Source organism: Micromonospora sp. NPDC051300, from assembly GCF_044455315.1.
GTDB classification, from domain to species: domain Bacteria; phylum Actinomycetota; class Actinomycetes; order Mycobacteriales; family Micromonosporaceae; genus Micromonospora; species Micromonospora robiginosa.
The window spans coordinates 1-93,636 of the sequence record NZ_JBITEP010000024.1 but is presented as its reverse complement, the minus strand read 5'-3'; the positions used below and the strand labels follow the sequence as shown (position 1 = coordinate 93,636).

The 93,636-nt window shown below is 73.7% G+C and carries 56 protein-coding genes and 1 pseudogene; 38 read left to right on the top strand and 19 right to left on the bottom strand.

Translation table 11 applies throughout. The features are described from left to right. Window positions 1-104 precede the first annotated feature (104 nt). The 8 genes from ACIA5A_RS23675 (at window position 105) to ACIA5A_RS23640 (ending at window position 17,111) form a co-directional block, all read left to right on the top strand. The gene (locus ACIA5A_RS23675; protein ID WP_396766213.1) at window positions 105-1,034 is read left to right on the top strand and encodes a LysR family transcriptional regulator; all 930 of its coding nucleotides are present in this window, start codon (window positions 105-107) and stop codon (window positions 1,032-1,034) included. After that, entirely contained in the window at window positions 1,031-1,951 is a 921-nt protein-coding gene (locus tag ACIA5A_RS23670) for a serine hydrolase (protein WP_396766210.1), read from the top strand. Before ACIA5A_RS23675 ends, ACIA5A_RS23670 begins: the two co-directional genes overlap by 4 nt. 339 nt (window positions 1,952-2,290) lie before the next feature. Further along, entirely contained in the window at window positions 2,291-5,380 is a 3,090-nt protein-coding gene (locus ACIA5A_RS23665) for an amino acid adenylation domain-containing protein (RefSeq protein WP_396766207.1), read from the top strand. Then, entirely contained in the window at window positions 5,377-10,956 is a 5,580-nt protein-coding gene (locus ACIA5A_RS23660) for an amino acid adenylation domain-containing protein (RefSeq protein WP_396766205.1), read from the top strand. The genes ACIA5A_RS23665 and ACIA5A_RS23660 overlap by 4 nt, the downstream gene beginning before the upstream one ends. Continuing rightward, entirely contained in the window at window positions 10,953-12,440 is a 1,488-nt protein-coding gene (locus ACIA5A_RS23655) for a class I adenylate-forming enzyme family protein (protein WP_396766202.1), read from the top strand. The genes ACIA5A_RS23660 and ACIA5A_RS23655 overlap by 4 nt, the downstream gene beginning before the upstream one ends. After that, window positions 12,437-15,508 carry an amino acid adenylation domain-containing protein gene (locus ACIA5A_RS23650; RefSeq protein WP_396766199.1) on the top strand — a complete coding sequence of 1,024 codons (3,072 nt, stop codon included), beginning with the start codon at window positions 12,437-12,439 and terminating at the stop codon, window positions 15,506-15,508. The genes ACIA5A_RS23655 and ACIA5A_RS23650 overlap by 4 nt, the downstream gene beginning before the upstream one ends. After that, entirely contained in the window at window positions 15,505-15,759 is a 255-nt protein-coding gene (locus ACIA5A_RS23645; RefSeq protein ID WP_396766196.1) for an acyl carrier protein, read from the top strand. Before ACIA5A_RS23650 ends, ACIA5A_RS23645 begins: the two co-directional genes overlap by 4 nt. After that, window positions 15,759-17,111, top strand: coding sequence for a hypothetical protein (locus tag ACIA5A_RS23640; RefSeq protein ID WP_396766193.1), 1,353 nt, complete (start codon window positions 15,759-15,761; stop codon window positions 17,109-17,111). Before ACIA5A_RS23645 ends, ACIA5A_RS23640 begins: the two co-directional genes overlap by 1 nt. Here the strand turns inward: ACIA5A_RS23640 and ACIA5A_RS23635 are convergent. Next, the gene (locus tag ACIA5A_RS23635) at window positions 17,101-19,029 is read right to left on the bottom strand and encodes a N,N-dimethylformamidase beta subunit family domain-containing protein (RefSeq protein WP_396766190.1); all 1,929 of its coding nucleotides are present in this window, start codon (window positions 19,027-19,029) and stop codon (window positions 17,101-17,103) included. The two genes, ACIA5A_RS23640 and ACIA5A_RS23635, sit on opposite strands and share 11 nt — an antisense overlap. 268 nt (window positions 19,030-19,297) lie before the next feature. Between ACIA5A_RS23635 and ACIA5A_RS23630 the strand changes: the two genes are divergently transcribed. The 3 genes from ACIA5A_RS23630 (at window position 19,298) to ACIA5A_RS23620 (ending at window position 24,144) form a co-directional block, all read left to right on the top strand. After that, a complete protein-coding gene (locus tag ACIA5A_RS23630; protein ID WP_396766187.1) occupies window positions 19,298-20,128 on the top strand; it encodes a peptidoglycan-binding protein in 831 nt (276 codons plus the stop codon). 32 nt (window positions 20,129-20,160) lie between these two features. Continuing rightward, window positions 20,161-21,117 (top strand): hypothetical protein, encoded by a 957-nt coding sequence (locus ACIA5A_RS23625; protein WP_396766184.1) that lies wholly within the window; start codon window positions 20,161-20,163, stop codon window positions 21,115-21,117. Between the two features lie 225 nt (window positions 21,118-21,342). After that, window positions 21,343-24,144, top strand: coding sequence for an AfsR/SARP family transcriptional regulator (locus ACIA5A_RS23620; protein WP_396766181.1), 2,802 nt, complete (start codon window positions 21,343-21,345; stop codon window positions 24,142-24,144). A gap of 51 nt (window positions 24,145-24,195) precedes the next feature. On the opposite strand, the gene ACIA5A_RS23615 is transcribed toward ACIA5A_RS23620, so the two are convergent. Beyond that, entirely contained in the window at window positions 24,196-24,540 is a 345-nt protein-coding gene (locus tag ACIA5A_RS23615) for a hypothetical protein (protein ID WP_396766178.1), read from the bottom strand. A 327-nt stretch (window positions 24,541-24,867) separates the two neighbouring features. Between ACIA5A_RS23615 and ACIA5A_RS23610 the strand changes: the two genes are divergently transcribed. Further along, complete coding sequence (locus ACIA5A_RS23610) at window positions 24,868-26,403, top strand: ricin-type beta-trefoil lectin domain protein (protein WP_396766176.1); 1,536 nt, start codon at window positions 24,868-24,870, stop codon at window positions 26,401-26,403. Between the two features lie 67 nt (window positions 26,404-26,470). On the opposite strand, the gene ACIA5A_RS23605 is transcribed toward ACIA5A_RS23610, so the two are convergent. The 3 genes from ACIA5A_RS23605 to ACIA5A_RS23595 form a co-directional block, all read right to left on the bottom strand. After that, entirely contained in the window at window positions 26,471-26,635 is a 165-nt protein-coding gene (locus ACIA5A_RS23605) for a hypothetical protein (protein ID WP_396766173.1), read from the bottom strand. Window positions 26,636-26,834: 199 nt separating this feature from the next. Next, window positions 26,835-28,538, bottom strand: a complete 1,704-nt coding sequence (locus tag ACIA5A_RS23600) for a tetratricopeptide repeat protein (RefSeq protein ID WP_396766171.1) — start codon at window positions 28,536-28,538, stop codon at window positions 26,835-26,837. Window positions 28,539-28,841: 303 nt separating this feature from the next. Beyond that, a complete protein-coding gene (locus ACIA5A_RS23595; RefSeq protein ID WP_396766168.1) occupies window positions 28,842-30,032 on the bottom strand; it encodes a S8 family serine peptidase in 1,191 nt (396 codons plus the stop codon). 219 nt (window positions 30,033-30,251) lie between these two features. Here ACIA5A_RS23595 and lysW point away from each other — a divergent pair, with 219 nt between their 5' ends. Genes lysW through ACIA5A_RS23550 form a run of 9 tightly spaced genes read left to right on the top strand, consistent with a single transcriptional unit; the run spans window position 30,252 to window position 38,038 of the window. After that, on the top strand, window positions 30,252-30,419 hold the full coding sequence (gene lysW / locus ACIA5A_RS23590) for a lysine biosynthesis protein LysW (RefSeq protein WP_181569177.1): 168 nt from the start codon (window positions 30,252-30,254) through the stop codon (window positions 30,417-30,419). A gap of 24 nt (window positions 30,420-30,443) precedes the next feature. After that, entirely contained in the window at window positions 30,444-31,718 is a 1,275-nt protein-coding gene (locus ACIA5A_RS23585; protein ID WP_396766165.1) for a DegT/DnrJ/EryC1/StrS family aminotransferase, read from the top strand. After that, a complete protein-coding gene (locus tag ACIA5A_RS23580; protein ID WP_396766162.1) occupies window positions 31,715-32,449 on the top strand; it encodes a hypothetical protein in 735 nt (244 codons plus the stop codon). Before ACIA5A_RS23585 ends, ACIA5A_RS23580 begins: the two co-directional genes overlap by 4 nt. Beyond that, window positions 32,446-33,303 carry a RimK family alpha-L-glutamate ligase gene (locus tag ACIA5A_RS23575; RefSeq protein ID WP_396766160.1) on the top strand — a complete coding sequence of 286 codons (858 nt, stop codon included), beginning with the start codon at window positions 32,446-32,448 and terminating at the stop codon, window positions 33,301-33,303. The genes ACIA5A_RS23580 and ACIA5A_RS23575 overlap by 4 nt, the downstream gene beginning before the upstream one ends. Then, the gene (argC, locus tag ACIA5A_RS23570; protein WP_396766157.1) at window positions 33,300-34,325 is read left to right on the top strand and encodes an N-acetyl-gamma-glutamyl-phosphate reductase; all 1,026 of its coding nucleotides are present in this window, start codon (window positions 33,300-33,302) and stop codon (window positions 34,323-34,325) included. The genes ACIA5A_RS23575 and argC overlap by 4 nt, the downstream gene beginning before the upstream one ends. Before the next feature lie 32 nt (window positions 34,326-34,357). Beyond that, on the top strand, window positions 34,358-35,194 hold the full coding sequence (locus tag ACIA5A_RS23565) for a [LysW]-aminoadipate kinase (protein WP_396766154.1): 837 nt from the start codon (window positions 34,358-34,360) through the stop codon (window positions 35,192-35,194). Further along, the gene (locus tag ACIA5A_RS23560; RefSeq protein ID WP_396766151.1) at window positions 35,191-36,246 is read left to right on the top strand and encodes a M20/M25/M40 family metallo-hydrolase; all 1,056 of its coding nucleotides are present in this window, start codon (window positions 35,191-35,193) and stop codon (window positions 36,244-36,246) included. The genes ACIA5A_RS23565 and ACIA5A_RS23560 overlap by 4 nt, the downstream gene beginning before the upstream one ends. Continuing rightward, the gene (locus ACIA5A_RS23555) at window positions 36,246-37,082 is read left to right on the top strand and encodes a transketolase (protein ID WP_396766149.1); all 837 of its coding nucleotides are present in this window, start codon (window positions 36,246-36,248) and stop codon (window positions 37,080-37,082) included. Before ACIA5A_RS23560 ends, ACIA5A_RS23555 begins: the two co-directional genes overlap by 1 nt. Further along, window positions 37,079-38,038: a transketolase family protein gene (locus tag ACIA5A_RS23550; protein ID WP_396766146.1), complete on the top strand. Its 960-nt coding sequence runs from the start codon at window positions 37,079-37,081 to the stop codon at window positions 38,036-38,038. The genes ACIA5A_RS23555 and ACIA5A_RS23550 overlap by 4 nt, the downstream gene beginning before the upstream one ends. Before the next feature lie 6 nt (window positions 38,039-38,044). On the opposite strand, the gene ACIA5A_RS23545 is transcribed toward ACIA5A_RS23550, so the two are convergent. Genes ACIA5A_RS23545 through ACIA5A_RS23525 form a run of 5 tightly spaced genes read right to left on the bottom strand, consistent with a single transcriptional unit; the run spans window position 38,045 to window position 52,830 of the window. Next, window positions 38,045-40,381, bottom strand: a complete 2,337-nt coding sequence (locus tag ACIA5A_RS23545; protein ID WP_396766143.1) for an acyl-CoA dehydrogenase family protein — start codon at window positions 40,379-40,381, stop codon at window positions 38,045-38,047. Window positions 40,382-40,385: 4 nt separating this feature from the next. Next, window positions 40,386-43,412: a type I polyketide synthase gene (locus tag ACIA5A_RS23540; protein WP_396766140.1), complete on the bottom strand. Its 3,027-nt coding sequence runs from the start codon at window positions 43,410-43,412 to the stop codon at window positions 40,386-40,388. Then, entirely contained in the window at window positions 43,393-46,749 is a 3,357-nt protein-coding gene (locus tag ACIA5A_RS23535; RefSeq protein WP_396766138.1) for an amino acid adenylation domain-containing protein, read from the bottom strand. Before ACIA5A_RS23535 ends, ACIA5A_RS23540 begins: the two co-directional genes overlap by 20 nt. Continuing rightward, window positions 46,749-48,290 carry a histidine ammonia-lyase gene (gene hutH / locus ACIA5A_RS23530; protein WP_396766135.1) on the bottom strand — a complete coding sequence of 514 codons (1,542 nt, stop codon included), beginning with the start codon at window positions 48,288-48,290 and terminating at the stop codon, window positions 46,749-46,751. Before hutH ends, ACIA5A_RS23535 begins: the two co-directional genes overlap by 1 nt. A gap of 4 nt (window positions 48,291-48,294) precedes the next feature. After that, window positions 48,295-52,830, bottom strand: coding sequence for an amino acid adenylation domain-containing protein (locus tag ACIA5A_RS23525; protein WP_396766132.1), 4,536 nt, complete (start codon window positions 52,828-52,830; stop codon window positions 48,295-48,297). 190 nt (window positions 52,831-53,020) lie between these two features. Here ACIA5A_RS23525 and ACIA5A_RS23520 point away from each other — a divergent pair, with 190 nt between their 5' ends. Genes ACIA5A_RS23520 through ACIA5A_RS23510 form a run of 3 tightly spaced genes read left to right on the top strand, consistent with a single transcriptional unit; the run spans window position 53,021 to window position 62,890 of the window. After that, on the top strand, window positions 53,021-53,611 hold the full coding sequence (locus ACIA5A_RS23520; protein WP_396766129.1) for a hypothetical protein: 591 nt from the start codon (window positions 53,021-53,023) through the stop codon (window positions 53,609-53,611). After that, window positions 53,611-54,681 (top strand): BtrH N-terminal domain-containing protein, encoded by a 1,071-nt coding sequence (locus ACIA5A_RS23515; RefSeq protein WP_396766126.1) that lies wholly within the window; start codon window positions 53,611-53,613, stop codon window positions 54,679-54,681. Before ACIA5A_RS23520 ends, ACIA5A_RS23515 begins: the two co-directional genes overlap by 1 nt. A 43-nt stretch (window positions 54,682-54,724) precedes the next feature. Beyond that, window positions 54,725-62,890 (top strand): amino acid adenylation domain-containing protein, encoded by an 8,166-nt coding sequence (locus ACIA5A_RS23510; protein ID WP_396766123.1) that lies wholly within the window; start codon window positions 54,725-54,727, stop codon window positions 62,888-62,890. Window positions 62,891-63,313: 423 nt separating this feature from the next. Here the strand turns inward: ACIA5A_RS23510 and ACIA5A_RS23505 are convergent. The 4 genes and pseudogenes from ACIA5A_RS23505 to ACIA5A_RS23490 all read right to left on the bottom strand — a co-directional run. Next, a pseudogene (locus ACIA5A_RS23505) lies at window positions 63,314-63,526 on the bottom strand (MbtH family protein); the annotation flags it as partial. Window positions 63,527-63,572: 46 nt separating this feature from the next. Then, window positions 63,573-63,956, bottom strand: a complete 384-nt coding sequence (locus tag ACIA5A_RS23500; RefSeq protein WP_396766120.1) for a VOC family protein — start codon at window positions 63,954-63,956, stop codon at window positions 63,573-63,575. A gap of 4 nt (window positions 63,957-63,960) precedes the next feature. Further along, the gene (locus ACIA5A_RS23495) at window positions 63,961-68,520 is read right to left on the bottom strand and encodes an amino acid adenylation domain-containing protein (RefSeq protein WP_396766117.1); all 4,560 of its coding nucleotides are present in this window, start codon (window positions 68,518-68,520) and stop codon (window positions 63,961-63,963) included. Between the two features lie 127 nt (window positions 68,521-68,647). Beyond that, a complete protein-coding gene (locus ACIA5A_RS23490; protein WP_181569194.1) occupies window positions 68,648-69,226 on the bottom strand; it encodes an LmbU family transcriptional regulator in 579 nt (192 codons plus the stop codon). 472 nt (window positions 69,227-69,698) lie between these two features. On the opposite strand from ACIA5A_RS23490, the gene ACIA5A_RS23485 reads away from it, so the two are divergent. Genes ACIA5A_RS23485 through ACIA5A_RS23470 form a run of 4 tightly spaced genes read left to right on the top strand, consistent with a single transcriptional unit; the run spans window position 69,699 to window position 75,914 of the window. Next, the gene (locus ACIA5A_RS23485; RefSeq protein ID WP_396766114.1) at window positions 69,699-70,742 is read left to right on the top strand and encodes a glycosyltransferase family 2 protein; all 1,044 of its coding nucleotides are present in this window, start codon (window positions 69,699-69,701) and stop codon (window positions 70,740-70,742) included. A gap of 35 nt (window positions 70,743-70,777) precedes the next feature. Beyond that, window positions 70,778-72,223 carry a cytochrome P450 gene (locus tag ACIA5A_RS23480; protein ID WP_396766111.1) on the top strand — a complete coding sequence of 482 codons (1,446 nt, stop codon included), beginning with the start codon at window positions 70,778-70,780 and terminating at the stop codon, window positions 72,221-72,223. Next, a complete protein-coding gene (locus tag ACIA5A_RS23475) occupies window positions 72,220-74,112 on the top strand; it encodes an ABC transporter ATP-binding protein (protein WP_396766108.1) in 1,893 nt (630 codons plus the stop codon). The genes ACIA5A_RS23480 and ACIA5A_RS23475 overlap by 4 nt, the downstream gene beginning before the upstream one ends. Then, window positions 74,109-75,914: an ABC transporter ATP-binding protein gene (locus tag ACIA5A_RS23470; RefSeq protein WP_396766105.1), complete on the top strand. Its 1,806-nt coding sequence runs from the start codon at window positions 74,109-74,111 to the stop codon at window positions 75,912-75,914. Before ACIA5A_RS23475 ends, ACIA5A_RS23470 begins: the two co-directional genes overlap by 4 nt. A 154-nt stretch (window positions 75,915-76,068) precedes the next feature. On the opposite strand, the gene ACIA5A_RS23465 is transcribed toward ACIA5A_RS23470, so the two are convergent. Then, window positions 76,069-78,675 (bottom strand): CHAT domain-containing protein, encoded by a 2,607-nt coding sequence (locus ACIA5A_RS23465; protein ID WP_396766102.1) that lies wholly within the window; start codon window positions 78,673-78,675, stop codon window positions 76,069-76,071. A gap of 181 nt (window positions 78,676-78,856) precedes the next feature. On the opposite strand from ACIA5A_RS23465, the gene ACIA5A_RS23460 reads away from it, so the two are divergent. Genes ACIA5A_RS23460 through ACIA5A_RS23450 form a run of 3 tightly spaced genes read left to right on the top strand, consistent with a single transcriptional unit; the run spans window position 78,857 to window position 81,295 of the window. Then, window positions 78,857-80,167 (top strand): S8 family serine peptidase, encoded by a 1,311-nt coding sequence (locus tag ACIA5A_RS23460; protein WP_396766099.1) that lies wholly within the window; start codon window positions 78,857-78,859, stop codon window positions 80,165-80,167. Beyond that, window positions 80,164-80,859: an RNA polymerase sigma factor gene (locus tag ACIA5A_RS23455; RefSeq protein WP_396766096.1), complete on the top strand. Its 696-nt coding sequence runs from the start codon at window positions 80,164-80,166 to the stop codon at window positions 80,857-80,859. Before ACIA5A_RS23460 ends, ACIA5A_RS23455 begins: the two co-directional genes overlap by 4 nt. Beyond that, window positions 80,834-81,295 carry a hypothetical protein gene (locus ACIA5A_RS23450; RefSeq protein ID WP_396766093.1) on the top strand — a complete coding sequence of 154 codons (462 nt, stop codon included), beginning with the start codon at window positions 80,834-80,836 and terminating at the stop codon, window positions 81,293-81,295. The genes ACIA5A_RS23455 and ACIA5A_RS23450 overlap by 26 nt, the downstream gene beginning before the upstream one ends. Window positions 81,296-81,407: 112 nt before the next feature. Here the strand turns inward: ACIA5A_RS23450 and ACIA5A_RS23445 are convergent, their stop codons facing one another. Together ACIA5A_RS23445 and ACIA5A_RS23440 are read right to left on the bottom strand one after the other, a co-directional pair. Further along, window positions 81,408-82,436, bottom strand: coding sequence for a hypothetical protein (locus ACIA5A_RS23445; protein ID WP_396766090.1), 1,029 nt, complete (start codon window positions 82,434-82,436; stop codon window positions 81,408-81,410). Window positions 82,437-82,557: 121 nt separating this feature from the next. Next, window positions 82,558-82,716, bottom strand: coding sequence for a hypothetical protein (locus tag ACIA5A_RS23440; protein ID WP_396766088.1), 159 nt, complete (start codon window positions 82,714-82,716; stop codon window positions 82,558-82,560). 124 nt (window positions 82,717-82,840) lie between these two features. Here ACIA5A_RS23440 and ACIA5A_RS23435 point away from each other — a divergent pair, with 124 nt between their 5' ends. Together ACIA5A_RS23435 and ACIA5A_RS23430 are read left to right on the top strand one after the other, a co-directional pair. Further along, on the top strand, window positions 82,841-84,100 hold the full coding sequence (locus ACIA5A_RS23435) for a serine/threonine-protein kinase (RefSeq protein ID WP_396766085.1): 1,260 nt from the start codon (window positions 82,841-82,843) through the stop codon (window positions 84,098-84,100). Between the two features lie 85 nt (window positions 84,101-84,185). Continuing rightward, a complete protein-coding gene (locus ACIA5A_RS23430) occupies window positions 84,186-85,976 on the top strand; it encodes an extracellular solute-binding protein (RefSeq protein ID WP_396766082.1) in 1,791 nt (596 codons plus the stop codon). 74 nt (window positions 85,977-86,050) lie between these two features. Here the strand turns inward: ACIA5A_RS23430 and ACIA5A_RS23425 are convergent, their stop codons facing one another. Continuing rightward, entirely contained in the window at window positions 86,051-87,394 is a 1,344-nt protein-coding gene (locus ACIA5A_RS23425) for a glycoside hydrolase family 18 protein (RefSeq protein WP_396766079.1), read from the bottom strand. A 245-nt stretch (window positions 87,395-87,639) separates the two neighbouring features. On the opposite strand from ACIA5A_RS23425, the gene lanKC reads away from it, so the two are divergent. Together lanKC and ACIA5A_RS23415 are read left to right on the top strand one after the other, a co-directional pair. After that, window positions 87,640-90,279, top strand: coding sequence for a class III lanthionine synthetase LanKC (lanKC, locus tag ACIA5A_RS23420; RefSeq protein ID WP_396766076.1), 2,640 nt, complete (start codon window positions 87,640-87,642; stop codon window positions 90,277-90,279). Continuing rightward, a complete protein-coding gene (locus tag ACIA5A_RS23415) occupies window positions 90,276-90,410 on the top strand; it encodes a hypothetical protein (RefSeq protein WP_396766073.1) in 135 nt (44 codons plus the stop codon). The genes lanKC and ACIA5A_RS23415 overlap by 4 nt, the downstream gene beginning before the upstream one ends. A 152-nt stretch (window positions 90,411-90,562) precedes the next feature. Here the strand turns inward: ACIA5A_RS23415 and ACIA5A_RS23410 are convergent, their stop codons facing one another. Further along, window positions 90,563-91,345: a peptidoglycan DD-metalloendopeptidase family protein gene (locus ACIA5A_RS23410; protein ID WP_396766070.1), complete on the bottom strand. Its 783-nt coding sequence runs from the start codon at window positions 91,343-91,345 to the stop codon at window positions 90,563-90,565. Between the two features lie 335 nt (window positions 91,346-91,680). Between ACIA5A_RS23410 and ACIA5A_RS23405 the strand changes: the two genes are divergently transcribed. From ACIA5A_RS23405 to ACIA5A_RS23395, 3 genes are all read left to right on the top strand, one after another. After that, window positions 91,681-92,538, top strand: coding sequence for a peptidoglycan-binding protein (locus ACIA5A_RS23405; protein ID WP_396766067.1), 858 nt, complete (start codon window positions 91,681-91,683; stop codon window positions 92,536-92,538). A gap of 62 nt (window positions 92,539-92,600) precedes the next feature. Then, window positions 92,601-93,374 (top strand): peptidase inhibitor family I36 protein, encoded by a 774-nt coding sequence (locus tag ACIA5A_RS23400; RefSeq protein ID WP_396766064.1) that lies wholly within the window; start codon window positions 92,601-92,603, stop codon window positions 93,372-93,374. A 38-nt stretch (window positions 93,375-93,412) separates the two neighbouring features. Continuing rightward, window positions 93,413-93,544 carry a hypothetical protein gene (locus ACIA5A_RS23395; protein ID WP_396766061.1) on the top strand — a complete coding sequence of 44 codons (132 nt, stop codon included), beginning with the start codon at window positions 93,413-93,415 and terminating at the stop codon, window positions 93,542-93,544. Window positions 93,545-93,636 lie beyond the last annotated feature (92 nt).

Genomic DNA, 93,636 nt, shown 5'->3' with positions numbered 1-93,636 from the left:
ATCCGCCGCTACATCATCTGGCGGAACAAGAACGCCTCCGACGAACGCCTACGCGAGGTAGTCGACAGGGCGAACGTTGCCTGATGCGGCACTAGGTTCGGCGGGTGGATGTGGTCGCCGCCTGCCGGGCCTTCGTCGCCGTCAGCGGGCACGGGAGCTTCACCTCCGGCGCCGCCGCCGCGGGCATCCCCCAGCCGGTCGCCAGTCGCCGCATCGCCGCGCTGGAGGAGCACTTCGGGGCGCGGCTGTTCGACAGGTCGTCCCGGGCGGTGCGGTTGACGTCGTTCGGGCGGGACATGCTGCCCTCGGCACGGCGGCTGGTCGACCTGGCCGACGCCATGGACGACGACGCCGAGCGGGCCCGGCTGCGCCCGCTGCGGATCGCCGTACCCGAGACCTGCCCGCCACGCCGCCTCGCCGACCTGGTGGTCGCGGCCCGTCGGCAGCGGATCCACCTGGAGGTACGGCCGGCCGGCCCGCAGGAGCGGGAACGACTCTGCCGGACCCTGGAGGTCGGTGCCGGAATCGTCGCGGTTCCGGAGGCCCTGGCGTCCTGGCGGGTGCCGCTCGGACTGGCCGCCCGGACCCCGGTCCCGGCGCCGACGGTGTTCCTGGAGACGCTGCGCGGCGGACGGACCCGGACCCAGGCCCGGCGGCGGATCCTCATCCAACCCGAGGACGACGTCACCCACCTGCGGGACCCGCTGACCCGTGCCGGACAGTCGGCCGGCCTGGCACCGACCCAGGTGACCGTCGCGCCGTCGCTCGTCGACGCCGCGGCGGCGGCCCTCGGCTCCCCCGACCTGCTGCTCTGCTCCCGCCAGCAGGCCGAGGACTTCGCCCTGCACTGGTGTCCCGTCGCCGACCCACGACTCGTCCGGGGCTACCACGTCACCGCCGGCGTACGCGAGGACCTCGACCAGCCCAGCACGATCCTGCACCGGGACGTCGCCCGCTGCCTGGGCGCGCCCGAAGGCCCGGAACCGGCCGCGGGCGGCGACCCCGGTGACCGCCGCGCCGGGGAGTCGACATGAGTTCCGTCGCGGTCGTCCGCAACGCACGTGACCTGCTCGACGAGGCGGGACTCGACGGCGCGTTCCTGGTCCGCGACCTCGACACCGGCGCGGAGATCGGCTTCGAGACCGACACCCCGTACCCGACGGCGTCGCTGGTGAAGATGCCGCTGGCGGTCGCCGTGCTGGAACGGGTCGCGCGCGGGGACCTCGACCCGGCGACACCCGTGGAGGTCGCGCCCGGCCGGATCACCACACCGGGCCCGACCGGGCTGAGCCGCTTCCGCCACCCGGCGCGGATCGCCGTCGACGACCTGCTCTACGTGAGCACCTCGATCAGCGACTCCGTCGCCGCCGACGCCCTGTTCGACCTCGTTCCGCCGGCAGCGGTCACCGCCGAGCTACGACGGCTGCGCGTCGACGGCATCACCGTCCGGCACCGTGCCGGCGAACTCGCCGACACACCCGCGGAACGTCTCGGCCCCGACCAGGTACACCTGGCCCACTCCCTCGCCATCGGCGCCGCCACCCCCGGGCAGGGCCATCCGCTCCCGCAGCTCGACGTCACCCGCGCCAACGTCGGATCGGCCCGGGCCTTCGTCGACCTGCTGCACGCCCTCTGGCGGCCCACCACGATCCGCCCGGCCACCGCCGCGCGGGTACGCACACTGTTGGGCGACAACCTGCACCGGCAGCGGCTGACGCCGGACTTCACCTCCGACGCCTCCCGGTGGTCGTCGAAGACCGGCACCCTGCTGCACCTGCGGCACGAGGTGGGTGTGGTGGAACACGCCGACGGGCAGTCGTACGCGATCGCCGCGCTCACGGCCTCCCGGGTGCCCGCCGCCGCGCAGCCCGGCAGCGAGGCGACGATGGCGCAGGTCGCCCGTTCCCTGCACGACCACCTGCGCAGCGGCGCCCTGCCCTGGTGGGGTTAGCCCCCGGCGAGCACGATCGGCGTGCGGCCCGGGGGCCGCACCACCGCGGCATGTCGTTGCGGGCGCCGGCGCCGATTCTGTCCTGCACGGCCCAGCCGTCGGGCGCCCCGGCCCGGATCGGCTCGGCGCCTGCGGTGTCGCCCCGCAGCCAGCCGCTGAGCACGTCGCGGTCGGCGAGGAGACCTCCTCCGGCCGCCCCTGTCCAGCGGCGCGCGCGGTGCGAATGTGCTGCCCCAAGTCTCCGAGCAGCCCGAACAGTTAATTGTAAAGACTATTGCCAATAGTCCGGGGCGAACCTAGGGTTAGGCGTCACACAGCGGGTGATCATGGAGGGCTGCCGTGGACGACCCGACGCTCGCACCCGTCTCACCCGGTCAGGAACGTCTGTGGTTCCTGCACCGCCTGACGGCCGGCGAGCCGACCCACCACATCAGCGTCGTCAGCCGACTGGCCGGCGCGCTCGATCGCACCGCCCTCACGGCCGCCTACGACGCGGTGACGACCCGACACGAATCGCTGCGCACCGCCTTCGTCGACCTCGACGGCACGCCGAGGCAACGCGTGCTGCCGCCCCGGCCGACCACTATCGCCGAGATCGACCTGAGGCACCTTCCCCCGGCCGAACGTGACACCGCCGCGCAGACGCGACTCGACGCCGCCCTCCGCGAACCCTTCGACCTCGCCGACGGTCACCTGCTGCGGGCGATCCTGCTCCGCCTCGACGACGAGGACCACCTCCTCGCCACCGTCGTGCACCACATCGTCGCCGACGGCTGGTCCACCAACCTGCTCTACCGCGACCTCGCCCTGGCCTACAACGGCCAGACGCTCGCGCCACCTCCCCGGCCGTACACCGAAGTGGTGCGCGACCGGCACTCCCAGGCGGCCGACCCCGAGGTACGCGCGTACTGGCGCGACGCACTCGCCGACCCACCGGTCCTGGACCTGCCGACCGACCGGCCCCGCCCGGCCGAGCGCGGCTCCGACGCCGGCGCGGTCGAGTTCCGCGTGCCGGCCGCCACCGTGCGGGCCGTCCGTGACCTCGCCACCGAGCTTCGCTGCACCCCCTTCATGGTCCTCATGGCCGTCTACCAGCTCCTGCTCGCGCAGCACAGCGATGCCGACGACATCTGCGTCGGCACACCGGTCGCCGGCCGGGACGACGTCGACCTCGAAGACGTCGTCGGCTACCTCAGCGACGTCGTGGTCATCCGGGGCGACCTGTCCGGAGAGCCCACCGCGCGCGAACTGATCCGCCGCACCCGCACCGCGCTCATGGGGGCTCTCACGCACCAGGGCATCCCCTTCGAACAACTCGTCGCGGATCTCGACCTGCCCCGCGACGCCAGCCGCAACGCCCTCTTCCAGACCACGTTCACGATGCACTCCACCCTCGACGTCGCCACCACCACCGTCGACGACTTCGCCGGCCTCGCGGTGGCGCCCCACCGCACCCGGCCCCCGGGCGTCGCGGTCGACCTGGCGCTCGAGGCCACCGTCGTCGGCGACGCTGTCGACGCCGTCCTCGTCTACCGCGCCGACCTGTTCACGGCATCGACAGTCGAGCGGCTCGCCGCCGCGTACACCGACCTGCTCGCGGCCGTCACCGCCGAGCCCGACCTCCCCCTGCACCAGCTACCGCTGGTCCACGTCGCCACCCGCAATCGGCTCCTCGCCGCCGGCGCCGGCCCCCCGCTCGACACCGCCGACCACGCCGGTGACCTCGTCGCCCGCACCGCCGCCGCCCGCCCGTGGGCCGTTGCCATGATCAGCGGCGACGAACGCGTCTCCTACGCCGACCTGATCGACGCCGCCGACGGTTACGCGCGTCGGCTGCACGCCGAGGGCGTACGCCCGGGCGACCTCGTCGCCGTCAGCCTCCCGCGCGGCCCGCATCTCGTCGCGGCGCTGCTCGGCACCTGGCGGGCGGGCGCCGGCTACGTCCCGCTCGACCCCGCACTGCCACCGGCCCGGCACGCCGCCCTCGCCACCGAGGCCGGCGTCACCGCCGTCGTCGACCCCACTGGCGTCCACCGCCGCACACCCCGGCCGCGGACGGTCGCCCCCGAGACCGCGTACGTGCTGTTCACCTCCGGCTCCACCGGGCAGCCGAAGGCGGTCACCGTCGGGCACGCCGCGCTCGCCGACCGGGTTGCCTGGATGGTCCCCGCATACGAACTCGGCGCCGGCGACCACATGGTGCAGTTCGCCTCCGTCGGATTCGACACCCACGCCGAGGAGATCTGGCCGACGCTGGCCGCCGGCGGCACCCTGGTCCTGCTGCCCGACGGACCGGCCACCCTGCCGGACGTGCTCGCCACCAATCCCCAGGTGACCGTCCTCGACCTGCCGACCGCCTACTGGCAGGCGCTGCTCGACGTCGTCACCGCCTGGCCGCCGGCGCTACGCCTGGTCATCCTCGGTGGCGAGCAGGTCGACGCCGGCGCCGTCGCCGCCTGGCGCGATCGGCACGGTGACCGGGTGCGGCTCGTCAACACCTACGGCCCCACCGAGGCGACGATCATCGCCACGGCGATCGACCTCGGCGCCGACGACGCGCACCGACGCCCGCCGATCGGCCGCCCCGTCGGCGGGGTACGCGCCTACGTCCTCGACCGGCACGGAAGGCTCGTCGCCCCCGGGACCGTCGGCGAGCTCTGCCTCGCCGGGGCGGGACTCGCCGCCGGTTACCTCGGTCGCCCCGACCTGACCGACAAGCGCTTCCGGCCCGACCCCTACGGAGAGGGACTGCTCTACCGCACCGGCGACCGAGCCCGCTGGCGTGGCGACCTCGACCGCGAACCGGTGCTGGAGTTCGCCGGACGCCTGGACCGCCAGCTCAAGGTCCGTGGCGTCCGCGTCGAGCCCGGCGAGGTCGAGTCGGTCCTCGCCGGACACCCCGACGTCGTCCAGGCCGTCGTCGTGGCCCGCGACGACGCCCTCGTCGCCTACGTGGCCGGCAGAGTCGAGGCGGACGCCGTGCGCGAACACGCCGCCGGTCTGCTGCCGGCGCTGTTCGTCCCGACCAGCATCGTGACGCTGCCGTCGCTGCCGCTGACCCGTAACGGGAAGGTCGACCTCGCCGCCCTGCCCGCCCCGCACCTGACGGCCCGGACGGTCACCTCTGCCCCGCCGGCCACGGACGCCGAACTTCTCGTCGCCCGCATCTGGTCGACGCTGCTGCGGGTGGAGGACATCGGCGTGGGCGACGACTTCTTCGCCATCGGCGGGCACTCGTTGCTCGCCACGCGCGTCATCGCCCGGCTGCGCGCCGCGATCGGCGTCGACCTGCCCATCCGAACCCTGTTCGCCAGGCCGACGCTGGCCGCGTTCGCCACCGCGGTCGAGGACGCGCTCGCCGCCGAGCTGGCCGAGCTGACCGACGAGGACGCCCTGGCCCTGCTCGCGCAGACCGGACCCGCGCGATGACCGCCACCGCGGACCCGCGCGCCGCGCTCTCCGACGCCAAACGTTCCCTGCTCGCCGCCCGTCTGCGCGCCGCCGCGACCGGTACCGATGCCGACGCCCCGGCCGTGACGCCCCGCCCGCCCGGCACGCCCACTCCGCTCTCCTGCGCGCAGGAACGGCTCTGGTTCATGGAGCAGTTCGCGCCGGGCACCGCGGCGTACACCATCCCGGTCGTGCTGCGCATCCACGGCGACGTCGACGCGGAGGTCCTGGCCCGGGCACTGGAGCGTGTCGTCGCGCGCCACGAGAGCCTGCGCATGAGGGTCACCGCCACCGACACCGGTGAGCCGGTCGTCCACGTCGACCCACCCCTGCCGGTGCCGCTGCCCGTACTCGACGTCGACCACGACGGCGACGAGCGGGACCACCTGGTGCACGCGTTACTGCACGAACGCCTGGCGCAGCCGTTCGACCTGACCATCGGTCCGCTGCTGCGGGCCGCGCTGGTGCGGATCCGGCCCGGCGAGTACGCGTTGATGCTCGCGGTTCACCACATCGCCTGCGACGGGTGGTCCGTGGACCTGCTCGCCAACGAGGTGGTCGCCTGGTACGACGCGTACGCCACCGGGGCGCCCGACCCACTGGCGGCCCCGCCGGTCCAGTACGGCGACTTCGCCGTGTGGCAACGTGCCCGACTGGCCGCCGACGGCCACGAGCGGGACCTGGCGTACTGGCGGTCGAAGCTCGCCGGGCTCGGGCCCCTGGAGCTGCCCACCGACCGGCCCCGACCGGCCGAGCAGACCTTCGACGGCGCGGGCTACGGCGTCACCGTCGACGGCGCGCTCGTCGAGGAGCTGACCCGGCTCGGCCGCGCCCACGGCGCCACCCTCTACATGACGCTGCTCACCGCCTTCGCCGCGGTGCTGGTCCGGCACAGCCGCTGCGACGACTTCGCGATCGGCACCCCGTCGGCGGGTCGGCCCGCGGCGGAGCTGGAACCGCTGATCGGCATGTTCGTCAACATGCTGACCATGCGGATCGACAGCTCCGGCGCGCCGACGTTCGCGCAGCTGCTGGCACGCGTCCGCGAGACCACCCTGGACGCCTACGCGCATCAGGACGTGCCGTTCGAACAGATCGTCACCGACCTCAACCTGCCCCGGGACGTCAGCCGCTCGGCGCTGTTCCAGGTCGTGTTCGCCCTGCAGAACTACGCCGAACCCGGGCGCGAGTCGACGACCGGGCTCCGCGTGGCACCGTTCGGCGCCCGCGCCGTCGCGACCCGCTTCGACCTCGAACTGTCGCTGCTGCAGGGCCCCGACGGACTCTGGGGTTCCTTCACCTTCAACACCGCGCTGTTCGACACCGACACGGTCGCGCGCCTCGTCGAGCACTTCGACGCGCTGCTGCGGGCCGCCGTCACCGATCCCGACCGGCCGCTGAGCCACCTGCTGCGCCTCTCCGCCGGCGAGCGCGACGAGATCCTCTACGCCGCCAACGACACGTACGTCGACTTTCCCGACCGGGCCACCCTGCACGAACTCATCGAGGAGCAGGTCCGCCGCACCCCCGGCGCGGTCGCGCTGATCGCCGAGGAACGTCATCTGACCTACGCGGACCTGGACGCGGCCGCGAACCGGGTCGCGCACGGTCTGCGCGCCCACGGCGCGCGTCCCGGAACGCTCGTCGCGGTCTGCGCCGAACGCGGCCCCGCACTCGTCGTCGGGCTGCTCGGCGTCCTCAAGTCGGGCGCGGCCTATCTGCCGCTGGACCCGGAGCACCCGCCCGACCGTCTCGCCTTCATGATCACCGACGCCGGCGTGCCGGTCGTCCTCACCGCCCCCGCGACGCGCCCGGCCCTGCCCCCGCCGGCCGACGGCGGACGGACCCCGGAGCCGGTCGTGCTCGACCTCGACGACCCACTCGTGTGGGCGGCCTACCCGGACACCGTTCCGCGGCCGCTCGCCACCGCCGACGACGTCGCCTACGCGATCTACACCTCGGGCTCCACCGGCCGACCCAAGGGGGTCCTGAACGGCCACCGGGGCATCGTGAACCGGCTGCTCTGGATGCAACGCCGCTACCGCCTCGACGCGACAGACGCGGTCCTGCAGAAGACCCCCGCGGGTTTCGACGTGTCGGTGTGGGAGTTCTTCTGGCCGCTGCTGACCGGCGCCCGGCTCGTGCTGGCCCGACCCGGTGGCCACAAGGACGCGGCCTACCTACGCGACCTGATCGTCGCCGAGGGCGTCACCACCACGCACTTCGTGCCGTCGATGCTGGCGATGTTCCTCGCCGAGGACGAGATCGAGCGGTGCGCCACCCTGCGACGGGTCATCTGCAGCGGCGAGGAGCTCCCGGTCGACCTGGCCCAGCGGACCCTTCGGCGGATCCCCCAGGCCGACCTGCACAACCTGTACGGCCCAACCGAGGCCGCGATCGACGTCACCGCCCACCACTGCACCGCCGAGAACGTGCGGGGGCGGGCCCGGGTACCGATCGGCACTCCGATCGACAACATGCGGGTCCACGTCCTCGACGAGCACGGGGAGCCACAACCGGTCGGCGTACCGGGCGAGCTGCACCTCGCCGGGGTGGGCCTGGCCCACGGCTATCTGCGCCGACCCGAGCTGACCGGGCAGAAGTTCGTCCCCGACCCCTTCGGCGCCGCGCCCGGCACACCGGCGAGGCCCTGGCCCGACGACCGGCTCTACCGCACCGGCGACCTCGCCAGGCGCCTCGCGGACGGCTCCGTCGACTTCCTGGGCCGGATCGACGGGCAGGTCAAGATCCGCGGGCTGCGCATCGAGTTGGGTGAGATCGAGGCCGCCCTGCGCGACCAGCCGGGCGTCGCCGACGCCGCCGTCGCGGTCCGCGAGGACCGGCCCGGCGACAAACGGCTCGTCGCGTACGTCACCGGCGGACCACCCGAGGCCGGTGTCCTGCGCGCCGCCCTCAGACGCCGGCTGCCCGACTACATGGTGCCCACGGCGGTGGTGACGCTCGACGGGCTGCCGCTGACCCTGAGCGGCAAGCTGGACCGGCGGGCCCTGCCCGCGCCGCCGTCCGGCCGGGGTACGACGGCCGGTCTCGTCGTGCCTCGTACGCCCACCGAACACCTGGTGGCCGACATCTGGAAGCAGGTGCTCGGCGTCGACGCCGTCGGTGTCGACGACGACTTCTTCGACCTCGGCGGCCACTCCCTGCTCGCCACCCAGGTGGTGGCGCGGCTGCGCCGGGCTGTCGGCGCCGGGGTGTCCGTGATGGACCTGTTCAAACATCGCACCGTCGCCGAGTTGGCCGCTCTGGTCGACACACCGGCGGCGGACCGGGGCCCCCGCGAGCTGCTGCACGAGCTGACCCGGCCGATGTCCGGGCTCGCCGAGCGGACCCTCGTCTGTGTCCCGTACGGCGGCGGCAGCGCTGTGGTCTACCAACCGCTCGCCGACGCGTTGCCCGAACGCCATCGCCTGCTGTCGCTGGCCATCCCCGGTCATGACGTCGGGCTGCAGGAGGAGGCGCTCAGCTTCGACGCGCTCGCGGGCGGCTGCGTGGCGGAGATCATCGCGAGAACCGAGGGGCCGATCGTCCTCTACGGACACTGTGCCATCGGCTCCGCGTTGATCGTGGAGATCGACCGGCGGCTCGAGGAGCGCGGACGGATCCCCGAGGCCGTCTACGTGGGCGCGATGTTCCCCTTCGCCCGCCCGCGCAGCCGGGTACTGAGCGCGCTGTCGCGAGTCGCCGACATGGACCGGCTGCGCTCCGACCGCGCGTACGCCGACTGGCTGACCTCGCTCGGCCTGGACATGGGCGACATCGAGCCGGGCCAGGCCCGCCAGATCATCCGGAACCTGCGTCGCGACACGCACACCGCCGAGCAGTACTACACCCGGTTGCTGCACACCGGCGCCCGGCGGCTGGCCGCCCCGCTGATCACCGTCGCAGGCGACCGCGACCCGGCCACCGAGTACTACTCGGAGCGCTACACCGAGTGGCACGTCGTCGCCGACACCGCGGCCGTCGTCCTCCTGGACGAGGCCGGCCACTTCTACCTCAAGTGGCGCGCCGGCGAGCTGGCGCGGATCCTCACCGAGGTGCACCCGGCGGTGCGCGCGGGCGCCGAGGGCACCCTGCACCGAGAGGCGCGGGGACCGGACGCCACCTGGTGGGTGCACGGCGCCTCACGGGTCGGCGACCGGCCGGTCCGCACGGGGCCGCCACCCAGCATGCGACGGTTCCTCGCCGTCGCGCTCGGGCAGCTCGTCTCCATCCTGGGCTCCACCCTGACCGAGTTCGCCCTGCCGTTGTGGGTGCTCGCCAGCACCGGCTCGCTGCTGAACTTCGCCCTGCTGGCAGTCGTCGGACTCGTGCCGGGGCTGCTCGTCACGCCGCTCGTCGGCGCGATCGTCGACCGCCACAGCCGCCGTGCCGTCATGCTCGCCGGCGACGTGGCCGCCGGCGGCGTCCAGTTGGTCCTCGCCGTCCTGCTCTGGAGCGGTTCCCTGCACGTCTGGCACATCTATCCGCTTGCCGGGTGCCTCTCCGTCGCGCTGGCGTTCCAGCGTCTCGCCTACGGCTCGGCGGTGCCCCAGCTGGTGCCCAAGCAGTATCTCGGGCACGCCAACGGCGTCGTGCAGATGGTGAGCGGGGTCGCCACCACGCTCGCGCCGCTCGCCGCCGCCGGCCTGCTCGCCACGGTCGGGCTGCGCTGGATCCTGGTCCTCGACGTCGCCAGCTACGTCGTCGCGATCGGGCTGGTCGCGGCCATCCGGTTCCCGCGCACGCTGGCCTGGAAGCGCCGCGAGAGCGTCGCGGCGGAGATCGCCGAGGGTTTCCGGTACTCGTGGGGCAACCGGCACTTCCGCGCGATGCTGCTGTTCTTCATGGCGCTCAACGTGTTCCTGTCGCCGCTGTTCATGATGCTGAGCCCGCTGGTGCTGTCGTTCGCCGGCCTGCGCGAGGTCGCGGAGGTCTCCGTGGCGGGCGGCGCCGGAGCGATGCTCGGCGGGCTGGCGATGGCCGTCTGGGGCGGACCGCGGCACCGCCGCCTGTTCACGGTGCTGTGCTGCACGCTGGGGCTGGCCGCCTGCTGCGTCGTGATCGGCCTGCGCCCGCAGCTCTGGCTGGTCGCCGCCGGATCGTTCGGCATCTCCCTGTGGCTGGTCCTGCTCAACGGCGTGTACGCGACGATCGTCCAGGTCAAGGTGCCGCAGCGCTTCCACGGCCGGGTCCTGTCCCTCAACACCGTCATCGCCTGGTCGACGCTGCCGGTCGGCTGGACGCTGGTCGGGCCGGTCGGCAGCCACCTGCTCGAACCGCTGATGCAGCCGGGCGGCGCACTCGCCGGCACCGCCGGACGACTGCTCGGGGTCGGCGACGGCCGCGGCACCGGCCTGCTCTACCTGATCCTCGCCGCGGCGATCGCGGCGGTGGTGCTGGTGTCGCTGCGCCGGCCACGGATCGCCACCTTCGACGACGCGGTGCCCGACGCCGAGGCCGACGACCTCGTCGGGGTGGCCGCGCTGCGAGGTCGGCTCCCGACGGCCCCATCCGCGCGACCGGCGGCGGACCCGGACAAGACGGTCCGTCGGTGACGGCGCCGCTGACCGTGCACGGGCTGCTCGCCGGTCGAGCCGCGCTGGAACCCGGGCACGTCGCGATCGAACAGGGCCGCACCACGCTGACCCTGGCCGAGTGGTGGCGGCGTACCGTCTGCGGCGCTGCGGCGCTGCGGGCCGACGGGGTGCGCCCCGGTGACCGGGTGGCGCTCCTCTACGGCGGGCGCGACTGGCCCGCCTACGCGAGCGCGTACACCGCCACCCTCGCGGCCGGGGCGATCGCCGTGCCCGTCTCCGGCCGCAACGCCCCCGCCGAGGTGGCGTACCTGCTCGACGACTGCGGCGCGGCGGCGGTGGTGCACGGCAGCGGCGTGCGCCCACCGTCCGGCACCACCGTCCACGGTCCGGACGAGTGGACGGCGATGACCGACGGCGACGCCGACCCGACCGCGCTGCCCGCCACCTCCCCCGACGCTCCCGCCCAGATCCTCTACACGTCCGGCACCACCGGCCGGCCGAAGGCGGTCGTCGCCAGCCACGCCAACATCACCCACGGCGCCCGGGTGCGCCCGATCCTGCGGCCGCTGGCTCACTCCCGACACTTCCTGCACGCCTTCCCGGTCGGCAGCAACGCCGCGCAGACGATGCTGCTCAACGCCCTCGTCGCCAAGGCCGGCATGCTCGTGCTCCCACGGTTCACACCGGACCGCTTCGCCGACCTCATCGCCGAGCGCCGCGTCGGCACCGCCTTCGTCGTGCCCGCCATGGCGATCGAGCTGCTGCGCTCCGGCGTCTGCGCCAACCACGACCTGAGCTGCCTCACCCTGCTCGGCTCGACCGCGGCCGCTCTGCCGTCCCCGGTCGCGGCCGGGCTCGCCGACGCGTTGCCCGGCGTGACCGTCGTCAACTACTACACCTCCACCGAGGCGGCCCCGGCGCAGACCACGATGATCTTCGACCCGCAGCGGCCCGCCGCGCTCGGCGTGCCCGCCGCCGGCAGCCGCCTACGCGTCGTCGACGCCGACGGGCGCCCCTGCCCGCCCGGGACCGTCGGCGAGGTCTGGTTGTCGACACCCGCGCCACCCCGCGCCTACCTCGGCGACGCCGACGCCACCGCGCACGTCTTCCGCGACGGCTGGACCCGGATGGGCGACATCGGCTACCTCGACGACGACGGATACCTGTACCTGGTGGACCGCGCGAGCGACGTCATCAAGTCCGGGGCCGACAAGGTCTCCACAGTCGCCGTCGAGGAGGCCCTGCACGCGCACCCCGACATCACCGCCGCAGCGGTCGTCGGCCTGCCGCACCCGGTCCTCGGCATGACGCCGGCCGCAGCCGTCGTCGCCCGCACGCCACTGCGGCTCGTCCAGGTACGCACGTTCCTGGCCGGTCGCCTCGCCCTGCACGAACAGCCCACCCGCCTGATCCAACTGGAGGCGCTTCCGGTGAACGTGGCCGGCAAGGTCGTCAAACAGCGGATCCGGGAGATCTTCGAGGAAGCCGAGGAGTCATCGTGACGCAGGTGCTGCCACCACCCGTCACCGCCGGCCTGACCGCGGTGCAGGAAGGGATCTGGTTCACCGCGCGGGCCACCGACACCGCGTCCGCCTATCACCTGGTCGTGACGCTGACCGCCGACGGACCGCTTGACGACGACGCCCTCGACCTGGCCTGGCGTGCGGTCACCGATGCCCACCCCGCGCTGCGCGGCGCCTTCCCGGAGGTCGACGGTGTCGCCGTCCGGGTGGAGGTTGCACCGGGTCCTATCCGGCGGGCCACCGTCACCACGGGCACCCTCGCCGACGCGCTTACCGACGAGGCGGGCCGACCGTTCGACCTGTCCGCCGGACCGCTCGCGCGGTGCGCGGCGCTGCGCGTCGACGACGGCCGGGAGGTCGTCGTCGTCACCGCACACCACCTGGTCGGCGACGGCCACACCAAGGAGCTGATCGTCCGCGGCCTCACCGCCGCGTACACCAGCGGGAACCTGCCCCGGACCCCGCCGGGGGCGGTCGACGCAGCGATTGCCGCCGACCACGCGCGGGTCGACGCCGCGCTACCCGCCGCCCGGGAATTCTGGCGTGGCCGCTGGCGGGAGCCGTCGGCCGTCGCGCTGCCCGGCGGCGGACGCTCCGGGGATGGCGTCGCCACAGCTCGCACCCGGCACGTCGCGGTCGACCCGACTCTCGACCGCGCGCTGGACGCCGCCTCGGCGACGCTCGGCGCGAGCCGATTCGAGCTGCTCCTCGCGGCCGTGTCGGTGCTGCTTGCCCGCTATGGCACGTCGAACGTCACCATCGCCGTCGACGTGTCGACCCGCACCCGCGACGTCGAGCGACAGGCCGGGGCCTGGGTGAACGAACTCCCGATCCGCTGCGACATCGACCTCGCGGCGTCCTGGTCCGACACCCTCGCCGCGCTCCGCACCGGCCTGCGCGAGGCCTACGCCCACCGCGTCGTCCCGGTCGGACGCGTCGCTTCGGTCGGAACGCGCGCCGCCCTGGCCCCCGTCTCGGTGAGCTACCGGCAGCGCGGGCAGGGCCCGGCCGCGGCGTTCGGCGACCGCGCGACGACCGTGGACTGGCTCGTCGCGCCCCCGCACCTGCGGTCGTCCCTGCACGTCTTCGCCGTCGACGGGCCGGACGGACTTCGACTGAGCCTGCAGGCCCCGGCAGACGGCATCGACGACGACGCCTTGGCGCGTGTCGGCGCCCACCTCCGGGACGTGCTGGCCGCCGCGGCGGCCGCCGACCTTCCGGTGGGCGACGCACCCACCCTGACCACCGCCGAACGGGCGCTGCTGGAGCGGATCAACGCCACCGCCCGGCCGCTGCCCGCCGACACCGTGGTCGACCTTTTCACCGACCAGGTCCGGCGATGCCCCGACGCGCCGGCACTGTTGTTCGGCGCACGCGTGCTGACCTACGCGCAACTCGACCGGCTCGCCAACCGGGTGGCGCACGGCCTGCTCCGGCGCGGTACCCGCCCCGGTGACCTGATCGGCCTCTGCGCCCGGCGCGGTGACGAACTGGTGGTCGCGGTCCTCGGCATCCTCAAGGCCGGCGCGGCCTACCTGCCCCTGGATCCGACGTACCCGTTGGCGCGCCTGGACTTCGTCGTCGCGGACGCGCACGCCCACCTGACCCTGGCCCACCGCGGCGGGCCGCTGCCCGAACCGGCGGTGGTGCCGCTCGACGGCCTGGCCGCCTTCGACGGCGAGCCGGAGAACCCACCGCCACCGCCGCCCGCCGACGCCCTCGCCTACGTCATCTACACCTCCGGCTCCACCGGCCGACCCAAGGGGGTCGAGGTCGGGCACCGGGCGCTGGCGAACCTCGTCGCCGCGATGGACCGCGTCACCCCGACCGCGCCGGGCGACCGCTGGATCGCCCTCACGTCGCTGTCGTTCGACATCAGCGCGCTGGAACTGTTCGCCCCGCTGACCGCCGGAGCGACGCTCGTCATCGCCGACGACGTCACCGTCCGGCAGGGCTCGGCGCTGGCCGCGCTCGTCGACGACGCCGACGTGACCCACCTGCAGGCGACCCCGTCGACGTGGCGGATGCTGCTCGACGCCGGACTGACCGCGCCACGTCTCACCGCGCTGTGCGGCGGCGAGGCGCTGCCGCTGCCCCTGGCCCGCCGACTGCGGGAGGCCACGGGCCGGCTGGTCAACGTCTACGGACCCACCGAGACCACCATCTGGTCGACCTGGGCGGAGATCGGCACCGACCCGACCCGGGTGCCGATCGGCGCGCCACTGGCCAACACCACCGTCCACGTACGGGACGCTCGGCTGCGCCCGGTCGCCGTCGGTGTGCCCGGCGAGTTGCTGATCGGTGGCGCCGGCCTGGCGTACGGCTATCGCGGCCGACCGGAGCTGACCGGGCGACGCTTCGTCACCGACCCGATCACCTCGGCGCGCCTCTACCGCACCGGCGACCTGGTACGGCTGGACGCCGACGGGATGCTGGACTTCGTCGGCCGCCTCGACAGCCAGGTGAAGGTGCGCGGGCACCGCATCGAACTCGGCGAGGTCGAGGCCGTCCTCGGCGCCGCCCCCGGCGTACGGGAGGCCGCGGTCGCCGTGCACGGCGACGGCGCCGACGCCCACCTCGTCGCCTACCTGGTCGGTGACGCCGCACACCTCCCCGACGTACGCCGTCACCTGAGTCAGCACCTACCTCGACACATGGTCCCGGCGGCGTACGTCGCGCTCGGGTCCCTGCCGCTGACACCCAACGGCAAGCTCGACCGGAAGGCCCTCGCCCCACCCGCCGCCGAGCCGGGCCGGCACCGCGATGCCCCGCCGGCCGTACCACCCCACCACCCGAATCCCGGTGGCGCCGGACCCGGCGACGTCGAGCACGAGGTGCTCGACGTCTGGCGGGAGGTCCTCAGAGTCGACGACATCCAGGTCGACGACTCGCTGTTCGACCTCGGCGGGCACTCGCTGACCATCACCCAGATCACCTCCCGCCTCCGCAGGCGGCTCGGCGTCGCCGTCGCGTTCGACGTCTTCTTCGACACGCCGACGGTGTCCGGGATAGCGGCCGAGGTCCGCAAGCTCCGGGAGGCGACATGAGCACCGACCTGACCACCGACCTGGCCGACCTGGTGGAGGCCGCCAGCGACGGGGACATCACCCGGGACGACGCGCTCGACGCCGAGGCGCCGCTGGTCGCCCTGGGCCTGACGTCGCTGGGACAGCTCCGCCTCATCCAGGCCGTCGAGCGGGCGTACGGAGTGCGCCTCGACCTCGACGACGACCCCGTCTACCTGGACGGCGTCGGGCCGCTCGCGAGCTATCTGCGCGCCCGTGGCGTGCCCGGCTGATGGAGGTCACCTTCGCGGTCGCCGACCCACCGCCCCCGCCGGCCCCGCTGACCTGGGGCCAGTACGCGATCTGGGCGGCGATCCACCGCACCGTCCCCAACGACCACTACTTCAACCTCGCCCGGGTCCTGGTCCCGCCGGCCAAGGTCGCCGACGGCCTGTCGGTGGACGCCGCCCGGACCGCGCTACGGACGGTGATCGAGGCCAACCCGGGCCTGCGCACCCGGATAGCGCCCGGACCCCGGCGGCGGGTCGAACAGGCGGGTCGTGTTTCGCTGGCGGTGGCGGCGCTGACCGACGGCGACGGGCCCGACGTGGCGGCGGCCGCGCTGGTGGAGCGGCTCGCACGGCAGGCGTTCGACTACGCCGACGAGTATCCGCTGCGTCCCGGCCTGGTCGTCGACGACGCCGACCGGGTGGTGCGGATCGTGCTGGTGCTGTGCCATCTCGCGGCCGACGGCGCCGGCGCGGACCTGATCGTCGGTCAGCTCCGGCTGGCGCTGCTCGGGCGGACCGGTCGTCCGCCCGGCGACCCCGACACCCTCGCCGCCTTCGAGGAGTCGGCGCCGGGCCGGGCGGCATCCCGCGCCGCCGTCAGCCACTGGCTGGACGGCTGGCGTCTCCTCCCGGACGGCGGCATGGTCGCCCGGCCGGTGGCCACGGAGCAGCCGGTCCGCTGGTGGGTCGGTGCCCTGACCTCCCGGGCCCTCGGGCTGGCCGCCGCCACGCTCGCGCGTCGCCACCGGACCAGCTCCTCAGCGGTGCTGCTGGCGGTCGCCGGCGCGCTGATCGCCGCGGAGCGTGGCGTGACCACGACCGTGCTGCCGGTGATCGTGGGCAACCGGTTCCAGCCCGGGCACCGCGACGTCGTGGCGACCGTGGCCCAGGAAGGGCTGTTCGTGCTCGACCATGCCGCTGCGGGAACGGTCGGTGAACTGCTCGACCTGGCCCGGCCGGCGGCGCTGCGGGCCTACCGGGCCGGATACTACGACCAGCGGGCGCTGGACACCGCGCTGGAACGGCTCGGCACCGGATCGCGGCCGTACTGCTGTTTCAACGACATGCGACTGACCGAGACGCCACCCGGCGCGCCGCCCGTACCCGGCGAGATCGAGGCCGCGCGCACGACGACGGTGTTCGGCTGGCAGCCACCGCAGGCCAAGGTCGCGTGCCGCTACTGCCTGCACCTGACCGCGGCCCCGGAGGCTGGACCGGGGGCGCTGCGGGTCACAATCACCGGCGACACCCGCTACCTGCCGCCCCGGGGCATTGAGGCGCACCTGCGCGCGCTGGAGTCGACAGTGGTCGCCGCCGTCGCCGGATCCGTGCCCCTCACCGCGCTCACGCCGTAGCGGCCGGCGTCACCGTGCGCCACCGCAGGCACCGCCCCGGTCCGACGCCGACGATCCGGCCGCCGTCGGCGGCGATCACGGTCACGCCGTCGAGCGGTCCCAGCGCCGTCCACCCGTGCACGGGACGGTCGGGCGGCGGCGCAGCGGCGCTACGGAGCTGATTGTCGGCACACGCGGCGTAGAGCCGGCCGTGCTCGGCGGTCAGACCGGCCAGGGGCGGGGCGACGCCGACGGCCGTCCACCGGCGGGCGTCGGCAGCGAGGGGCGCGGCCCACAGCGTCCCGTCGGCGCGTGCGGCGAAGATCCGACAGTCGGCGATGGCCAGCGCGGCGGTGCCGGCCGGCACGGTGCCCGCCGGCGCCCAGCCGTGGCCGGTCCAACGGACGAGCCGACCGTCAATGGTGGCCGCGTGGACCTCCTGCGGTCCGTTCGGCACGGCCTCGCGCGGCGCGGCGAGCGCGACCAGCCCGTCCGCATCGGCGAGGTGCCGCCACGTCAGGTTCTGGCCGCAGAGCTCGCGGGTGAGCAACGCGCCGTCTCCGACCGCGACCAGATCGCCGCGGTGGGCGACGAGAGCGTGCACCGGGGCCGGTTCCCCGATCACGTCCCAGCGACCGGCGACCGGCGGCGCCGACAGCCGGGCCAGCACGTTGCGGGTGACCCGGTCGACGACCGGGTCGTCGAGGCCGGCGCCCCAGTTGACGGTCGCCGCGTTGAACACGGTGCCCGCGCCGGAGCTGAAGACTCCCATCGTCGCCCAGCCGCCCTGCCCGTACGCCCGCCAGTGCCGCAGGTCCGCGGTGGCCAGCACGACGAAGTCGCGGGGCGTGCCGTCCCGGCCGGTCACACGCGGGACCCCGTCGATCTCGCGGAAGTCGGCGGCGTCGGTCTCGTAGCCAAGGGTGCCCAGCGCGAAGGCGTCACCGTTACGCAGCCCGGTGCCCTCGAAGACCCAGTGCTCGGCGAAGCGTGCGGTGTAGGCCTCCTCCCGCATGCGTGGCATGTCCGGTCCCCAGCATCCGGCGCCCCGGCGGAAGCTGACCCCGGTCATGGTGTTCTCCGGCCGGTTGGCGGGAGCACTGCTCCACTCGACGGTGGCCCGCCCCGGGCTGGTCCGCGCGATCGGATCGGTGGTGGGGTCGCGGTAGCAGACGAGGCTGCGGCCGCCGTCCTCGATCCGCGCCTGCCACCAGGACGTGTTGGCGCCGAAGACGGCGAGATTCCCACCGTCGCGGACGAAGCCCTCGACCCGGTCGCGCATCTCCCAGGTCCAGTACTCGTCGTGGCCGTTGACGACGAGAAGCCGGTACGCGCCCAGTTCGGCGGCGCCGTCGTGCAGATCGAGGTTCGAGCAGAAATCGACCGCTTCGCCCCGGCGTCGCAGCCAGACCAGCAGGCCGTGCTCCCAACGCTCGGGTGGCGGTCCCCCGCCGGGGCGGTCGAGGCTCACCCGGACCGCGCGCCGGGGATCCTCGGCCGGATAGAGACCTTCGCCCGGGACGCCGAACCTGTTGTACGCCTGCCAGGTCGTGAACGGGAGGGAGAGCAGCGTGGGCGCGCTGGGCCGCCGAGGGCGCACCACGAACCACGCCTGCGCCTCGTCGGGCGCGGACGCCACGTCGCCGTCCTGGTCGGTGACGGTCACCCGGTACAGCGAGCTGGGCCAGTCCCGTGGGACGTCCAGCCACCAGCGGGAGCTCCGGCGGCGAGTGTCGACGACGAGCTCGCCGGAGATGTCGTCGTGGACGCGTACCCGGAACCTGCCGTACCCGCGCGGCCGGCCGATGCGCAGGCCGAGCCGGCCACCCTGCACCACCGAGGTCGACTCGGCGTAGACGGAGAGCCGCGACGACGCGGCGGCGCCCGCCGCGGGCAGCGGCTCGGCGGGCGGAGGGCGATGGCCGACGGGGGTGCTCACGTTCCTCCCCACCCGAATGGTTAACAAAGTTAATTTCTACTACGTCGGTGGCCGCGTGGCCAGACGAGGGCCGCCACGAGCACCCGTCCCGCGGGACGGCCAGCACATTCCCGGCACATTCCGCGCTGATCGGGAGCGGGCGCCTTGACGGCGCTCGGGGGCACGCCAATAGTCGTGCGGCATGCAGCCACATCCATCTATGTGCGCTCGCCTCGCCGCACCACGCCGCTGACCGGACAACCACCTCGACAGCCTTGACGGAGCCCACATGATCACCAGAAGGAACCTGCTCGCCGGTGCCGTCGGCCTCGCCGTGGCGACCGGTGGACCGCTCGCCGCCGGCCCGGCCTCCGCCGCCCTGCCCACGGTCGACATGGAGGCGCTCATCAAGGCGGCCCAGATCGACCCGCGACGCGCGGACACCGCCCTCACCGAGGGCGCGAAGGACAGCGTGCTGCTGGTGGAGCGCGCGCTCCAGGCCAGGGGACTGCTGTCGACCACATACGTGGACGGGCACTTCGGCACCAGCACAGTCGCCGCGTACGCGGCGTACCAGCGCTCGCTCGGCTACACCGGCCTCGACGCGACCGGCCTGCCCGGCCCGTCGTCGCTGCGGGCGCTCGGCGACGGGCGCTTCACCGTCGTCCGGGCCCTCTCGCCCGGAAGCGTCGTGACCCTGCGCGGCGTGCAGGTCAACACGCGGACCAAGGCGATGCTGCTGGAGGCCGAGCGCCTGCTCGGTCGCCAGCTCGGCATCACCCAGGGCTCGTACAACTCGGGCGTCGACGCTTCCGCGGGCACCCACGACGGCGGCGGCGTGCTCGACCTGTCGGTCAGCGGCCTCTCCTCGGCCACACGGACGGACGTGCTGCGCCGGCTGCGCACCGTGGGCTTCGCCGCCTGGCTGCGCACCCCCACCCAGGGGGACTGGGGCTACCACATCCACGCCGTCGCGCTGGCCGACACCGACCAGTCGACCGGCGCGCAGAACCAGGCCGGCGACTACTACCTCGGCCGCAACGGCCTGGCCAACCGGGGCCCCGACGACGGCCCGGTGGTCGGCAAGCGGACCTGGGAGGAATACCAGCGGTCGCTCTGACCGTCATCCCACCAGCATGACCAGGAGGAACAATGTCCATTCGCAACAGTCGCCTCGCGCGCGGCGTCGTCGCCGTGCTCGGCACGGCCCTGATGACCGCGGCGGTCGGCCTCACCGGCGCCACCGCCGCCCAGGCTGTCGCCGTCAACGCGTCGCCGAACTACCTGGTGGTCTACAACAACAACATCGAGAACTGGCTGCCGAGCTCGTGCGCCGACGGCTACATCTGGGACCGGCTGCTCACCTACCTCAAGGGCCGGCCGCTGAGCCCGGACATCTTCACCGTCCAGCAGATCTCGAACCAGACGCAGCTCAACACTCTCCTCGCCCGGCTCAGCGCCGACCTGCCGGGCACCTACGCCGGCGAGATCGCCATCGCGAGCCCGGGCTCCATGGGCTACACCAGCACCTGCGGCAAGTTGAAGAACCAGCAGACCAACGCGGTGATCTGGCGCTCCGACCGGTTCACCCAGAAGGCCGAGACCCGCTGGCGCTCCGACGCCCCCGAGAACAAGACCGGCGGGTGCAAGAATCTGGAGCCCACCTCCAGCAGCCAGGACCGGGTGGAGAACATCGGCGTCCGACTGCACGACAACGTCCGCAACGAGGACGTCTCGGTCGCCTCGATCCACTGGCCCACCAACACCTGGAACGGCCCCGACTGCGCCGACGAGAACATGTCCGAGGCCGAGGAGGCGATGGTCCGCCTCGGTGGCGACCTCAAGATCGTCGCAGGTGACATGAACACCGAGGCGAAGACGAAGGGTTGGTGGGACGACGCCAAGGCGCTCGGCTACCGGGACCCGATCGCGGAGAAGTGCGGGAGCCGCGACTGCTCCTCGGCGTACGACACCAACGGCTCCCGGCGGATCGACTTCATGCTGGCCAAGAGCGGCGGCGGCTTCAGCAACGCCGCCCACATCAGCCCGACGGCGACCGGTGGCGCGTACTCCGAGCACATCGCCGTCACCGCCTACGTCAACTACTGAGGCGGCCGGTCCACCCGAGAGGACCGGTCGACCCTCACCCGCCGGGTGTCGCCGGCGATGCTCCCTACGAGCATCGCCGCGGCACCCGGCGGTGCGTCGCGCCTGCACCCGACGGGCACCAGGAAACGAAGACTCTGAATCCCGCCCACCCCGAACCGCCCGAAGATCAAGCTAGGCTCTCACGGCCGGCAATCGGATCTCCGAGGGCATGGGGGGTCGCGCATCATGACAGTCGCATTCGGCCTGCTGGGGCCGGTGACCATGCACCTGAACGGGAGCGCGGTCGCGCTGCCGGCCGGCCGGACCCAGCTCCTGCTGGCCGCGCTGCTGCTGAGCCGCGGGCGGCGGGTCTCCACCAGGCGGCTGCTGGGCGACCTGTGGGACGAGCCGCCGCCGTCGGCGCCGGTCAACCTCAGGACGTACGTGACGCGGCTGCGCGGCCTGCTGGGGCCCCACCGGGACCGGCTGGTCTGGGTGAACGCCGGCTACGTCCTGGCCGTCGAGGCGGGCGAGCTGGACTCCGACGGGTTCGAGGTCGACATCCAGGACGCGCTGGACGCGGTCCGTCGCGGACGCCCCGAGCAGTCCGCGCAGGCCCTCACGGCCGGGCTGCGGCGCTGGCGGGGCGAGGCGGCCGAGGGGCTGCCCCGCTTCGGGTCGCTCGGCCACAGCCTCGACGCGCTCGACGAGAGTCGATGGGTGTCGGTGGAGCGGTACGCCGCCGCCTGTGCCGAGGCCGGCCAGCACCGCGCGGCGGTCGCCGCGCTGCGGTCGCTGCTCGCCGACCGGCCGGCCCGGGAGTCCGCCTGGGAGGCCCTGACCAAGGCCCTCGTCAGGCTGGGTGAGCGGGCCGAGGCCATGACCGCACTGGCCGCGGCGGACGCCGCGCTGCGCGCCGGCACCGGCCGGGGCCCAGGGCTGGTTCTGCGAGAGGTCGAACGGGGCCTGCGCGAAGGGGTCCCGGCGACACCCGGCCGTCCCGATGCCGCCCCTGGCGACCTGTCGCCGCGCACCGCGCCGTCCAGCCTCCCGCCGTCCGTCGTCCTCATCGGCCGGGAACGCCTGCTGAACCAGATCGAGGCCACCCTCGGCAGGGCCGGCGCGATCGTGCTGCACGGCCCGGCCGGGGTCGGCAAGTCGGCGCTGGCCGGCGCCGTCGCCGCCCGGCTCGCCCCGTCTTGCCCGCGCGGCCAGCTCTACCTCGACTTCTGCGGCAGCAGCCCCGGGCTCACCCCGATGACGGTCGAGGAGGCCACCGGGAGCCTGCTCCGCGCGCTCGACGGCGAACGCTCGGGCGGCACCCCGGCCGCCGAGGCGGCCGAGTTGCAGACTCGGATCGGTGACGGGCGGATGCTCGTGGTCCTGGACAACGTGGTCGACGCCGGACAGGTGCGCCGCCTGCTGTCGGTGCTCGGCGCCGCCACCGTGATCGTGACCAGCCGCACGGCGCTGCCGACGCTGGACGTGGCCCACCTCGCCGTCGGCGCGCTCCCTCCCGACGAGTCGGTGGCTCTGCTCGCCCGGCACGCGGGGCCGGAACGCATCCTCGCGGCCCCGGAGGAGGCGGCGGTGCTGGCCGACCTGTGCGACCACCTTCCGCTCGCGCTGCGGATCGTCGGGGCCCGGCTGGCCGGTCGTCCCGAGTGGACCCTCGCCGACATGATCGCCCGGCTCGCCGACGAACAGTTCCGACTGGACGAGCTGAGCTGCGACGACCTGGCCGTCCGCGCCAGCCTCGCGGTCACCGCCGACGTCCTCGCCGAACGGCCCGGCGGGCCCGAGGCGCTGGCCCTGTTCGACCGGTGGGGCATGGTCTGTCCCCCGGCGATCGGCATCGAACTGGCCCAGGTGCTCACCGGAACCGATGCCCGTGAGGCGCGCGCGCTGCTGGACCGGCTGGCCGCCGCCGGCCTCGTCGAGGCGTGCGGGACAGACCGCTATCGCCTGCACGACCTCGTGCGGCTCTACGCGATGGAGCGCGGCCGACGCGACCCGACGGGCCGGGCGGCGGCGATCCACGCGGCCCGCTGCCACTGGCTCGGCACCACGCGACGGGCCGGCGACCACCTTCGGCGCGTTCCCGACCGACCGGCCGACGGGTTCGTCGAGACGCGGCCCGTCGTGACCTTCGCCGACCAGCGGGAGGCCCTGCGATGGCTGGACCGGGAGCGGGAGAACCTGGTCGCCGCCGCGCGTGTGGCGGCTCGGGACGGCACCACCGAGGGAGACCTGTTCGCGGTCCGACTGTGCGCGGAGCTGTACCCCTTCCTCCCCATGCGGGGGTACTACCGCGATCTCCGTGAGGTGGCCCAGGGTGCGCTGCGGTGCGCCCGTCGACTGGGCAGCCGGCCGGACGAGGCGACCTCGCTGACCTACTTCGCGGTGGCCCAGTCCCGCCTGGGTGAGACCGACCGGGCGGTCGACAACCTCCGGATCGCGCTCGCGCTACGGGAGGCGGACGACGACACGCAGGCGGTGGCGGTGACCCTCGACCACCTCGGCGTGCTGCTCGCCGCCGCCGGCCGCCTCGACGAGGCCCGAGCGGCCTTCCTGCGCGCCCTCGACCTGCACCGTCGGCGCGCCGACCGCCGGCGGATGGGCGTCACCCTCAACAACCTCGCCGACGTGCTGCTGCAACTCGACCAGCCCGACGCGGCGCTCGCCCATCTCCAGGAGAGCCTGCGGCTGCGCCGGGAGATCGGCGACGAACTGGGCCTCGGCATCACCATCCTGACCATCGGCCAGGCGTACGCCCGCAGTGGCCGGTACCGGCAGGCGTACGGTTGGCTCGACCGGGCCCTCACCGCAGCCCGCGACACCGGCAACCGCGAGGCCGAGTGGCGGGTGCTCACCGTGCGGGCGAAGGTGCACCGCGACACGGGCCAGCAGCTCACGGCCCGCGACGACCTGCACCTCGCGCTCGCCATCTCCGAGCAGACCGGGGACACCATCGGCGCCGACGAGGTGCGCCGCGCGCTGACCGCGCTCCGCGTCCCCGCCGCACGGCGATCGGCCCGTCGGACCTGACCCGGGCACGAGAGCCTCGGCGCCGGGGCGATCGGTCCCGGGATCGTCGCGTCAGTCGTCCGGCCGCGCCCTGCGGACGGTCTTGCTCAGCGTCGCGGGGAGGCCGAGAAGCGCGAGCCATCCGGTCAGCATGAGGGTCCGCGTGGTCGTTCCGAGCAGGGCTATCACCGTTCCGCTGGCCGTGGTGCCGATCGCCGCTCCCCCGGTGGTGAGGGTCTCGACCGCGCTGGTGACGCGCCCGCGCAGCGCATCCGGGGTCACGGCGAGCCGGTAGGACTCGAGGGCGACGTTGTAGACCGGCGAGACCACCGACTCGGCGAACGCCACCAGCGAGAGCAGCCACCAGGTCGGTGCCACGGCATAGAACGGAAAGATCAGTGCTTCCGCCCACAGCATCGTGATGGAGAGCGCCGGACGCCACGTGGTGCGCCCGGGTCGGGCTCACCGGCAACGGCGTCTCACCGGAGTCCGCGAACTACCGCGGCAGATACCTCCGGCACTACAACTCGGAGGGTCTGGCTGAGCAACGGCGCCGGCGGCGAGGCGTGGAACTCCCCCGCGTCGTGGGCCGCGGACAGCACCTGGAACATCACCGCACCCTGGGCGCCCTGAACCGTCGGTCACGCACCGGGCCTGATCGATGTTCATCTATTGACAAAGAGACTTTACAGCTCCACGCTGAGAGCGCTCTCCCGCACCGCCACGCCAACCGGAAGGAGTTCGATGACCAGGATATTGGCGCTGCTCACCACCGCGACGCTCGCGCTGCCGATCCCGGCCGCCGCGGCACCGGCGGCACCCACCGCCCCGCAGGTCGAGGCGCAGGCGTCCGGCCTGCCGACCGGCATGGCCGCGGCGATGCGCCGCGATCTGCACCTGACCGACGACCAACTCACCGCCCGCCTCACGACCGAGGCCGCCGCGGCGGTGGTCGACCGACGCCTGCGCTCCCGCCTCGGCACCCGGTACGCCGGCTCGTGGCTGGACGCCGGCGGTCCGCTCACCGTCGCCGTCACCGATGCGTCGGCCGCCGCGACGGTACGGGCCGAGGGCGCCCGGCCCCGGCTCGTCGCCCGAACGCTCAACACCCTCACCGCGGCACGCACCACACTGGATCGACGCGCACGCAGCCATCCACCCGGCACCGCCGTACGTAGTTGGCACGTGGACGCCGCCGCCAACCAGGTCGTGGTGCGGGTCGCGCCGGGGCAGGAGCGCGCGGCCCGGTCGTTCGTCGGTGGCAGCGGCCTCACCGCCGGGATCGTCCGCTACTCGACGGCTCCGGACGCGCCGCGCCCGCTGTACGACATCCGCGGCGGAGACCAGTTCGTCATCAACGGCAACGTGCTCTGCTCGGTGGGCTTCGCCGTCGCCGGCGGCTTCGTCACCGCCGGACACTGCGGGGCCACCGGCAGCCCCACCCGTGGATTCAACAACGTGGCGCAGGGCACGTTCGCCGGCTCGTCGTTCCCGGGCAACGACTACGCCTGGGTCCGCACCGACGCAGACTGGACGCCGCGTCCCTGGGTGAACAACTACGCCGGGGGCAACGCTCCCGTCGTAGGCTCCCGGGACGCGGTGATCGGCAGCTCGGTGTGCCGGTCGGGACGGACGACCGGCTGGCGCTGCGGCACCCTCCTGGGCCGGGAGGAGACGGTCAACTACGCCCAGGGTGCGGTCTACGGACTCAGCCGCAGCAACGCCTGCGCCGAGGGAGGCGACTCCGGTGGCGCCTGGCTCTCCGGCGACCAGGCCCAGGGGGTGACCTCCGGCGGATCGGGCAACTGCACCACCGGCGGCACCATGTGGTTCCAGCCGGTCAACGAGATCCTCGGCGCCTACGGGCTGAACCTGGTCACCACCGGCGGGGGCGGCACCGGGACCCGGATCATCAGCAACTGGAACAACAAGTGCGTCGACGTGCCGAACTCGAACTTCTCCGACGGAGTTCCCCTGCAGACCTGGACCTGCAACGGCACGGCGGCACAGGGCTGGACCTTCACCGGCGGCAGCCTGCGCACACAGAACAACATGTGCATGGACGTGGCCTGGGGCTCGCGGGACAACGGCGCGGTCATCCAGATCGCCACCTGCAGCGGCAACGCCGCGCAGCAGTTCGTGCTCTCCGCCGCCGGCGACCTGGTCAACCCGCAGGCCAACAAGTGCGTCGACATCAAGGACTGGAACGGCAACGACGGCGCGCGGTTGATCCTCTGGGAGTGCGCCGGCACCGCCAACCAGAAGTGGCGCACCGGCTGAGCAGTGCCCTCGACACGGCGTCCCGTCCCGGTCCGAGGTGGGCCGGGACGGGAGCCGCGCCTCGGCCTTACCCGAGGGTGCATCGGATGAAGCGGGGGCGGTAGATGCCGGGGTCGCGGTAGTGGTCCGCGTCCGGCGAGACGCGGGTGTCCATGCTGTTGACGCTGTAGGACGCGACGAACGTGTCACCGGAGCTGAGCGCCGCGTGGACGTGGGCGTTGGACGAGATCACTGGGTGAGCCTCCGGCTCGGCGGTCGCCACGAGCATCGACAGGGACGTCGGGTATCGCTGCGGGTCGCGGATGGATCCTGTCGATCGGAGGTACGCCGGCACCGACCGGGCCGAGCGCAGCGCGACCAGTCCGTCGGACCCCGCACCGCTGAGGGGGATTGCCGCAGCGGTGCGGACCGTCGGACCCGGTGTCGAGACCTCAGCCGGCCAACGCTCGGCGGCAGCGAGCGAGGCCCGCGCGCAGGTCCCGGCGCAGCGCCCGGTCCAGGCCGGGCTGGTCGAGCGCCTGGGCGAAGTCGCGGGCCGCCTCGTCCCACCGACCCAGCCGGGCCAGGGCCGTGCCCCGGTTGTAGCGCGGCACGGGAGCCGCCGACAGCGCCACCGCCCGGTCCAGGTCGGCGAGCGCGGCGACCGCGTCCCCGCGCTCGAACCGCGCGGCGGCCCGGTTCGCCCACGCCTCCACCAGCTCGGGGTCCTCGCCGAGGGCTCGGGTGAACAGTTCGTCGGCCTCGGCGGGACGGCCGCGCTCGGCGCGGACCAGGCCCAGGGTGCACAGCAGCGCAGGGTCCCGCGGAGCGCCGGCCAGCCCTGCCCGCGCGCCGGCCTCGGCGGCGTCGAGCGCGCCGCGCTCCACATGCAGGTTGACCAGGGCGATCCGGGCGTCGAGGTGCCCGGGGTCGATGGCGAGCACCCGCTCCAGGTCGGCGCGCGCCCGCTCGGGGCGGCCCCGCTCCTGCTGGAGCACGGCCCGGTTGTAGTACGCCTCGGGCAGGTGCGGTCCCAGCCGAACGGCGGCGTCGTAGTCACGGATCGCGGCTCGGGTCCGGCCCGCCGCCCGGTGAAGGGCCGCACGGTCCACGTAGTACTCGCAGTTGTCGGGGTCGTGGGCGATCACCGCGTCCAGGTCGGCCATCGCCCGCGCCGGGTCGCCCAGCGCGAGGAGAACCTGCGCCCGGTTGTGGCGCAGCCGGGCGAGGTCCTGCCGACGCTCGCCGGGGACGAGCGCGGCCGTCAGCCGGGCCAGCCCGTCGTCGACGAGCCGCAGCGCGTGGTCGGGCCGGCCGGCCCGACTGTCCAGCAGCGCGAGGCCCTGCTCGTAGAAGACCGTCGACAGCAGACGTTGGCGTGGGTCGGCCAGCCCCGCGGCGAGACGCAGCGCCTGCTCCAGCCAGCGCCGGGCCTGCGCCGGGTCCTGGTCGGCCGCCGGCAGGTGCCGGGCATGCAGCATGGCGGTGGCGTACGCCGCCGACATAGTGATCTTCGGATCGTCGGTGACGGCCCGTGCCTCGTCGTAGAGGTCGAGCGCCTCGGCGGCCCGGTCCAGGGCCGCCAGGGCGGTGGCCAGGCCGGTGGTGAACGCCCACCAGTGCCGCAGGTCGCCACCGGGGGTGACCGCCGCCCGACCACGGCGGGCCACTCGGGCCGCATGATGGTAGAAGCCGCCGGCCAGGCCGTCACCCAGGGCTCGCCGCAGTGCCTGCGGGGTGCGCTCGTCTGGCGACGGGTCGGGGGCCCCACCGTCGCGTAGGTCGAGGCGCACCATGGCCGACAGGGGCCGGCGGGCCAGTGCGTCCAGCAACTCGACGGTCGTCTCGTCAGCGCGGGAGACGTGATCGAACCGGACGGTCACGGGCTGCCGGAGTGTGCCGGCCCAGGCCTCCACCAGCTCTGCCGCGCCGAAGGCCAGGCAGGCGGTCCGGCGGGCGGGGTGGAAGCGGATCGGCTCCTCCTCGGCCGGCGGCCGGGCCGCCGGATCGAGCTGGGGGGCGATCGCGCGCAGTTCGACGGCGTGCCGGGCAGCCAGACGGGGCCGGTCGGCGGCGATCCGACCGAGAAAGGCCGAGACTCCGGCGTACGGCCCGTGGTCACGGTGGCAGTCGTAGCGCGGTGGAGCGCCGGTCACGGCCGGGCCCACCGCCGCAGGGGCGGGCGCCCGGGAGCGCCCGCCGCGCCGGCAGCTACCAGCACCACTCGATCCAGAGCCGGCGTGCGCCGGAGACCAGACGGAGCGCGCTCGTGCGGCGGATGGTCATCTTCCTCATAGGAACCTCCGATGTGATCCACTTCAGGGCTGGTCCAGAGCGTAATCGTGATCGATATAAATAAGAAGAGTTCTCGTGATTGCTGCCCTGGGGGATGTCCCGCATCAGCCGGCTCCCGGCGCGTGCCGACCGGCCCCTGAAACGGGAGCCGGCCGGCAAACGGGTCATCGTGGCGGGGCGAACGCCGAGACGCCGTTGGGCGTGCCGAGGCCCGTCGGCGCGTCCCAGCCCCGCGAGCCGGTGCACAGGACACGCGGTGTGCAGGTGCCTGTGGAACCGCTGGTGACGTCGAACAGGCCACGACGGGCCGCGTAGGGGTAGCCGGCCGGAGCGCCCTGCCCACCGGCCGCGCCGGCCAGGGCGTACACCGCCGCGATGATCGGGGCCCCGGCGCTCGTGCCGCCGTCGATCCCCCAACCCCCGTCGCCGTACGTCTGGTACACCGCGACGCCCGTCCCGGGGTCACCGACCGCGGCGACGTCGGCCGTGGCCCGCGTCGCGCAGGCCCGCACCCGGTGCTGGAAGGCCGGCTTCGCGATGTAGGCCGAGCAGCCGCCGCCCGAGCCGGACCACGCCGACTCGGTCCAGCCCCGCCAGTTCCACGCCCGGCGCAGCGAGGTGCCGCCCACCGCGACGACCCCCGCCGAGGACGCCGGGTAGACCGGGCCCCCGGCCGCGCCGCTGTCGCCGCTGGCCGCCGTGAAGACCACGCCCGGGGCCGAGAAGAACAACGGGTCGACAGTGAGCTCCAGCTCCTGCTCCGGCAGGCCCCAGCTCATCGACACGTACGACGCGCCGAGCGCGACGGCCGTGGACACCCCTTCGAGCAGGTTCAGCGAGGCGTCGTCGGCCTCGACCAGCAGAATCCGGCACGACGGGCACACGGCCGACACCATGTCCAGGTCGAGGCTGCTCTCCCCCGCCCAGGCCGGATCCGGCGCCGGCAACGGGGCGGCGTCGCCGCGCTGGTTGACCTTGCGGAAGCAGCCGTTCGCGCTGGTGCACGGCGGCAGACCGTACGTCGAGCGGTACACCTGCAGATCGGCCTCCGCGGCCGGGTTGTCGTAGGCGACCACGACCGCGATCGTGGCGTCGGTCCGGCTGAACGGCAGGCGGTAGGCGGAGCGCAGGTCGGCGGGGCCGAGCCCGTCGGGCCGCGCCGGACGACCGGACGGCTTCCCGTGCCGCACCCCGGTGCGCTTGAGCGCGAAGCACCGGAACTGCCCGGGCGTGGCCGGCGCCGCGCAGCTCGGCACCACGTCGGCGCCCGCGGCCGACGCCGGCTCGGCCCGCGACGGGACCGCGACGGCCGCCACGGTGACCACCAGAGACAGGGCCACGGCGCTGCGCGTCAAGGTTCGCACGATGTTGACCACACTGCTGCTCCTTCTGTCGGTCCGGCCGTCCGGCGGACGTGCCCCGCCGAGTCTGGTGGTCCCCGCGACGGGCGGGCAAGACGGATCGGGGCACGCCGGCGATGTCTCGCCGGCGGGACGTCGAACGCTTGTCGGGCCAGGACAGTCACGGTAGACAGAGGCCACATCCCGCCCGACGACGCTCGCGAGGAGAATCAGGTGTCCACTGTGGCCTGCCCCGACTGCGAAGCCCGTGTGTCGCTCGACACGCCGGTGCTCAACGAGATCGTCGAGTGCGCCGAGTGCCGCAGCGAGCTCGAAGTGCTGTCCACCGATCCCGTGGTGCTCGGCAGAGCCCCCGAGGTCGAGGAGGACTGGGGCGAGTAGGCGACGGGGAGCGGGGAACACGCCATGTCCAAGCTTGCGGTGCTCGGTGGGACGCGAGCCGTCCCCGAGGGCACGACCGTGCCGCGGTGGCCGATCGTCACCGACGCGGAACGCGCGGCCGTGCTCGGCGTCATCGACTCGGGGCGGTTCACCGTCGCCGCGGGCGGCGAGCAGGAGATCCCGGCGCTGGAGCGGGAGTGGGCGGACCGGGTCGGTGTCGGACACTGTGTGGCCGTCGCCAACGGCACCATCGGGCTGTCGATCGCGCTCGCCGCCGCCGGCGTCGGGCCCGGCGACGAGGTGGTCGTGCCGGCGCTGAGTTTCGTCGGCACCGCGCTCGCCGTCGCGCACCTCGGGGCCGTACCGGTCTTCGTCGACATCGACCCGGTCTCGTTCAACCTCGACCCGGACGCCCTGCGAGCCGCGCTGTCGGACCGCACGGCCGCGGTGGTGCCGGTGCACCTGCACGGCCTGCCCGCCGACATGGACGAGATCGGCGCCGTCGCCGCGCGGCACCGCCTCGCGGTCGTCGAGGACGCGGCGCAGGCACACGGCGTCGCGTACCGCGGCCGTCGCACCGGCTCGCTCGGCGACCTGGCGGCGTTCAGCCTCAACGCCTCGAAGAACCTGCCGACGTGCGGCGAGGGCGGCCTGGTCACGACCGACGACGCCCGGCTGGCCGGGCGTGCGGCACTGCTGCGTCAGTTCGGCGAACGGCTGCCCGCGCGGGGCGACCGGCCCTACCGGTCGGAGCTCGCCGGCTGGAACGGCAAGATCAACGCGATTCAGGCGGCATTCACCCGCGCCCAGCTCGCCCACCTCGACGAGTGGGCGCTGGCGCGGGACCGTAACGTACGGGCGTTCCTCGACCGGACCGCGGCCATCCCCGGGCTCGTCGCGCCGACGGCGCCGGGCGACCGTGAGCACGGCTGGCACATCCTGCGCTTCCGGCTGCTCCCGGCCGCGTTCGACCTGCCGGAGACCGCCGGCGGCGCCCTGCGGGCGGCGATCTGCCGGGTGCTACGGGGCGAAGGGGTGCCGGCCTCGCGCTACCAGAGCATGCCCCTGTCGCGTCAGCCGCTCTTCGCCGACGGCGGGCCGACCTGTCGCCGCAGCGACGTCCCGGTGACCGAGGCGGTCGTCGCCGACTCCTTCGTGCTGCAACGGGTCCACCTGCACCCGGACGCGGGTCCGTTGCTGGATCGCGTCGCCGACGCGCTGGAGAAGGTGTGGGAGCACCGCGCGACGCTGGCGGTGCTGGCCCGCGCCCAGCACGGCGGAGACCAGGTGGCGGCGTGACCAGGACCGTCATCGTGCTGTGGAGCGTCCCGCGCTCGCGCTCGACCGCGTTCTTCCGGATGATGCTGCAACGCGGCGACCACATCGCCGTCCACGAGCCGTTCTCCACCCTGGCCGAGCACGGCGCGGCCGACGTCGGCGGCCGCATCGCGCACGACGAGGCCGGCGTAGTCGCGGCCCTGCGCGAGCTGGCCGACCGGGCGCCCGTCTTCGTCAAGGACACCACCGACGCCCGCTATCCGGCGGTCCTCGCCGACGAGGCGTTCCTGGGCGGCCTGGCCCGCAGCGCGTTCCTGATCCGCCGCCCGGCCGAGACCATCCCGTCGTACTACGCCGTGAACCCCCGGGTGCGGTCCGAACAGATCGGCTTCACGCACCTGCGGGAGCTGTTCGAACGGGTCCGCTCGCTGACCGGAACGACACCCCCGGTCATCGACGCCGAGGACCTCGTCGCCGCGCCCGAGACAACCGTGGCGCGGTTCTGCGCCCTGCTCGGGCTGCAGTTCCTGCCCGAGGCGATGACGTGGCCGGCGGGCGACCGGCCGGAGTGGCAGGCGACCCGCCGCTGGCACGCCGACGTCGCGCGGAGCACCGCGCTCACCCGCCGCCCGCCCAGCCACGCCGTGGACCTCGACGCCGTGCCACATCTGGCCGGCTACCTGGCCCACCACGAGCCGGTGTACCGCGAGCTGCGCCGGCACCGGATCCGACCGGCGGGTGAGCGGCCGTGAACGCGCCGACGGTGGCGCTGCTGGCCTCCACCATCCGCGTCGAGGAGAAGCAGATCATGGCGGCCCTGTCCCGGCGGGACCTCGCCTACACCCGGGTGGACCCGCGCCGGCTCAGGTTCAACACCGACGGGCCGGGACCGCCGTACTCGTTCGCCCTCAACCGCGAGATCAGCCAGACCCGGGCCGAGTACGCCGCCGAGGCGCTGGAAGCGTGTGGCGTCGTCGGCGTCAACAGCGCCGCCGCCGTCGGCACCTGCGGCGACAAGTGGCGCACCTCGCTGGCGCTGCGCGCGCGGGGCCTGCCCACGCCCCGCACCGCGCTGGCGTTGACCCCGCAGGCGGCGCTCGACGCCCTCGACGAGCTGGGCTATCCGGCCGTCATCAAGCCGCTCGTCGGGTCCTGGGGTCGCCTCGTCGGCCGGCTGACCTGCCGGGACGCGGCAGAGACGGTGCTGGAGCACGTCGCCGCGCTGCCCTCGCCGCGCTCGCACGTGGTGTACCTCCAGGAGCAGATCACGACGGTGCGCCGCGACCTGCGGGTGATCGTCGTCGGCGACCAGGCCGTCGGCGTCACCTGGCGTCGCGCCGAGGGCTGGCGGGCCAACGTCGCGACCGGCGCGAACAGCGTCCGCTGCCTGCTCACCGCTCCGATCAGCGAACTGGCCGTCGCCGCCACCGAGGCGGTCGGGGCCGAGATCGCCGGCGTGGACCTGCTGGAGGACCGCGCCGGCGACCTGTACGTGCTGGAGGTCAACCACCGGGTCGAGTTCGCCGGGTTCCAGGCCGCGCACGGCGATCGGGTGGACGTCGCCGAGCGGATCGCCGACTATCTCGGACGGCGGGCCGGCGCGTGATCCGCGCCGCGATCATCGGCGCCGCGGGTTACATCGGCGGGGAACTGCTGCGCCTGCTCCTCGGCCACCCCGACGTGACCGTCACCGCCGCCGTCTCCGCGAGCTCGACCGGGCGGCGGGTCGACGGCACGCACCCCAACCTGCGCTCGCTGACCGACCTGACGTTCTGCGCCATGGACCGGCTCGGCGCCTGCGACGTGCTGTTCCACGCCGGCGGTCACCGGGCGGGCATGACGGTCCTGCCCGGCCTCCTCGACCACGGCGCCGTGCTCGTCGACCTCTCCGGCGACTTCCGCCTCGCCGACCCCGTGGCCTACGAGCGGTGGTACGGCGTCGCGCACGCCGCGCCCCGCCTGCTCCCCACCTTCGTGCCCGGCCTGCCCGAGACGCAGCGCAAACGGCTGGCGCAGGCCGACCGGATCAGCGTGCCCGGCTGCATGGCCACGGCGGGGATCCTGGCGCTGCAACCGCTCACCGCGGCCGGGCTCGTCGCCGGCCAGGTCTGGGTCGACGCCCGCACCGGCTCCAGCGGCTCCGGCGGGCGGCCCGGCGAAGGCAATGTGCACGCCGAACGGGCCGGCGCGATGCGGGTGTTCGCACCTGCCGGTCACCGGCACGAAGCGGAGATCGCCGAGGCGACCGGCGTCGAGGTGGGCATGTCGGTCACCGGGGTGGAGGCGGTGCGCGGCGTGCAGGTGCTGTGCCGGGTACGGCTGGTGGACGGCGTGGACGAACGGCTCGTGCGGGAGACGTACCGGCTGCGCTACGCCGACGAGCCGTTCGTGCGGGTCGTCGCCCAGCGGCGCGGCCTGTACCGCCTGCCCGAGCCGAAGATCCTCGCCGGGTCGAACTTCTGCGACGTCGGCTTCGCCCTCGGCGGGCGCGGCCGGGAGGCGGTGCTCGTCGCGGCGCTCGACAACCTCGTCAAGGGCGGCGCCGGCAACGCGGTGCAGTGCATGAACATCCGGTTCGGCCTGCCCGAGCGGCGGGGCCTGGACTTCCCCGGCCTGCACCCGAACTGACCAACCGTCCAGCCCGCCCCCGAAGGAGGCCGATGTCGGACATCATCGTGGTGAAGTGCGGCGGCACGTCCGCCGTCGACTCTGCCGCCGTCTGCGCCGACGTCGCCGCGGTCAGGGCCGCCGGTCGGCGGGTCGTGCTGGTCCACGGCGGCTCCGCGCAGATCGACGCGATCGCCGCCCGGCTGGGCGTCGTGCAGCGCCGGATCACCGCGCCGGACGGCTCGTCGGCCCGCTACACCGACCGAGCCACGCTCGAGGTGGTGCTGCTGGCCCTCGCGGGTGCGGTCAAACCGCGCCTCGTCGCCGCGCTGACCGCCGCCGGGGCACCGGCGGTCGGACTCACCGGTCTGGACGCCGGGCTCATCGTCGCCCGCCGCCACGGGCCGCACCGCGCGGTGATCGACGGGCGGACCCGGCTGGTCCGCGACAACCACACCGGCCGGATCGTGGCGGTCCACGCCGGACTGCTGCGTACGCTGCTGGACGCCGGCACGGTGCCGGTGATCTCACCGCCCGCCCTCGGGTTGGACGGCGCGCCGGTCAACATCGACGCCGACCGGGCCGCGGCCGCCGTCGCCGCCGCCCTCGGCGCACGACGCCTGCTGCTGCTCACCGCCGCGCCGGGGGTGCTGGCCGACCCGGCTGACGAGCGGACGGTCCGCGACGTGGTGACGCTGACTCCGAACGGTGGACCGCCTGCGGGCGTGGGCGGCGGCGCGACGGTGAAGCTGCTCGCCGCGCGGGACGCACTGCGCGCCGGTGTCGGAGACGTGATGATCGCCGACGGGCGGGCCCACCAACCCGTACGGGCCGCCCTCGACGGCGCGGGCACACGGGTGCGCCTGACCGGGACGACGGTACCGGCGTGACCCCGCACGCCGCCGAACGGCTGCTCCAGGACATGGTGCGGATCCCGTCGCCGTCCGGGGACGAGGAACGGCTGGCCCGCCTCGTCGTCGCGCGGATGCGGACGCTCGGCTTCACCGCGCGGGTCGACGCGGCCGGCAACGCGGTCGGCGAGCTCGACCGCGGCGACGGGCCCACCGTCATGCTCCTCGGCCACCTCGACACCGCCGGCGACACGCTTCCGGTGCGCGTCGCGAACGGCCGCCTGTACGGCCGTGGCGCCGTCGACGCCAAGGGCCCCCTCGCCGCGATGATCAGCGCCGCCGCCGGGGCGAGCCGGGCGCGCGGCCGCGTCGTCGTCGTCGGCGCCGTCGAGGAGGAGCTGCCCAGCTCCCGCGGCGCCCGGCTTGTCGGCAGCAGCCACCCGCCACCGTCGGCGCTCGTCGTCGGTGAGCCGAGCGGCTGGTCGACGGTCGTCCTGGGGTACAAGGGCAAGCTCGACCTGCGCTACCGGGTGACGTGTCCGGCCGGCCACCCGACCCGCCCCGGGCCGAAGGCGGTCGAGCTGGCCGCCGCCGCCTGGGAGACGCTCACCGCGCTCGCCGGCACACCCGACGCGCACACGGCGTTCGACCGACCGGCCACCACCCTGTGCTCGCTGCGCGGCGACCTGACCGAGGCCGAGGCCGAGTTCACGGTACGCATCCCGCTCGGGTTCGACGCCGACGCGCTCGTCACCGCGTTGCGCCGCCGGCTGCCGGCCGGACGGCTGGAGGTGTGCGCCAGCGTGCCGGCGTGCCGGGTCGAGCGGCGTGATCCGGCGGTGCGCGCCCTGGTCGGCGGCGTACGCGCGCAGGGCGGCACGGTCGGTTACAAGGTGAAGACCGCGACGTCCGACATGAACACGCTTGCCGAGTACTGGAACGTGCCGATGGCCTGCTATGGCCCCGGCGACAGCAGGCTCGACCACAGCGCCGACGAGCACCTCGAACTGGCCGAGTACCACCGGGCGATCGCGACCCTGCGTTGGGCCGTCGAGCGCCTCACCACCGCACCGGCGACCGGGAGCAGATGATGAGCGTAGTGACGCCGCCACGGGCCGACACCGCCGCCGCGCGGGTGCGCCGGCGCATCGTGCAGATGTGCGGGCACGCCCGCGGCGGGCACCTCGGCGGCTCGATGTCGCTGGTGGAGATCCTGCTGACGCTGTACCAGGACGTCATGCGGATCGACCCGGAGCGCCCCGACGACCCGGACCGGGACATCATGGTGCTGAGCAAGGGCCACGGCGCGATCGGACTGTACGCGGTACTCGCCGAGTGCGGTTTCCTGCCCGAATCCGCGGTCGCCGGGTACGGCCGCCCCGGCGGCACGCTGCTCGCGCACCCGGTCCCCGACGTCGCCGGAGTCGAGGCTCCGACCGGCGCGCTGGGCCACGGGCTGCCACTCGGCGTCGGGTACGCCCTGGCGATGCGGCTCGACGAGGCCGAACGCCGTTGCTTCGTGGTGCTCGGCGACGGCGAGTTGCAGGAGGGCTCGGTGTGGGAGGCGGCGATGGCGGCGGCCGCGCACCGGCTCGACCGGCTCGTCGCCGTCGTCGACCGCAACGGCCTGCAGATCACCGGACCGACCGAGGAGGTGCTGGCGCTGGAGCCACTCGCGGCGAAGTGGGCGAGCTTCGGGTGGACGGTGCGCGCCGTCGACGGCCACGACCGCGACCAGCTGCGCACCGCGCTGTCCGCGCCCGCGGAGTCCGGACGGCCGACCGTCGTGCTCGCCACCACCGTCAAGGGCAAGGGGCTGCCGTACGTCGAGGACCAGGTGCACAGCCACTACGCCCGGCTCGGGGAGCGCCAGCTCACCCGGGCCATGGCGGCCCTGCAGCAGGACACCCGGGTGGCGCGGCCGTGAGCGCCCCGGGCACCGCGGCCCGCCCGGCCCGCGAGGTGTGCGCGCAGCTCCTGGCCGAGCTGATGCTCGCCGACGAGCGCCTGGTGTGCCTGGACAGCGACACCGGGCAGTTCGCGCGGGTGGACTTCGGCGCCGCCGCCGACCGGTACGTCAACCTGGGCATCGCCGAGCAGAACCTGCTGGGCGCCGCGGCCGGCCTGGCCCGGGCCGGTCGTATCCCGGTCGTGCACACGATGGCGACGTTCGCCGCCACCCGCGCCCTGGAGGCGGTGAAGATCGACGTCGCCTTCGGCAACCTCGCGGTGCACATCGTGGCGACCCACGGCGGGCTCTCCGCCGGCAGCCTCGGCCCGACCCACCACGCGCTGGAGGACGTCGCGGTGCTGCGCACCCTGCCGAACCTGCGTGTCGTCGTGCCGGCCGACGCGGACGACGCCGCCGGCCTGCTGCGGCAGTGCCTCGACGGCCCGGGTCCGAGCTACCTACGGCTCGGGCGGGAGGGCACCCCACCGCTGCCGCCACGCCCGTCGCCGGCACTGCTCGGCCGGGCCCAGGTGCTGCGGCCGATCGGCGGAGACGTGACCATCGTCGGCTGCGGTCCCCGTCCCGTCCGGCTCGCGCTCCAGGCCGCCGACGCGCTCACCGCCTCCGGCGTCGCCACCACGGTGCTCGACATGCACACGGTCAAGCCCCTCGATGTGGCGACGCTGACCGCCGCGGCCGGCAACGACACGGTGCTCACCGTCGAGGACCACTGGGCGGCCGGCGGGCTGGGCTCGGCCGTCGCCGAGTGCCTCGCCGAGCAGGGAACCCGGGTCCGGCGGGTCGGCGCGCCGGATCGTTTCTTCCCGTACGCGGGCGAGCACGAGGACCTGCTGGAGCGGGCCGGCGTGACGGCGGCACGGGTGGTGGCGGCGGCGCACGCGATGCTCGCCGAGACGCCGCGCCAGCGGTAGCTCCGCTCAGCTCGCCGGGGCCGACCGCATCACCCCCGGGCCGCCGAGCACGACTGTCTCGGCGGCGGCGCGATGGTAGAACCGGCCGATCGCCGCCGCCCGGGTGATGCCGTGGGCGCCGTGCAGTTGCACCCCCTCGGCCGTCACGTCCCGGGCCAGCTGCGCGACGAGGGCGAGCACCGCCGCGCCGCGCGCGGGCTCGGGCACCCGTCCGGCGTCGTGCTCGACGGCACGGGCCCGCACCAGGACCCGGGCGGCGTGCAGCCGGGCGGCCAGCGCCGCCAGCCGGAACGACACGTGCTGGAACGCGGCGATCGGCTGCCCGAACTGCCGTCGGGTCTTGGCGCGGGTGAGCGTCAGGTCGAACGCCTGCGCGGACAGGCCGAGCAGATACCCGCACTGCCGCAGGCGCAGCCGCTCGACGAGTGCCGCGTGAGCCGCCGACCCGACCTCACACAGCACCCCGCCCGGCTCCACGTCCGCCCGCTCGAACGCCACCGCGAAGAGGTCCTCGTGCCCGAGCGCGTCGCGGTGGCGCAACCGCACGCCCGGCTGGTCACGCCGCACGGCGACGAGCACCGGTCCGGCCGGCGTCCACGCCGGCGCCACGAGCACCTCGGCGACGTCGGCGTGCGCCACGAGCGCCACGGTCCCGCTGAGCACGCCGCCGTCGAGCACGAGGACTGCCTCCCCCGGCGAGGTCGGCTCGGCCGCGGTGACCTCCCCGGCCACCGCGGCCGTGACGGTGCCCCCGGCCGCCGCGACGGCCAGCGGCCAGCCGCTGCCTCCGGAGCCGTCCCTCGCCGCGGCCTCCGCGACGGCGACGGTCGCCAGGTAGGGCCCCCGCACCAGCGCACGGCCGAGTTCCTCGGCCACTACGAGCGACTCGACGAGGCCGTGGCCGGCGCCGCCCGCCGCCGGCGGCAGCGTCAACCCGACGCTGCCGCTGCGCACGAGCGCCTGCCAGGCCGCGGCCGGGTCGGTCCGCGGTGCGCCGGCGGACGTACCCGGCCCGGCCGCGGCGGTCTCGGCGGCGAAGGCGCTACCGACGAAGCGTCGCAGCCGCCGCCGGAACGCGGCGTCGGGATCGTCGAGCGGTAGCGGCGGCGCGTCGCCGATCTGCACGCGCAGGTGCCCGGTCGCCACGGCGTACAGCATGATCTCCGACGTGCCCGCGGACAGGGTGAGGCCCGGGCACTCCCGGTACTGCTCGTCGGCGCCCGGGCCGGCGGGCGCGTCCACCACCGCGCCCGCGGCGGCCTCCACGTCCAGCGCGAGCCGGGCGATCGGCCGGCCCAGCTCGGTGTTGTACCACTTGGCGATCGCCGCGCCGGCGCCGTCCAGCTCCCGGCGCGCCTGCTTGCCGATCATCTGCCAGGCGAGGTGGCCGCCCGCCTCGACGCGCGCGTCGAGGACCGCCGAGGCTCCGGCGAACCAGGGTTCCCGGTCGAGGCCGAGCGCGGTCGCGCGGGCGCCGACCGCGTCGAGCCAGTGACGCATCTTCAGGTGCGCCTCGAAGCCGGTGCGCTCGATGGACAGCGCGGTGTTCAACAGCGGCCACGCCTCGCCCGGCGGGCCGATCACGTGGTCGTCGGGGACGAACACCCCGTCGAGCAGCACCGTGCTGAACGGCGCCTCCCCCAGGTTGGGCTCGGGGCGCACGGTGACGCCGGGGTCGCCCAACGACACCCAGAACAGGGTGATCCCGGTGTGCGCCGGCGGCCCGTCGTCGCCCGCGCTGTCCGACCCGCCGACGGACCCGCAGGTCTCGGCGAGCCGCGCGGCGACCAGCGCGTAGCCGGCGTGCTCGGTGGCCTGGCTGTAGCTCTTGCGGCCGTGCAGGCGGTAGCCGCCCTCCACCCGCTCGGCCCGGCTGGTCAGGGAGGCGAGATCCGAGCCGGTGTCGGGCTCGCTGTACAACGTGCACGAGGTCAGCTCGCCCGCCGCGAGCGACGGCAGATACGTCCGGTTGACGGCGTCGTTGCCGGCCAGCAACAGGCAGGTGCCGACGTAGCAGATCGAGACGACGAACAGGAGATCGGGCACGCCGTTGCGGACCAGCTCGCGGTGCACGATCGCGGTCTCGACCGGGCCGAGGCCGAGGCCGCCGTACTCCCGCGGCCAGCCCGGCGCGAGCCAGCCACGGGCGCCGAGCAGCCGGTGCAGCGGGCCGAGCGCCTCGCCGCGGGCCGGGCCGTCAGCGGCGGCACGCGCCACGAGCGGCCGCCCGAGCGGCCCGGTGAGCAGCGCGCGGACGCCCTGTTCGAGCGCCAACTGATCCGCGGTGAGGCCGATCTGGCCGTCCGCCGTGCCCGCCTGACGGGCGGAGGTCGTGGTCGTCACGGCGTCACCGTCCCTCGTCCGCGGTCAACCGGGCGACCTCGTCGTCGGACAACTCCTCCAGCCGGGCGACGAGGTGCTCCTCGATGTGCTCGGCGAGCCGGGCCACGGTCCGCAGGGCGAACAGCTGCTCGACGGTGACGGCGACCCCGAAGCGGTCCTCCAGCCGGGCGGTGAGCTGCGTGGCGAGCAGCGAGTGCCCGCCCAGGTCGAGGAACGAGTCGTGGATCCCGATCGGCTGGGCCCCCAGCAGCTGCGTCCACAGCTCGACGAGTGCCCGCTCCAGGTCGGTGCCCGGCGGTGTCGACACCCGCCCGTCCACCGCCGGAGGCGACGCGGTCGCGGGGGGCACGGCACCGGGCTCGCCCGGGTACACCGTGGGCGGCCCCGTCGCGCCCGGACGATGCTCGACCCAGTAGCGGCGTCGCTGGAACGGGTATGTCGGCAGCGGCACCCGCCGGCGTCGCGTCGCCGCGTGGTACGCCGCCCAGTCGACCGGCACCCCCGCGCTCCAGAGCCTGGCGAGCGAGTCGGGCACTGCGGCACCCCCGATCGTGGCCGCGTCCGTCGGCGGCAGCGTGGCCACCACCACCGGCCGGTGCTCACCGTCGTGGCCGGCGGCGAGGGCGCCCAGCCCGTCGCCCGGCCCCACCTCCAGCAGCACCCGCGGCCCGTCCGCCAGCAGCGTGCGCACGCCGTCGGCGAAGCGGACGGTGCCGCGCAGCTGCCGGGCCCAGTACGCCGGGTCCGTCGCCTCGTCCTCGCCGATCCAGCCGCCGGTCACGTTGGACACGTACGGCAGCTTCGGCGCTCGTCGCGGCACCGCCGCCACGATCGCGGTGAACGCGTCGAGCACCGGGTCGAGCACCGGCGAGTGGAACGCGTGCGAGGTGTGCAGCAGTCTCGTCGGCACCCCGCGAGCGGCGAGCGCGGCCGCGCGGGCGGCCACGGCCTCCACCGGTCCGGACAGCACGCCGACGCGTGGGCCGTTCACCGCGGCGACCGCCAGCCCGTCGCCGTCCTCGACCAGCTCCTCGAGTTCCGCGACCGGAAGCGGCACGCCGAGCATCGCGCCGCGCGGCAGTTCGGACACGAGCCGCCCCCGGGCCGCGACGAGTTCGAGGGCGTCCTCGAGGTCGAAGACGCCGGCCAGACAGGCGGCGACGTACTCGCCGATGCTGTGCCCGATCATCGCCTCGGGCCGTACGCCCCACGACATCCACAGCCGGGCCAGCGCGTACTCGACGACGAACAGCGCCGGCTGGGCCAGGGCCGTGTCCCGCAGGTCCCCGGCACCTCGCAGCAGCGTGTCGCGCAGGTCGACACCAAGCGGTCTCCGCAGCCGGCCGGCGCACTCGTCGACGACCCGGCGCACCAGCGGCTCCCGCGCATACAGGCTGGCGGCCATGCCGGCGCGCTGCGCTCCCTGGCCGGGGAACATGAACACCACGTCGCGGTCGGTGTCGGGCACCGGCTGGACCCCGGCGTCCGGCTCGGCGAGCGCGGCGCCTACGACCGCGGCGGACTCCCCCACCACCGCTCGGCGGTACCGCAGGGCCCGACGGCCGACCTGCAACGTGTAGGCGACGTCGGCGAGCGGCTGCCCGGGCGCGGAGGCGAGGTGCTCGGCGAGACGCCGCGAGGCTTCGGCGAGTGCGGCGGGCGACGCCGCCGACACCAGGAACACCTGCCGGTCCGGCGAGTCGGGGCCGGGCGGCGGGGCCGGCGGCGGCTCCTGGAGCACCACGTGCGCGTTGGTGCCGCCCATGCCGAACGAGCTGACCCCGGCGCGGCGGGGACCGGCGCGGTCGGGCCAGGTGCGCGTGCGCGGGTGGACGGTGAAACCCGACTCGGCCAGCCGGGCCCGCGGATTGGGCCGCTCGAAGTGCAGCGTGCCGGGCACGACGCCCTCCCGCAGCGCGAGCACGGCCTTGATGAGCCCGGCGACCCCGGCCGCCGCGTCGAGATGGCCGATGTTGGTCTTCACCGAACCGAGCAGGCACTCCGCGGCGGCCCCGTCTCGGTCCATCGCCTCGGCGAGCGCGGCGACCTCGATGGGGTCGCCGAGACCCGTACCCGTGCCGTGCGCCTCCACGTAGCCGACGGAGCCGGGCGCCACCCCCGCCGCGTCGAGCGCCTCGGCGATCACGTCGGCCTGGCCGCGGGCGCTGGGCGCCGTGTAGCCGGACTTGCCGGCGCCGTCGTTGTTCACCGCGGAGCCGAGGACCACCGCGTGCACCGTGTCCCCGTCGGCGAGCGCGTCGGCGAGCCGCTTGAGCATCACCACGCCCGCGCCGTTGCCGGCGACGGTGCCGCGGGCCTCCGCGTCGAAGGCCCGGCAGTGCCCGTCCGGCGACATGATGCCCTGCGGCTCGTACCGGTAGCCGCTGACCTGCGGCAGGCTCACCGCCACGCCGCCGGCCAGCGCCATGTCGCATTCGCGCGCCAGCAGCGCCTGGGTGGCGACGTGCACGGCGACCAGGGACGTGGAGCAGGCCGTCTGCACCGTGACCGCGGGTCCGCGCAGGTCGAGTTGGTGCGCGACCCGGGTGGTGAGGTGGTCCTTGTCGTTGGCCAGCAGGATGCGGTAGCCGCCGACGGAGGCGACCAGCGCCGGGTCCGCGAGCAGGGCCAGCAGGTACGTGCTGATCGCCGACCCGGCGTAGACGCCGACGTGGCCCTCGTAACGGCTGGTGTCGTACCCGGCGTGCTCGACGGCCTCCCACGCGCATTCCAGGAAGACGCGGTGCTGCGGGTCGAGGATCTCCGCGTCGCGGACACCGAAGCCGAAGAAGGCGGCGTCGAACAGCTCCACGTCGTCGACCACGGCTCGGGCCGGGACGTACGCCGGGTCACGCAGCTCGGCATCGGCGACGCCCGCGGCCCGCAGTTGCGCCGCGGAGAAGAACGTCACCGCCTCCCGGCCCTCGCACAGGTTGCGCCACAGCTCGTCGACCGACCTGGCGCCGGGGAACCGGCCGGCCATGCCGATCACCGCGACCGCGGTGTCCTGCTCATCGCCGGATGTCGTCACGTGTCTCCTCGCTTCCCGTGTCGGGGGCGTGCCGGGTGAGCGCCGCGCGCCGCCGCGCGCCGCGACCGCGGGCCCGGCGCAGGTCGGCGTCGTCCTGCTGCCCACCGCCCGCCCGCCGCGCGAGGGTACGCACGGTGGGGTACTGGAACAGGTCTATGACCTCGACGGGGATCGACGCTTCGCGGATGCGCCGATGGGCCTGGACGGCGAGCACGGAGTGCCCGCCGAGCTCGAAGAAGTTGTCGTCGATGCCGATGCGTGAGGCGCCGAGCAGCTCGGCGAAGACGGCGGCGAGTGTGCGTTCGGTGCCGGTGCGCGGCGCGGTGTAGGCGGCCGTCCGGGCCTCGTCGGCAGCCGGCGGAGCGGGCAGCGCCCGACGGTCGAGCTTGCCGCTGGTGGTGCGGGGCAGCTCGGGGATGCGGGCGACGGCGGCGGGCAGCATGTACTCCGGCAGCCGGCCCCGTAGAAAGTCACGCAGCTCGCCCGGCGCGGGGGGCCCGCCGTCGCCGGCCGTGACGACGTAGGCGACGAGCCGCTGGTCGGCGGCGGTCCCGGCGAGCGCGACGACTGCCTCGGCGACGGCCGGATGCTCGCGCAGGGCCGCCTCGACCTCGCCGAGCTCGACCCGGAACCCGCGGATCTTCACCTGGTCGTCGGCGCGGCCGAGATACTCCAGGTCGCCGTCCGCGCCCCGGCGCACCAGGTCCCCCGTGCGGTAGCAGCGCATCGGCGAGCCCAGCGGGTCGGCGACGAACCGCTCGGCGGTCAGCTCGTCGCGGCGCAGGTAGCCCAGACCCACGCACTCACCCCCGACGAGCAGTTCGCCGGGCACGCCGAGCGGCACCGGCCGCAGCTCGTCGTCGACGACGAGAAGCCGCACACCGGGCAGCGGACCGCCGACGTAGCTGCGCGGGGAACCGGTCTCCGACGCGCGCACGAGCCGTTCGGTCGAGTGGACGGTGGTCTCGGTGGCGCCCAGCAGGTTCACCACCCGCGGACGGGTGTCGGGGCGGCGGGCGAACCAGGGTTCGAGGCGGCGGAAGTCGAGCCGTTCGCCGGCCAGGGCCACCAGCCGCAGCCGGGTCAGCGCCGCGTCGGGCGGCTGCGCGGAGACGAGGCTCTGGAAGGCGGTCGGTGTCTGGCTGAGCACCGTGACGCCCTCGCAGTCCAGCAGCCGCCACAGCGCGTCCGGGTCGCGGCTCACCGGGTGCGGCACGATCACCAGCCGGCCGCCGTGCAGCAGCGCGCCGAACAGCTCCCACACCGACACGTCGAAGGTGTACGCGTGGGACATCGTCCACACGTCGTCGGCGCCGACGCCGAAGCGCTCCCGGGCGGCACGCATGAGCCAGCCGACGCTCCGGTGCGGGATCCGCACCCCCTTCGGGATCCCGGTGGAGCCGGAGGTGTAGATGACGTACGCGAGGTCGTCGCCGTCGCCGGGCTCCAGCGACAGCGGCGCGTGGTCGGGCTTCTCGAGGGCGTCGACGAGCAGCACCTCGGTGCCCGGCCGGGCCGGTGTGTCCGCGGCGAGGCCGCGGTGGGTCAGCAGCAGCGGCGCGGCCGTGTCGTCGAGGATGTGCCGCAGCCGCTGCGGCGGGGCCTGCGGGTCGGTGGGCACGTAGGCGCCGCCGGCCCGCAGCACGGCGAGGACCGCCACCACCAGATCGGTGCCGCGCCCGAGCCGTAGCGCCACCGGCGTGCCTCGGGACACGCCGGCGTGGCGCAGCCGGGCGGCGAGCCGGTCGACCCGAGTGGCCAGCGCCGCGTAGGTGAGCCGCTCGTCGCCGTCGACCACCGCGACCGCGTCCGGGGTGCGCGCCACCTGCGCGGCGAACGTCTCGTGCAGCGTCGCGTCGTTCGCGCGCGGCAGGGTCGGCGGGTGCCAGTCGCGCAGGACCGCCGCCCGCTCCCCGGGGTCCATCAACCGCAGCGCCCCGATCGGGCGGTCCGGGTCGGCGACCGCGTCGGCGACCAGCGTGGTGAGGTGCCCGGCGAGGCGCGCCACGGTCGGCGCGTCGAACAGGTCGGTGCGGTACTCCAGGTGCCCGCGCAGCGCGCCGCCGGTCTCGACGAACGCGAGCGTGAGGTCGAACTTGGCGCTGTGGTGCAGACCCGCCACCGGCGCGATCGACAGTCCGCGTGGCGCGGGTGGCTCGTCCGGCAGGTTGTGCAGCGCGAACATCACCTGGAACAGTGGGGCGCGGCGCGCGTCGGGGGCGGTCCGCACCGCCTGCACGATCCGCTCGAACGGCACGTCCTGGTGCTCCAGGGCCGGTATCACGCCGTCGCGGACCTGGTCCACGAGCGTGCGGAAGGTCGGCCGGCCGGACAGGTCGGCGCGCAGCGGCACCGTGTTGACGAAGAACCCGACGAGCCCTTCCGTCGCGCTGCTGGGGCGGTTGAGCACCGGCGTGCCGACCACGACGTCGTCCTGCCCGCTCCACCGGGACAGCACCACGTCGAACGCGGCGAGCAGCACCATGAACGGTGTGGCCCGCTGGGCCGCGGCGAGGGCGCGCACGCCGTCGAGCACCGCCGGGTCGACGGCGAACACGTGCTCGGCGCCGTCATGACCGGCGACCGGGGGGAACGGCCGGTCGGTCGGCAGCTCCAGCTCGGTCGGCGCGCCCGCGAGCGAGCGCACCCAGAACGCGAGCCGTTCCCGCGCGCCTGGCCCGTCCGCGCGCTGCCGGCGGGCGTAGTCGGCGTATTGGGTGGACAGCGGTGGCAGCGGCGCACGGCCGCCGGCATCGTAGTGCGCGACGAGCTCGGCCAGCAGCAGGCGCAGCGACCAGCCGTCGGTGACCACATGATGCAGGACCAGCGCGAGGATGTGCTCGCCGGCGTCGAGGCGGGCGAGGTGGGCCCGCAGCAGCGGCGCCCGGGCGAGGTCGAACGGCTCGCGGGCCAGCGTCCGGATGCGCTCGGTCGCGGCGGCCTCCCGCCGGGCGGGTGGCAGGTGCTCCCACGACTCGACGCGCAGCGGCACGGCGGCGTCGGCGGCGACCACCTGCACCGGGCGGGGGCCGTCGAGCCGGATCGCCGTGCGCAGCACGTCGTGGCGGCGAACCACCTGCGCGAGGGCGGTGTCGAGCCGGTCGGCGTCGAGCGGGCCGCGCAGGGACACCGCGAACAGCTCGTTGTAGGCGGCCGTTCCCGGGTGCATCTGCTCCAGCAGCCACAGCCGCTCCTGCTGGTACGACAGCGGCGCCGGCCCGTCGGCGACCGGGGCCGCCGGCGACGTGTCGCCGCCGAGCCGCTCGCGCAGCAGCGCCTCGGCGAGCGCGCGCAGCGCAGCGTCGTCCGGCCCGGCGGCTCCGCCCGGCGCCGTCATCAGGCGAGCACCTGCGCCCAGGCCGACCGGTGCTGCCGCACATACTGTCGCGCCAGCTCGATGTCGATCGACTGCTGCCGGTCCTCGGCGAGGAACGGCACGACGGTACGGAAGTCGTCGAAGACCGCGCGGGTGCGCTCCGACAGCCGGAGCCCCTCGTTGAGGTCCACCGCCTGCGCCGCGGTGAGCAGCTCGATCGCCAGTACGTACTCACAGTTGCCGATGATCTGGTCGAGCTTGTAGGCGCTGGTCGAGCCCATGCTGACGTGGTCCTCCTGCAACTGGCAGGTAGGGATGGTGTCGATGCTCGCCGGCGTGGCGAGCACCTTGTTCTCGTTCACCAGCGCCGCTGAGGTGTACTGCGGAATCATCAGCCCGGAGTCGAGGCCGGGCCGCGGCACGAGGTAGTCGGGCAGGCCGTGCTGGCCGGACAGCAACTGGTACGTGCGTCGTTCCGCGATGTTGGCCAGCTCGCTCATCGCGATGGCCAGGAAGTCCAGCGCGAAGGCGGTCGACTGGCCGTGCAGGTTGCCGCCCAGGATCACCCGGTCGTGCTCCGGGAAGAACAGCGGGTTGTCCGAGACGCTGTTGCACTCCTGCTCGATGACGGTGCGGGCATGTCCGTACGTCTGCCGGACCGCGGCGTGCACCTGCGGCACGCAGCGGAACGAGTACGGGTCCTCCCGGGCGACGTTGGCGCCCGGCAGGGTCGGGTGGTTGCTGCCGTCCAGCAGCCCACGCAGGTTGGCCGCGACGACGCCGCGCTCCGGGTGCAGGCAGGTGTCGTGCAGGATCTGCTGGTAGAAGGTGTCGGCACAGCTGAACGCCTGGATGCTCAGCGACGCGATCAGGTCGGCGGCGCGGATGAGCTCCCCACAGCGCACGATCGAGTCGGTGGCGAGGGCGTTGATGTACTGCACGCCGTTGGTGAGCGCGAGACCCTCCTTCGGCCGCAGCCGCAGCGGCTGCCAGCCCCGCTCGGCGAGGACCTCGTGGGCGTCCATGACCGCGCCACCGACGTGCACCCGGCCCAAGCCGATGATCGGCAGCGCCAGGTGAGCCAGCGGCGCGAGATCGCCGCTGGCGCCGACGGACCCCTTCTTCGGCACGGCGGGGATGACGTCGGCGTTCCACATGTCGAGCATCCGGCCGACGACGTCGAGGGAGATTCCGCAGTATCCCGCGCGGAAGGTCAGCAACTTCACGAGCATCATCAACCGCGAGACGCGCTCGGGCACGACGTCGCCGACGCCACAGGCGTGCGACACGAGATGCTTGTGTTGCAGGTCCGACATGTGCTCGGGTGAGATCCGGGTCGTGCACAGCGAGCCGAAGCCGGTGTTGACGCCGTAGATGTGCCGGTCCTGACCGGAGATCTGGGCGATGTATCGCGCGCCCTCACCGATCTTCTTGGCGACGTCGGGCGCCAGCGCGAGCCGGGGCCGCCTGGTCGCGATCTGGTACAGCTCCTCCAGCGTGTACCGCTCGGCGGTGATCTCCACCGTCTCACGCGCGGTGTCGATGGGGTCGGCGTGTGTCATGTCGTTACGGCTCCCGTGGCTCGGCAGGTACTCCGCCCGCCTGATGGCGGGCGAGCAGGGCACGCAGTTGCTCCGGCGGCAGCTCGCGCAGCTCGCGCTCGAGCCGCGCCACCTCGGCCTCGTAGCCGCCCGTCCGGTCGGCGGCCGCCGCGGCAGCCGCCACGGTGGGTTCGGTGAGCAGCGATTGCAGGGACAGTTCCAGCCCGAGCGCCTCCCGAGCCCGGTTGACCAGGCGGGCCGCCTGCAACGAGTTGCCGCCCAGCGCGAAGAAGTCGTCGTGGACGCCGACGCGCTCGACGCCGAGCACCTGGGCGACGAGGCCGGCGAGCTGCCGCTCCAGGAAGGTCCGCGGCGCCACGTGGGCGGCGCCGGTCTCCGGTCGCCTGGGCGGATCGGGCAGCGCGGCCCGGTCGATCTTTCCGTTGGCGGTGCGGGGCAGGGCCGGCAGGGCGACCACGTCGGCCGGCACCATGTGGGTGGGCACGCTGTCGCGAAGGACGTCGCGCAGGTCGGCCGGTGCGGCACCGTCGTCGGTGACGACGTAGGCGACGAGCCGTCCGTGGTCGTCGGGACCGGATCCTCCGCGCACGGCCGCCACGCACTGGCGCACGTCCGGGTGCCGGGCGACGGCTGCCTCGACCTCCTCCAACTCCAGCCGGATGCCGGAGACCTTCACCTGGTTGTCGAGACGTCCGGCGAACTCGAGCGCGAGGTCGCCCGGGCGCAGCCGCGCCAGGTCGCCGGTGCGGTACAGCACGCCGGGCACCTCCGGCAGCACGCTTGTCACGAACCGCTGCGCGGTCTGTGCCTCGTCGTCGCGATACCCGGGTGCCAGGTAGGAGCTGTGCACGCAGACCTCGCCGGTGGCGCCGGGCGGACACAGCTCCCCGGCGGGGTCGAGCACCACGACCTGACGTCCGTCGATCGGGTGGCCGATCGGCACGACCGCCGCGTCGGGCAGGTCGGTCACGACGTGATAGGTCGCGGCGACGACCTCCGTCGGGCCGTAGACGTTGACCAGCCGCACCGCCGGGCCGAGGCGGTGCCGGGTCCGCCGGACGAGCTCGGTGTGCAGGGCCTCCCCGACGAACAGCACCGTACGCAGCTCGGGCAGGGGGCCGGCGGCGGCGAGTATCTCGCGGAACAACGCCGGGATCACCTGCAGCACGCTGACGCGGTCACGGGCCAGCCACGCGGCGAGCGCGACCGGATCGCCGTGCCCACCGGCCGGTCGCAGGCACAGGGTGGCGCCGTGGCACAGCGCGCCGAAGATCTCGCAGTACGCCACGTCGAACGGCATCGGCGCGAGCTGACCCATCCGCGCGCCGGGCCCGACGTCGAACGCCGTGCTCTGCCAGTGCGCGAACTGGGCCAGGTCGCGGTGCGCGTGGGGGATCGCCTTGGGCCGGCCGGTGGAACCGGAGGTGAAGGCGAGGTAGGCGAGGTCGTTCGGGGTCACGGTCCGTCCCGGCGCGGTGGCCGGCTCGGAACCGGTGTCGAGGACCGGTCCGCGCCACGGTTCCGGCACGGGTTCCCGCTCGGATGCGCCGCCGTCGTCGAGCACCACCGTCGCGGATCCGCCGTGGCGGGCCGCGGCGGCCCGGTCCATCAGCACGACGGCCGGCGCGGTGCGTCGCAGGACGGCGTCGAGCCGGGCGGGTGGTTGGGCCGGGTCGAGGCAGGCGAACGCCGCGCCCGCCTTGAGCACACCGAGCAGTGCCGCGACCGCGAGCGGGCCGTTCTCCGCCACCACCGCGACCACTCCCCCGGACGGAACACCGAGCCGCACCAGCGCGTGGCCGATCCGGTTGCTCCATCGGTCGAGCTCGCCGTAGCGCACGGCCCGGGCGCCGTGCCGCAGCGCGATGCGTTCCGGGTCGGCGGCGGCGTGCGTCGCGAACCGTCCGTGCAGCGTGGCGTCGGCGCCGGTCGCGGCGAGGCGGTCACCGGCGCGCAGCAGCGCCGCCCGTTCGGCGCCGACCACGACGGCGGCACGCCGTACCGGCCGGTCCGGCGTGGCGCACAGCCGATCGAGCAGTGCGGCGAACCGGCCGGCGAGCCGTTCGGCCGCGCCCGGCTCGAACTGCTGCGCGCGGAAAGCGAAGACGAGGTCGACACCGTCCGCCGCGTCGCGCGCGGTGACCGTCAGCTCGGCCTCGGCGGCGCCTGTCACGTCGACGCCGACACCTCCGGTCGCCCGTTCGTCTGGGGCGGCCGGGCGGTGCCGGAACACGATGCGCGCGGCGGCGGGGGTCGCCTCCGATCCCGCGTGTGCCCGGGCCTCGGCCAGCGCCGCGTCGACCGCGGTGAGCACCTCGGGCAGGCCGGCGTCGCCCGCTTCGACCGGCACCGGCAGCAGTTCGGCGCGGGTGCCCACCTCGATGTGCGGGTCGGGTGCTCCGGGCGGCGTGACTTCGACACCGATCCACGTCTCGGCGCGTCCGGTGTGCCGCGCGAGTAGCAGACCGAGCACGGTGAGCAGGCCGGTACGACGGCTCACGGCGGCGGCGGCGCACACGGCGTCGAGGCGGGCCGTGGCTGCCGCGTCCAGCCGGACCCGCACGTCCCGGGTGGCGGTGTCCGCCGCTGTCGCCGGAGCGCGGCCGGCCAGGACCAACGGCTCGGCCGCCGCGGCGTGCCGGTGGCGCCAGAGCGCCTCGGCGGCTTCGTCTCGCCGAGCGGCGCGGCGCCGGCACCACAGTGCCCAGTCGAGATGCCCGGGAGTCTGTTCCCACCGATCCTCGGGTTCGGTGGCGGGGTCGTCGGCGGCGAGGTCGCGGCAGAGCCGGTCGACGCCGTCGTCGTCGATCACCGCGCGGTGCGCGGCGATGACGAGCACGGACCGGCCGGCCGGCTCGACCAGGGTCACCTCGACGCCGCACCGGTCGAGGTGGGGCACGGCGGCGCGGGCCCGCTCGACGGCGGCCCGGATCGGGTCACCGTCCCCCGCCGTCGACGCCACCCGAAGCTCCGGCCCCCCGTCGGGTCGCAGGGACTGGGTGCGGCCGTCGGGCGCGATGCCGACGCGCAGCATCTCGTGCCGCCGCGCCAGCCGCTGCACGGCCGTCCGCACCTGGGCGGCGGGCCGCGCCGGGCGCAACTCGACGACCCGCACGATCTTCGCCGCCGGGTCACCGGGGCGTGCGAGCTCGGCGGCGTGCCAGCGGCGCTGCGCCGTGGCGAGCGGAAACGGCGCGTCCCGCGCGAAGCGCCCCGGCGACGGCTCGGGGCGGGCAAGGCGGGCCAGCGGCAGGTCCGGGTCGCGGGCCAGGCGACGCACCAGCTCGGCGAAGTCCGCGGCGAGCGCGACGACGGTGTCGGGTCGCAGCACCGCCGTGTCGTATTGCAGCATGCATTGCGCACCGTCCGCCGATGGCGTCACGAAGACCGACAGATCGTGCTGCGCGGCGTCGACGTCGACCGGGAAGGCCGAGATCCGGAGACCTTCGCCGAGGTCGAGCGGCGGGGCGCGGAAGTTCTGCACGGCCAACGCCACGTGGTAGGGCGCCCGCCGGGCGGCGGTGCGCTCCACCACGTGCTGCAGGGGCGCGTGCTGGTGGGCGAGCGCGCCCGTGGTCGCCGCGCGGGCCCGCCCGAGCAACTGCCGCAGGGTGGGGTCGCCGGACAGGTCGCCGCGCAGCACCACGACGTTGATGAACGGTCCGATGAGCGCGTCGAGCCGTTCGTCCGACCGCCCGGCGGTGGGGCTGCCGACACGCGGTTCGGTCTGTCCGCCGCGCCGCCACAGCAATGTCTGCAGCACCACGAGGTACGCCATGAACTCGGTCGCCTGCTCCTCTGCGGCGAGCGTGCGCAGCGCCCGGACGTCACTCGCCGGCAGTTGGAAGCGGTGGGTGGCCCCGCGCAGCAGCGGCCGGGACGGTCGCGGAAGGTCGGCGGGCAGCGGTGGGGGCGGGGGGTCACCGGCGAGCTGACCCGCCCAGTACGCCAGGTCCTCGTCGAACGCGCCGGCGGCGAACGCCTCGCGCTGCCAGGCGGCGTAGTCACGGTACTGCAGCGCGAGCCCGGGAAGCCGGGCCGGTCGGTCCTGGCGGTGCGCCGCGTAGAGCTCGGCGAGCTCGGCCAGGAACACGCCGAACGACCAGCCGTCGAACACCGCGTGGTGCGCGACGAGCACCAGCCGGTGGCGTGACGGCGACCGACGCAGGAGCAGCATCCGCAGCAGCGGGCCGGCGCGGTAGTCGAACGGTTCGTCAGCCGCGGCCCTGGTCAGTTCGTCGAGCCGCGCCGCCGGCGCGCCGCGGACGACCAACCGCGGCCCGACCGGATCCACCGGCCCGAGGCACAGCGCTCCGTCGACCACGGCGAACCGCGTGCGCAGCAGTTCGTGTCGCCGCACGACCTCGTGCAGCGCCGCGGCGAGAGCGCCCTCGTCGAGCGGCCCCTCGACGTCCACGCCGAAGGCGAGATTGTGCAGGGCCGATTCGGGCCGCAACTGGTCGACGAACCAGAACCGCTCCTGCGCAAATGACGCCGCGACGGTGTCCGATAATGGCCGACGCGCGAGTTCAGGGCGCACCGAAATGCCTCCTACCGGGTCGATTTCCCGGCCAAGCTAACACGGCACACCGCGTGGCGGTGTGGGCGGAAATTCGTTGTCCCGCCGGCGGGACATACCTCGCCGACCAGGCTTGACGTTCGCCTCGCAAGCTGCACAGACTCCGCTCGTTGACATTCCTGATTCCATAACAGTCAATGTTTGGACTGCCATGACACACGTGCTGGAAATGGCTAACTTCCGCGCCGAGATGGTCGACCTGTCAGCCTGTTTCAACAACACCGCGGCAACCACGCCGGAGACCACCGGCGAGGGTGGCCTCAACGTGTGGCGCAACTCGTTTCCGATCGAGGAGTTGCCCGACGCCGGCGAGGTGTTCCGCCCGGGCGCGGTGCCGTTCCGTTTCCCGCGTACGGGGCCGGGCCGGCTGGACAACGTGGTCTGCGCCGGGCAGCGCATCGACCTGCGGCCGGCACGGTACGACTGGATCTACCTGCTGGCCTGCGCCGAACGTCGGATCGAGGACGTCGTGCACCTGCACTACCGCGACGGCTCCGTCGACGAGGAGTGGCTACGCGTCTCGGACTTCTGGCCCGCGTCGCCGCCGCGCTTCGGTGAACTGGAGGCGGTGCGCTGCGAACGCATTCACTTTCCACGCCACGTCCAGCCAGGCATCGGGCCGAGGATCTGGCAGCAACGGCTGCCCGTGCCACGCCAGGAGGAGCTCGTGTATCTGCGCCTGCCCGACAACATCGCCGTGCACATCTTCGCGATGACAGCCGTGTCCAACGGGTGGCGGTGATGAGGGTACTGCTGGACGAGCCGCCCTTCTGGTTCCACGACCTCGGCAACTGCCTGCACGACTGCCTCGCGGTCCTGCTGCTGGCGCGCGGCTTCGATCCGGTCGAGGCGCTCGGTGCGGTGTGGCAGTTCCACCACGACCCCGCCCAGGTGCGGGGTGAGGAGTTCTACCATCCCACGCCGCGGCCGACACTGGGCGAGACGATGTTCCCGTTCCACCCGGTGCGCGCCCGCTGGAGGCACCCGGCCGACGGCGCGGCGGGCTGGGACGGACTGCGGCAGTCGCTGCGCGAGGGCCGCCTCGCGATCGCCGCCGTGGACAACTTCCACATGCCGATCCGGCCCGCCTTCGGCGACGTGCACGCCGCACACCTCGTGGTGGTCTGGGGATACGACGACGACACGGGCGAGGCGTACGTGCTGGAGCCCACCCCGCCGCTGTACCGCGGTCCCATCCCGATCGCCGACTTTCTCCGCGCGCGTGGTTCGGGCAACGAGGCGCGGCCCGAGACCCGCGACTACTTCTTCGCCGGCCCCCGCATCGCGCACCGCTGGATCGACGTCGAGTTCACCGGCCCGCCGCCGGTCACCGACGCCCCCTGGACAGCGGCCGTCATCAGGTCCAACGTGGACGAGTTCCGGGACCCCACGTCGTCACCGGCCGGCCGTGGCGGCCTGGACGGGCTGCGGCACTGGCTCGGCGACATCCGTGACCGCGCCCACGGCGGGAACGCGGAGGTCGCCGCCGGGGCGCTCGGCGAGCTGTACGGCGTCGGCTGGGCGGCCCAGGGAGCGGCCGCGCTGCACGCGGACTTCCTGCGCGCCGCCGGACGCCGCCTCGGCCGTGACGAGCTGGTACAGGCCGGCCGGCAGGTCGACCGTCTCGCCAACGAGTGGACCGCGCTGCGTGTCTTCGGCGCGCACGGCTCGACCGGAGCGCTGCGCGTCGCCGACCAGCTCGGACCGCGCAGCCGACGGCTGCTGGCCGGCGTCGAGGAGGCCCTGGACCGCCTCGACGCCACGGCGGCGGCGCTCGTATCCGAACCGGCGGTAGCCGGCGCGGCCCGCTAGCGCGGACCTCCATTCGCACACGACGCGAGGATTGGGTTGGCACATGGCACTGCACCACGGGTCCGCGCCGTTGCTCGACGTTCTGTGGCGGCGCGCGGAGCGGGAGCCGGAGCGGGTCGGATACCTGGAGGCGGTCGACGGCGACGAGCCGCTGCGCGGACTGTCCTACGCCCGGCTCGCCTCCCGCGTCGAGGAGGTGGCGACGGCGCTGCGGGCGGGCGGCGTTCGGCCCGGGGAACGTGTCGCGATCGCCCTGCCGGGCGGGTTGGAGTACCTCGTCCGGCTGCTCGGCTGCCTCGCCGCCGGTGCTGTCGCCGTGCCGCTGCCGCCGCGGGCACGGGCCCGCGACGAGGACGAGTCACCACGGGCGCGGCTCGCCGCCCATCCGGTCGTACGCGCCAGCGGTGCCGTCGCCGCGTTCACCGCGCCGGACCTGCTCGACCTGCGCGTCACTGCCGACCCCACACATGCCGCGCCGACGCCCGAGGGCGTGGCCGTGTTGCAGTACACCTCCGGCTCCACCGGCGTGCCGAAGGGCGTGATGGTGACGCACGACAGCATCGCGCACAACCTCGCCGCGATCACGTCGGGCATGTCGCTGACCGAGGCCGACCGCGGTCTGGTCTGGCTGCCGCCCTACCACGACATGGGCCTCTTCGGTGGTCTGCTGTCGCCGGTGTGGTCCGGTATGTCGATGACGCTGCTGTCCACGGAGGCTTTCGCGCGGCGGCCGCTGTCGTGGCTGCGGCTGGTGAGCGAGCACCGGGTGACGTTGTCCGGCGGCCCGAACTTCGCCTTCGACGCGTGCGTCGACCGGATCCCGGCCCAGGAGCGGGCCGCCCTGGACCTGTCCGCGTGGGAGATCGCCTTCGTGGGCGCGGAGCCGGTCCGAGCCCGCACCCTGCGCCGCTTCGCCGAGGCGTTCGCCGTCGCGGGCTTCCGGCCCGAGGCGTTCTACCCGTGCTACGGCATGGCCGAGACGACGCTCATCATCAGCGGCGGACGCCGTGGCGGCGGGCTGCGCACGCTGCCGCCCGACCGGCCGCGCCGACCCGAGCAGGTTTCCTGCGGCCACGCTCTCGGCGGACTGCGGGTGCGGGCGGTCGACCCGGACACGGGCGTCGAGATGCCTCCCGGGGACGTCGGTGAAATCGTGGTCAGCGGAGCGAGCGTGACACGCGGCTACTGGCGCGACGAGGCCGCGACGGCCGCTGTGTACGGGTCGGACGGGCTGCGCACCGGGGATCTCGGCCGGATCGTGGACGGCGAGGTCTACCTCACCGGTCGCCGCAAGGACACCATCGTGGTGCGCGGCCGCAACCTCGCGCCCGAGGACATCGAGGAGGTGGCCCGGGCCGCGGACCCGGCGCTGTCGGGCAGCGTAGTCGCCGCGTTCTCCGTCGACGACGGCACCGAGCGGCTCGTGCTCGCCGCCGAGACGCCGACGCGGGGCCCCGACGCCGCCGATCCCGGTCCGCTGCTGGCGCGCCTACGCGCCGCGATCGGCGATGCCTTCGGTGTGCAGCCCCACGCCGTGCTCGCCGTACGGCGGGGCAGCCTGCCCCGCACCACCAGCGGCAAGGTGCGGCGTTCGGTCAGCCGCGACCGGTACCTCGAGGGCACGCTGCGGGTGCTCGCGGAGGACCGGCTGCGCGACGCGCCGGCGCAGATGCCGCCGCTGCCGAGCCGGGCCGAACTCGACGCGCTGCCCACCGACGAGCGGGTCGCCGTGGTGGCCGCCGCGCTGCGCGCCCGGCTGGCCGCGTTCGTCGCACCGTCCGGAGAACGGCCCGACGATCTGCTGGACGGCGACGCCTCGCCGGTCGCCGCCGGGTTGGACTCGCTCGCGATGGCCCAGCTTCACGGCGACCTGACCGCAGCATGGGACGTCGGGCTGCCGATGTCGGCGCTGCGTGCCGCGGCGTCCGTCACCGAGCTGGCCGGGGCAGTCGTCGCGCACTGGCCCACCGGCACCGGGCCGGGCGTGCGGCCCGGCGCCCTGCCCGGGCAGTCACCGGACGACGAGACGGGCGAGAGCATCGCCGAGGCGAACCTTGCCGCGACGCGGTATCTGGAGCAACGTCGCCCGGGCACGTCCATGTACGTCCTCGGCCGGGCCTTCCGGCTGCCCACCGACGCCGACCTCGACGCGCTGCGAGCGACGCTGCGGCTGCTCGGGGCGCGGCACCCGGCGCTGCTCGGCACCCCGCCCGGCAGGTCCGCCCCGACCGGCGAGCTGCCGTTGCACACCGTCGACGCGCGCGGACGCGACCGGGCCGAGGTCGCCGCGCTCGTACAGGCCGCCGCGCGCGCGCCGTTCGGGCCCGGCGACGCGCGGCTGCGCGCCACCGTCGTCGACGCCGGCGTCGACCGGTTCCTGGCACTCGCCGCGCACCACGCCGCAGTGGACCTGTGGTCGGCGTCGATCCTGGTCGGCGAGTTCGCCGCCGCGTACCACGCCTTCGCCGCGGGCCGAACGCCGGAGCTGCCGCCCGCCGGTCCCCCGCCAGGGGCCACGACGGCCCGCGGCGCCGACCGGGCGGCGCTACGTGACTGGTGGGCCCGCACCCTGCGGGAGCACGAGGACGCGGCGTTGCCGGTCGACCGGACCGGCGACGGCGCGCCCGGCGGGCCCGCCGGGGCGGTGCGCGGCCTGCTGCCCGAGGTGACCCGCGACGACGTCGCCAGCACCGCCACCGCCCTCGGCACCACGCCGTTCACGGTGCTGTTCACCGCCGTCACCGCGGTCCTCGGCGGTTACAGCGGGGCCGGCGCGGTGACGGTCGGCGTGCCGGTGGCGGCACGCACCGACCCGGCGGTGCGGAACACCGTCGGGTTCCTCGCCAACACCCTGCCGATCCGCGTCGAGACCACCGGGGCGGTCACCGCCGCCGACCTCACCGCCCGGGCACACGCCGCGATCACCGGGGCACTGGACCATCACGAGCTGCCGTTCGCGCAGATCGTCGTCGCCGCCGGCGCGTCCCGGCCCGACGGCCGCAACCCGCTGTTCGACGTCATGTTCGTCTATCACGCGCCGCCACCGTTCGCCCCCTCCGGCACCGCGGCACTGGCCCTCGGCGCCGCCGGCCAGCGCCTCGACCTCGGCGGGCTCGTGCTCACCGCCGAGCCGGTCCTGCCGACCGACGCCCAGGTGCCGCTCTGCGTCGAGGTGGCGCACACCGACGCCGGCACCGCCATCCAGGTGCGCTACGCCACCGACCTGTTCGACCCGGAAACCGCCACCGCCATCGGCGCTCGCTGCGCCGACGCTGTCCGCCGGGTCGTCGCCGACCCCGCCGTCCCACTCGACGCGCTGCTGGCCGACGACACCGCGACGGCGCCCGCGGCAGCGGCGGTCACGGCCGGCCCCGACCTACTCGCCAGGATCGACCGGGTACGGCGACGCGACGCCGTCGCCGTCCGCCACGGCGCCCGCTCGCTGACCTACGCGGCACTGGAGCGCCACAGCACCGAGGTGGCTCGCCGGCTGCGCCGACTCGGCGTCGGACCGGAGGTCGTCGTGGGCGTCGCGGTGTCGCGCACCGAACGGCTGCCGCTGGCGCTGCTGGGCATCCTGCGGGCCGGCGGCGCGTACTGCCCGCTCGACCTCACCCTGCCGCCGGCCCGGCTCGCCGCGGTGCTCGACGAGGCCCGGCCGAGCGTCGTCGTGACCGAGTCGACGCTGGTCGACCGCGTGCCGACCGGGCCGCGTCGTCTACTGCTCGACGAAGTGCACGACAGCGGGGACAGCGCCGCCGGGCTTGCACCGCCGCTGCCACCCGCCGTCGTGCATCCCGACCAGCTCGCCTATGTGCTGTTCACCTCCGGCTCCACGGGCCGGCCGAAGAGCGTCGCGCTCACCCACCGCGGGCTCGCCGCGTTCGCCGCGTGGGGTGTCGAGGCGCACCGCGCCGACGAGTGGCGGGGGGTGCTCGCCGGCACGCCGCTGAGCTTCGACCTGTCCGTCTTCGAACTGCTCGTCCCGCTCGCCGCCGGCGGGACCGTCGTCGTCGCCGGCCACGCGCTGGACCTGCCGCGGCTGCCGGGCCGCGAGCACCTGACCCTGCTCAACACCGTGCCGTCCATCGCCGCGCACCTGCTGCTGGACGGGTTGCCGGCAGGAGCCGGCACCGTGAACCTCGCCGGAGAGCCGCTGCCGGCCCGGCTCGCCGCCGAACTGCACCGGCAGGGCGTGCGGCGCGTCGTCAACCTCTACGGCCCGACCGAGGCGACGACGTACGCCACCGGCGGTGAGGTCGACCCGTCCGGCAGTCGACTCGTCGACATCGGCACCGGGTTGCCGGCGGTCACGGCGGTGGTGCGTACCCCCTCCGGCCGGCCGGCCGGCGACGGGGTCGTCGGCGAGCTGCACCTCGGCGGCCCCCAACTGGCCCGCGGCTACCTCGGCCGCCCCGCCGGCACGGCCGAGCTGTTCGTGCCCGACCCGGCCGGCGGGGGCCGGCGCGAGTACCGCACCGGCGACCTCGCCCGGCGACGCCCTGACGGCACGCTGCTCTACCTCGGCCGCGCGGACCGGCAGGTCAAGGTGCGCGGCGTTCGCATCGAACTCGACGAGGTCGAAGCCGTCGTCGGCGCGTACCCGGGCGTCGCGGAGGCGGCGGTCGGCGTGCATCGACCGACCGCGTCCGACGCCCTGCTCGTCGCCTACGTCAGCGGCGCGGCGACCGATGCCGAGCTGCGCGAGCACACCGCCGCGCGGCTGCCCGCGACGATGGTGCCGGCCCGCTGGATCCGCCTCGACCGGCTGCCGCGCAACCGGCACGGCAAACTCGACCGGGCGGCCCTGGCCGCCGTGCCCGTGCCCGTGCCGGCGGCCGAGCCCGGCGCGGAGCGGCCGGCCAGCCCCACCGAGCGCCTCGTCGCCAGCGTGTGGGCGGAGGTGCTCGGCACCGACCGGCCCACCCCGGACACCGACTTCGTCGGTGCGGGCGGGCACTCACTGCTCGCCATGCGGCTCGTGGCGCGGCTGGAGGAGCGCACCGGTGCCCGAATCACCCTCGACCGCCTGTTCGACGCGCCGACCGTCGCCGGGGTGGCCGCGCTCGTCGAAAAGGCACTCGTCGCGACGACGCCCGTCTTGACGGAGCCCGTCGAGACGGTGAAGTCGCACCCGCTGACATTCACGCAGGAACGCATGTGGCTGCTGCACGCGCTCGACCCGGACAGCGCGGCCTACCACGTCGCCGCCGAGGTCCGCTTCGACGGTCCGCTCGACGGTGCCCGGCTGGAGCGCGCGCTGCGCGCCGTCGTCGACCGCCATGCCGGGCTGCGCGCGCACCTCGCGCCCGACGGCGCCGCGCAGCACGTTCTTCCCGCCGACGGCGCGCCGTGGGTCGCGCTGCCCACGGACGACGTGCCCGCCGACGACGCCGACGCGCTCGTCGCCCGGCTCGCCCGGGAGCCCTTCGACCTCACCGCCGCGCCGCCGTGGCGAATCCGCCTGCTGCGGGTCGCGCCCGAGCGCCACCGTCTCGTCTTCGTCGCCCACCACGCGATCTGCGACGGCTGGTCGCTGGAACTGCTCGCCGGGGATCTGACCCGGGCCTACCGCACGGACGCTCCGCTGCCCGCCGCCGGCTCCGTCGCACACGTCGCCGCGGCGCAGCGACTGCGGTGGGCCGACACCGCCCGGACCGAGCTGGACTGGTGGCGCGAGCGCCTCGACGGCCTACCCGATCTGCGCCTGCCCGCCCACCGGCGGCCGGCGGGCGACGCGCGACGGCCGGCCGGGCAGGTCCACCACGAGCTGCCCGTCGACGTCACCGCCGGCCTCACCGCGCTCGCGCGGACCGTCGACGCCACCCCGTTCACCGCCCTCGCCGCCCTCCTCGCCGCCGCCCTCGGCGGGCACGCCGGGCAGGACCGATTCGGCATCGGCATGGCCGTCGCCGGGCGCAGCGGCGCCGGCACCGCCGACGTGTTCGGCTGCCTCACCAACACCGTCGTGCTGCGCGCCGACCTGACCGGCGCGCCGTCGATGCGTGAGCTGGTGACGAGGATGCGCCGTGAGCTCGTCGGCGCGCTGGCCCACGGCGACGCACCGTTCGCCGACGTGGTCCGTGCCGCCGCGGCCGGGAACGCGGCGACCACCCCACTGTTCCAGGTGATGCTGGGCGATCAGCCCGCCGGCGTGTCCGTCGACCTCGACGGGGTGACGGCCCGGACGGTTCCACTGTCCACCGGCACGGCGAAATTCGATCTCAGCGTGCTCACCGAGACGCTGCCCGGGGGTGCCGTCCGGCTGGCCGTCGAGTTCGACGCGGAGATGTTCGACGCGGCCACCGTTCAGCGCTTCACGGAACGCACCGGCCGGCTGGCCGCCGCCGCCGTCGACGCGCCTGACCAGCCACTCTCGCACCTACCGCTCGCGGACGCCGCCGACCTGACGCTCGTCGACGACTGGGGCGACGGCGGGCCGCTCCCGGACCCCGGCGCCGGTTGGCTGCACGAGGCCGTCCTCACTGCCGCGGCTCGGGTGCCGGACCGGATCGCGGTCGCCGCGGCGGGCGTGTCCCTGACGTACCGCGCGCTGCGCCGCCGGGTCGCGCAGCTCGCCGCCGGGCTGCGGGCGCGCGGCATCGGCACCGAGGACCTGGTCGCGATCTGTCACTCGCGCACGGTGGACCTGCCGGTGGCGATGCTCGGCGTGCTCGCAGCCGGCGCCGCGTACCTGCCGGTGCGGGACAACGACCCGCCGGAGCGGCGCGCCGCCATGCTCCACGACGCCCAGGCGCGGCTGGTGCTGGCCGACGCGGAGACCGCGAGCTGGCTCGACGGGTACGGCGTGCCGGTGGTGAGCGTCGACGAACTCGTCGCCACCGCCGAGCGCGCCACCCGCACGGCGGATCCGGCCCCACTGGTCGACCCACGCCAGCTCGCCTATGTGCTGTACACCTCCGGCTCGACCGGGCGTCCGAAGGGCGTCGGCGTGACCCACGAGGGCGCCCTGGCCCGGATCGGCTGGGGCATCGCCACCTTCGACCGGCACGAGCTGGCCGGGCTGCTCGCCGCCACCTCGATCGTGTTCGACCTCTCGCTGTTCGAGCTGTTCACGCCGCTGGCGGCGGGGGGCACGGTGGTGCTGGCCGAGTCGGTGCTCGACCTGCCGGCGCTGCCGGACCGCGACCGGGTCACCATGGTCACGACGGTGCCCTCAGGCATGTCGGCGCTGCTGGACATCGACGGCTGGCCCGCGACCGTGCACACCGTCGGGCTCGGCGGGGAGGCGCTGTCGCCGCGGCTGGCCCGGCGCGTGTGGGAACGCGGACCCCGACGGGTGGTGAACCTCTACGGCACCACCGAGGACAGCTTCTGCTCGACGTGGGTGGAGCTGCACCCCGACGACGTCCTGATCACCACCGGGCGGCCCCTTCCCGGCTCGCGCGTCGTCGTGGCCAACGCGGCGCTGCTGCCCGTGCCGCCCGGCGTGCCCGGTGAGATCGTGTCGGCGGGTGCGGGCGTCTCCCGCGGGTATCTCGGCCGCCCCGGACTCACCGCGGACGTCTTCGTGCCCGATCCGGCCGGCCCGCCCGGACATCGGCAGTACCGCACCGGCGACCACGGCCGGTGGACCGCGGCCGGACTGGAGGTGGCCGGCCGCCTCGACCATCAGGTGAAGATCCGCGGGCACCGGGTCGAGCTGGGAGAGGTCGAGGCGGCGATCGCCGCGGTGCCCGGGGTCGCCGAGACGGCGGCGCTCGTCGACGGTGCCCCCGGCGCGTCCACCCGCCGGCTCGTGGCTTTCGTGCGTCCGGACGGCGAGCACGGGGTGCTCGACACCGCCGGCATGCGGGCCGAACTGCGTCGCCGGCTGCCCGACTACATGGTGCCCGCCGCGGTCGTGTTCCTCGACGTCATGCCACGGACGCCGTCGGGCAAGCTAGACCGGGCGGCCCTGGCAGCGCTGCCGATCTCCGGGGCGGAGGGCACGGCGGCCCCCGGCGACGCGCCACGGGGTCAGACGGAGACCGCGGTCGCGCTGCTCTGGCAGGGCATGATCGGCGTGTCCCGGGTGACCCGCGACGACCGGTTCTTCGAGCTCGGCGGCGACTCCCTGCTCGCCGCCCGGATGACCACGCGGCTCAATGACCGCTTCGGGGTGGCGGTGCCGCTGCGGCAGATCTTCGAGGACGACCGGCTCGCGGCCTTCGCCCAGCGGATCGACGAGGGGCTGCGAGCCGGGTGAGCCACGACGTGAACGGGGCCCGGCCACGCGGTGCGGCCGGGCCCCGCCGCTCGTGGCTCAGCGCCGCCGCAGCCGGGCGCGTCCGGTCAGCGTGGCGACGTCGACGGTGGCCGCGCAGCTCACGTCGACGAAGTCCAACGTCAGCTCGCCGTCGAGAGTGAGGCTGTCGGCACCCGCGTCCAGGTCGGCGCGAGGGCCGTCGAGGTCGCCGGTGAGGCTCACCCCGAGCTCGGCGCCGCCGTCGGTCTGCGCAAATCGGAGGTGCACGTAGCCGGAGTCGAGCGCCTCCCGCAGCCGCTCGGGCGAGGGGGACGGACGCAGCACCAGCTCGACCGGATGGTCGCCGGCGCAGAGCCGGGTCACGAGGTCGGGCCCGTCGTCACCGGCGACGACAGGTGCGGGGGCCGGCGCCGCCGCAGACCCCTCGGCGGCCCGTTCGGCGAGGGCGCGGCGCAGGCTCAACGGCCGCATGTCGGTCCACGCCTGGTCGATGTGGGCCAGGCAGTCCTCACGCGCGCCGACGAAGCCGGTGTGATACCAGCCCTGCGGCGGTTCCAACCGGGCGGGCCAGACCGAGTACTGCTCCTCGTCGTTGCGCACAACCTGGTACGCGTCGTGGTCGATGGCGCTGGTCATGAACGGATCTCCCTCCGTGGCCGATTCGGCGGGCCGGCCGGGCCGGTCAGTCCCGCACGCACAACTCGTTGCCCTCCGGATCCGCGAGCACGGTCCAGTCGTCGTGCTCGCTGAGCACGGAGGCGCCGAGGGCGACGAGCCGGGCGACCTCGCCCGGGCGGTCCTCGGCACGCAGATCGAGGTGGACGCGGTTCTTGGTGATCTTCGGCTCGGGCTCGAGCACGAAGAAGAACCGCGGTCGCACACCGGGCGCGGCCTCGACGAGGACCGTCGGGTCGTCCTCGGGGTCGAGGATGCCCTCGCCGGCCAGACGGGCGAGCTCCTCCTCGTCGTAGGGCGCGACGGCGTACCCGTCCAACGCCGCGGCCCAGAACCGGGCCAGCGACGCGGGGTGGCGGCTTTCGACGACGACATCGTGGATGGTGGCCATCACGTCAGCCTGCCACGTCCGGCGCGTCAGCCCGCGCCTCGGCGGCGAGGGCCAGTGTGGGGTCGGCGGCGGCGAGAACCGCGAGGTACTCCTCGATCAGCCGGCGCACCACCTGTGCGGGATAGACGTCGGTGGCGTGGGTGACGGTGCCGTGCAGCCCGTCGGACCGCAGCTCCAATGCCACCGCCAGTTCGACGTCGGCGCGCCCGGTGTCGACGTCGACCACGCCGATCGACACGCCGGGCGCCGGGCGCAGTTCGGCGGCGTCGGTGAGCAGGTCGAAGGTCACCGGCGACGACGCCACACCGGGCATGACGGACAGCGGCACCCGCTGGTCGGCGTAGGCGTCGACGACGACCTCGTTGACGCGGCGCAGCACCTCGCCGAATGTCGGGGCGCCGCTCAGGTCGGCGCGCAGCGGCAGGGTGTTGACGAAGTGGCCGACGAGCGCCGGGGTGCCCGGCTCGACCCGGTTGGCCAGCGGCACCCCGACCACCAGGTCGACGCCGCCGGTGAGGCGGTGCAGCGTCACGACGAACGCGGCGAACAACAGCACGAAGGGAGTGACACCGGCCTCGTCCTGAAGCGCCCGCAGACGGGGCTCGATCGTGCCGGGCACGGTGAAGCGCAGCGCCGCGCCCGCGCCACCGGGCGTCGACGTGGCCGCGCCGCACCGTCCGGGCAGTTCCAGCGGACCTGGCGCACCGGCAAGGCGGTCGCGCCGGCGCCTCACGGCCGAGGCCGCCTCTGCGCCGGCCAGCCATTCGCGCTGGCGACGTGCGTGGTCGCGGTAGCGAACGGTCAGCGGCGGCAGGGGCCCGCCCACCTCTGCGGCGTCGCCCAGCACCAGCAACTCCCGGCCGAGCACCGCGCGGGAGGCGCCGTCCCAGGCCAGCGGGTGGGCGGTCACGAGGAGCACGTGATCGTAGTCGGACAGCCGCAGGAGAACCGCCCGTACCATCGGGCCACGGGCGAGGTCGAACGGCCGCCTGACCTCTGCCGCCACTACCTCGGCGATCGCCGCCTCGTCGGCGTCGACGACCTCGACCACCGGCTCCAGTTCGGCGTGGACGACCTGATGCGGCTCGCCGTCGGCGACATCGACGGTCGTCCGCAGCGGCTCGTGGCGGCGCACGACGACGTGTACCGCGTCGAGGACCGCCTCGGGGTCGACGATGCCGGTCAGCCGGGCGGCGAGGGGCTTGTTGTGCCAGCCGGCGCGCTCGGCCTGTTGCCACAGTCGCATCTGCTGCGGGGTGAGCGGGAAACGCTCCGCGTCGTCATCGCGCGGCTGCCGGGCGTCCTCGGCGTGCGGCAACCTACCCTCCAGGTGGGTGGCGAGCGCGGCCACCGACGGCATCTGGAACAGCGTGCGCAGCGGCACCTCCACGCCGAGCACCTCGGCGATCCGCGTCTGTAGCGCCGCCAGGTGCAGCGAGTTGCCGCCGAGCTGGAAGAAGTTCTCGCGCACGTCGAGGTCGGCCACGCCGAGGACCGGCCCGAAGACGTCCTCGACCAGCCGCCGCTGCATGGCGGTGCGGGCGGTGACGGCCGGGCGGTCCTCGTCCGGCCGCAGCCCGGTCAACGTCGCGGGGTCAGGCAGCGCGGCCCGGTCCACCTTGCCACTGGGCAGAAGCGGCAGCGCGTCGATCGGCACGATCACCTGCGGCACCAGGTACCCGGGCAGGAGCTGTCCGAGCCATTCGCGGATCTCGCCGGAGGTGAACCCGGCCGCACCGGCGGGCTGGACGTAGGCGACGAGATGCCGTGAGTCGGTGGTGTCGCCGCGCACGACGACGACGGCCTGCCCGACACGAGGATGTGTGCCCAGCGTGGCCTCGATCTCGCCGATCTCGATGCGGTAACCGCGGATCTTGACCTGCCGGTCCACCCGGCCGAGGAACGACAGGACGCCGTCGGCGCGGTAGGCGGCGAGGTCGCCGGTGCGGTACAGCCGGCCGCCGGGATGACGGGCGAACGGGTCGGGTACGAACCTGTCGGCGGTCAGACCCGGCCGGTGCAGGTAGCCGCGAGCCAGCCCGGTGCCGCCGATGTACAGTTCGCCGCCGACGCCGACGGGCACCGGGTGGAGCCGCTCGTCGAGGACGTACGCCTGGTGATTTGGCATCGGGGTGCCGATCGGCGGCATCCGGTCGTACGGCCGGTCCAACTCCATCAGGGTCATCATGACGGTCGCCTCGGTCGGGCCGTAACCGTTGATGAGCCGCCGCCAGGGCCGCTGCCAGCGGGTCGCGAGCGGGCCTCCGAAAGCCTCGCAGCCGATGAACTGGATGCGCAGCGAGGGCGTCGCGTCGGCGTCGAGGAGTTCGAGCACCGCGGGCGGGATGTCGAACACCGTCACCTGCTCCGCCTGGATGAGCCGGGTGAGCGCACGTGGATTGAGCACGGTCTCGCTGTCCGGGATGACCAGGCGGGTGCCACCGCAGAGGGCGATGAAGATCTCGAGGACGGACACGTCGAAGCAGACGGTGGCGTACTGCAGTACCGCGTCGCCCGGGTCGACGCCGATGTCGTCGAGGGTAGAGCGGATCATGTTCGCCACCGCCCGGTGCGAGATCATCACGCCCTTCGGCCGACCGGTCGAGCCGGAGGTGTAGATGACGTAGGCGAGCGCATCCAGCGGCACCTCCGGCAGCGCGTCGGTCGGCGCGGCAGTGCCGGTCGCGGACGGCACGTCGTCGACGGCGAGCACGGGTGCCGGCTGCGCCGGCAGGACGTCGCGCAGCGCGCCGGTGGTGCACACGGCCGCCACGGCGGCGTCGCTGAGCATGCCGGCGATCCGGTCGGCGGGGTGCGTGGGGTCGAGCGGCACGTAGGCGGCGCCGGCCTTGAGGATGCCGAGGATTCCCACCGGCAGCGCGACCGAGCGGTCCACGAACAGCGCGACGAGCGCGTCCGGGCCGACACCGGCGTCGCGCAGCGCACGGGCGACCAGGTCGGCACGCCGGTTCAACTCCCGGTAGGTGAGTTGGCCGTCCGGGGCGCTCACGGCGATCGTGTCGGGCCGCCGGGCCGCCGCTCGCTCGACGAGCCGGTGCAGGCTCTCCAATTCGTACGCCGCGTCCGTGGAGTTCCACTCGCCGGTGACGAGCACGGCCTCGGCGGCGTCGAGCAGCGGCAGGTCCGACACCGCTCGGTCCGGGTCCCGAGCGACCTCGGCGAGCAGCGTGGTGAAGTGCCGGGTCATCCGCTCGCAGGTCACCGGATCGAACAGATCGTCGTCGAACTGCAGCCGGCCGACCAGCTCACCGTCGAACTCGCGCAGGTCGATGGTGAGGTCGAACTTGGCCACGCCGTTGTCCAGCTCGACCGGGCTCACCGTGAACGGGCCGAACCGCTGGTCGGCGGGTGGGCTGTTCTGCAGCACGAACATGACCTGGAACAGCGGGTTGCGGCTGGTGTCACGGTCGGGCTGCAGGTGCTCGACGAGCCGCTCGAACGGCAGTTCCTGGTTGGCGTACGCGGCCAGCGCGACCTGCCGGACACGCGCGACGGCCTGGCGGAACGTCGGGTGACCGGACAGGTCGGCGCGAAGCACGAGAGTGTTGATGAAGCACCCGATGAGCGCCTCGGTCTCCGGCGTGGTCCGGCCGGCCACCGGGGTGCCCACGACGATGTCGTTCTGGCCGCTGTAGCGCGCGAGCAGCACATCCACGGCGGTGAGCACGACCATGAAGAGTGTGGCATCGCCGGCCCGGGCGACCGCGCGCAGCGCGCGGGTGGTCGCGGCCGGGATCCGGACCGGACAGGTGGTGCCGGCCAGGCGCCGCACGGCGGGGTGTGGACGATCGGTCGGCAGCTCCACCGTGCGCGGCGCGTCCCCGAGCCGGTCGCTCCAGTGCCCGAGCAGCCGCTCCAGCCGCTCACCGCTGAGGCGTCCGCGCTGCCAGGCGGCGAAGTCGCGGTACTGGATCGGCAGCGGCGGCAGCGGTGATTCCCCGCCGTCGGCGAGAGCCTGGTAGATGGTGGCGATCTCGCGGACGAGCACGTCGTCGGACCAGCCGTCGGAGATGATGTGGTGCGTCAGGTGCAACAGCAGATGCTCGTCCTCGCCGAGGCGCAGCAGCCAGGTGCGGAACAGCGGGCCGCCGGCGAGGTCGAACGTGTCGCTGCGGTGCTCGGCGACGAACCGCGCTGCGGTCGCCCGTGGGTCCGGCTCGGCGCGCAGGTCGACCGACTCCACCACGACCGGCACGTCGGCGAGCACGACCTGGCGCGGCTCGCCGCCGACGGTGGTGAAGCGGGTACGCATGATCTCGTGCCGGCGCACCACCTCGGCCAGGCTGCGTCGGAACATCTGCGGGTCGAGGGGGCCGCGCAGGCGCACGGCGAGCGGGATGGTGTTGTACGCGCTCCTGCCGCCGAGGAAACGGTCGAGCAGCCAGAGCCGCTCCTGGGAGTAGGCAAGGACGGCCGGCCCGTCGTCAGGCAGTCGGGGTATGCCCTCGGGACCGGCGCGCCCGGCGGTCCACCGTCGCAGCAACTCCGCCCGCGCCGGGCTCAGTGCCGCCCGTCGCCCTGTGATGTCCGCCGATCCGGCCATCGCTCACCTCCGTGCCTCGACTGTGGACCGGGTTCGGGCTCCGACCGAGCCTCGGACCGGGCCAGGCCGGGGCCGAGGGGCGCCCGGTGTGCTCCTGCGCATGTCCCGCCGGCGGGACATGCCCGCTCTACGCCGCGGAGCTGTGCGGTGAGGCAGCCGCCTCGGCGCGTAACGCCTGCGCGGCGGCCCGGTCGAGCGCAGCGACGATCCACTCGCCGAAATCGGTGGAGCTGCGGTCGGCGGCGGCCTGCCAGCGCTCGAAACGGTCGCTCGGCACGCTGACCCGCGGCAGCACGGCAGCGTTGGTCGCGGCGGTGGGCGCGAGGCCGCGACGGCCGGCACGAACGTTCCGGCGCAACTGGTTGCGCGACCAGCCGTGCCGTTCGGCCTCGTCGAGCCAGTGGTCCTGCTCGGCCGGCACGAGCGACGCGACCTCCGCGTGGTGCTGGAAGCTGAGCCCGTCGCGCCGCCGACCGAGCTCGAAGCGGCGGGCAACCCAGGCGTAGTTGCGCAGCGTCTGGTAGTCCAGGTCAGCCATCTGGATCGCCTGTAGGTACCGGTCCGCGTACTTGTGCTTGCCGTACACGAGCCAGTCACCCAGGCACCACGCGGTGGAGTCGATGATCCTCGACAGCTGTCGGCCGGCACGCTCCCAGCCGTCGAAGGAGAGGTCGCCGGGGATGCGCAGACCAACCGGCGTGATCATGACCTGTCGCGCCGTGGGAGACGGCGCCGGGGTGAGGTCACCCAAGGCGACGCCCCGGTCGCGGGGCGCGGTGCACGGTTCCACATCTCGGTGTTGCTGGGTCTCGGGACCTGACATAAAGAGCCCCCGTTCAATTGTTGACCGCGAAGTCATGCGTCATGAAAAAACGCTGTCTCCGCGACTAATAGGCGGCCGAATAGCATCCCTCAACGCATGGTCTGCTATCGATGTGGAGGCTACGGGGACGCGCAGTTCGCGTCAACCGAATCGTCTCACCAGATAGACAGGCACGACGCGGTGACACTCAGCAACGGCATTGCACGGCGGCGCGGCGCGCGCAACCCCTGTAATCCCTGTGACTGCCGCACGACTACTTCGCGACGACGAGGACTCGACAGACGTCGCGGCGTTGGCGAGCATGCTCTATGTGGCCCAGACCGGGGCCGACCGGTCCCGTGGGCAGGGGTGACAGGTGACGACCGAGAGCTCCGCAGCGTCCGACACGCCGTTGGTGAGCGTCGTGGTGCCGTGCTACAACGGCGCGGAATACATCCGGCACGCCGTCCGCAGCGCGCTTGGACAAACGTATTCAAATATCGAGGTCATCGTCGTCGACGACGGTTCTGTTGACGACAGCAGAGCTATTCTGGAAACGACTTTCGGCGACAAGATAGCAATCGTCAGCATCCCCAATGGTGGCCCCTCCGCGGCCCGCAACGTGGGACTGCGGATGACCCAGGGCGAATATGTGCAGTTCCTCGACGCAGACAATGTGCTAACCCCGACGAAGGTCGCCCGGTCAGTCGAGGCGTTCGCCGCCGAACCGGACGCCGACATCGTCTTCACGGCCATGCACGAACCGCGCGACTACGACTTCACCGAGACGACCACCTTCCCGGAGGAAGACCTGGCGCAGACCGTCGAGCGGATTATGGAACGCACGTACGAACTGGTCTTCCCCGGGACCGGGATGCCCGCGCTGGAGACCTCCCAGCCGCTGTTCCGGCGGGACAGGCTGCTGGAGCACGGGGGGTGGGACGAGGCGCTCACCGTCGTGGAGGACACCGAGCTCGTGTGTCGCATGGTGATGCGGGGCGTCCGTATCCGGCACATCCCCATGGTCGGCGTGATCTATCGCGACCACCCCGGTGACCGGGTGACCAACCGTATGCGCTTCGACAACGAAGCCTACTTCCGCTCGGTGCTGAAAATGATCAAGGTGGCCCGTGAATGCGGATGGATGCACGGAGCCGTCCAGAACTTTTCGATGCGGTATCTGGTCTGGATCGCCGGGCTCGAATGCGTCCGGCAGGGCAAACGCGACCACGCCCGGCGTTACCTGGAGGTCGCCCGCGAAATCAGTCCCGCCCTGCCCGGACCGCTGCCGTTCCGGGCGGCGGTGAGGGTACTCGGCCCGCTCGGCGCCCTCAGCGTCGTCGGTGTCCTCGTCAACCTCGCCCTGAGAATCGCGCCCCACCGCACCCGGGCGGCACTCGGCATCCCCGAGCCGGACTGATCTGACGGAGCAGGAACAGGAAGGGAGCACCGATCGTGACCTCCTCGGCCACTCACCCCGCTCGGCTGCCCGGACCCTCGGGACCGCCGCTCGTCGGTCGCCAGATCGCGTTCCTACGCGACCCGCTGGGCTTCCTGACGCGGGCCCACCGCGACTACGGCGACCTCGTCGCGCTGCCGCTCAACGGCGGCCGGGTCGTCGCCGCCTTCGGCGCGGCTGAGGTCGCGGCCGTCTACGCCGGCCTCGGCGAACACGTGGAGATCAGCGGTGGGGGCGGCATCAACCTGCGCGCCCACGACGAGATCCAGGGACGGGGACCGCTGAACTCGACCGGTGCCGAGCACGCGGCGTACCGCAAGATCTGCCACCGCGCCCTCGGCCAGCACTCACTCGCCGCCTACAGCACCGTGGCCGTCGAGGAGACCGAGCGGTTGCTGCGGCGCTGGCGACCCGGACAGGTCGTCGACCTGGTGCCCGAGATCACCGCGCTGACGCGGCGCATCTTCAAGGTGTACATGTTCGGCGCGGACGTGTCCGAGACCGCGCCCGACGCCGACGCCGCCGTCGACCTCTACATCGATCTCATGGAGTCGACCGTGCGCCGGCTCGCCACGACGTTCGTCCCGATCGAGATCCCGGGCCTGGCCCAACGCCGCCGGCTGCGTAACGCGACCTCGGCGATCGACGAACTGGTGACCGGGCTCGTCAACCCGGCGCGGGGCGGGCCGCCGCGCCACTCGCTCGCCCAGGCGCTGCTGGCCGAGTTGGAGCGCGCCGAATTGCCCCCTGACCCGCGGCTCGTGCGCGAGTTCATGCTGCAGTTGCACTTCGCCGGGCTGACGTCACTCGCCTCGGCGCTGATCTGGGCGCTGCTGCTGCTGGCGCTGCACCCGGCGGCCACGGCCGAGGCGCTCGCCGAGCTGTCCGGGGCCACCGGTGGACGCATCCCCCGCCCGGAGGACGTGAAGGCGCTGCCGTACCTCGAGGCCGTGCTCAACGAGACCATGCGGCTGTACCCGGCGGCGGCATGGGAGTTCAAGCAGACCATCCGGGCCACCGACGTCGGCGGCCACCTCCTGCCCGCCGGGACGACTCTCATGCTCGCTCCCTGGGTCACGCAGCGTGCCGAGCGCTCGTTCGCCGACCCTCTCACGTTCGCCCCGGGGCGCTTCGTCGGCCGCGACGACTATCCACCCGGCGCGTTCGAGCCCTGGGGCACCGGAGAACGCTCGTGCATCGGCAAGATGCTCGCCCGCAACGCGTTCCGCTCCGTGGTCGGAGGCATCATCCAGCGGTACCGCCTCGACCTGGCACCCGGCCAGCGCATCGAGCCTCACCCGGGCCTGCTCGGCACCCGCATGCTGCCCCGTCCGGGCGTCCGGGTCGTCCTCTCCGATCAGGACGGCGACACGGGCCGCGAGGTCACTGTCGTACACGGCTCGGTGATCGGCGCCCGCCCCGGACCGGCGGGGCGTACGTGACCCAGGCGCTCGCGATCGGCGCCCGGGTGGCCCGGCACGCGCGACACGCGGTGGCCGCCCGCTGGCGGCTCGCAGCATTGCTTCCGGCCGCCGGCTGGCCCGCCTGCGTCGCCGCAGCAGCCTGCAACGCCTTCCTCGGCGTGCTGCCGGTCGCGTTCGTGGTGGCCACCGGCTCGGTCCTCGCCGGGCTGCCGGCGGCCGGCGGCCCACAGCGCACCCGGGTGTTCGGCGCGCTCGTCGTGGCGGCGGCGGCGTTCACCGCCCTGCAGGCGCTCGTGCCCGTCCAGGCGGCGCTCGGCGAACTCGTCGCCCGGCGGGTCGACGCGCGGGTGCGCGATGAGCTCATCACCGCCGCGCTGCGCCCACCCGGGTTGGAGCGGCTGGAGGACCAGGAATCGCTGGCGCTGCTGGACCGGGCACGCGGCGAGCTCGACCGCGCGTTCCAGAGCCCGGGCCGGGGAAGCGCGGGACTGCTGCACCTCATCGCCCGGTATGCGCAGTTGCTCGGCTTCGCCATGGTGCTCGGCGCGGTGTCCTCCTGGCTCGCCGGCGCCGCCGTCGTCGCGGTGGTGCTGCTGTTCCGTCACGGCCACCGCGGCGGCCTGCATCGCTACTCGAATGTCTTCCGCGCCAACGCGCAGATCCGCCGAGAAGGCCAGTACCTGCGGCAACTGTCGATCGGTCCGGCCGCGGCCAAGGAGATCCGCGTCTTCGGCCTGGCCGGCTGGCTCGCCCGCCGCTACCGAGCGCATTACCTGTCCTGGCTGCTGCCGACCTGGCACGCACGCCGGCGCATCATGCTGTGGCCGTACTTCTGGTACACCGGCGCCGGCCTGCTCGTCACCGCCGCGGTCCTCGCCGGTGTCGGCGCCTCGGCTGCCCAAGCGGGCGCGACGGCGCAGGCGGCGGTCGCCATCCAGGCGGTGATGGGCGCCGTCCGGCTCGGGGAGTACTACCCCGAGGCAGATCTGCAGACCGAGTACGGCGGCGACGCCTACGGCGCGGTCCGGGAATTCGTCGCCCGGACCGAGGCGCAGCGGTCCGGGCCGCCAGTCGTGTCCGTCGACCGTCGCGAGGTGCCACCGCCGCGACACGACCTGCGCTTCGAGAGCGTCACCTTCCGCTACCCGGGCCGGCCGGAGCCGGTCTTCGACGGTCTCGACCTGACCATCGCCGTGGGTCGCTGCACCGCCGTCGTCGGGCTCAACGGCGCCGGCAAGACGACGCTGGTGAAGCTGCTCGCCCGGCTCTACGAGCCGGACACCGGCACGATCAGCGCGGACGGCATCGACATCCGCCGCTACCCGGTCGAGCGCTGGCGGGCCCTGCTCGCCGTGGTGTTCCAGGACTTCCTGCGCCATGAGACCTCCGCCCGCGACAACATCGGCCTGGGGAGCGTGACGCACCTGGCCGACGATGCCGGGATCCGTTCGTCGGCTGCGGCGGCGGGCCTGCTCGACACGTTGGAGGGGCTGCCACACGGTCTCGCGACCCCACTCGCCGCCCACGTCGAAGGCGGTACCGATCTGTCCGGCGGGCAGTGGCAGCGCGTCGCGCTGGCCCGTGCGTTGTTCCGCCTGCGTCACGACGGCGCGATCCTGGTCCTCGACGAGCCGACCGCCAGCCTCGACGTGCGCGCCGAAGCCCGGTTCTTCGCCGAGTTCGCGCAGCTCACCGAGGGACGGACGACAGTGCTCATCTCGCATCGCTTCTCCACCGTGCGCCACGCCGACCACATCGTCGTGCTCGACGGCGGTCGGATCAGCGAGCAGGGCAGCCACGACGAGCTGGTCGCCCTCGGCGGCCGGTACGCCCGCCTCTTCCGTCTGCAGGCAGACCGCTTCGGCGAGGACCCCACGGCGGGCCAGGGTCAGGTGGCGACGGTATGACGACCGAAACCGAACCACCTCCACGCGGCGCCTTCACCACCGCCGTCGGCGACCTGCTGCGCCGCTGCTGGCAGCAGAGCCCCGGCAAGACGCTGACCGCCGCGATTCTCATGATCGCCAGTGGCGCGACGCTACCGCTCGCCGCCGCCGCCCTACGGTGGCTGCTCGATGCCGCGTCAGCCGGCCAGCACGGGGCCGCCGCGGCGGCCGGCTGCGTGGTGGCGACGCTGCTGATGGCCGCGCTGACCCTGGGCCACTTCGCCCACGTCGCCTACTTCGAGCTGGCCGAGCTCAGCCTCGTCGACTACGACGTCGAACTGATCGGGCTGGCCAACGGCTCACCGGGCCTCGAGATGCACGAGGACCCGGAGCGGGCCGACCGGCTCGCGGTGTTGGAGGAGGAGATCCAGAACGTCCGGCTCGCGCTGGAGGCGCTGCTCTCCGCGGGCGGGTTGATCGTCGGAGTGGCCACCACCGCGACCCTTCTCGCCCTGGTCCATCCGGTGCTGCTGCTGCTGCCGCTCGTCGCCGTTCCGCCGATGCTTGCCGGCCGCCGCGCCGACCGGATCCTCGACCGCGCGCGGCTCGCCTCCGCCGCGCCCACCCGCCTGGCCCGCAACCTGTTCCAGCTCGCGACGCAGCCGGCGACCGCCAAGGAACTCCGCGTGTACGGCCTGCAGGACGAGATCCGCCGGCGGCACGCGGCGCAGTGGCGCTCGGCCGGCGACACGCTGTGGAGCGGGCACCTCCGCAGCGGTGCGCTACGGGCGCTCGGGCAGATGTCGTTCGCCGTCGGCTACGTCGGCGCGGTCGGGCTCGCCGTCCGCGAGGCGGCGGCGGGACGGCAGAGTCTCGGCGACGTCGTGCTCATCATCGTGCTCGCGGTCCAGGTGAACGCCCAGGTGGCCCAGACCGTGTCGCTCGTGCCCGCGCTCCAGCGCTTCGCCGCGGCCGACAGCCGTCTGCGTGAACTGCGCGCCGCGGCCGAAGGCTGCTCCCCCACCGGGAACAGCGCGCCGCCGGACCGGCTGCGGGTCGGCATCGCGCTGCGGAACGTGTCGTTCGCCTACCCGGGCACCGGCCGGCCCGCGCTGCGCGGTGTGGACCTGCTGCTGCCGGCCGGCGCGACGGTCGCGATCGTCGGCGAGAACGGCGCCGGCAAGACGAGCCTCGTCAAGCTGCTCTGCGGGCTGTACCGGCCGTCCCACGGCACCGTGACCGTGGATGGGATCGACCTCGCCGACCTGAGCCTCGACAACTGGCGCGGCGTCGTCACCGTCGGATTCCAGGACTTCGCGCGATACGAGTTCGTGGCCCGCGAGACGGTCGGCGTCGGCGACCTGCCGCGCGTCGCCGACGACGACGCCGTCACCGCGGCACTGACCCGCGCCGGTGCCGCCGACCTGCCCGCACAGCTGCCGCAGGGCCTCGCGACCCGGCTCGGCACCAGCTATGCGCCGGGCACGGAGCTGTCCGGCGGGCAGTGGCAGAGGACGGCGCTGGGCCGGACCATGATGCGCCGGGCACCGCTGCTGGTGATCCTCGACGAGCCCACCGCGGCGCTGGACGCGGAGGCCGAGCACGCGCTCTTCGAGCGCTACGCCGCGCAGGCCGCGCGCACCCGGTCGTACGGCGCGGTCACGGTGTTGGTGTCCCACCGCTTCTCGACGGTACGCATGGCCGACCTCATCGTCGTGCTCGACGCCGGCACCGTCACCGAAGCGGGCGGCCACGACGAGCTCATGGCGCTGGGCGGCAGCTATGCGACGCTGTACCGGATGCAGGCCGGCGCCTACCGCTGACACGGCAATCCTGCGTCGAGCACGAGGCGGAACCGCCGCGGCTCGGCCACATCGCCGCGAGGACGGACGGTCAGCCGCAGCGGGCTCCCGGCACCGCAGCCGGCCGCCGTCGCCACGGACGACCACGGCGGCTGAGCGACCGCTCCCGCCCCGGTCAACCGGCCCCGAAGCAGACGAACGCCGCCGCGGTGGCCAGGGCGGGACCGTCGTCCACCGCGCCGAATGCCCGCTGCGCGTCGGCGAGGGCTCGCGCCGGGCCGGTGCCAGCCCGCATCCGCGCATGCAGATCCAGCATCAGCGCCGTGGTTGGCTCGGCCGGCACGGGCAGCACGGTCGCGATCAGGCACCTGGCGCCGAGGGCGAGGAGCACCGCGGTGAACCCCATCACCTCGTCGCCGGGGCGCAGCCCGGTCAGGCCGGAGTCGCAGGCGGACAGCACCACGCAGCCGGGCGGCCGGTCGACCGCCTCCCACTCGTGGGCGAACAGCGGCCCGTCGGCGAGTTCCAGGGTCGAGAACTGCGGGTTGTCCGCCCGGAACGTGCCGTGGGCGGCGATGTGCACCAGCCCGGCCCCGTCCAGCGCGGCGGTCAGCGCCGCGGCGGTGGCATCGGATCCGGTGAGCCGCCGCGCCCCGGGCAGGACCTGGCCGAGCCGGCGCACCTCGTCATGCCCGGCCGGCAGGCGCGGGCCGGCGGCCAGGACCGGCGATCCGGTCGGCCACTCCCGCCGGTCCGCCGCGAGCCAGGCGGTGGCCGAGGGGGCGACGGTCACCGGACGCCTCGCGCAGGTGGGCAGCCCCGACCAGGGCACCACGTGCAGCGCCCCGACCGGGACGATCACCAGGGGCCGGTCGGCCAGCCGCCCCCGCAGCGGGTCGAACAGCAGCCGGTCCAGGGCGGCCGCGGTGTGGGCGGCTCCCGCCCGCGCGGCGGCCGCGTCACCGGTGGTGACCAGCCGGCGCAGGGCGAACCGGTGCCTGCGGCTCAGGTCCGCCGCGACGGCGAGCGGGCCCAGGTCGTGCAGGCTGGCCCGGCCGTCGCGGACCAACACCGCCCGAATCCGGTCGCCGTGGGCCACCATCTCGACCAGCACCCGGGAGCCGAGCCGCGCGGCCAGCGCACCCACGCCCGGCGGAGCCACCACGGCGCCCCCACCGGGCATCCGCCGGGCCAGATCCCGGATGCGCTGCTCCAGCCTGGCCTGCCGGCCGCGCAGAACGGTTGCCGGACGGCCGGCCAGCACCTCGTCCTCGAGCAGGCCACTGACCAGTCGAAGCTCAGCGAGCGCCGCCACCAGGTCGGGGTCTGCCGGGGGCCGGGCCGGGCGAGCCCGCAGCGCATTCGCCCGCCACCGCTCCGCCCATGCCAGGACCAACGCCGGTGCGCCCGCCCGAACCGCGATGTCGAGGCCCTCGGCAGCCAGTTCGTGACCGTACGCTCCGCTGTGGGCACGCAGCTCCGTGGCGCCGAGCGACATGCGGTGCCGGTCGAGCACGGCCAGCCCGCGCCGCAGCGCACGGGCGGCCCCGGCTTCGTCCCCGTCGAGCCGACGTGACAGGGCCAGGGAGTACCAGCCCTGTGCCCGCCGCATGGCGGTGCCGTGACGGCGGGCCCGGGCAGCCACCGCGAGCAGGTTCCGGGCCCGGCCCGGCCGCCCCAGCGCGGCGGCCACCAGACCGGCCTCGATCCGGGTGGTCAACGCCGGCCCCCGCCATCCGGTGGCGTCGAGCTGGTCGGCGGTACGCGCCATGGCAAGGAGCAAGGGTGCCGAGCGGGTGCCTCGTCGGTACGCGGCGCGCAGCTCGACGTGCCGGGCGAAGACTGCCCAGGTGTGCCGGCCCTGGCGACGGAACCGGGCACGGGCCGCTGCGGCGGCCTCGGTCGCGGTATCCAGGTCCCCGGCGAGCAGCGCGGCGCGGGCGCGGGCCAGCAGCGCCTCGGCGAGGTCGGAGGCCATTCCGCGGCGTCGCAGTTCCCGTACGGCCGCCGTCGCGACGATCACCGCCTCGTCGACCAGCGGCACCGACAGCAGCAGCTCGACGCGATCCAGCAACAGCGCCGGCCGAGGTACGGCGAGCCGCCGGTACTCCTCGTCGACGGTGGCGAAGCAGCGCAGCGCGCCGGCGATGTCGCCGCGCTGGCCGGCCGCGATGCCGAGGTTCCAGCGGGCATCGGCCGACGCGAGGTCCAAGCCCAGCCGTCGGAAGGCGGCTGCCGCACGGGACAGGTCGTCGTCGGTGCCGCCGACGCCTCGGTGGGCGTTCAGCAGGCCCCGGTTGTTGCGCGCCCGCGCCTCCAGCAACAGGTCGCCCTCGCGCCGGGCGATGTCGACGGCCAGGCCGTACTCGCGTACCGCCTCGTCGTAGCGACCCCGGTAGTGCAGCACCACGCCCCGCTGCATCCGGGCTCGCCCCGCGTCGGCGCCGGCGAGCTGCGGCAACGCCAAGGTCACCGCGCGCAGCGCCTCGGCGGTGTGGCCGGCGTTGGCCAACCCGTAGCCCAGACTCATCCGGGCCAACGCCCGGGTCCGGGGCGTGGCGGCGACCCGGACCGCGCGGCGCAGATGGCGCAACGCGCCGGGCAGGTCGTTGAGCTCCCGCAGGGCCAGACCGACGGCCCGCTCGGCGGTGGAGCGCTCGTCGGCCCCGGGCCCGGCGGCCAGCACCCGTTGGGCGATCGCGATCGCGTCGCGTGGGTAGCGCTGAACGGCGTCCAGCGCCGCCTGCGCCGTGTCGGCACCGGAACCGGTGCTGTCGGGCATGCCCCACAGAGTCGCCGAATCTAGGGGCATCCGTCAATGTCCTGTCGGCTCTGTCGGGAATTCGCAGCAACTTTTTACGTCATTGACATCCGACTATGCTTTGAAAAGAATCGATGACACCCGGGAAACGTGGCCGACCTCGGCCAGTGGCGGGCACTTCTGCCGATCGCTCGGAGGACCCGTGTCGCCTGACCATCCCGCCACGCCGCGCTCGGCCGGCCGACTGTCCCGACGGCGACTGCTGGTCACATCCGCTCTTGCCGCCGCAGCGTCGCTCGCCCCAGGGTCCCGCGCGGCACCCGTCCGTGCCGACGGCGCGGACGACGCCGCCTACCAGCGCGTCTTCGACGAGGCGCTGGCTGCCGACAAGAACGTCCGTCGACACACCACAGCGGGTCGGGAGTTCCTCTACCGGCCACGGCAGTTGCTCGCCGCCGATGCCGACGCCCAGCGGGTCACCGCCTGGCTGCGAGCCCACGGCCAGGCGGTGGCCGCGGGCGACGGCTTCGCCGGGGTGACCCGGCTGCTCTTCGACCGGGAAACCGACGTTCCCACGCTCGTGGCCAAGCTGCGCGACCCCCAACAGTGGCCGGGCCAGCCGGTGCCGAAGGCGCAACCACACCACGTGCTGCTGGGCCTGGGCAACATCATGGGTAACCCGGGCAGCCCGCCCGCGGCGGGCACCGCGCTGGCGCCGCCGGACCCGACCAGGCTGGGTGAGGGCGCCGGGGTGACCGTCGGGATCTGCGACACCGGCATGTGGCGGCAGGCAGGCAGCTACCACCCGCAGTGGCTCGGCGCGGCGTACCTGCCGGAGGCCGACGACGAGGATCCGCTCTACGTCCACACCGACGTCCTCGCCGCGCAGGGCGGGCACGGCACCTTCGTCGCCGGGGTGGTGCGACAGGCCGCGCCGGGGGTCCGAGTCGACCCGGAGCAGGCGCTGACCGCCACCGGCCTCGGCGACGAGGCGTCGGTGGTCGCCGCGATGGCTCGACTGGCGCCGGCGGTGTCCGTGGTCAACCTGTCCCTGGGCGGGTTCACCCAGGACGACCAGCCGTCGCTGCCCCTGGCCAACGCCGTGGCCGCGCTACCCACGACGAGCGCCGTGGTCGCGGCGGCGGGCAACGCCGGCACCAGCCGGCCGATCTGGCCCGCCGCGCTGAGCCGGGTCGTCGCGGTGGCGGCGGTCAGCCAGGGCCCCGCCGGCGTGCTGCCAGCCACCTACAGCGCGTACGGACCATGGGTCGACGTCTGCGCGGTCGGCGAGCGCACCAGCACCTACGTCGAGGGGCAGTTGCCGCTGCCGGGCCGGCCGACGCGGCAGTTCCACGGCTATGCCGCCTGGGCCGGCACCTCGTTCGCCACGGCGCACGTCTCCGGTCGGCTCACCGCCCTGATGACCGCCGGTGGCCTGAGCGCCGACGCGGCCCGACTGGCGTTGCTCGCGGCGCCGCGCTGGCACCCCGACTACGGCGTGCTCGTCGGATGAGCGAACGGGCCGCGAGCGACGGAACAATGCCGCACCAACCGGCGGACGGCGTCGCCGTCACCGACCGGAGCGCGACCGTACTGGTGACCGCTGCCGCGGGTGGGGACGAGTCGGCGTGGGTGGAACTGGTCCGCCGGTACACGCCGATCGTCTACTCGGTGATCACGTCGTACGACCTGGGCCGCGCCGACGCCGCCGACGTCAACCAGACCGTCTGGCTGCGCCTCGTCGAGCGGCTGGGCCAGATCCGCGATCCGCAGGCCCTCGCCTCCTGGTTGGCGACCACGGCCCGGCGCGAGTGCTACCGGCTGTCCCGCCTCGGCCGCCGCACCCAACTCTTCGACCCGTACGACGATGCGCTGGACGCCTACCACAGCTTCTCCCGCACCGCGGACGTGGCGGCCCCCGACGAGGAACTGCTCCGCGCGGAGCGGCGGCAGGCGCTGCGGGAGGCCTTCGCGCATCTGCCGCCGCGCTGCCAGAAGCTGCTGGCCCTGTTGACCGCCGACCCGCCGGTCAGCTATCGAGAGATCGCCGATCGGCTGAACGTGCCGGTCGGCAGCATCGGACCGACCCAGGCCAGATGCCTGCGCCGACTCCGCGACTGCCCGACGCTCGCCCCGTTTCTCGAAACGGCCGCGACCCGGACGAACGGAGGGGAACACGATGGAGCAGTTGCCGCCGGCCGATGACGCGAGCCTAACCGCCGAGCTGGGTGCGGCGCTGCGGGAGGTCGGGTCGGTCCCGGAGGAGTTCCTGGCCACCGCCCGGTCGGCATTCGCCTGGCGAGACATCGAGCCGGGGGTGGCGCTCGCCGAGCTGACGTTCGACTCGGCGTGCGACACGGTGCCGGCGCTGACCCGGTCGGCCGGGTCGACGCGAACGCTGTCGTTCCGCAGTACCGTGGTGACGCTGGAGATCGAGGTGACCGAAGCCGGCATCGTCGGCCAACTCTCCCCGCCCCGGGGCGGCCGGGTTTCCGCGCAGACCGCCTCGGGCACGTACGCGCAGGTTCAGGTCGACGCGGTGGGCTTCTTCTCGCTGGGCGCTCCCCCACCCGGCCCGGTCCGGCTGCGTGCCCACACCGACGAGTACGAGGTGGCCACCACCTGGGTCTCGCTGCGCTGACCCGGCATCCACGGCAATGGCGGCGCTCGCCGGGACGCCCGGACCGTCCCGACGAGCGCGGCGACGGGAGCCGCGGGCTGCCCGGGCCCACGACCCCCGCCAGTGGCCGGAATTACTGTCGCCCGACGCCGATCAGGTACTCCACACCACCGAGGTCGGTCCGCTCCGCACCGCTCGTGTCCGGGCCGAACTGGGTCACGTCGAGCGCGAACTCCTTGTCCGACGCGACGGCCGCCGCGAAGGTGAGCGAGAACTCGACCCGTTCACCCGGTTGCAGCAGCAGGTTGCCGATGCTGGCCTTCGCCGGTTCGACGATCTCCAACTGGTTCTTGCCGATCTCGCGTACGCCGACGCCGACCCTGCCGCCGGCCTGCCACCGCTCGAAGAGGGTCGGCCCGAGATCGGCGATGACCCGACCGCCCACGCCCTGGATCGGCTCCCCCGGCTGCGTGAAGACCAGGTCGTTCTTGGTCGCCACCCGGAGCGAGTTGCCGATGGCGAACGGACGCACGGCTGGCGTCCCGCCCGCGACGAGCCGCACCGAGTCGACGTTGCGCCAAGCGATGTTGTTGTTGTTACGGGTGTTGGTGCTGATGTCCGGCCCCTCGAAGGTCATCGGATCGGTGGCCGACACCCACCTCGCCAGCAGGCAGAAGTGGCCCGGGCCGGGCACCCCGGTCCACGGGATCGTCACGGTCGTGGTGCCGGCGAAGACGGTCACGTTCGTCGCGCCGATCTGGGTCCAGTGCGTGGGCCAGACCGCACCACCACCCGGCGTCGTCCGGTAGATCCGCAGCACGCCGCTGTCGGTGCCGGAGCCGTACGGGCCGGGGTTCCGCAGCTTGACGAAGATGTAGTTGGTGACGCCGACGATCGGGTTCTGGCTGACGGCACACTCGACGGCGGTCGGGCAGACCTTGATGTCGGGGCTGGCCCACAGCGGATTGAACGAGTGGGGTTGGACGCCGACATCGGCGGCCACGTCCCGGATGTAGACGTCGGTGCGAGCCGCCGCTGCCCTGTCCTGCCGCGCCTCGACCGGCGCGGCGGCGGCCGTGGTGACCGCCAGCAGAGCGGCCAGCGCCGTGCCGGTGAGCACGGCCAGCGCCGAGCGGCGGACACGTTTTCCTGCGATACCCATGACAGGCTTCTCCCATCGTCGGGGGACCGCCGACCCGGCGTTGTCGCTGCCGGGCCGACGCGTGACGCTATTCAGGAGCGCGGCGCGACAAGGTTGATACCTCTTGCGACCCGGCTCACCGTCAGATGGCGCGAGGAACGACGAACGACCTGCCTGGTGTGCCCACCTCGAACCGGGCGCGGGTCAGGATCGCCAGGAGCGCCCGTTTCTCCGGCGTGTCGACCGCCGACGCCAACGTGCGGCCGTCGTCGTGGACGACCTGGGAGGTCGTGCGGGACACGCTCGTGGAGCGGCGCCCTCCGGCCCCGAGCCGGGGCCCGGCTCGCCCGGTCACCGCCGGGGACGTGGCACGATGGCCGGGTCCTGCGCCGCCGGTGGCCGGGCACGACACTGATGGAGTCGGGATGGCAGAACTGGCCGGCGCGCCGGTCCCGGGCCTGGCAAGACTGTGGACACACGATCCGACCACCGCCGGCCGGTATCGGCTGCTCGGCCGGCTGGGTGCGGGCGGTCAGGGAGTCGTCTATCTCGGCGAGGACGACACCGGCAACCGGGTCGCGGTCAAGGTGGTCAACATCGACCTGAGTGATCCACGGACGCGGTCGCAGTTCGTGAAGGAGATCGCCGCCGCGCGCCGGGTCGCACCGTTCTGCACCGCGCAGGTGCTCTTCGCCGAGGTGAACGGTGAGCAGCCCTACGTGGTCAGCGAGTTCATCGAGGGCCCGACTCTGCACCGACACGTGCGCGAGCGCGGCCCGGTGACCGGCAACGCCCTGCATCGACTCGCGGTCGGCACGGCCACCGCGCTCGCCGCCATCCACGGCTCGGGGGTGGTGCACTGCGATCTGAAGCCGGACAACGTGGTGCTCGGGAAGGACGGCCCCCGGGTCATCGACTTCGGTATCGCCCGTGCGCTCGGCGTGACCGAGACGGCGTCCAGCCGGGTCATGGGGACCACCGCCTACATGGCGCCGGAGCGGTTCCGCAACGACTCGGTCGGTCCGCCCTGCGATGTCTTCGCCTGGGCGGCCACGATCGCGTTCGCCGCCGGGGGTCGGCCACCCTTCGGCAGCGATTCGCTCTTCGCCGTGATGCACCGGGTGCTCCACGATCCACCCGACCTGCCCGCGTTGCCCTCCGTGCTCGACGAGTTGATCCGGGAGTGCCTGGCCAAGGATCCGGCGGATCGGCCCGACGCCGAGCGGGTGCTGGTGCGGTTGCTCCGGCAGGACGCCACGGTCACCGCGCCGCTGCCTCGGGAGAGCCTCCTCGAGGTCGGCAACGACACCGCGGGCGCGCCGACGCCGAACCACCCGCGGATCACGCCGACCGCACCGCAGCCGCGCCCCGCACCGCCGCCCGCTCCGGCCGGACCGACCGTTCCGTTCCACGGCCCGCCGACACCACCGACACACCTGCCGACGGCGCGGCCCGGCGACGGCGCCGGGTCCGGCGGCGCGTGGCGACGCGTCCGCGGTGAGGCCCTTGACGCCTGGGGCATCTCGACGGCGATCTTCCTCGGCTCGGCGGGGGCAGCCGCCGGCTACGTCGCGTCGAGCGCGATCGCCCCGGCCGCCGCGGCCGGGGCGGTCGCCTTCGTCGTGGTCTACCTGGTTCGGCTCCTGGTCGCGGCGGCGATCGGCGGAGGCTCCGACCACGGGTGACCCGCTGCGGCGGGGTGTGGGTCGCCGACTGGCGCCGGATCGATAGGTTGACTGCCACCAGCCGCCCGCCGAGGAGGACCTCCCGATGGCCTTGTCCGCTACGCCTACCCGGCGGTGGCTGCCCTACACCGCCGCCGTCACCGCCGGGCTGGTGGTCATCGCCGGGGCGTTCGTCTTCGTCCGGCAGCGCGAGGCGGGCGGCGGAGGGGCCCGCGCCGACTGCGCCACCGTCCTGGAGGTGAACTCCTCGACGGAGAAGGCGGCTCTAATGGTCGACCTGGCCGAGCGGTACAACCGTAGCGACCGGTCGATCGACGGGGGTGGCTGCGCCCGGGTGCACGTCAGCGCGCTCAACTCGGGTCGGGCCACCGAGGCGCTGGCCACCGACTGGACCGGCACCGGTCTGCCGCAACCACAGGTCTGGCTGCCGACGTCGAGCCTGTGGACCGGCCAGCTCCGGATGCTCGACCAGGCCGCCGGCCGGGCGCCGCAGACGCCGGACCGGTATCCGTCGATAGCCAACAGCCCGCTGGTGATCGCGATGCCGCGACCGAAGGCCGAACTGGTGCGCCAGCACGGACCGCTGGGCTGGGGAGAGATCCTGGGCCTCTCCGGACGAGACGGTTGGGCCGGCTTCGGCAAACCGGAGTGGGGCCGCTTCACCTTCGGCAAGGACAACCCCAACCTGTCCACCTCCGGTCTGGCGGCGACCATCGCCACCTACTACGCGGCGGTGCAACGGTCCAGCGACCTGACCAGGTCCGACCTGGCCGACCCTGCGGTCACCCAGTTCGTCCGCCGGATCGAGGCCAACGTGTCGCACTACAGCGACGACTCGGTGGACATGCTGCGCAGCCTCGCCGAGGCAGACCTTTCTGGAGGGGCGGGCAGCACGGGCGACATGAGTGCCATCGTCCTGCAGGAGGAACTCGTGGACCTCTACAACACGGGTGCGCTGAGCCCCCGGCAGGACGGGCAGGAGCGGGGTCGGCGGCCGAACGTCCCGCTCGTCGCCGTCCATCCGAAGGAGGGCACCTTCAACCTGGACCATCCGTTCGTGGTGCTGCCCACCGCCGATGAGCGGCAACGCGCGGCGGCGGCCGACTTCCAGAACTTCCTGACCGAGGACGCCCAGCAGGAGAGCTTCGCCCGCCTCGGCTTCCGGGACCACGAGCGCCGAGCCTCGGCGGAACTCCTCGCCAACGTCGGCGCCGAGCCCACCGGCGGCCTGACCTACTTCGAGCCCCCGGACCCGCAGGTGGTCGGCGCGATGCTGGACGGCTGGCGCACACTCCGCAAGAAGGCCAACATCCTGCTCGCCCTGGACACGTCGGGCTCGATGCAGGTGACCGTCGGCACCCGCACCCGCTTCCAGGTCGCCTCGGCGGCGGCGGGCAAGGGTCTCGCGCTGCTCAACACCGAGGACCGGGTGGGGCTCTGGTCGTTCTCCTCGGAGACCCCGAAACGGCCGAAGAGCCCGTACCGAACGGAGGTCCCGCTCGGCGAGTTCGACCAGAAGCGGATCAACAGCAAGATCGCCGGCCTGCACGTCGAGGGCAGCACCGCGCTCTACGCGACGGTCCGGGCCGCGCACCGAGAACTGCTCGACCGGTACGACCCGGAGCGCATCAACGCGATAGTCGTGCTCACCGACGGCAAGAACGAGTACAGCAAGGACAACGACCTGGCCCGCCTGCTCGCCGAGGTCGCCCTCGATCCGCGCCGCCCGGTGAAGGTGTTCTGCATCGCCTTCGACCGCGAGTCGGACTTCGCCACGCTGGACCGGATCGCCAAGGCGTCGTCGGGCAAGGCCTTCGACGCGACCGATCCCGCCACGATCGATGACGCGTTCGTCAAACTGGTCAGCAGCTTCTGAGGCGCTACCGGAAACGTCGCCGCCGACCGACCGGGGCCGGCGGCGACGTGTCGCCGCCGGCCCCGGTCGGGAGGTCACCGCGTGGCGAGACCAGCGGCGACGGTCCGGGTCAGGATGGCGTTGTCGTCGTCACCGTCCAACGACCAGATCATCGCCCCGGCCAGGCCGGCCCGCCGGATGTAGAGCATCTTCTGGAACACCACCACCGGATCGTCATACGTCCAGAGCGTCGTGCCGTCGAACAACCAGGCGTGCCCGGCGCGCAGGTCCCGGTGAACGGTGTAGCCCCTGCCGGGCAGGGTCTTGAGCTGCTTGAAGTCCTCCGAGCCGGCCTCGTGGGTGGCCGGAGCGGGTCCGGCCGCGGGCTGGAACAGACCGTCTCCGCCCCCGCTCACACCGGTCCAGCCGCGGCCGTAGTAGGGGATGCCCAGCACCAGTTTGCCGCGGGGCGCGCCCCGGTTCAGCCAGCCGTCGATCGCCACCTGGGCAGAGAAGTCCGGGTTGTCGGGCGCGCCCGCCGGCACACGCAGCGCCGACTGCTGGTTGGTCACCGCATCCCACGAACCGTGGAAGTCATACCCCTGCACCGTGGCGAAGTCGAGGTACCGGAAAATCTTCCGGCCCTCGTAGCCGGCGTCCATGGCCGCCGGGTTGGCCGGCAGGAACGCGGTCAGCGCGTAGTGCTTGCGGGCCTGCCGGCCGAACGCGTCGAGCTGCCGGCGGAACTCGGCCAGCAACCGGGTGAAGTTCTCCCGGTCCTCCGCGCGGACGACGTTGCCCGGCTCACCCGGCCAGTTCGGCCACTCCCAGTCCAGGTCGAAGCCGTCGAACACGCCCGCGCCGGCGCCCGGGCCACCACTGCCGCCGTCCAGCACCGGCAGGTTGCCCCTCAGATAGAGGTCGATGCAGGAGGCGACGAACGCCTTGCGGGACGCCTCGGTGCGGGCGGCGTCGGAGAAGTAGGTCGACCAGCTCCAGCCGCCCAGCGACAGCATCACCTTCAGGCCGGGGTGCCGGGCCTTGAGCTTGGCCAGTTGGCCGAAGTTGCCGTTGAGCGGCTCGCCCCAGGCGTCCGCCACGCCGTCGACGCTCTCCTCGGCCGGGACGGGGCGCTGGTAGTCGGCCCAGGCGTCGCCCTCACCCGGACCGCCGTCGACGAAGCAGCGTCCGTCCTTGCTGATGTTGCCGAACGCGTAGTTGACGTGGGTGAGCCGGCTCGCCGCCCCGGAGGTGTCGAGCTTCTTGACCGGGAAGGCCCGGCCGTAGATGCCCCACTGCGTGAAGTAGCCGATCCGATGGTAGCCGGCCTGGCGAGAGGGTCCGGCGGACGCACCGGCGGCAGCCGGCGGAGCCACGGTGACGACAAGCATCGACACTGCGGCGACAGCGGTAAGACGGAGTTGGCGCAACGAACGCATCGACGCTCCCCCAGAGGACCGATCAGAATCAGTTAAGACACCTTTCTAATTGATGAAGCTAAGCCGGTCGCCGCGCGTGGTCAAGAGCACTCCCGCCGCCGGGGGGCTCCCGCGCGTCGACAGCCGTGCCGAGTCAGGGGTATCGAGGTGTGTGATTGTGTGCCACGATCGCCCCCAGGTCCGATCGAGGTGCCGCGCGGGCGGGCCGATGCACCCACACCGCGGCCGACGTCGTGAAGGGGAGCATGGACAACCGGTATCAGTACTACCGCGTCGTGGATCCACTCTTCTACGACCGACCCGGCGCGGACGGCAGCCCACGGCGGGACCGCCTCGGCGCGGAGCTGCGGGTCGGGCCGGGGTGGGACATGTCGACACGAGACGGGTGGACGATGGTGACGCCGCCGCGGGGCCTCGTCGCCGCCCAGGGGTGGAAGATCCATGTCTCCGCGACGCTCGACAACGCCCCACGGATTCTCGACGCCGTATGGACGTACTGCCAGCAGGCGCAACTCGCCTACAAGTTCCTCAGCACCGAGCTCGACCTGACCCTACGAAACTCGAAGTACGCGGATCGGGCGGGCAGCGGAAAGTTCATCACCATCTACCCCGAAGATGACGTCGAGCTGGACGAGGCCCTTCGCCGTCTCGGGGCCCAGCTCGACGGCGAACCCGGTCCCTACATCCTGAGCGATCTGCGATGGGGCCGAGGTCCGCTGTTCGTGCGCTTCGGCGGGTTCGCGCCCCGCCGGCTCACAGCGGCGGACGGGTCACGGGTTCTGGCGCTGCGGCAGCCGGACGGCACCCTCGTACCCGACCGGCGGGAACCCTCCTTCTCGGTTCCCGCCTGGGCCGACGTTCCAGCCTTCCTCAAACCGGCGGTGGACGACCGGGGCCGAGCCGGGGCGCGGCCCGAGGAGTTCCCCTACCAGATCGAGGGTGTCCTGCACTTCTCCAACGGCGGAGGCGTCTACCGGGCACGGGACCTCAGAACGGACCGGGTCGTCGTGCTGCGCGAGGCCCGACCGCACGCCGGCGTCGACGGACTCGGCCGCGACGCGGTGCGCCGACTCGAATGCGAGGCCGACATCCTGGCCCAGCTGTCCGGCCTGCCCGGCGTGCCGGCCAGGTACGACACGTTCACCTGCTGGGAGCACGTGTTCCTCGCCGAGGAGTTCATCGAGGGCAAGACGCTCGGTCGCGAGTTCAGCGCGCGATATCCGCTGACCCGGGCGGGCGCCACTCACGACGAGATTCGGAGCTACGGCCGTTGGGCCCTCGACGTGCTGAGGAAGGTGGGTGACGTCCTCGGGCACCTGCACGCGCGCGGGATCGTCTTCGGCGACCTGCACCCGCACAACATCATGATGCAGCCGGACGGCGAGGTCCGGTTCGTCGACTTCGAGCTCGCCACCGCAGCGGACGATCACACCCGACCCGCCATGGGCGCGCCCGGCTACGTCGCCGCGGACGGTCGCACCGGTGTCGCCGCGGACCGCTACGCGCTGGGATGCCTGCAACTGTCGATGTTTCTTCCGCTGACCGCCGTACTGCCACTCGCGCCGGGCAAAGCAGCGCAACTCGCCGCGGCGGCGGCACGGCGCTTCGGCCTTCCCGCCGCGTTCCGAGACCAGGTGATGACCAACCTCGCCATCATCGGGGACAGCCAGGCGACGGCGGCCACCGTGTCACCGGACCTGATCACCGGCGACCTCGACACGCCGGACGCGCCCCTCGCCCGGGTCCGCGCCGCGCTCGCGACGGGCATCCTCGCCACCGTCACCCCGGAGCGCCAGGACCGGTTGTTCCCGGGTGACATCGAGCAGTTCCACGTCGGCGGTCTCGGACTGGCCTATGGCGCGGCGGGCGTCCTGCACGTTCTGGACCGCACCGGGATCGGACGGTTCCCCGAGCACGAGGAGTGGCTCGTGCGGCGGGTACGCGACGACCGCAGCACACTGGCGCCGGGCTTCTACGACGGCCTCCACGGCGTCTGTTACACCCTCGCCGGGCTGGGGCGTCACGAGGAGGCACTGACCCTGCTCGACCGCGCGCCCCGCGCCGAGAGGCTCGATCTGCTGTCCAGTCACCTGTTCGACGGGCTCGCCGGCATCGGTCTCAACTATCTGCACTTCGCCGCCGCCACCGGTGACGAGCGCTGGACGACTGCCGCACTCGACGTCGCGTCGAGGCTTGCCGATCGAAGCAGTGATCGGGCCGGGCCGGCCACCGGCACCCGTCCGGCCGCAGGCCTCATGCGGGGTGCCAGCGGTGCCGCGCTGTTCTCGGTCAGGCTGTTCGAGGCCACCGGAGACCACGCTCACCTGGAATCGGCCGAGCGGTGGCTGCGGGACGACCTCGGTCGCTGCCACCTGATGCCGGACGGCTCGCGCCAGGTGGACGACGGTTGGCGCGTGTTGCCGTACCTCGCCGCCGGCAGCGCCGGCATAGCGATGGTGCTGCAGGAGTTCCTGCGGCATCAGCCGTGTGACGAGCTGAGGACGGCCCTCGGCGAACTGACCCGGGCCGCGTGCCCCGAATTCACGGTCCAGTCCGGCCTGTTCAACGGACGAGCCGGGCTGCTCGCCCTCCTTCTCGGTGTGGACCAGTCGCTCAGCCCCGTCGTGTCGGCCGAGGGCGACAGTATGACCGTCGCCGATCTCATTCGTCGTCATGTGGCCGCTCTCTCCTGGCACGCCGTTGCCTTTCGCGCTGGTCTCGCCTTTCCCGGAGATCAGCTCGAGCGGTTGTCCAGTGACGTGGCCACCGGAACGGCGGGCGTCCTCCTCGTGCTCTGGGCCGCCGCTCAGCCTGGGCGTGTCCCCGTTCTCCCGTTTCTCCACGGGACCGTGCCGCGCCGAGAGCGGAGGGGGGTGATGAGATGAACTTTCTGTTGAACCTGCAGGGCGTCACTGTCGAACAGGAACCCGCGCCCGAGGTGCCCACCAGCACCTTCAGCTACTTCTACTGCAGGGACTACAGCACGTACAGCGTGTGGGTCGGCTGCGGCGACTAGCCGGCGAGTCGGTGGGCCGGCGGGATCGTAGCGATTCCGCCGGCCCGCACGGTTGGTGACCGAGGCAGTGAGTATCGCGGAGGCCGGACATTCCGATCACTTTCGAAGGTCACGGAGAGACGCTCGGGAATGTTCGACCCGTGGGCGTCGGGTCAGTTCCACCGGTCCTGGTTGAGGAAGCGCGCGACGCCCCGCCAGGAGTTCGGACCCATGACGCCGTCGATCGGACCGGTGTAGCCGTTCTGGGCGGCGAGCCGTTGCACGGCCTTCCAGGTGTTGAGCCCAGGTACGCCGTCGATCGGGCCGGTGTAGCCGTAGCCCCGCATAGCGCGTTGGAGCGCCACATAGGTGTTTACCCCGGGCACACCGTCGATCGGGCCGGTGTAGCCGTTGGTGATCCTCAGCCAGTTCTGCATCCGCTTGTAGAAGTTGAGGCCCGGGACGCCGTCCTGCTCGGTGGCGGTCTTGGGCAGTGCGCTGCCGCCGACGTAGGTCAGCGGGTTGATCCGCAGTCCACTCGGGTCGATCATGTGCCAGTGCAGGTGCGGGCCGGTGGAGTTTCCCGAGCCAGGGGCGCCGGCCGCACCGCCCGAACGGCCCACGATCGCCCCGGCCCCGACCGAAGTGCCGTTTGCCAGCAGGAACTGCGACAGATGCAGGTACTGGCTGCGATAGCCGTCCGAGTGGTAGATCGTGACGGTGTGCCCGCCCGTACCGTTGTTCGGGGTGTTCTGGATCGTGCCGGCACCGCAGGCCGGCAGATCGGTGCCGACGCCCATGCCGAAGTCGACGCCGCCGAGCGACCCCCGGTTGAGATGGTCCTGCCACGTTCCGGTGATCGCGTACCGGCTGAACGGGTTGTCGATCGCCGGCGCCGCGTAGGCGATGCCGGGACGTCCGACGGCCCCGCCGACCGCGAGCGCGCCGGTGGTCACTGCGGCACCCCTGAGGAGGGTACGGCGGCTGAGTCCGGCTGGCAGCCGCGCCTCTTCACCACAACAGCGGGGTGGGTTCTCGTCGCGCATGGTCCGCTCCTCTGCCGATGACCAGCTTGTTGCCGTGAAGGCGTTGAGGCTAGTGCGATCCATGCAGCGGTATCAATGGCGCATGCCGAGGATCCAGAGCCGCTCTGCGCGGTCAAGCCGACAACGCCGCATCCATCGAGGTCGGTGATAATCTGACAGATCTGCGGAGTACCGGACAGCGGGTTCTTTCTCGCAGGGTGAGATCCGTTCCGAACACCGCTCACCAACACGGAGGAGAATCCCCCATGCGCCGTCTCTGGTCAGCCGTCGGGCTCACCGCGCTCTGCGTCGCGGTCGGTGTTCCGGCCCCGGCGCGGGCCTCGGTGTCCGGCACACCGGCACAGCGGACCGTCGCCGCGCGCCCCGTCGTGGACATGGCCGTCACCGTCCTGGCCGCCCAGATCGACCCCCGCCGCGACGATCACACACTGACCCCGGGCGCGAAGGGTTCGGTGCTCGCCGTCGAGCAGGCACTTCAGGCCAGGAAGCTGCTGAACGCGCACTGGGTCGACGGCTACTTCGGCACCGAGACCATCTCGGCGTACGCGGCCTACCAGCGCTCGCTCGGTTACACCGGACTGGCCGCGAACGGGCTACCCGGCATCACCTCGCTGACGAAGCTCGGTCAGGACCGGTACACCGTGGCCAATCCGATCGGCCCGGGCCCGAAGGTCCCGCGTGACGGGTACGTCGTCAACACCCGTACCCAGGCGATGCTCGCCGAGGCCCAGCGTCTGCTCGGCCGAACCCTGGTGCTCGACCAGGGGTCCTACAACCCCGGGGGTGATCCGACCTCGGCCGGCACGCACGACGGCGGAGGTGTGGTGGACATCGCGGTCACCGGAATGACCTCGGCCACCCGCACGACAGTCGCCCAGGTCCTGCGCCGGGTCGGCTTCGCCGCCTGGGTACGCAACCCGGGCCAGGGTGACTGGCCGTGGCACATCCACGCCGTGGCGATCAACGACACGGACCTGTCCAGCCAGGCGCAGCACCAGGCCGGCGACTACCACCTCGGCCTGAACGGCCTGGCCGACCGGGGCCCGGACGACGGTCCCCGAGTGCCGATCACCACCTGGGAGCAGTACCAGAGCGGGACGTGACAGCCGCCCCCACCCCGTCCTATCCCGTCCGTAGCCTCCTCCCACCGTCCGGAAGGGACACCATGACCATCCGCAGGAGCCTCACCACCGTCGGCGCCGCGCTCGCCATGACCACCTCCATCCTCATCGTCGCCACACCGGCGTCGGCCGCGTCCCGGAACGGGGTCTGCGACAGCGGCGAGTTCTGCTACTACTACAACAGCGACCAGGCCGGCTCCCTCTCCGACTTCACGACCTCGATCGACGACTACGGCACCACGCAGCCGACGTGCTATGAATTCAAGGGCACGGGCAACGGCAAGGGCCTGTGCGTGAAGAACAACGCCGCCTCGGTGTGGAACCGGACCAACAAGACCGTACGGGTCTACTACAACAGCAACTTCGCCGGCGCCACCCAGGACTTCGCGTCCGGCGCGAAGGGCAACCTCAACGCCACGCTGAAGAACAACAACGCCTCGCACGACATCGGCGGCGGCGCCTTCCCGGCCGACCCGCGAGCGGCCGAGGCCGTCGCGTTCGCCAAGGCGCGCCTCGGCCACACCGACTGGAACAACCAGTGCGAGCTCTTCGTCGAGCGGGCGTTCGGCACCAGCGGCCGGTTCGCCACGGCGCGCGCCCACTACCAGTGGCAGAGGGACAACGGTCGCATCCACACCGGCTCGGTGCCGCCGGCCGGTGCGGCGGTGTTCTTCACCTCCACGACGTCCGCCGGGCACGTCATGCTCTCCATCGGCGGCAACAGCGCCATCAGCACGGGACCGACCGTCTACCAGACCAACTCGTTCCGGGACCGGCCCGACTACCTGGGCTGGGCGTACGTCCCGAGCAGCTGGTGAACCGACGTGCACTCACGAATCCCGATGGGAGTACGCGGATGACCGTCCTGAGAGTTTCGAGTGTCCTGACGGTTCTGGTGGTGGCGCTCGGCGGCGTTGCGCTGGCACCGGGAGCGGCCTCTGCCGCCGGCCGCGACGGGATCTGCGACAGCGGTGAGTTCTGCTACTAAGAGGTCCTAACTTAATGATGTTGGGCGTAACCGACTGGACGTGAGGGTCGTTTCGTCTGAACGTGAGGAGGGGTGAGCAGCCGCCGTGGATC

Coding starts and splice junctions, on each gene's coding strand:
- ACIA5A_RS23470 (WP_396766105.1), top strand. CDS start 74,109: ATGACGACCGAAACCGAACCACCTCCACGCGGCGCCTTCACCACCGCC.
- ACIA5A_RS23515 (WP_396766126.1), top strand. CDS start 53,611: ATGAGGGTACTGCTGGACGAGCCGCCCTTCTGGTTCCACGACCTCGGC.
- ACIA5A_RS23535 (WP_396766138.1), bottom strand. CDS start 46,749: ATGACGGCGCCGGGCGGAGCCGCCGGGCCGGACGACGCTGCGCTGCGC.
- hutH (WP_396766135.1), bottom strand. CDS start 48,290: ATGACACACGCCGACCCCATCGACACCGCGCGTGAGACGGTGGAGATC.
- ACIA5A_RS23395 (WP_396766061.1), top strand. CDS start 93,413: ATGACCGTCCTGAGAGTTTCGAGTGTCCTGACGGTTCTGGTGGTGGCG.
- ACIA5A_RS23670 (WP_396766210.1), top strand. CDS start 1,031: ATGAGTTCCGTCGCGGTCGTCCGCAACGCACGTGACCTGCTCGACGAG.
- ACIA5A_RS23500 (WP_396766120.1), bottom strand. CDS start 63,956: ATGGCCACCATCCACGATGTCGTCGTCGAAAGCCGCCACCCCGCGTCG.
- ACIA5A_RS23510 (WP_396766123.1), top strand. CDS start 54,725: ATGGCACTGCACCACGGGTCCGCGCCGTTGCTCGACGTTCTGTGGCGG.
- ACIA5A_RS23555 (WP_396766149.1), top strand. CDS start 36,246: ATGAGCGTAGTGACGCCGCCACGGGCCGACACCGCCGCCGCGCGGGTG.
- ACIA5A_RS23615 (WP_396766178.1), bottom strand. CDS start 24,540: ATGCTGTGGGCGGAAGCACTGATCTTTCCGTTCTATGCCGTGGCACCG.
- ACIA5A_RS23620 (WP_396766181.1), top strand. CDS start 21,343: ATGACAGTCGCATTCGGCCTGCTGGGGCCGGTGACCATGCACCTGAAC.
- ACIA5A_RS23445 (WP_396766090.1), bottom strand. CDS start 82,436: ATGGGTATCGCAGGAAAACGTGTCCGCCGCTCGGCGCTGGCCGTGCTC.
- lanKC (WP_396766076.1), top strand. CDS start 87,640: ATGGACAACCGGTATCAGTACTACCGCGTCGTGGATCCACTCTTCTAC.
- ACIA5A_RS23495 (WP_396766117.1), bottom strand. CDS start 68,520: ATGGCCGGATCGGCGGACATCACAGGGCGACGGGCGGCACTGAGCCCG.
- ACIA5A_RS23565 (WP_396766154.1), top strand. CDS start 34,358: ATGTCGGACATCATCGTGGTGAAGTGCGGCGGCACGTCCGCCGTCGAC.
- ACIA5A_RS23520 (WP_396766129.1), top strand. CDS start 53,021: ATGACACACGTGCTGGAAATGGCTAACTTCCGCGCCGAGATGGTCGAC.
- ACIA5A_RS23405 (WP_396766067.1), top strand. CDS start 91,681: ATGCGCCGTCTCTGGTCAGCCGTCGGGCTCACCGCGCTCTGCGTCGCG.
- ACIA5A_RS23660 (WP_396766205.1), top strand. CDS start 5,377: ATGACCGCCACCGCGGACCCGCGCGCCGCGCTCTCCGACGCCAAACGT.
- ACIA5A_RS23610 (WP_396766176.1), top strand. CDS start 24,868: ATGACCAGGATATTGGCGCTGCTCACCACCGCGACGCTCGCGCTGCCG.
- ACIA5A_RS23455 (WP_396766096.1), top strand. CDS start 80,164: ATGAGCGAACGGGCCGCGAGCGACGGAACAATGCCGCACCAACCGGCG.
- ACIA5A_RS23430 (WP_396766082.1), top strand. CDS start 84,186: ATGGCCTTGTCCGCTACGCCTACCCGGCGGTGGCTGCCCTACACCGCC.
- ACIA5A_RS23425 (WP_396766079.1), bottom strand. CDS start 87,394: ATGCGTTCGTTGCGCCAACTCCGTCTTACCGCTGTCGCCGCAGTGTCG.
- ACIA5A_RS23625 (WP_396766184.1), top strand. CDS start 20,161: ATGTCCATTCGCAACAGTCGCCTCGCGCGCGGCGTCGTCGCCGTGCTC.
- ACIA5A_RS23640 (WP_396766193.1), top strand. CDS start 15,759: ATGGAGGTCACCTTCGCGGTCGCCGACCCACCGCCCCCGCCGGCCCCG.
- ACIA5A_RS23465 (WP_396766102.1), bottom strand. CDS start 78,675: ATGCCCGACAGCACCGGTTCCGGTGCCGACACGGCGCAGGCGGCGCTG.
- ACIA5A_RS23435 (WP_396766085.1), top strand. CDS start 82,841: ATGGCAGAACTGGCCGGCGCGCCGGTCCCGGGCCTGGCAAGACTGTGG.
- ACIA5A_RS23490 (WP_181569194.1), bottom strand. CDS start 69,226: ATGATCACGCCGGTTGGTCTGCGCATCCCCGGCGACCTCTCCTTCGAC.
- ACIA5A_RS23645 (WP_396766196.1), top strand. CDS start 15,505: ATGAGCACCGACCTGACCACCGACCTGGCCGACCTGGTGGAGGCCGCC.
- ACIA5A_RS23630 (WP_396766187.1), top strand. CDS start 19,298: ATGATCACCAGAAGGAACCTGCTCGCCGGTGCCGTCGGCCTCGCCGTG.
- ACIA5A_RS23585 (WP_396766165.1), top strand. CDS start 30,444: ATGTCCAAGCTTGCGGTGCTCGGTGGGACGCGAGCCGTCCCCGAGGGC.
- ACIA5A_RS23450 (WP_396766093.1), top strand. CDS start 80,834: ATGGAGCAGTTGCCGCCGGCCGATGACGCGAGCCTAACCGCCGAGCTG.
- ACIA5A_RS23400 (WP_396766064.1), top strand. CDS start 92,601: ATGACCATCCGCAGGAGCCTCACCACCGTCGGCGCCGCGCTCGCCATG.
- ACIA5A_RS23415 (WP_396766073.1), top strand. CDS start 90,276: ATGAACTTTCTGTTGAACCTGCAGGGCGTCACTGTCGAACAGGAACCC.